Raw genomic sequence first — 112567 nt, 5'->3', positions numbered from 1 at the left:
CCCGGCGTTCGACCGTTGAAGGTGTGAATAAACCTACTGCGCGTCCCGATCTCGCATCTGCGGTCCTCACCGTACGCGTGTACGGCTCCGGTCCTCGATGCGACCTCGGGCCGCTCGCTACGGTTTCTTCACACCTTCCAAGCCCGCTCAACCGATCGTCATCAGGCTCGCATTGCCGCCGGCCGCGGCCGTGTTGACGCTCAGCGCGCGCTCCAGCACGAGGCTTTCGAGCGGAATGCCGGTGTCGCCCGGCGCGAAGCCGCGCACGCCGACGAGGGGGCCGGGCCGCGCCGCCACCTGCTGCAGCACGCTGGCAAGGTGGCCGGCGTCGCCGTGGTGCAGCACGGCGTCGAAGACCACGGTGGGCGCGCGCCAGTCGTTGGCGAGCACGACCGCGTGGCGCGCCTCGTCGGGCAATGCGGCCAGCAGCGCGTGCGCGCCGGGCGCATCGGCGGGCCAGATGGCGGTGCTGCCGACTGACAGCACCGCCGCCAGCTGCACGAGGCGGTCGGCTTCCGCATCCGCGAGGCACAGCACGGCCTCGCGCGGCTGCAGCGTGTAGACGTTGCGCTCGCCGGTCGGGCCGGCCAGCGTGCGTGCACGGCCGACGTGGGCCAGGCCCGCGAAGCGGCGGCATTGCGCGGCGAGTGCGTCGCGGCCCGTGTCGCGCGCCCAGCCTTCGAGCGCCGCGAGGCCACTGGCAGGTGCCACGGGTCGGTCTTCGGCCACGGCGCGCGCCAGCACGTCGTCGGGCCGCGCCGACAGCAGGCGCGCCATGTACAGCGGCCCGCCGGCCTTCGGCCCGGTGCCCGACAGCCCTTCGCCGCCGAAGGGCTGCACGCCGACCACGGCGCCGACCATGTTGCGGTTCACGTAGACATTGCCGGCCTGCGCCTGCGCCACCACCTGCGCGATGGTCTCGTCGATGCGCGTGTGCACGCCCAGCGTGAGGCCGTAGCCGCTGCCGTTGATCTGGCCGATGAGCGCGCCCAGGTCGCGGCGGCGGTAGCGCAGCAGGTGCAGCACGGGGCCGAACACCTCGCGCTGCAGCTCGCCCAGGTGTTCCAGCTCGACCAGCGTGGGCAGCACGAAGGTGCCGTGGCGCGTGTCGTGGCCGAACTCGCGGCCCTGGCGGAACACGCGTCGGCCGCGCCCGCGCATGCCGGCGATGTGGCGCTCGATGCCGTCGCGCGCCTCGTCGTCGATGACGGGGCCCACGTCCACCGCGAGTCGCGCGGGGTTGCCGATGCAGCTCTCGGCCATCGCGCCCTGCAGCATCGCCACGAGGCGGTCGGCCGCTTCTTCCTGCACGCACAGCACGCGCAGCGCCGAGCAGCGCTGGCCCGCGCTGTCGAAGGCCGAGGCCATCACGTCGGCCACCACCTGCTCCACCAGCGCGGACGAGTCCACGATCATCGCGTTCTGCCCGCCGGTCTCGGCGATCAGCGGCACCGGCGCGCCGTGCGCGCCGAGGCGCGCAGCCAGCGTCTTCTGCAGCAGGCGCGCGACCTCGGTCGAGCCCGTGAACATCACGCCCTGCACGCGCGCGTCGCCGACCAGCGCGGCGCCGACGGTCTCGCCGCGCCCCGGCAGCAGCTGCACCGCCGCGCGCGGCACGCCGGCCTCCCACAGCACGCGCACCGCTTCGGCGGCGACCAGCGGCGTCTGCTCGGCCGGCTTGGCCAGCACCGGGTTGCCGGCCGCGAGCGCCGCGGCCACCTGGCCGGTGAAGATCGCGAGCGGAAAGTTCCACGGGCTGATGCACACCACCGGCCCGAGCGGGCGGTGCGTGGCGTTGGCGAAGTCGGTGCGCGCCTGCGCCGCGTAGTAGCGCAGGAAGTCGACCGCCTCGCGCACCTCGGCGATGGCGTTGGCGCCGCTCTTGCCGGCCTCGCGCATCAAGAGGCCGAGCAGGCGCGGCTGCTGCGCTTCGAGCAGGGTGGCGCCGCGCTCGAGCGCGGCGGCGCGCTCGGCGGGCGGCGTGGCGGCCCATGTGGTGGCGACGGCTTCGGCCTGCGCAAGGGCCGAGGCCACGTCGCCCGGCACCGCGTCCTGCACCTGGCCGACGAGGTCGCGGCGGTCGGCGGGGTTGCGCACCTCGGCCCAGGTGCGACTGGCTTCGTCTTCTGCGCGTGGCGCGGCGAGCATCGGCGTCGCGCGCCAGGGCTCGCTCGCGCTGGCCTGCAGCGTGGCGGCGAGCGCATGCAGCGTGGCTTCGCTCGCGAGGTCCAGGCCCTGCGAGTTGGCGCGCTGCGCACCGTAGAGTGCGGCCGGCAGCGGAATGGCCGCGTGCGGCAGGCCCATCGCGCCTTCCTCTGCAGCCATGCGCTCCACGGTCGCGACCGGGTCTTCCACCAGCGTGTCGAGCGGAATCGACGCATCGGCGATGCGGTTTACGAACGAGGTGTTGGCGCCGTTCTCCAGCAGCCGCCGCACCAGGTAGGCCAGCAGCGTCTCGTGCGTGCCCACCGGCGCGTAGATGCGGCAGGGCCGCCCGAGCGGGCCGACCACCTGCTCGTACAGCGGCTCGCCCATGCCGTGCAGGCACTGGAACTCGTACTGGCCCGGCGTGTAGCGCGACGGGTCGGCCATGGTGTAGATCGCGGCCAGCGTGTGGGCGTTGTGCGTGGCGAACTGCGGGTACACCGCGTCGGGCGCATCGAGCAGCCGGCGCGCGCACGCGAGGTACGACACGTCGGTGTAGGCCTTGCGCGTGTAGACCGGGTAGCCCGCGAGCCCGTCGAGCTGCGCGCGCTTGATCTCGCTGTCCCAGTAGGCACCTTTCACCAGGCGCACCATGAGCCGGTGGCCGCTGCGGCGCGCGAGGTCGATCACCCAGTCGATCACGAAGGGGCAGCGCTTCTGGTAGCCCTGCACCACGAAGCCGACGCCCTGCCAGCCCGCCAGCGCGGGCTCGAAGCACAGGCGCTCCAGCAGGTCGAGCGAGAGTTCGAGCCGGTCGGCTTCTTCGGCGTCGATGTTCAGGCCGATGTCGTAGTGCAGCGCCAGCAGGGCCAGGTCGCGCAGCACCGGGTACAGCTCGGCCATCACGCGCGTGTACTGCGCGCGGCTGTAGCGCGGGTGCAGCGCCGACAGCTTGATCGAGATGCCCGGCCCGCCGTACACGCCGCGCCCGTTCGAGGCGCGGCCAATGGCGTGGATCGCGTCTTCGTAGGCCGCGCGGTAGCGGCGCGCGTCGTCGGCCGTGAGCGCGGCCTCGCCGAGCATGTCGTACGAATAGCGAAAGCCCTGCGCTTCGAGCGTGCGCGCATGCGCCAGCGCCTGGGCGATGGTTTCGCCGGTGACGAACTGCTCGCCCATCATGCGCATCGCCATGTCCACGCCCTTGCGGATCAGCGGCTCGCCGCCCTTGCCGATCAGCCGCGTGAGCGTGGCCGACAGGCCCGTCTCGCTGTGCGTGGCCACCAGCTTTCCCGTGAGCAGCAGGCCCCAGGTGGCGGCGTTGACGAACACCGACGGGCTGTGCCCCGCGTGCGCCTGCCACTGGCCCTGCGCGATCTTGTCGCGGATGAGCGCGTCGCGCGTGTCGGCGTCGGGAATGCGCAGCAGCGCCTCGGCCAGGCACATCAGCGCCACGCCTTCCTGCGACGACAGCGCGTACTCCTGCAGCAGGCCTTGCACGAGGCCCGAGCGGCCGCCGCCGTGCTTGCGCTGGCGCAACTGGTGGGCGATGCGATGGGCCAGGGCGTGGGCTTCGGCGGCCTGGTCGGCCGGCAGCCGGGCCTGCGTGAGCAGCGGTGCCAGCGCCTCCGATTCGGGCGGCCGGCAGGCGGCCGTGATGCGGGCGCGCAGCGCGGACGGCGCGGCGGGCCCGTCGGCGAAGGTGGCGAAGGCCGAGGGCAGGGGGGCGGGATCGTTGGCGCTCATGGTGCGTCGGTGGTGGTGATGTGTTGGATGATTTCAGCGATCGGCATGAATATTTCTCCAAAGAACAGTCACTTCGACGAGCAAGTCTCTGCGGCCGAGACGGCCAGCTTTCAGCCCGGGGTTGACTGAGTTTCTATTTCATTGGATATTTCATCCAATATGAAAGAAGAATCGGCTTCGACCCCCAGCCTCAACGACCGCATCGCCCAGCGCGTGCGCGCCCTGCGCGCCGCGCGCGATCTCTCGCTCGACGCCCTGGCCACGCACTGCGGCGTCAGCCGCTCCATGATCTCTCTGATCGAGCGCGGCGAGAGCAGTCCGACGGCCGTGCTGCTCGAAAAACTCGCGACCGGCCTGGGCGTGCCGCTGGCCTCGCTGTTCGAGTCCGACGCGCCGGCCGCCAGCCCGGTGTCGCGCCGCGCCGACCAGCTCGAATGGCGCGATCCGCATTCGGGCTACCTGCGCCGCAACGTCTCGGCCGGCGGCGACGCCTCGCCGATCCAGATCGTCGAGGTGCTGTTTCCGCCCGGCGCGCGCGTGGCCTACGAAACCGGCGCGCGCGAGCCGCGCATCCACCAGCAGGTGTGGGTGCTCGAAGGCTGCATCGAACTCGCGGTCGGCGACCAGCAACACCGGCTCGAAGCGGGCGACTGCCTGGCGCTCGTGCTCGACCAGCCGACGAGCTACTTCAACCCCACCCGCGAGACGGCGCGCTACGCGGTCGTCATCACCAGCGCGCCTTCTCACGCCAACCGGAAATGACCATGACTGCTGCCCCCACCCCGCGCCTGCGCGCCCTTTCTTCCGTGACCGAGGCCGAGCTGAACGCGCTGGCCGACGTGCTCATCGACTGCGTCGACGGCGGCGCCTCGGTGAGCTTCATGCAGCCGCTCACGCCCGAGCGCGCGCGGGCCTTCTGGCGCCACGTGGCCGACGGCGTGGCGCGCGGCGAGCGCGAGCTGCTCGTGGCCGAGGACGACGCGGGCATCGTCGGCACCGTGCAGCTGGTGCTGGCGCAGCCCGAGAACCAGCCGCACCGCGGCGAGGTCGCGAAGATGCTGGTGCACCGCCGCGCGCGCCGCCACGGCCTCGGCGCGCTGCTGATGAAGGGCGCCGAACAGCGCGCACGCGACCACGGCAAGACCCTGCTGGTGCTCGACACCTCCAGCCCCGAGGCCGAGCGGCTGTACACCCGCTGCGGCTGGCAGCGCGTGGGCACCATTCCCGGCTACGCGCTGCTGCCCGACGGCACGCCGTGCGGCACCACCTACTTCTACCGCGCGCTCGGCGACTGACGGCCGTGCGGTCTACAGTCGGCCGGTCCGTTCATTTCCCGTCGCCATGAAACACCCCTTCGCCGAACTGATCGACCTGCACTGCGAGCAAGCCACCGCCGGCGCCAGCACCATGACGCTGGTCGTCGCGCCGCAGCACCTGAACCCGCACGAGGTGGTGCACGGCGCCGTGCTGTATGCGCTGGCCGACACGGGCATGGGCACGGCGCTGTACCCCACGCTCGAGGCGGGCGAGATCTGCGCCACCATCGAGATCAAGATGAACTACTTCAAGCCCGTGTTCGAAGGCCAGGTCGTCTGCAGGACCACGCTGCTCAACCGCGGGCGCACCGTCGCCAACCTGGAGTCGTGGCTGTACGTGGGCGAGGTGCTCGTGGGGATGGCGAACGGCAACTACGCGATCTTCCGGCGCAGCCGCGCCGAGGGCTGAGCGCTGTTCATGGCGTGACGCCGCAGGTGCGCTGGCCTGGCGACGGCACGCGAACCGGGGCCACCGGCGTCGCCGCCCGCTTCGCTGCCGCCACATGCAGCAGCAGCGCCGCCACCACCATCGCCACGCCGACGATCTCGTGCGTCGCGGGCGGCTTGCCCAGCGCCACCCCCATCAGCAGCGCCGACACCGGCACGAAGTTCAGGAAGGCCGTGCCCGTGACCGCGCCGAGCGCGCGCACGCCGTGGTTGAAGGCCAGCACCGCGAGCGCCGACGGCACCAGCCCCACGTACAGCAGCACCTGCCACGACAGGCGCAGCCCCTGCGCATCGGGCGCGGGCGAGGCGCCCAGCACGGTCATGCCCACCGCCACGGCCAGCAGCAGCGGCCACGAGGCCAGCACCGTGAGCGCGGTGTAGTCCACCGTGTCGAGCGTCGGGAAGCGCGCCGCGCCGCGCGTGTAGACCACCCAGCCCAGCGTGCCGACGAAGGCGATGGCATCGCCGAGCAGCGTGTCGTGCGACAGGCCCGCGCCACCGGGCGACAGCAGCCCGGCCACCGTGGCCACGCCGGCCAGCGCCAGCGCGGCGGTCAGCAGGGTCGTGCGCGTCGGGCGCACGCCGTCGAGCCACCAGCGCAGCAGCTGCGTGGTGATCGGCGTGGTGGCGATCAGCACCGCACCGTGCGAGGGCACCGAGTGCGAGAGCCCGACGAACAGCAGGATGCTGAACACGCCGAAGCCCGCAAAGCCGTGCAGCGCCAGCGGCACCGCATGCTGCCGCAGCTTGTGCCAGCCGCCGCTGCCGCGCAGGCCGAGCAGCGCGGCGAACACCAGCGCCGACAGGGTGTAGCGGATGAGCGTGAGCCACACCGGCGCCACGTGCTGCAGCACGCCCTTGCCGACGAGGAACAGGCTGCCCCAGCTGGCGGTGGCGAAGAGCAGGGCCGCGATGCCCGGCAGGCGTGAGGGAGGGGAGGACACGGGAAAACCTTTCAAGGAAACAGGGGAGTGCGTGGCCTGAAGGATGGGGACGGGCCGCCGCGAAGGCCATTCGTTTCTTTGGACAGGGGCTTCCGAAAAAGCGAACGGACGACTGCGTCGCACGCGCTCACAATCCGCGGTCATGGAGCTGTACCAACTGAAGACCTTCGTTGCCATCGCGAAGGAGGGCAACCTGACCCGCGCCGCCGAACGCGTGTTCACCAGCGCCCCGGCCGCCAGCGCGCAGCTCAAGGCGCTGGAAGACGAACTCGGCGTGCGCCTGTTCGAGCGCACGCCGCGCGGCATGTCGCCCACCGCGGCCGGCCAGCGCCTGCTCGAAGAGGCCGAGCGCACGCTGGCCTCGGCGATGCGCATGCAGTCGGCCGCCGACCAGCTGCGCGGCGCGGCGCAGGGCGTGGTGCGCTTCGGCACGGTGGTCGATCCGGTGGCGCTGCGACTGGGCAGCGTGCTGGTCACGCTGGCGCAGCAGCATCCGCAGGTCACGCTGCAGCTCAAGCAGGGGCTGTCGTACGAAACCCTGGCGGCCGTGCAGCGCGGCGAACTCGACTGCGCCTATGTGCTCAGCGATGCCGAGCGGCTCGAAGGCTTCGAGCTGCGGCGCCTGGGCGTGGTCGACCTGGCCGTGGGCCTGCCGCTGGCGGTGGCGCAGGCGCACCCCGAGCTCACGCTCGCGCAGCTCACCGACCTGACCTGGGTCGGCACGCCACCCTCGTGCATCCTTCGCGCGCACCTCGAAAAACTGTTCGCCTCGGCCGGGCGCGACTACCGCCAGGGCGTCACCGCCGACGGCGAGAGCGCCATCCGCAGCATGGTCGCCAGCGGCATGGGCGCGGGCCTGATGCGGCTGGACCAGGCCGAGCAGGGCGAGCGCCAGGGCGAACTGAAGATCTGGAACGGTTGGCGCTCACACACCTGGCTGTGCTGGATCGCGCCGGCCGGCGGCCAGCGCTCGGCGGCGGTCGAGGCCGTGCGCGGCGCGGTGTTCGACGCCTGGGCGTGACCCGGGCCTGATCCGGGTCCGACGTCGCCCCGGATTTCCGCAGTGGCAGGCCGCGCCGTGGCCTGTCATCATTCGCGGCGCATGACTCACCAAGCTCCCGTCCCCCTCGCCGATCTGTTGAACCGCGCCAGGCAGGCCCTGGCCACCCCGGACGGGGCGCTGCCCCCGGCCCTGCCCGCCACCGACGAGGCCGGCTGCGTGGTGTTCCTCGCGATGGGCGAGGGCGAAAGCCGCGCCCGCGTCGTCATGGGCCGCGGCCCCGACACCGAGGCCGCGTGGCAGGCCGCCGCCGAGGCGCTGGCGGTGAAGGCCAGGCGCGCCGAGCGGCCCGCGCAGCGGCTGCGCGCGGAGATCGTCGAGCACGCCACGCCCATGACCTGGGGCGAACTGAAGGCGCGGCTGGCGCAGACCAAGCGCAACTACTTCAACGAAGGCATCGCGCTCGACGCGTGCTTCGAGACCGCGCTGCTCGCGCAGGAGATGCACGGCAGCGCCGTGCTCTACAACGGCACGGTCGACCACGCGGAGCCCAACAACGGCAACCTGCGCACGCACACCAAGCGCCGCTTCGGCGATGAGCGCGACTTTCCCACCGACGACGTCGCGCCCGTGTGGTGCTTCACCACGCGCGCCGTGTACGTCGACGCCGACGGCGCCTGGCCGCTCACGGCCGAAGGGCAGGCCGCGGGCTTTCGCACGCTCACCGACTGGAACGCGGCGCAGGTGCGCACGCTGGTCGATTCGGCCAGCGACTACCTGGCCGAACAGGTCAAGCCCACGGGCGAGTTCCACTACGGCTGGTTCCCGTGCTTCGACCGCGCGATTCCCACCTACAACACGCTGCGCCACGCCAGCTCCACCTACGCGATGCTCGAAGGCTGGGAGCTCACGCGCAGCGACGTGCAGAAGGCCGCCATCGACCGCGCGCTGGCCTTCCTGAGCCAGCGGCTGATCCGCCGCGCCACGCTGGCCGACGGCACGCAGGCCGCGTTCCTGGTCGACATCGGCAACGAGATCAAGCTCGGTGGCAACGCCGTGTGCCTGCTGGCGCTGGTGAAGTACACCGAGCTCACCGGCGATGCGCAGTACCAGCCGCTGATGGAGCAGCTGGCGCTGGGCATCCGCTCCATGCAGGACCCCGAGACCGGGCGCTTCGTGCACGTGCTCAACCACCCGGGGCTCGACGTGAAGGAGCCCTACCGCATCATTTACTACGACGGCGAAGCGGCCTTCGGGCTGATGCGGCTGTACGGCCTCACGCGCGACGCGCGCTGGCTCGCGGTGGTCGAGAAGGCCTTCGAGCACTTCATTGCCGCGGGCCACTGGCGCGCGCACGACCACTGGCTGAGCTACTGCGTCAACGAACTCACGCGCTTCAAGCCCGAGACGCGCTACTACCAGTTCGGCCTGCAGAACATGGCGGGTCACCTGGACTTCGTGCTGGAGCGCATCACCACCTTCCCCACGCTGCTCGAGCTGATGATGGCCGCGCGCGAGATGGTGCTGCGGCTGGAAGCCGACCCGGCACTGCGCCCGCTGCTCGCGGGGCTTGATCGCCACAAGTTCGACCGCGCGCTGGAGCACCGCGCGCGCTACCTCGCCAACGGCCATTTCTGGCCCGAGCTGGCGATGTTCTTCCGCCACCCCGACCGCATCGCGGGCTCGTTCTTCATCAAGCACCACAGCTTCCGCGTGCGCATCGACGACGTGGAGCACTACCTGTCGGGCTACGTGGCCTACCACCGCCTGCTCGAGGCGCGCGAGGCGCAGCAGCAGAGCGCGCAGCTCACGCAGGCCACGGCCGAGCCGGCCGCGCCGCGCGGCGCCGAGGGCATCGTGCTGTGGGGCGGCGACGTCAACCTGGGCCGGCGCCAGCACTACCGCATGCACGACCTCGGCGGCCCCGCCCGCATGCTCGGCGACATCGCCGCGCTGCGCGAGGCCGACCTGCGCATCGTCAACCTCGAATGCGTGGTCGCCACCACGGGCGAGCAGGGCGTCGAGAAGGACGAGGGCGGCCCTTATTACTACCGTGCGCGCCCCGAGATGCTGGCGGTGCTGACCGAGGCCGGCATCGACATGGTCGCCACGGCCAACAACCACAGCGGCGACTACGGCCCCGAGGCGCTGCTGGAGCAGCACGGGCTGCTGAACGCCGCCGCCATCGCTTTTGCTGGCACCGGGCCCGACCTCGATTCCGCGCTGAGCCCCGCCTTCCGTCAGGCCGGTGGGCTGCGCGTCGCGCTGTTCTCGCTCGACGCCACGCAGCCGCGCTTCGCCGCCACCGCGCAGCGCCCCGGCGCAGCCTGGCTGTCGCTCGACGACCCGGCGGCTTGGCGCGCCACGCTCGCGCCGCGCATCGCCGCCGCGCGCCACGAGGCCGACGTGGTGCTGGTGGCCGTGCACTGGGGCGAGAACCTGGAGACCGCGCCCTCGCGCGCCGAGATCGCCGTCGGCCATGCCATCGTCGAAGCCGGCGCCGACGCGGTGCTGGGCACCTCGGCCCACGTGCTGCAGGGCATCGAGGTCCATCAGGGCCGGCCGATCCTGCACGACGCGGGCGACCTGCTGTTCGACGCCATCCGCAACGACCTCGCGGACTCCGGCGTGTTCTCGCTGCGCCTGGGACCGCACGGCGTGGAAGAGGTGGTGTTCACGCCGGTGGGCGTGGGCTTCGGCTTCTCGCAGCAGCTCGCTGGTGAAGCGGCGCAGGCCGCCAGCGCGAGCTTTGCCGAACTGTGCAGCGCGCTCGGCACCGAGATGACGGCGCGGCCTGATGGCCGCTGCGCGCTGCAGCTGTCGCCGCCCGAACGCACCGCGCCGGCCGGGCGCCCGCCGCTGGCGCCGCTGTCGGCGTCGCGTCCGCCCGCGCTGGTCGGCCCCGTGCTCGCGCCCCGGCCCGAGTGGTCGGTCGATGCCGTGCCCGAGGACGCCAGGATGCGCCCGCTGCAGTTCGGCCCGCTGCGCCTCGTGGGCATCCGCCTCGCGCCGACGCAGATCATCGGGCGGCGCCTGCTGTGGGTCGAGTCGTTCTGGACCGCCGATGCGCCCGTGAGCGCCGACCTGCGCGTGCAGTTCCGCGCGCTGCCGATGCGCAGCACCACCATGCCGGCCTGGGGCGAGGCCATGGACCACGACCCCTGCGACTGGATGTGGCCCACCAGCCGCTGGACGCCGGGGCGCATCTACCGCGACCGCTACGGCCTGCGCGCGCCGCGCCTGGGCCTGCTCGAGAACGACGCGCTGCAGATCGAGGTGCGCGTGCGCGGCAGCATGCCCGACCTGCCGGGCGCGCGCCGGCTGCCCGTGTGGTGCGGCCTGCGCGTGCCGAAGTTTCCGACGCCGCTGCCCGAGCGCCCCGCGCCCGTGCTCGCGGCGCTGCGCCCTGGGGCAACGCCGCAGGCGTCGCCCGTGTGGACCGCCGACGACCTGCAGCGCGTCACCGGCGGGCAGTGGCTGGTGCCGCCGCCTTCGGGCTGGTTCGTGAACGCGGTGGTGCGCGGACCGACGCACATGGCGCGGCTGCCGAAGCCGGCGCTGTTCATCGCGTCCGACTACCGCACGCTCGCCAGGCACGAGAACTACAGCAAGCCGCGCGCCGACAACCCCGACCGCCACGAAGACGTGCCCCTGCTGCAGCACGCGCTCGCGGGCGCCGTGGTCGCGCACCCGGTGGACGGGCTGGACCCGTCGTTCCCGCTGCTGCAGGTGGAGGACCCGATTCGCGCCATGATCGACTTGGGCATTGCCGCGCGTGCGCGCTTCAAGGGTCGCGTGGTGGGCGTGACCGGCACCGTCGGCAAGTCGTCCACCATCGCCATGCTGCGCGACCTGCTGCCCGAGGCGGCGCGCGTGCACACCACCATCGACAACTACAACTCGCGCGTGGGCGTGCCGGCGATGCTGGCCAACCTCGCGGCCGACGCCGACGTGTGCGTGCTCGAGATGGCGCAGAGCGCGCTGTGGATGGACCGCGGTCCGATCTCGCTCGTGGCGCGCCCGCACGTGGCCATCCTCACCGAAATCGGCCTGTCGCAGACCCGCCAGACCGCCACGCTCGAGCAGACGGCCGAGTTCAAGTCGCGCATCTTCCTGGGCCTGGAGCCCGGCGGCGTGGCCATCGTGCCCGACCACATCCCCTGCCTGATGCAGGTGGTGCGGGCGGCCGCGCGCACCGCGGGCGCCATCTGGGTGGTGGGCAGCAGCCCCGACGCCAACATCCGCATCGTCGACACGCGGCCCGAGCCCGACGGCGGCTGCCGCGTGCGCATCGCGCTGCCGGGGCGCACGGTGGAGTACCTGTTCCCGATCGCGAGCGCCGGGCTGGTGCGCAATTCAGCGCTGGCTTTTGCGGCGCTGCTGGCGCTGGGCTTCGATGCCGAGGCCGCGTGCGCGCGAATGCCCTTCGTGCGCCTGCCGGCCTCGGTGATGCAGCTGCGCCCGCTGCGCACGCAGGGCGGCGTGCAGGCCACGCTGATCGACGACAGCTGGAACGCCGAGGTCATGTCGATGCGCAACGCGATGGAGTTCGTGCGCACCTGCCAGCATGCGGCGCACGGGCCGGTGACGCGCAAGATCGGCGTGCTCGGGCGCATCATCAACCTCGACAAGGAAGCCGAAGCGATGCACCGCAGCCTCGCCGCGCCGCTGCTGGCCTCGGGCATCCAGCACCTCGTGACGCACGGCGCCGAGATGCGCTGGCTGCGCGAGGAGGTGCCGGCCGAGCTGCTCGGCCCGCACTTCGAAGACGCCGCGCAGCTCACCGGCTACCTCGGCGAATTCCTGCGCGATGGCGACCTGGTGCTGGTGAAGGGCGACCGCCAGCAGTCGGACTTCGGCCTCATCTCCGAACTGCTGCAGAAGCTATGACCCCGCGCGCGCGCCTGGCCTGTGTGCTCCTGGCCCTCGTGCAGACGGCCTGCGCGCAGCGTGCCGATGCGCCGAAGGCCGCGGTGCCGCGCGAGCCGGCGGCCTCCGCGTCGGCCGAGGGCGCACTGCTGCACTGGAACCAGCCCGCCGTGCGCGCCAACTGCCCCGACCGCCCGGGCTTTCTCTGGGTGCAGGCGGTCGAGGGGCCGTCGTGCATCCGCTACTTCGCGAGCCGCGACATCGACGACGCGCGCATCGCCATCGTGCAGTTCTCGGGCGACCGCGACAGCGTGATGAACCTGTCGCCCACGCGCATCCCCGGCAACACCGAACCGCTGCGCACGCTCGACGCGCAGGCCGCGAGCGACCGCGCGGGCATGCCGTGGATCTTCATGGCGCGCCCCGGCACCTACGGCTCGTCGGGCGACCACCGCCAGCGGCGCGAGGCGGTGGAGTTCCATGCGCTCGATGCGGCGCTCGAAGCGCTGATGCAGCGCCACCGGCTGCAGCGCGTGGTGCTCTTCGGCCACAGCGGCGGCGCCACGGCCGGCGCCGCGCTGCTCACGCTCGGGCGCACGCGCGTGGCCTGCGCGGTGCTCACCTCGGGCGCCTTCGACCTGCTGGAGCGCGCGCGGCTGCTCGGCCGCTCGAAGAACGGACGCACCGACACCACGGGCAGCGCGCAGGTCTACGACCCGCTGGACCATGTGGCCGGCATCCCGCGCGACCCGCAGCGGCGCATCGTGCTCATCGGCAATCCCGCCGACCGCAACACGCCGTTCGCGCTGCAGCAGCGCTTTGCCGACGCGGTGGGCAAGGCGGGCCACCGCGTCGAGGTGATGACGCACGACGCCGAGCCTCCGACCTTCCACGACCTGAAAGACCGCATCGGCCTGCGCACCGCATCGCAGTGCGCGCGCGAGGCGCTGCAGTCGCAAGCCCGATGATCGAAGCTCTCACCTCGCGCCCCTTCGGCGCCATGCCCGACGGCCGGCCCGTCACCGAATACACGCTCGACAACGGCCACGGCCTGCGGCTGAGCGCCATCAACCTCGGGGGCATCGTCACCGCGCTGCACGTGCCCGACCGGCAGGGTCGCAGCGCGAACGTGGTGCTTGGGTTGCCCTCGCTCGATGACTACCTGAAGCCGCATCCGCACTTCGGCACCATCGTCGGCCGCTATGCGAACCGCATCGCGGCGGGCCGCTTCACGCTCGATGGCACGGCTCACCAGCTGGGCCTGAACGACGGCGTGAACACGCTGCATGGCGGCGCCACCGGCTTCGGCAAGCGCTACTGGGAGATCGTGCCGGTGCCTCATGAACTCGCCCTCGAGCTGCGCTACACCAGCGCCGACGGCGAAGAGGGCTATCCCGGCGAGGCGCAGCTGACGGTGCGCTACACGCTGGGCGCCACCGCCAACACCTGGCGCATCGACTACCGCGCCACCACCGACCGGGCCACGGTGATCAACCTGAGCCACCACGACTACTTCAACCTCGCCGGCAGCGGCTCGGTGATGGACCATGTGCTGACGCTGCCCGCGAGCCGCTACTGCCCGGTCGATGCCACGCTCATTCCGCTCGGGTTGGGCGAGGTGGCCGGCACGCCTTTCGATTTCCGCACGCCGACGCGCATCGGCGCGCGCATCCGCGACAGCCACGAGCAGCTGCTGCGCGCGCACGGCTACGACCACAACTGGGTTCTCGACGGCGATCGCAGCGGCACGGGCCTGGCGTTTGCGGCGCGCCTCGCCCACGAGGCCTCGGGCCGCGTGATGGACGTGCACACCACCGAGCCCGGCGTGCAGTTCTATTCGGGCAACTTCCTCGACGGCAGCCTGCTCGGCAGCGCGGGCGCGAGCCTGCGCCAGGGCGACGGCCTGTGCCTGGAGACGCAGCACTTTCCCGACGCGCCGAACCAGCCGGAATTCGCGTCGACCGTGCTGCGCCCCGGCGAGGTGTTCGCCAGCGCGACCGAGCACCGCTTCGGCATCGGCTGACCACGGATCAGCGCTGCGGGCTCTGCACCGTCGCCGCGACGATCCGGCGCACGACCGGCAGCACCACGAGCAGCGAGGGAAACGCGGCCAGCCACGACACGCCCCATGCAGCCATCCACATCTGGAAGAGGCCCGAGGCCAGCCCCACGCTCTTGAGCGTGGAGATGCCCGCCACGATGCATGACATGAAGATCGACAGCAGGAAGGGCATGGCGATGCCCGCATAACGGGCCGGCAGTTTTCGGGTGGTCATGATGGGGCAAGCTCCTGGATGTCGTTGTTGTTCAATGTGCGCGGACGAGGTTGCCGCCCCTCTGCGCCGGTGGCGCCGTCGGTGCCGACCACCCGCACGGTGGGTCTGTGTCGTTGTTTCATGGAATGATTCCTTCGTTTTTTGGCAATGCGGCCTGCGACCGCGAGGCCTCGAAGATACGAACGGCAGGCGCCATCGGGAATCCACGCGCGCCGCCATAGACCTTCATCCAGACCGAGAGAATCCATGGACCAGATTCAGGACATCCGGGCCTTCGTGGCCATCGTCGACCACGGCAGCCAGAGCGCGGCGGCCCGGCAACTGGGGCGCTCGGTGCAGTCCATCAGCCGCTCGCTGAGCGTGCTCGAGCGCAGCCTGGGCGTGCAGCTCCTTCGCCGCACGACGCGGCAGTCGTCGGTCACCGAAGTGGGGTTGGCCTACCACCGCCGCGTGCGGGCCGCGCTGGCGGAGTTCGATGCGGCGGCCGTCGAGGCCAGCAGCCAGCTCGCTTCGCCGCGGGGCCTGCTGCGCGTGGCCGCGCCCGTGCAGTTCGCGCCGGCCTTCGTGGTGCCGCTGATCGGCGCGTTCATGCAGCGCTACCCGGACATGGAGGTCGAGCTCACGGCCTCCGACCGTTTCGTGGACCTGATCGAAGGCGAGCTGGACCTGGCCATCCGCATCGGCGAGCTGCCCGATTCCGAACTGGCGGCCAAGCCGCTCGGCGAGCTGCGGCTGGTGGTGTTCGGCTCGCCGGCGTACTTCGCGCGGCACGGGCGGCCGCAGCGCCCCGAAGACCTGGCCGACCACCAGTGCGTCGTCCGCACCACGCACGGCAGCGATGCGCACTGGCCCTTCACGGTCGACGGCACGCTGCAGCGCGTCAAGGTGGCAGGGCGCTTCCGGGCCGACAACACGGCCGCGATCTATGCGGCCGTGCTGAGCGGGCTGGGCTTGTTCTTCACGCCGCTGTGGCAGATCCGCGACCTGCTCGACAGCGGGCAGGCCGAACTGGTGCTGACCGAGTTCGAGTCGCCGAGGATTCCGGTCCACGCGGTGTGGCCCTCCTCCCGTGGCAGCTTCGCGCGGGCCCGGCTGTTCGCCGATTTCGCGGCGGCGCACCTGCCGTCGCTGCAGCCGCGCGAGGGCGCCTAGCCGGCGAACAGCGCCGCCGGCACGCCCGGGCTGTCGATGCGCACCGAGAAGAGCCCGCCGGCCAGCGGCTCGCTCTGCAGCTGTGCTTCGGTGCGGCTGTTGCGCGCCGTCGTGATGTAGAGCGTCTGCATGTCTGCACCGCCGAAGGCGCAGTCGGTCACGTTGCCCGCGGGCAGCGCGATGCGGCACAGCTCGGCGGCGCTCACCGGGTCGTGGCAGGTGACGCAGGCGCCGTCCCAGTGCGCGATCCACAGGCGGCCGGCCGCGTCGGTGGTCATGCCGTCGGGCAGGCCGTCGCCCTTCGGGAAGCGGTGCCACACGCGCTTGTTCGATACCGCGCCGGCTTCCATGTCGAAGTCGTAGGCGTACATCGTGTTGATCGCCGTGTTGTTGAAGTACATGGTGCGGCCGTCGCCCGACCACGTCGGCCCGTTGGTCACCTCGAAGCCGTCGTCGTGCCGCGTGCAGTGGCCGTCGGCGTCGAAGCGGTAGAGCGCGCCGGTGGGCGCCTTGCAGTCGAAGTCCATGCTGCCGGCCCAGAAGCGGCCGCGGCTGTCGCACTTGCCGTCGTTGAAGCGGTTGCCGGTGCGCTCGGGTTCGGGCTGGTGCAGGTAGTGCGGCTTCGTGGCGTCGCCGGGCGCGGTGGTGTCGAACAGCGCGAAGCCGCGGCGCAGCGTGAGGAACAAGCCCGGCGCCGACGCGCGCTCGCAAATCGCGGTGATCTCTTCGTCGAAGTGCCAGGTGCGCTGCGCGCCCGTGGCCGGGTCGTAGCGGAACAGGCGCGGCTGCAGGATATCGATCCAGTACAGCGCCTGTTCGCGCACCGACCACAGCGTGCCTTCGCCGAGGTCGGCGGCGGCCGGCCAGAGGCATTCGGGGGTGCCGAGCACGCGGGGCGCTGCGAGCGGCGAAGAAGGGGCGCTTGTCTCTTGCATGGTCATTTGTTCTTTCTTGAATGTCATGTCGCCTTGACGCGGCGGATCGTATCAAGGCATATTGATAATAGAAATTGAAAATAACTGCATCGATTGATATGTGTTTTGCAATGTCATGAGATGCCCCCTGGAGACCTTGTCCTTGAATTCCCCTCAGCTTTCCATCCATCCCAGCCTGAAGGGCCGCACCGTGTTCGTCACCGGCGGCGGCAGCGGCATCGGCGCGGCCATCGTCGCTGCTTTCGCGGCGCAGGGCGCGCGCGTGGCCTTTGTCGACATCGCGGAAGCTGCCAGCGCGGCGCTCGCCGCGCAGATCGCCGAAGCCGGCCACGCCGCGCCGTGGTGGCGCGCCTGCGACGTGCGTGACATCGGCGCGCTGCAGCAGGCCATGGCCGACGCGGCCGCCGAGCTCGGCGACTTCGCGGTGCTGGTCAACAACGTGGCCAGCGACGACCGCCACACGCTCGCATCGGTCACGCCCGACTACTACGACAACCGCATGGCCATCAACGAGCGGCCCGCGCTGTTCGCGATCCAGTCGGTGGTGCCGGGCATGAAGCGCCTGGGCTTCGGCTCGGTGATCAACCTCGGCTCCACGGGCTGGCAGACCAAGGGCTCGGGCTACCCCTGCTACGCGATCGCCAAGTCGTCGGTGAACGGCCTCACGCGCGGGCTCGCGGTGGAGCTGGGCCGCGATCGCATCCGCATCAACACCGTGTCGCCCGGCTGGGTGATGACCGAGCGGCAGGTGGCGCTGTGGCTCGACGAGGAGGGCGAGAAGGCGCTGCACCGCAACCAGTGCCTGCCCGACAAGCTGATGCCGGAAGACATCGCGCGCATGGTGCTGTTCCTCGCGTCGGACGACGCGAAGATGTGCACGGCGCAGGAGTTCACGGTGGACGCCGGCTGGACCTGATCAGTCCATCTCGAGCTTGCGTCCGTAGACGCTCATGCTCGCCGTCTTCAGGGCCTTCATCATCACCTTCGCGGCCGGCGACAGCAGCCGGTCGGTGCGCGTGATGATGCCGAAGGCGTCCATGTGGCAGGGCATGTCCAGCGGCAGAAGCGACACGATGCCGTGCGCCGCGTAGTAGCGCGCCACGTCGGTCGCCAGCACCGCGACCATGTCGCTTTGCTGCAGCATGCGCGTGATGAACAGCAGCGCCGGGCTCTCGATGATGTTGCCCGGCGGCGCCAGGCCTTCTTCCTGGAACATCAGCTCGAAGCGGTGGCGCAGCACGCTGCCCGCGGGCGGCACGATCCAGCCGGCGCCCACCACGTCGCGCAGCGTGAGCCCGCTCACGCCCAGCAGCGGATGGCCGGGGCGCACCAGCGCGCACACGGGCTCCTCGGTGAGCGCCTCGTAGCGCAGCTGCGACTTGTCGTGCTCGGCGAACAGCCGCGCCACGAGGATGTCGAGCTTGCCCTGCTCGAGCCGCTCGAGCAGCACCGGGCTGGTCTCGATCTCCAGTGACACGCGCAGGTCGGGCTGCTCGCGCTTGACCATCGCCACGGCCGGCGGCATCAGCGTAAGGCCCGGCGCGGTGATGGCGCCCACGTTCACCTGGCCGAGGCGCCCGGCCTTCAGGGCGGTGAGCTCGTCGTGCGCCTGGTTCAGGCTGGCCAGCGCCACGCGGGCGTGGCGGATCATGGTCTCGCCGTACCAGGTCGGGCGCATGCCGCGCGGCAGGCGCTCGAACAGCGGCACCTCGAGCACGTCTTCCAGGTCCTTCAGCAATTTCGACGCGGCGGGCTGCGTCATGTTGAGCACCTGCGCCGCACGGTGGATGTTGCCTTCCTCGGCCAGCGCCACCAGCAACAGCAGCTGGCGGGTCTTGAGGCGGGCGCGGATGAACCAGTGGTTGTAGGTGTTCATGAAGAGGGTGCGAACGAAGGTCTGACGGGGTTTTCCAGAATCCACCGATTGATATGCATTTTGTCTAAAAAACGATTGGATCGATATCGAAATCATTTCTAGACTTCCGCCCCAGTCCCATAACAACAGAGACAAGGCAACGCCACGGTGATCCACGGCGAGCTTCGGCAGAGCGTGCGCCAGTACATCAACGGCCGCTGGGAAACCAGCGCGACCACCGGTGTCAGCGTCAATCCATCGGACACCAGCGAAGTGGTGGCCGAGTACGCACGTGCCGACCGGCGGCAGGTCGAGCTGGCGATTCGCGCGGCCAGCGAGGCCTTCGTGCACTGGAGCCACAGCACGCCGCAGCGGCGCGCCGACGTGCTCGACCGCATCGGCGCCGAGCTGCTGGCCCGCAAGGACGAGCTGGGCCTGCTGCTGGCGCGCGAGGTCGGCAAGACCCTGCCCGAGGCCGTGGCCGAGGTGGCGCGCGCGGGCCAGATTTTCAAGTTCTTCGCGGGCGAAGCCCTGCGCGGCGGCGGTGGCGAGAACGTGGCCTCGGTGCGCGCCGGCGTGCAGGTCGACGTGACGCGCGAGCCGGTCGGCGTGGTGGGCCTCATCACGCCGTGGAACACGCCCTTCGCGGTGCCGGCCTCCAAGATTGCCGCGGCGCTGGCGCACGGCAACAGCGTGGTCTTCAAGCCGGCCGAGCTGGTGCCGGCCTGCGGCTGGGCGCTCACCGACATCATCGGCCGCGCCACGCTGCCGGCCGGCGTGTTCAACCTCGTGATGGGCAGCGGGCGCGAAGCCGGCCAGGCGCTGGTCGACAGCCCGCTGGTCGATGCGCTGAGCTTCACCGGCTCAGCCGCCAATGGCGAACGCGTGCTGCAGGCCGCGGCCGCACGGCGCGCCAAGGTGCAGCTGGAGATGGGCGGCAAGAACGCGCTGGTGGTGCTGGCCGACGCCGACCTGGACCGCGCCGTCGACTGCGCGGTGCAGGGCGCCTACTTTTCCAACGGCCAGCGCTGCACCGCATCGAGCCGCCTCATCGTCGAAGCCGCCGTGCACGACGCCTTCGTGGCGCAACTGCGTCAGCGCTTGAAGACGCTGAAGATCGGCCACGCGCTGGAGCGCGGCATCGACATCGGCCCCGTGGCCGACGAAGAGCGGCTGGCGCAGAACCTCGCGTGGATCGACATCGCGCGCGAAGAGGGCGCGGAGCACGTGTGGGGCGGCGAGGCGCTGCAGCGCGCCACCGCCGGCCACTACATGAGCCCCGCGCTCTTCCTGGCCCAACCCGAACACCGCATTGCGCGCGAAGAGATCTTCGGGCCGCTGGCCTGCGTGCTGCGCGCCGGCGACTACGACGAGGCGCTCGCGCTGTGCAACGACACGCCCTTCGGCCTGTGCGCGGGCATCTGCACCAATTCGCTGAAGCACGCGATGCACTTCAGGCGCCATGCCGTGGTCGGCATGACGATGGTCAATCTGCCGACCGCGGGGGTGGACTTTCATGTGCCCTTCGGCGGCCGCAAGGGGTCGGGCTACGGGCCGCGCGAACAAGGGCGCCACGCCGCGGAGTTCTACACGACGGTGAAGACCGGCTACATGCTGGCCTGACCGAACACATCACAGACTCATCAAGAAGGAGACAACCATGACCATGAATCGCCGCACCCTCAACACCGCGCTCGCCGCCGCAGCCCTGGGCAGCATGCTGCCAATTTCCGCCCTCGCGCAGAAGAAACTCGTGCTCGGCTTCGCGCAGGTGGGCGCCGAGAGCGAATGGCGCACCGCCAACACCGAGTCGATCAAGTCCTCGGCCAAGGAGGCGGGCATCGAGCTCAAGTTCTCCGACGCGCAGCAGAAGCAGGAGAACCAGATCAAGGCCATCCGCTCGTACATCGCGCAGAAGGTCGACGTGATCGCGTTCTCGCCCGTGGTCGAGTCGGGCTGGGAAACCGTGCTGCGCGAAGCCAAGGCCGCGAAGATACCGGTGGTGCTGACCGACCGCTCCGTGAACACCAAGGACGACTCGCTCTACGTGACCTTCATGGGCTCCGACTTCACCGAGGAAGGCCGCAAGGCCGGCCGCTGGCTGGTCGAGAAGATGAAGGACCAGAAGGGCGAGGTGAACATCGTCGAGCTGCAGGGCACGGTGGGCTCGGCCCCCGCCATCGACCGCAAGAAGGGCTTCGAGGAAATCATCAAGGCCGACCCGAAATTCAAGATCACCCGCTCGCAGACCGGCGACTTCACGCGCGCCAAGGGCAAGGAGGTGATGGAAGCCTTCCTCAAGGCCGAGGGCAAGAAGATCAACGTGCTCTACGCGCACAACGACGACATGGCCATCGGCGCGATCCAGGCCATCGAAGAGGCCGGCATGAAGCCCGCGAAGGACATCACCATCATCTCCATCGACGGGGTGAAGGGCGCCTTCGAAGCCATGATCGCCGGCAAGCTCAACGTGTCGGTGGAATGCAGTCCGCTGCTCGGGCCGCAGCTCATGAGCGCGGTGAAGGACATCAAGGCCGGCAAGACGCTGCCCAAGCGCATCGTGACCGAAGAAGGCATCTTCCCGATGGAAGTCGCCGCCAAGGAATTCCCGAACCGCAAGTACTGAGGACCGACCGACATGAAACGCAACTTCCTCAAGGCCTCGCTCGCGGGCCTGGCCTTCGCCGTCGTCGGCTTTACGCCGCTGGCCCATGCGCAGGACAAGGGCCTCATCGCCATCTCGATGCCCACCAAGTCATCGGCGCGCTGGATCGCCGACGGCGCCAACATGGTCAAGTACTTCAAGGACAAGGGCTACAAGACCGACCTGCAGTACGCCGACGACGACATTCCCAATCAGCTTGCGCAGATCGAGAACATGGTGACCAAGGGATCGAAGGTGCTGGTCATCGCGGCCATCGACGGCACCACGCTGTCCGACGTGCTGCAGAAGGCCGCTGACAAGGGCGTGAAGGTCATCGCGTACGACCGGCTCATCAAGGGCTCGAAGAACGTCGACTACTACGCCACCTTCGACAACTTCCAGGTCGGCGTGCTGCAGGCGCAGTCGATCGAGGCGGCGCTGGGCCTGAAGAGCGGCAAGGGTCCGTTCAACATCGAGCTGTTCGGCGGCTCGCCCGACGACAACAACGCCTTCTTCTTCTACAACGGCGCGATGTCGGTGCTCGACCCGTACATCAAGAGCGGCAAGCTCGTGGTGCGCAGCAAGCAGATGGGCATGGACAAGGTCGGCACGCTGCGCTGGGACGGCGCGGTGGCGCAGGCGCGCATGGACAACCTGCTGTCGGCCTACTACACGAAGGACCGCGTCGATGCGGTGCTGTCGCCGTACGACGGCCTGTCGATCGGCATCCTGTCGTCGCTCAAGGGCGTGGGCTATGGCTCGGGTTCGCAGGCGATGCCCATCGTGTCGGGCCAGGACGCCGAGGTACCGTCGGTCAAGTCGATCCTGCGCAAGGAGCAGACCTCCACCGTGTTCAAGGACACGCGCGAGCTGGCCAAGGTGACGGTGGCCATGGTCGACGCCATGCTCTCGGGCAAGGCGCCAGAGGTGAACGACACCAAGACCTACAACAACGGCATCAAGGTCGTGCCCTCGTACCTGCTCAAGCCGGTGAGTGTGGACGGCTCCAACTGGAAGCAGGTGCTGGTGGACAGCGGCTACTACAAGGAAAGCCAGGTCAAGTGAGCCCGGCCGGCGAAGCGCGCACGATCCTCGCGATGCGCGGGATCACCAAGACGTTCCCGGGCGTGAAGGCCCTGAGCAACGTCAACCTCGCCGTGCGCGCGGGGGAGATCCACGCGGTGGTCGGCGAGAACGGCGCGGGCAAGTCGACGCTCATGAAGGTCTTGAGCGGCGTCTACCCGTGCGACTCGTACACCGGCGAGATCCATTTCGAGGGCGAGCTGCGCCGCTTCAAGGGCATCGCCGACAGCGAGAAGCTCGGCATCATCATCATTCACCAGGAGCTCGCGCTGGTGCCGCTGCTCTCGATTGCCGAGAACATCTTCCTGGGCAACGAGATCGCGAGCGGCGGCGTCATCGACTGGTTCGCCGCCTATGCGAAGACGCGCGAGCTGCTCGCCAAGGTGGGCCTGAAGGAGCCGCCCACCACGCTCGTGACCGACCTGGGCGTGGGCAAGCAGCAGCTGGTGGAAATCGCCAAGGCGCTGGCGAAGGAGGTGAAGCTGCTGATCCTCGACGAGCCCACCGCGAGCCTGAACGAGAACGACAGCGATGCGCTGCTCGCGCTGCTGCTCGAGCTGAAGCGCCAGGGCATCGCGTCGATCCTCATCTCGCACAAGCTCAACGAAATCGCCAAGGTGGCCGACTCCATCACCGTGCTGCGCGACGGCGCGACGGTGGAAACCATCGACTGCCGCAGCGACCCGATCAGCGAAGACCGCATCATCCGCGGCATGGTGGGCCGCGACATGGAGCACCGCTACCCGCAGCGCTCGCCGAAGATCGGCGAGACGGTGCTGGAGGTGCGCGACTGGCGCGTGCACCACGCGCTGCACGCCGACCGTGAGCAGATCAAGGGCGTGAACCTGCAGGTGCGCCAGGGCGAGATCGTCGGCATCGCGGGCCTCATGGGCGCGGGCCGCACCGAGCTGGCGATGAGCGTGTTCGGCAAGTCGTACGGCCAGCGCATCAGCGGCTCGGTGCTGATGCACGGCAAGCCCGTGGACGTGAGCACGGTGCGCAAGGCCATCGACCACGGCATCGCCTACGTCACCGAAGACCGCAAGGGCCTCGGGCTGGTGCTGGAGGAAGGCATCCGCAAGAACATCAGCCTCGCGAACCTCGATGCGATTGCCGAACGCTCGGTGATCGACGACGGCCGCGAGTTCAAGGTGGCCAATGACTTCAAGAAGGCGCTGAACATCCGCTGTTCGGGCGTCGAGCAGCTGGTGGTCAATCTGTCGGGCGGCAACCAGCAGAGGGTGGTGCTGAGCAAGTGGCTCTTCACCAAGCCGGAACTGCTGATATTGGACGAACCCACGCGCGGCATCGACGTGGGCGCCAAGTACGAGATCTACACCATCATCGACCAGCTCGCGAGCGAGGGCAAAGGCATTCTCATGATTTCTTCCGAACTGCCCGAGCTGCTGGGCATGTGCGACCGCATCTACGTGATGAACGAGGGGCGCTTCGTGGCCGAGTTCACCGCGGCCGAGGCGTCGCAGGAGCGCATCATGCATGCGATCGTGAGCGCAGGGAGTTCCGTTCATGTCGCAGCCTGAAGCCAACGCGGTGCAGGGCGCCGCTCCCGTCACCCCGAAGCTCCACGTGGGCTTCCTGAAGAACAACCTGCGCGAATACGGCATGCTGATCTCGCTGGTCGCGATCATGGTGCTGTTCCAGGTGCTGACCGACGGCACGCTCTTGCGCCCGCTGAACCTCACCAACCTGCTGCTGCAGAACAGCTACGTCGTCATCATGGCGCTGGGCATGCTGCTGGTGATCGTGGCGGGGCACATCGACCTGTCGGTGGGGTCGGTCTGCGGCTTCATCGGCGCGCTCGCGGCGGTGCTGATGGTGGAGTACGAATGGCACTTCGTACCGACCGCGCTCATCAGCATCGCGGCGGGTGCCGTCATCGGTGCGGCGCAGGGCTGGTTCGTCGCGTTCCGCAAGATCCCGTCGTTCATCGTCACGCTCGCGGGCATGCTGGTGTTCAAGGGGCTCACGCTGGCGCTGCTGGCGGGGCAGTCGGTGGGGCCGTTTCCGGTCGAGTTCCAGCGCCTGAGTTCGGGCTTCATTCCCGATCCGCTCGGTGGCGACACCTTGCGCACCACCTCGCTGATCGTGGGCGTGCTGGCCGCGGCGGCGTTGGTGTTCTTCAAGCTGCGCGGGCGCGCCAAGCTCAAGGCGCACGGCATGGAGCAGGAGCCCTACGCCTTCTTCCTCGTGAAGAACCTGTTCTTCGCGGCGATCATTCTTTTCTTCAGCTACCTGCTCTCGACCTACAAGGGCCTGCCCAACGTGCTGGTGGTGATGGCGGTGCTGATCGTGGTGTACGACTTCGTCACCAACCGCACCACCATCGGCCGGCGCATCTATGCGCTGGGCGGCAACGAGAAGGCCGCGCGGCTGTCGGGCGTGAAGACGCAGCGGCTCGCGTTCCTCACCTTCGTGAACATGGGGGCGCTGGCGGCGCTCGCGGGTCTCGTGTTCGCGGCGCGGCTCAACACCGCCACGCCCAAGGCGGGCCTGGGCTTCGAGCTCGATGTGATTGCCGCCTGCTTCATCGGCGGTGCCTCGGCCTCGGGTGGCGTGGGCCGGGTGATGGGCGCGGTGATCGGCGCCTTCATCATGGGCGTGATGAACAACGGCATGTCGATCCTGGGCATCGGCATCGACTACCAGCAGGTCATCAAGGGGCTGGTGCTGCTGGCGGCGGTGTTCATCGACGTCTACAACAAGAACAAGTGAACGCATGACCGACAGCGGCGTCACCCCCGTGCTGGAGTTGCGGGGCATCCACAAGCAGTTCGCCGGCATCCCGGTGCTGAACGGCGTGCAGCTCAAGCTCTACCCGGGCGAGATCCATGCGCTCATGGGGCAGAACGGCGCGGGCAAGTCGACGCTCATCAAGGTGCTCACGGGCGTGCTGCCTTCGAGCGGCGGCGAGATGTTCCTTGGGGGCGAGGCCATCCGTCCGGGCTCGCCGCTGGAGGCGCAGAAGCTGGGCATCAGCACGGTCTACCAGGAAGTGAACCTGTGCCCGAACCTCTCGGTGGCGGAGAACGTGTTCGCGGGGCGCTATCCGCGCTGCGGCGCGATGCAGGGCTTTCGCATCGACTGGGCCGCGGTGAACCGCCGGGCAGAAGAACTGCTGGCGCGCATCGGGCTCGACATCGACGTGACGCGGCTCCTGTCGAGCTATTCGGTCGCGGTGCAGCAGATGGTGGCGATCGCGCGGGCGCTCGGCGTGTCGTCGAAGGTGTTGATCCTCGACGAGCCGACGTCGAGCCTCGATGACGATGAAGTCGAGAAGCTGTTCGAGGTGCTGCGGCGGCTGCGGAGCGAGGGCCTTGCCATCGTCTTCGTGACCCACTTCCTGAACCAGATGTACGCGGTGTCCGACCGCATCACCGTGCTGCGCAATGGCAACTGGGTGGGCGAGTGGAAGGCGGCAGACCTCGGTCCGCAGGCGTTGATCGCGGCGATGCTGGGTCGCGAGTTGGCTGCGCAGTCGGCACGACCCGCCGCGTTGCCCGCGTTCGATGAAGCAGCGCCCGCGCTGCTGCAATCCGAAGGACTGGGGCAGGCCGGGCAGTTGCAGGCCACCGACCTGCGCGTGCGTGCCGGCGAGGTCGTCGGCATCGCCGGCCTGCTCGGCGCGGGCCGCACCGAACTCGCGCGCCTGCTGTTCGGACTCGAATCGCCCGACCGTGGCGTGCTGAAGATCGACGGCCGCTCCGTCAGCTTCTCGAACCCCGCCGATGCGATCCGCGAAGGCCTTGCGCTGTGCCCTGAAGAGCGCAAGACCGATGGCATCGTGGCCGAGCTGTCGGTGCGCGAGAACATCGCGCTCGCGCTGCAGGCCCGCCTGGGCACGCGGAAGTTTCTCTCGCATGCGGAGCAGACCGCGATGGCCGAGCGCTTCGTCGCCTCGCTGGGCATCAAGACGGCGAGTGTCGAAACGCCCATCGGCCTGCTCTCGGGCGGCAACCAGCAAAAAGCCATGATCGCGCGCTGGCTCGCGACCGAGCCGCGCCTCCTGATCCTGGACGAACCCACGCGCGGCATCGACGTTGCGGCCAAGCAGGAAATCATGGAAGAGATCCTGCGGCTCGCACGCGCCGGCATGGCGGTGATCTTCATCTCGTCGGAAATGAGCGAGGTGGTGCGCGTGGCGCATCGCATCGTGGTGCTGCGCGACCGGCAGAAGGTGGGCGAGCTGCCGGGCGGCTCCACGGAGGACGAGGTCTACGAAATGATTGCCGCCGCATGAACCGCTTCTCGTCCCTCATGAGCCACCGGCTCGCCTGGCCCGTCGTCACGTTGCTGTTGCTGCTCGCGATCAACACCGCGTTCAACGCGAGCTTCCTGCGCCTCGAATGGCGCGAGGGCCATCTCTACGGCAGCCTGATCGACATCCTGAACCGCGCGGCGCCGCTGGTGCTGGTCTCGCTCGGCATGACGCTGGTGATCGCCACGCGCGGCATCGACATCTCGGTAGGCGCGGTGGTGGCCATCGCGGCGGCGGTCGCGGCCTGGATGATCGGCGGCTCGTTGTCCAGCGACGTGAGCCGCTTCCCGATGCCGCTCGCGATCCTCGCGGCGCTCGGTGTCGCGCTGCTGTGCGGCCTGTGGAACGGGTTGCTGGTCGCCAAGGTCGGCATGCAGCCGATCATCGCGACGCTGATCCTCATGGTGGCGGGGCGCGGCATCGCGCAGCTGGTCGCGGACGGGCAGATCATCACGATCTACTACAAGCCCTTCTTCTTCCTCGGCAGCGGCTACCTGCTGGGGCTGCCGTTCTCGCTGTTCATCGTGGCGGCGGTGTTCGCGCTGCTGTACCTGGCGATCACGCGCACGGCGCTCGGCCTGTTCATCCAGGCGGTGGGCATCAACCCGACGGCGGCGCGCGTGGCGGGCATCCAGGCGCGGCGGCTGGTCGTCGGCGCGTATGCGTTCTGCGGCGTGTGCGCGGGCGTGGCGGGCCTGTTGATCAGCTCGAACGTGAAGAGCGCCGACGGCAACAACGCCGGCCAGCTGCTGGAGCTCGATGCGATCCTCGCGGTCACGCTCGGCGGCACGGCGCTCACGGGCGGTCGCTTCAGCCTCGTGGGCAGCGTGATCGGCGCGCTGATCATCCAGACGCTGACCTACGCGATCTATTCGCTGGGCGTGCCGCCGGAGATCAACCTCGTGGTGAAGGCGGTGGTGGTGTTCGTGGTGATGCTGATGCAGTCGCCAGAGTTCCGGGCGGAGGTTCGCACGCTGGTCCAGCGGCCGGTGCATGACGGGGGCAGGGCATGAGCGCGGTGATCGAGGCGGCGCCTGCTGCCCAGCCCACTCCCGCGCGTGGGAGCAAGGCAAGGCTCAATCCGAAATACCTGCCGCTCACCGCGACCATCTCGCTGTTCGTGCTGATGGCGACGCTGGGCTCGGTGTTCTACGACGGCTTCTTCTCGGCGCAGGTGTTCCTCAACCTGCTGATCGACAACGCCTTCCTGATCGTCGTCGCGGTCGGCATGACCTTCGTGATCCTCTCGGGCGGCATCGACCTCTCGGTGGGCTCGGTGATCGCGCTCACGACGATGGTGTCGGCCTCGCTGGTCGAGAAGCACGGGTGGAGCCCGGCGGTGGTGATTCCGCTGGTGCTCGCGATGGGCACGGCCTTCGGCGCGTTCATGGGCCTGCTCATCGAGCGCTTCCGGCTGCAGCCCTTCATCGTCACGCTCGCGGGCATGTTCCTCGCGCGGGGACTGTGCTACCTCATCAGCATCGACTCGATCAGCATCACCAACGATTTTTATTCGGAGGTCTCGCAGATCCGCATTCCCATCTGGGGCGAGGCCTCGGTGTCGGTCAGCGCGGTGATCGCCATCGCCGTGCTGCTGGCTGCGATCTTCATTGCGCATTGCACGCCCTTCGGCCGCGCGGTGTACGCCATCGGCGGCAGCGAGCATTCGGCGATGCTCATGGGCTTGCCGGTGCGTCGCACGCTCGTGGGCGTGTACACGCTCTCGGGCTTCTGCTCGGCGCTGGCCGGCGTGATCTTCACCTTCTACATGCTCTCGGGCTACGGCCTGCATGCGCTCGGGCTGGAGCTCGACGCCATCGCGGCGGTGGTGATCGGCGGCACGCTGCTCACCGGCGGCGTGGGCTACGTGGCGGGCACGCTCTTCGGCGTGCTGATGCTCGGGATCATCCAGACGCTGATTTCCTTCGACGGCACGCTGAGCTCGTGGTGGACGCGCATCGTGGTCGGCGCGCTGCTCTTCGTGTTCTGCCTGCTCCAACGCTTCTTCACCTCGCGCGCCCCGCGCCGTTGACCACTTCCCCATGACAAAGAAACTGCGCTCGACCGAATGGTTCGGCTCCGCCGACAAGAACGGATTCATGTACCGCAGCTGGATGAAGAACCAGGGCATCCCCGACCACGAGTTCGACGGCCGCCCCATCGTCGGCATCTGCAACACCTGGTCGGAACTCACGCCGTGCAACGCGCACTTCCGCAAGATCGCGGAGCACGTGAAGCGCGGCATCTCGGAGGCGGGCGGCTTCCCGGTCGAGTTCCCGGTGTTCTCGAACGGCGAGTCGAACCTGCGGCCCACCGCGATGCTCACGCGCAACCTCGCAAGCATGGACGTCGAAGAGGCCATTCGCGGCAACCCGGTGGATGCGGTGGTGCTGCTCACGGGCTGCGACAAGACCACGCCCGCGCTGCTGATGGGCGCGGCCAGCTGCGACATCCCGGCCATCGTGGTCACGGGCGGGCCGATGCTCAACGGCAAGCTCGACGGCAAGGACATCGGCTCGGGCACGGCCGTGTGGCAGCTGCACGAATCGCTGAAGGCGGGCGAGATCAACCTGCACCAGTTCCTCTCGGCCGAAGGCGGCATGTCGCGCTCGGCGGGCACCTGCAACACGATGGGCACGGCCTCCACCATGGCCTGCATGGCCGAGGCGCTGGGCACTTCGCTGCCGCACAACGCGGCGATTCCGGCGGTCGATGCGCGGCGCTATGTGCTCGCGCAGATGTCGGGCGCGCGCGCGGTGCAGATGGCCAAGGACGGGCTCACGCTGTCGAAGATCCTCACGCGCGAGGCCTTCGAGAACGCGATCCGCGTGAACGCGGCCATCGGCGGATCGACCAATGCGGTGATCCACCTGAAGGCCATTGCGGGGCGCATCGGCGTCGAGCTCGAACTGGAAGACTGGACACGCATCGGCAGCCACACGCCAACCATCGTCGACCTCATGCCTTCGGGGCGCTTCCTCATGGAAGAGTTCTATTACGCGGGCGGCCTGCCCGCCGTGCTGCGCCGCCTCGGCGAGCACGGGCTGCTGCCGCACCCCGGTGCACTCACCGTCAACGGCCAGTCGCTCTGGGACAACGTGCGCGAGGCGCCGAGCCTGAACGACGAGGTGATCCGCCCGCTCGACAACCCGCTGATCGCCGACGGCGGCATCCGCATCCTGCGCGGCAACCTGTCGCCGCGCGGCGCGGTGCTCAAACCCTCGGCCGCCACGCCCGAGCTGCTGAAGCACCGCGGCCGCGCCGTGGTGTTCGAGAACCTGGAGCACTACAAGGCGCGCATCGTCGATGAAGACCTCGACATCGACGCGAGCTGCGTGATGGTGCTGAAGAACTGCGGCCCCAAGGGCTACCCCGGCATGGCCGAGGTGGGCAACATGGGCCTGCCGCCGAAGCTGCTGCGCCAGGGCGTGAAGGACATGGTGCGCATCTCCGACGCGCGCATGAGCGGCACGGCTTACGGCACGGTGGTGCTGCACGTCGCGCCCGAAGCGGCCGACGGCGGGCCGCTCGCGGCGGTGCGCGATGGCGACTGGATCGAGCTCGACTGCGATGCGGGGCGGTTGCACCTGGACATCAGCGACGAGGAGCTGGCGTCGCGCCTCGCGTCGTTGTCCGCCTCCGATGCGCAGCCGATGAGCACGCGCGGCGGCGGTTACCAGAAGCTCTACGTCAACCACGTGCTGCAGGCCGACGAAGGCTGCGATTTCGATTTCCTGGTCGGCTGCAGAGGCTCGGCCGTTCCCCGTCACTCCCACTGATCACACGTCATGACCCCCCGATACCGCGGCATCTTCCCGGTGGTGCCCACCACCTTCACCGAACAGGGCGCGCTCGATCTCGAAAGCCAGAAGCGCTGCGTCGATTTCATGATCGACGCGGGCTCCGACGGGCTGTGCATCCTCGCGAATTTCTCCGAGCAGTTCGTGCTGTCCGACGAGGAGCGCGAGGTGCTCACGCGCACCATCCTCGAGCACGTGAAGGGCCGCGTGCCGGTGATCGTGACGACCACGCACTACAGCACCCAGGTCTGCGCCGAGCGCAGCCGCCGCGCGCAGGACATGGGCGCGGCCATGCTGATGGTGATGCCGCCGTACCACGGCGCGACCTTCCGCGTGCCCGAGCCGCAGATCCACGAGTTCTACGCGCGCCTCTCGGATGCGGTGACGATTCCGATCATGATTCAGGACGCACCCGCGAGCGGCACGGTGCTGTCGGCGCCGTTCCTCGCGCGCATGGCGAAGGAGATCGAGCAGGTCGCGTACTTCAAGATCGAAACGGCCGGCGCCGCGTCGAAGCTGCGCGAGCTGATCCGTTTGGGCGGCGATGCCATCGAAGGGCCCTGGGACGGCGAAGAAGCGATCACGCTGATGTCCGACCTCGATGCAGGCGCGACCGGTGCGATGACCGGCGGTGGCTACCCCGACGGCATCCGCCCGATCATCGAGGCGCACCGTTCAGGCGACCGCGACCAGGCCTTCGCGCTGTACCAGCGGTGGCTGCCGCTCATCAACTGCGAGAACCGCCAGGCGGGCCTGCTGGCCTGCAAGGCGCTCATGAAGGAAGGCGGCGTGATCGCCTGCGAAGCGCCGCGGCATCCGTTGCCCGCGCTGCATCCCGAGACGCGCGCGGGCCTCATCGAGACCGCGCGGCGGCTCGATCCGTTGGTGTTGCGCTGGGGGAAATGAAAGCAGGCGGGCCCGGGTACGCCAGGTACCGGGCCGCCATGGGACGGGCTCAGGAAGCGGCGCTGTTGCCCGCTTCGAGCTCGGTGACTTGCAGCGAGAGATCGAACAGCTTGGACTTGCTGGCGTAGTAGCGGTCCAGGCGCCACTCCTTCAGGATGTCCATCGCAAGCTGGAAGCTCTTGTAGTCGAGGCTGTAGAGCGTGATCAACTCGAAGCTGCGTTCGGCTTCGAGCGCCAGCACGAGTTGGGCAAGGATCTTGGCCGATTCGTTGGCCGGGTCCGTTTCAATGAATCGGCGAGCGACCTTGATGGCATTCATGGGAAAGTGTTCCTCGGTTGGCAGGGACCGGGAACTATAGCTAGCACATGCCTGTATTTTGTGACGATTTGATGACAAACGAGGGCATCGCCCGCGAACGTGTCGTCGGTGTTATCACCGAGGCGCATTCCGGGCGATGCGCACCGGGTCACTGCACCGGCACGGGGCGCGGCATGGGCATCGGCATCGGTTCCGCAGGCATCGGTGCCGGCATCGGGGCGGCCATCGGCGGCGGCAGCGTGGCGGCCGGTATGTTCACCACGCGGGTCGAGACCGATTCGCGGATCACGCCGCCACCCATCACGCTGCCATCGACATTGCTGCGGATGTTGCCTGCGCTGCCCAGCACGCGGGCTTCGCAGTCGGCACGCTCGGCCGGCGGCTGCAGACCGCAGCGGGCCACGGCGTTGGCGCGGTAGTCGGGCGCGGAGGTGAGGCCGCCGCGCGCCGCGGCCTGGCGCGCGGCGCCGGCTTCGCGGATGCAGGCGGCACGGTCCTGCTGGTTGTGGCCGCAGACCGCAATCTCCTGCTGGTAGGTGCTGCCGCCGCCGTCGCCACGGGCGGCCGTGGCGATGGTGGTGGTGGCCAGCCCGCTGAGTGCGAGCAGGGCAAAGATCATCGAACGCGCATTGTTTGGCATGGTGTGCTCCTTGTTGGCGTATCGGGGTGAAGGCCGGCCTCGCTCGATCAGCGCGGCGGCTGCACGGGCTGCGGCGGCAGCGGCGTGACGGTTTCGCGGATCACGCCGCCGCCCATCACGCTGCCTTCGGTGGAGGTGCGCGCACCGCCGCGGATGCGCGCTTCGCAATCGGCGCGGTCGGCCACCGGTTGTTCGCGGCAGCGTGCGAGCGCGTTGGCGTCTTCGCGTTCCGCACCGGGGGTGGTCAGGCCGTGGCGACCGGCTTCCTGGCGCGCGGCGCCGGCTTCGCGCAGGCAGGCCGCGCGGTCCTGTTGCACGCCGTCACAGGTGGCGCGTTCCTTTTGCATCCGCGCGTCGCTGCCGGGCGCCTGGGCCGAGGCCAGCGGCGCGCCGGCCATGAAGAAGCCACCGACGGCCACGAGGGCAGCGGTTGAAAGCGTGGAACGGAAGGTGTGGGTCGTCATCGGGGCTCCTGAAGGGGCGCGCCGTGCGAACAGAAAACAGAAAACAAAAGAACGCAGGGCGCGACCGGTGATCCAGTGTGGGCCGGCCGGTGGCGCGGGGCTGTGGGACAAGCCGCACGCCGTGGAGCGGGCCGGACGCGCCCCTGCGTGTGGGACACGTCCGGCAGCGCAAGGAGGGCGGGCCTCCTGCGCTGCGGGGCGGGCGGATCAGCCCTGCGCGATGCGCTGCGCGAGGTGGGCCAGCGCCTCTTCGACCTGGTCGACGAGGATGAGCGACAGGTCGCCCGGCTGCAGCCGCGCCAGCGCGGCGTCGATGGCGACGAACTCGCCGCGGATCTCGTCGATCTGGCGCGTGCGCGAGGCACCCTGCAGGCCCTGGCGCAGCAGCGCCATCACTTCGCCGTCGGCCCGGCCGCGTTGCGCTGCGTCCTGGTACAGGATCACGTCGTCGAAGGCCTGGCCGAGGATCGCGGTCTGGTCGCGGATGTCGGAGTCGCGCCGGTCGCCCGCACCGCTGATGACCACCGAGCGCTTGTTGGCGGGCATGGTGTCCACGGCCGACACCAGCGCCTTCATGGCGTCGGTGTTGTGGCCGTAGTCGGCGATCACGGTGGCGCCGCGGTAGTCCATGACGTTGAAGCGCCCGGGCACGCCGGCCGCGTCGTTCATGAAGCTCGACAGGCCGCTGCGGATGGTGTCCCAATCGAGGCCCACGGCCCACGCGGCGGCCACCGAGGCCATCACGTTGTCGACCTGGAAGCCGATGGTGCCGCCGCGCGTGATCGGCACGTCGCGCAGCGCGATGCGTTCGCGCCACGAGCCTTCGGCGGCCACCAGCGTGTCCTGGTCGACGTACACGGTGCGCTTGCCCTGCGCGCGGTGCGTGGCCATCACCGGGTGCATGCGGTCGGCGGTGAAGAAGATCACGTTGCCGGGGCAGCCGGCCGCCATGGCGGCGACGTTCACGTCGGCCGCGTTGAGCACCGCGTAGCCGTCGGGCGCCACGTTGCGCACGATCACGCGCTTGAGCACCGCCAGGTCTTCCACCGTGGTGATGTAGTTCAGGCCCAGGTGGTCGCCGCTGCCGATGTTGGTGACCACGGCCACCTCGCAGCGGTCGAAGCCCAGGCCCTCGCGCAGCACGCCGCCGCGGGCCACTTCGAACACGGCCGCGTCGACGTCGGGGTGCATCAGCACGTTGCGCGCGCTCTTGGGGCCGCTGCAGTCGCCGCTGTCGGTCTGGCGGCCGTTGACGTACACGCCGTCGGTGTTCGTCATGCCGGTGCGCAGGCCGCTGGAGGCAATGATGTGGTTGATCAGGCGCGCGGTGGTGGTCTTGCCGTTGGTGCCGGTGACGGCCACCACGGGAATGCGGCCGTCGTCGCCGGGGGCGAACAGCGTGTCCATCACCGCCTCGCCGACCGCGCGGCCGCGGCCGAACGAGGGCGAGATGTGCATGCGCAGGCCGGGCGCGGCGTTCACTTCGACCACGCCGCCGTGCTGTTCCTCGAGCGGGCGCAGCACGTTCTCGCAGACCATGTCGACGCCGCAGATGTGCAGGCCGACCATCTGCGCCGCATCGACCGCACGCGCGGCCACTTCGGGGTGCACGGTGTCGGTGACGTCGGTGGCGGTGCCGCCGGTCGAGAGGTTGGCGTTGTTGCGCAGCACCACGCGCTGGCCCAGCTCGGGCACGCTCTCGGGCGTGAGGCCCTGCGACTCGAGCCGGCCGATGGCGATGTCGTCCAGGCGGATCTTGGTGAGCGAGGTGGCGTGGCCCTCGCCGCGGCGCGGGTCGAGGTTCACGGTGTCGACCAGCTGGCGCACGGTGGAGCTGCCGTCGCCGATCACCTGCGGCGGGTCGCGCCGCGCGGCGGCCACGAGGCGGTCGCCCACCACCAGCAGGCGGAAGTCGAAGCCGGGCAGGAATTTCTCGACCATCACCTCGCCGTACACGGCGGCCGAGTCGTAGGCCGAGTTCAGCTGCTCGCGCGTGGTGATGTTCACCGTCACGCCCTTGCCCTGGTTGCCGTCCTGGGGCTTGACCACGACCGGCAGGCCGATTTCTTCCGCGGCGGCCCAGCCGTCGTCGGCGCTGGACACGGGGCGGCCCAGCGGCACCGGCACGCCGGCGGCGTTGAGCAGCTGCTTGGTGAGTTCCTTGTCCTGCGCGATCGATTCGGCCACGCCGCTGGTGCTGTCGATCTCGGCGGCCTGGATGCGGCGCTGCTTGGAGCCCCAGCCGAACTGCACCAGGCTGCCGCTGGTGAGGCGGCGGTACGGAATGCCGCGCGCCACGGCGGCGTCGACGATGGAGCCGGTGCTCGGGCCCAGGCGCTCCGATTCGTCGAGGTCGCGCAGCTCGGTGATGGCGGCGTCGGCGTCGAAGGCGGTGTCGGCCAGCGCGGCCTGGATCAGCGCTTCGGCCAGCGCGAGGGCGCGGCGGCCCACGTCTTCCTCGGTGTACTGCACGGTGACCTGGTACACGCCTTCTTCGGTCGTGGGCGCGGTGTTGCCGAAGTTGACGGCGCAGCCGGCCTGGGCCTGCAGCGCCACGGCGGCGTTCTCGAGCACGTGGGCCAGCGCCAGCGGCTGGCCGAGCACCATCGGGTGCAGCTCGCCGATGGTCGGGAAGCGGGCGCGCAGGCGGGCTTCGAACCCGTCGAGCTTGCCGACGGCGTTCTCGTCGCCTTCGCAGGCCACGACGGCCTCGATGGTGGTGTGGCGGCTCCAGAGATTGGGGCCGCGCAGGGCGCGGATGCGGGTGACTTTCATGGGGCTACGGCACGGGGCGCGCGGTTGCGGTGATCTTGCGGTGTGACCAGGGCGCCGGCCCCGCGGGTGGCGGGGCGGCGCATCGTGTCATGCCAGTTGTAGTTGGGGCGAAAGGGGCGAGGCCTGCGACAGCTGCAGCGAGGCCAGGGCCGCCTGCAGGTCGGCTTCGAAGGCTTCGACGCCGGCGCCGATCAGGTTGAGCGGAATGCCCATGGCCCAGGCGGCGGCCACGGCGGCCAGCAGGCTTTCGAGGCTCACGCCGACGTGGGTCGCGCGCCAGATGGTCAGGCGGCCCAGGCCGGGCAGGAACGATTCGCTCGTGCCGTTGGCCAGCACCACGCGGTCCTGGCGCACCAGCACGGCCTTGCCGCCTTCGGCCTGGTGCGCGGCGAGTGCGGCGGCCTGCGGGTCGGCCGCATACAGAATGACGGCGCCATCGCACAGCGGCGCCAGCGCGGCGATGCGCGGCTCGTCGGCGTTCAGCACGGCCGTGCCTTCGCCCAGCACCACGTCGACCTGGGTGCGCAGCACCTTGACCATCTGGTCGCTCTCGGTGATGTCGTAGTCGGCCAGGGCTTCGCAGCCTTCGAGGTCGGTCACGATGCCGACTTCGCAGCGGTCGTAGGCCAGGCCGTCGCGCAGGATGGTTTCGGCGCCGTTCTCGATCACCACGGCCTCGACGGCGCGGTTCACGAGCAGGCGGTGGCCGGCGTCCCAGTTGGCGCTGTCGCGTGCATCGACGCGGCGGCGTTCCAGGAACAGGCCGTCGCGGCAGGCCAGGCCGGTGTGGCGCCCGCCGAGGTTGATGAGCCAGGCCACCAGCCGTGCGAGCACGGCGGTGTCGCGCGAGCCGGCCACGCCCACCACGGGGATGCGGCCGGGCGCGTCGTTCGGGAACAGGTGGTCGCAGATGGCGCGGCCCACGGGGCGCGGCGAGCCGATGGCCGGCTTCAGGTGCATCAGCAGGCCGGGGCCGGCGTTCACCTCGACGATCGCGCCGCCCTGCGGGCCCAGCGGCTTGGAGATATCTTGCGCGACCATGTCGATGCCCGCGATGTCCAGGCCGACCACGCGGGCGGCGAGCACGGCGGCATGCGCCACCTCGGGGTGCACGAGGTCGGTGCAGTCGTAGGCCATGTTGCCGTTGCGCTGGATCGTCACCACGCGCCCGGCGGCGGGCACCGAGTTGCCGTCCAGTTCCTGGCGCTTGAGTTCCAGCTGCAGCTTGGCATCGGTGGCCAGCACGATCACGTCGAGCGGGAATTCTTCTTCGGCGCCGCGGCGCGGGTCGCTGTTGAGCTGCTTGTCGATCAGCCCGGCCACGGTGCTGGTGCCGTCGCCGGTCACGGTGATGATCTCGCCGCGCGCGGCCGCCACCACCTCGCCGCCCACCACCAGCAGGCGGTGCTCGTGGCCGCGGATGAAGCGCTCGACCATCACGTCGCTGCCTTCGGGCTCGGCGACCGCGAAGGCGGCCATGACTTCCTCGCGCGTGGTCAGTTCGAGCGACACGCCGCGGCCGTGGTTGGCGTCCGACGGCTTCACGACCACGGGCAGGCCGATGTCTTCGGCGGCTTCCCAGGCTTCCTCGGGCGACTCGACCACCTGGCCGTGCGGCACGGGCACGCCGCAGCTGGCGAGCAGCGACTTGGTCAGTTCCTTGTCGCTGGCGATCGATTCGCCGATGGCGCTGGTGTAGTCGGTTTCCGCGGTCCAGATGCGCTGCTGGTTGGCGCCGTAGCCCAGCTGCACCAGGTTGCCGCTGTTCAGGCGCATGTGCGGAATGCCGCGGTCGGTGGCGGCGGACACGATGGCCGCGGTGCTCGGGCCGAGGTAGCAGTCCTCGACCTTGGCCTTGACGGCTTCGACGGCGGTCTGCACGTCGGCGGCGGTGAACGGGTCGTTGTTGATGGCCGCCATCAGCAGGCGGTGGCCTTCGGTGAGCGCCACGCGGGCGACCTGCTCGTCACGCGCGCGGAACACCATGCGGTACACGCCGTGCTCCGAGGTGCTGCGGGTCTGGCCGAAGCCGGTCGGCATGCCGGCCAGGTTCAGCAGTTCGATCACGACGTGCTCGAGCACGTGGCCCGACCAGGTGCCTTCGGTGAGGCGCTGGATGAACCCGCCGCGCTCGCCCACGCCGCAGTGGTGCTCGATGAGCGCCGGCAGCAGGGTGGTCAGCCGGTCGGTGAAACCGTCGATCTTGTTGGAGGGAAAGTCTTCCAGTTGGCCCAGGTCGAGCCAGACTTCGAGCACCGGACGGTAGGTCCAGAGGTTGGGACCGCGCAAATAGTTGATGCGCAGCAATTGGATGTCGTCGAAACGGGTCATGCAAACGTTCGATGTGCTTTGGCCGAGCACCACGGCGCCTTCAAGCGCACCCATGGCGATCGGTCAGAATCGGCGCCCGACCAAGGACGCCATGACGCGGTCCCAGCGGCCCGCGACGGGCAAGAGTCAAATAAACACAATGCAACATCACGATCCAGTCGGCGCCCAGGCGGGCGAAACGGAGGCGGTCTCAGGCGTGCTGAAAAGCCGACTCGCAGGCGCTGAAAACGTTTCGGTAACACTTGCGGTTGACCTCGACGACCAACTTCGCTTCGCCACCGGCCTCGTCGCCCTGACCGACCAGCGGCTCATCGCCCTGGAACCCGGTGGCGAGTGGCGTGAGTGGCCACTCACAGAGCAGGCCTTGGAAATGTGTCTTTCCGACCATGCGGGCGTCGGAACCCTCGACCTCATCGGACCCTCCGGACAGCTCGCCCGCTGGCGCTACACCCTGGCCGGCCAGCCGGCGGCGCTGAAGCTGCTCAAGCTGTTCGGCCAGCGCGCCGCGCCCGCTGTCGCGAAGGCGACAGAGGAGGTGCCCGAACTTCTCGATGTCGACGGCACCGACACCGAGCTGCAGACCCCGCCCTCGACCTGGGTGCTGTTGCGCCTGGGCCGCTTTGCCGGGCCGTACCGCAAGCAGCTGATCCTCGGGTTTGTCCTGACCCTGATTTCCACGGCCGCCACGCTGGTCCCGCCGTACCTGACCATCCCGCTGATGGACGACATCCTGATCCCGTTCCAGAACGGGCAGAAGATCGATTCCGGCCGGGTCGGCCTCTACCTGGGCGGCCTGCTGATCGCGGCGCTGGTCGGCTGGGGGCTGGGCTGGGCGCGCACCTACCTGCTGGCGCTGGTCTCGGAACGCATCGGCGCCGACCTGCGCACCACCACCTACGAGCACCTGCTGACCCTGCCGCTGGACTATTTCGGCGGCAAGCGCACCGGCGACCTGATGGCGCGCATCGGCTCGGAAACCGACCGCATCAACGTCTTCCTGTCGCTGCACGCGCTCGATTTCGCCAACGACGTGCTGATGATCGTCATGACGGCGGCCATCCTCATCTCGATCAACCCGCTGCTGGCCGTGGTCACGCTGGTGCCGCTGCCCTTCATCGCCTGGATGATCCACGTCGTGCGCGACCGCCTGCGCACCGGCTTCGAGAAGATCGACCGCGTCTGGTCCGAAGTGACCAACGTGCTGGCCGACACCATCCCCGGCATCCGCGTGGTCAAGGCCTTCGCGCAGGAGCGCCGCGAAGCCGAGCGCTTCCGCGTCGCCAACGCCTACAACCTGCAGGTCAACGACAAGCTCAACCGCACCTGGTCGCTGTTCACGCCGACCGTGTCGCTGCTGACCGAAATCGGCCTGCTCGTGGTCTGGGCCTTCGGCATCTGGCAGGTGGCGCGCGGCAGCATCACGGTGGGTGTGCTCACCGCCTTCATCGCCTACATCGGCCGCTTCTACACGCGGCTCGATTCGATGAGCCGCATCGTCTCGGTCACGCAGAAGGCCGCCGCCGGCGCCAAGCGCATCTTCGACATCCTCGACCACGTGAGCAACGTGCCCGAGCCCGCCAACCCGGTGAAGGTGGAGCGCGTGCAGGGCCGCATCGAGATGAGCGGCCTCGGTTTCCGCTACGGCTCGCGCGCCGTGATCCACGACCTCGACCTGACCATCGAGCCCGGCGAGATGATCGGCCTCGTGGGCCACAGCGGCTCGGGCAAGAGCACGCTGGTCAACCTGATCTGCCGCTTCTACGACGTGACCGACGGCGCCATCAAGGTCGACGGCACCGACATCCGCCGCTTCGCCGTGGCCGACTACCGGCGCCACGTCGGGCTGGTGCTGCAGGAGCCGTTCCTGTTCTTCGGCACCATCGCGCAGAACATCGCCTACGGCAAGCCCGACGCCACGCGCGAAGAAGTGGTGGCAGCGGCTCGCGCAGCCCACGCGCACGACTTCATCCTGCGCCTGCCGCACGGCTACGACTCGCTGGTGGGCGAGCGCGGCCAGGGCCTGTCGGGCGGCGAGCGCCAGCGCATCAGCATTGCGCGCGCGCTGCTCATCGACCCGCGCATCCTGATCCTCGACGAGGCCACCTCGGCCGTCGACACCGAGACCGAAAAGGAAATCCAGAAGGCGCTCGACAACCTCGTGCAGGGCCGCACCACCATCGCCATCGCCCACCGCCTGTCCACGCTGCGCAAGGCCGACCGCCTCGTGGTCATGGACCGCGGCGAGGTGGTCGAGGTCGGGCCGCACGACGCGCTCATGGCCAAGCAGGGCGCCTACTGGCGCCTGTACCAGGCGCAGCTGCGCCAGGGCGACGAAGACGATGTGAGCGAGGGCGCCGCCGACGAGCGCGCCAACGCCCAGGCGCCGCTGGCCGTGAGCCACGCCGCCCATCCGGCAGGGGACGTGTGATGAGCAGCACCAATACCACCATCAGCTTCGAACTCGCACGCGACACGTTCGGGCGCCTCGTGCTGACCGACGCGCAGGGCGAGCACCACGTGGGCGTGACGCCCGTGCGCGCCTTTCCGCTGAGCGCGCCCAACGAGGGCGTGTCGCTGGTCGGCAGCGAAGGCCGCGAACTCGTGTGGGTCGACCGCGTCGACCAGCTGCCCGCGCCCACCCAGGCGCTGCTGACCGAAGAACTCGCCGTGCGCGACTTCGCGCCCACCTTGCTGAAGCTGCACGGCGTGTCCAGCTTCGGCGTGCCCAGCACCTGGACCGTGAGCACCGACCGCGGCGACACCAGCTTCGTGCTCAAGGCCGAGGAGGACATCCGCCGGCTCGAAGGCGGCGCGCTGCTCATCGCGAGCGCGCACGGCGTGCAGTTCCGCATCCCCGATGCGAAGGCGCTGGACCGCGCTTCGCGCAAGCTGCTGGAGCGCTTTCTCTAGAAGCACCGCAGAACAGGGCGGCCCGCAGCACCGATCGGCTGCGAAAATCGTGCATTTGCACTACAACGGCCCCGCCGTTGACGGACATGCCCCTGCACACCACCGCCCTCGTTCTCTTCTCCGGCGGCCAGGACTCGGCCACCTGCCTGGCCGAGGCCCTGTCCAAGTACCAGCGTGTCGAAACGCTGGGCTTCGACTACGGCCAGCGCCACCGCGTCGAGCTCGACGTGCGCGGCACCGTGCTCGCGAAGATGCGCGAGCGCTTTCCCGAATGGGCGCCGCGCCTGGGCGAAGACCACGTGCTCACGCTGGCCGCGCTGGCGCAGCTCGGCGGCTCGTCGCTCACCGAAGAAGTCGCCTTCGCCATGCAGGCCGACGGCCTGCCCAACACCTTCGTGCCGGGGCGCAACCTGCTGTTCCTCACGCTGGCGGGCGCGCTGGCCTACCGGCGCGGGCTGCAGGTGATCGTCACCGGCGTGTGCGAGACCGACTTCTCGGGCTACCCCGACTGCCGCGACGACACCATGAAGGCCATGCAGCTCGCGCTGTCGCTCGGCCTGGAGCGCCGCCTCGTGATCGAGACGCCGCTCATGTGGATCGACAAGGCCGAGACCTGGGCGCTGGCCCACCGCCTGGGTGGCCAGCCGCTGGTCGACCTGATCGTGGAAGAAACCCACACCTGCTACCTCGGCGACCGCGAGCACCGCCAGGCCTGGGGCTACGGCTGCGGCGAATGCCCGGCCTGCGACCTGCGCAAGAAGGGCTGGGAGCGTTACGTCGCTGCGGCCTGAGCCGCTGTAGAGGTATCGAGCCGGTAGCGTGCGCCGCCGGCTGCACTTTCGTCCTGCGGCACCAGCGTCCACCGCTGGCCGTGGAAGTCGCCCACCGCCGGACGGTGCGCAATCGACACCATCGCACCGCCGCCCGCGCGCACCGTGTCGGCCAGCCGCTGGTAGAGCACGGCTTCGGCCGGTGCATCGAGCGCGCTGGTCACTTCATCGGCGAAGAGCCACGCCGGTTTCTTCAGCAGCACCCGCGCGATGGCCAGCCGCTGCTGCTCGCCGCCCGAGAGCTTCTGGCTCCAGGCGTCGCTGTCGTCGAGCCGGTTCACCAGGTCGGGCAGCAGCGCATCGGCCAGGGCTTGGCGCAGCTGGTCGTCGCTGAAGCCGGCGGCCGGGTGCGGGTAGGTCAGCGCCTCGCGCAGCTTGCCGTCGGGCAGGTAGGGGCGCTGCGGCATGAAGACCGCGTCGGCCGGGGCCTGCACCTTGCCGCGCGCAAACGGCCAGATGCCCGCGAAGGCGCGGAACAGCGTCGACTTTCCGCTGCCCGAGGGGCCTTGCAGCAGCACGCTGTCGCCGGGACGCACCGCCAGCGCGGCGCCGGCCAGCAGCTGCGTGCCGTTGGGCAGCGCGAGCGTGAGGTCGCTGGTGCCCAGCGTGGTGGCGCCTTCTTCGCGCTGCAGGCCGTCTTCGCGTGCGGCGTGGGCGCGCATCGCGTCGTCGAAGCTGATCAGGCGGTCGGTGGTGGCGCGCCAGACGGCCACGCGGTCGTAGTTGGCGACGAACCAGCTCAGCGATTCCTGCACCTTGTCGAAGGCCGATGAAATCTGGATCAGCGCGCCCAGCTGGATGGCGCCGCTGAAGAAACGCGGCGCCGACACGATGAACGGAAAGATCACCGACGCCTGCCCGAACATCGCGGTGAAGGTGACCAGGTTCTTCTGCTTCTTGATCAGCTGCAGGTAGTTGCGCAGCACCGCGCCGAAGCGCGTGTCGAGCTGGCCGCGCTCCACCGTCTCGCCGCGGTCGAGCGCGATGGCTTCGCTGTACTCGCGCACGCGCACCAGGTGGTGGCGGAAGTCGGCCTCGAAGCGCTGCTGGCGGAAGTTCAGGCCGATCAGCGGCCGGCCGATGAAGTGCGTGATGACCGTGCCGACCACGCAATAGACCAGCGCCAGCCACACCATCGAGCCGGCGACCTGGTAGGTGCTGCCGCCCAGCGACAGGTCGAAGGTGCCCGACAGGCCCCACAGGATGCCGATGAAGCTCAGCAGCGTGACCACCGCGTTCAGGATCTCCATCGACAGCGTCATCGTGGCGTTGGTGAACATCTGCATGTCCTCCTGGATGCGCTGGTCGGGGTTGTCGGGCGTGGCGCCGTCGGCCTGCGCGTAGCGCGCCAGTTCCAGGTGATAGAAGGTCCGGTCGGCCATCCAGCGGCCGAGGTAGTGGCGGGTCATCCACGAGCGCCAGCGCAGCTGCAGCAGCTGCGTCAGGTAGAACTTCGCCACCTGGATCGCGATGTTGAAGAAGGCCAGCCAGGCGAACACGCGGATCTCGCGCCAGAAGACCACCGCGTCCTTGTTCTGCAGCCCGTCATAGAAGCGCCCGTACCACTGGTTGAAGAGCACCAGCGCGTACACGTACGCCAGGTTCAGCGCCACGATCCCCGCGAACATGAGGCGCGCCCGCCATTTTTCTTCGTCCGAACTGAAGTAGGGCGCCGCGAGCCGCAGCACGCGGCGCAGGACCTGGACGAACGCGCCGGCACGCGCCGCGATGGTGGGGGATGGAGCAGATGACATGCGGATTTCCTCGCCGGCGCAGGGGCGCCGGACCTCGTGAGGAAACCATCGTAGACAAATGTTTCTTAAACGGGGCTGAAAGTCGGCCCGCCGTCCCTTCGCCCCGCCGGTCCTCAGCGCAGCATCACGCGCGCCGCCGTCGCCAGGAAATGCGCCAGCGGCGGCGTTCGCAGCCCCTCGGCCTTGGCCGCTTCGTCCCACAGCCGCAGCCGCACCGCGTCGCCCGACCACGGCAGGCCCGCAAAGCGCTGCGCTGCGTCGTCGTCCATCACGCCGCCCTGCAGCGCCAGGCTGCGCACCGAATCGGGCGAGAGCTTCGACACGTAGCCCGGGCGCGTCGCGCACAGGTAGCGCTTGGCGTCCACGTGCAGCCGGATCGGCTCGCGCACCGCCACGTCGAAGGCGCCGCGCAGCAGCGGCAGCGCGATGTACTGGTGGCGGTCGTCAATGCCCAGTTCGGTGGGCGAGAGCGACAGCGTCTGGTGCTCGGCGATCAGCAGGTGCCCCAGGTCGTGCAGCAATGCGGCCGTCACGAGCGTGTCGCCGGCGCCGGCCTGTTCGGCCAGCCAGGCGCATTGCAACGCGTGTTCGAGCTGCGACACCGGCTCGCCCGCGTACGCCAGCGCGCCGCGTTCGGCGAACAGGCGAGCGATCTCGGCGAGGTCGAGTGTCATGGGATTGCAAAAGAACGGTGTGCGACAGCCTGTACAGGCTCGCGTCGCTCGATGACAGCCGTGTGACGAAAGTGCAAACGCCGCAGCGCGGGTACGGCCGTGTGACAAACCTTTGTCACATAGCGCTGCGAGCATCGCTGCGTTCACGGCCCTGGCCGTGTTTTCTTTTTGCGTACACCGCCGGTTCTTACCTCGAGGGAATCTCCCATGCTGCATCGTCGTCTGATGTGGGCCGCCGTGCCCGCCGCCTTGTTCTCGCTGGCTTTCGCCGCATCGGCCCAGGGCCGCACCGAGCTGCTGGTCTACACCGCGCTCGAAGCCGACCAGGTGCAGGCCTACAAGGCCGCCTTCGAAAAGGAGAACCCGGCCATCGAACTGAAGTTCGTGCGCGACTCCACCGGCATCGTCACCGCCAAGCTGCTGGCCGAAAAGGCCAACCCGCAGGCCGACGTGGTGTGGGGCCTGGCCGCCACCTCGCTGATGCTGCTGGACAAGGAAGGCATGCTCCAGCCCTACGCCCCCAAGGGCCTGGACGCCATCAAGCCCACCATGCGCGACACGGCCAACCCGCCCAAGTGGGTCGGCATGGACGTGTGGTCGTCGGCCATCTGCTTCAACACCGCCGAAGCCACGAAGAAGAACCTGCCCAAGCCCACCAGCTGGGCCGACCTGACCAACCCGGTCTACAAGGGCCAGATCACCATGCCCAACCCCGCGGCCTCGGGCACCGGCTACCTCATGGTGTCGGGCTGGATCCAGATGATGGGTGAAGACAAGGCCTGGAAGTACATGGACGCGCTGCACCAGAACATCGGCGTGTACAGCCTCTCGGGCAGCAAGCCCTGCCGCCAGGCCGGCGCCGGCGAGTTCGCGCTCGGCATGTCGTTCGAATACCGCGCCAACAAGACCAAGCGCGACGGCGCGCCCATCGACATCGTGCTGCCCAAGGAAGGCCTGGGCTGGGACATGGAAGCCACCGGCATCATGAAGACCAGCAAGAAGCAGGACGCCGCCAAGGCCCTGGCCGACTGGGCCGTGACGAAGCAGGCCAACGAGCTGTACGCGAAGAACTTCGCCGTGCTCGCGCTGCCGGGCATCCAGGAAAAGCTCGAGTTCGTGCCGGGCGACGTCGAGAAGCTGCTCGCCAAGAACGACTTCAACTGGGCTGCCGCCAACCGCGACCGCATCCTGACGGAATGGTCGAAGCGCTACGACGCCAAGGCCGAGAAAAAGCCAATGTGATCTGGGTTTCGGGTAGCCGCACATGACCAGCTTTCTTTCTCTTCGCGGCATAGGCAAGTCCTTTGGCGCCACGCGCGTGCTCGACGGCATCGACCTGGACATCGAGCCCGGCGAGTTCGTCTGCCTGCTCGGTCCTTCGGGCTGTGGCAAGACCACGCTGCTGCGCATCGTGTGCGGCATCGAGCGCGCCGACAGCGGGCAGATCCTGCTCGGCGGCCAGGACATCGCGGGCCTGCCGCCCGCGGCGCGTGGCTTCGGCGTGGTGTTCCAGTCGTATGCGCTGTTCCCCAACCTCACGGCGGCGCAGAACATCGCCTACGGCCTGCACCCCACGGGCGCCTTGGCGCGCGAGATGGCCAAGCGCTCGCGCGAAATGCTCGATCTTGTCGGCCTCACCGCGCATGCCGACAAGTACCCTGTGCAGCTCTCGGGCGGCCAGCAGCAGCGCATCGCCTTGGCGCGCGCCCTGGCGCCCAACCCGCGCCTGCTGCTGCTCGACGAGCCGCTCTCCGCGCTCGACGCGCAGGTGCGCGCCACGCTGCGCAGCGAGATCCGCGCGCTGCAAAAGCGCCTGGGCATTGTCACCATCATGGTCACGCACGACCAGGAAGAGGCCCTCTCGATGGCCGACCGCGTGGTGCTGATGCACAACGGCCGCATCGAGCAGGCCGGCACGCCCGACGAGCTGTACCGCAAGCCGCGCACCCGCTTCGTGGCGGGTTTCGTGGGCCGCATGAACATGCTGCCCGCCACCGTGCTGGCCGACGGCAAGGTGCGCGTGCGCGACAGCGAACTGTTCTGCGCGCCCGGCAGCCTCAGCGTCGGTTCGCAGGCCACCGTGGGCATCCGTCCCGAGCATGTGGTGGTGAAGCGCTTCGGTTCCGAGCTCGGCACCAACAGCTTCGCCGCGCGCCTGCTCGACACCGAGTTCTTCGGCAACCGCACCTCGGCCCGCCTGGCCTGCGAGCCACTGGGCATCGAGATCGAGGCCGAGCTGCCCGCCGATGCACGCAGCGGCGGCGAAGAGCCGCTGGTGCCCAGCAGCATGGTGCACATCCAGCTTCCCCTGAACGCGCTGTCGGTCCTGGCGCAATGACATGACATCGCGTGTGCGAGGTCCTTGTCGCGTGGTGCGCAGCCATCCAGGGCGCGCTCCCGCCGACGGGGTACCTTGCTCCGCGAATGTCCCCCGGCCTGCGGCCTCCTCCTTGATTTCGCTGCGCAAGGCACCCCATCGACGTGAGCGTGACACACAGCGGTCGTTGATCGGCTGCACACCAGCGCTGCGTCCCGTGCGCAGGACACTGGGTGCTTCCCGCAGCGAAATCAAGGAGGAGCCGAAGGCGGGGGACATTCGCGGAGGGAAGTACCCGGTGGCCTGTGCACGCGCCCTGAACAACGAAACCAAAACAAGAACAACATGAGCAGTTCCACAGAAGCCCTCGCCCCGATCGCGATCCCGCGTTCGAATCACTTCGACCGCGAACGCTGGCTCACCGGCGCCGCCGTGCTGCTCGTCGTGCTGCTGCTCGTCGTGATCGTCGCGCTCCCCGTCGGCGCGCTGGTCGGCCAGAGCTTCTACGACCGCGCCGGCAGCTTCGTCGGCCTGACCAACTTCGCGCGCTACCTCGAGAGCCCCGCGCTCGTGCAGTCGGCCTTCAACAGCGTGCTGCTCGCGGTGATCAGCGCCGTGCTGTGCACCGCCATCGCCTACGTGTACGCCTACGGCCTCACGCTCTCGTGCATGCCCGCCAAGGGCCTGCTGCGCGCCGTGGCGCTCATGCCGCTGCTGGCGCCCTCGCTGCTGCCGGCCATCAGCCTGATCTACCTGTTCGGCAACCAGGGCCTGTTCAAGGGCCTGCTGGGCGACCTGTCGATCTACGGCCCGCTGGGCATCGTGCTCGGCTCGGTGTTCTGGACGCTGCCGCATGCGCTGCTGATCCTGACCACCGCCATGGCCACGTCCGACGGGCGTTTGTACGAAGCCGCCCAGACCCTGGGCGCCTCGCGCTGGCGCATCTTCCGCACCGTCACGCTGCCCTCGTCGCGCTACGGCCTCATCGTGGCCGCGATGGTCGTGTTCGTGCTGGTCATCACCGACTTCGGCGTGCCCAAGGTCGTGGGCGGCCAGACCGGCGTGCTCGCGACCGACATCTACAAGCAGGTGGTCGGCCAGCAGAACTTCCAGATGGGCGCGGTGGTCGGCCTCGTGCTGCTGATTCCGGCGGTGCTGTCGTTTCTCGTCGAGCGCCGTGTGCGCCGCAAGCAGGCCGCGGCGCTGTCGGCGCGCGCCACGCCCTACCAGCCCGAGCCCGTGAAGACGCGCGACCGTGCGCTGCTCGTGTTCTGCACGCTCACCGCCATCGCCATCGTCGTGATGATCGGCATGGCCGTGTTCGCCTCGCTCGCCAGCTACTGGCCCTACAAGCTCACGCCCTCGCTGAAGAACTACGACTTCAGCAACATGGACGGCGGCGGCTGGGGCAGCTACGGCAACTCGCTGCGCCTGGCGCTGTGCGCGGCCGTGGCGGGCGCGCTCGCCACCTTCGTGTCGGCCTACTTCGTGGAGAAGCCGCGCCACTTCGGCCTGATGCGCGAACTGCTGAACCTGCTGGCCAACCTGCCGCTCGCGGTGCCGGGGCTGGTGCTCGGCGTGGGCTACATCTTCTTCTTCAACTCCGCTTCGAACCCGCTGCACGGGCTGTACGGCGGCATGGCGATTTTGGTGATCTGCACCGTGGCGCACTTCTTCTCGGTGGCGCACCTCACCTCGCTCACCGCGCTGCGCCAGCTCGACCGCGAGTACGAGCTGGTGTCCGAGTCGATGGGCGTGCCGTTCTGGCGCACGCTGTGGCGCGTGCACCTGCCGGTGGCGCTGCCCACCGTGCTCAACGTGGCCGGCTACTTCTTCGTCAACGCGATGACCACCGTGTCGGCCGTCGTGTTCCTCTACTCGCCGCAGACCACGCTGGCCGCCATCGCCGTGCTCAACATGGACGATGCCGGCGACGTGGCACCCGCCGCCGCCATGGCCTCGCTCATCATGCTCACGGCCGCCGTCGGCCGCGGCCTGTTCGCGCTGGCCGGGCACTGGGCGCTGAAGCGCACGCAAGCCTGGAGACAACGTTGATGAACCCCAGCATGTCCGTCGACAGCTTCGACGTGATCGTGGTCGGCGCCGGCATCGTCGGCCTGGCCCATGCCTACACCGCCGCGCAGCGCGGCCTGCGCGTGTGCGTGGTCGAGCGCGATGCCGCGTGCCTGGGCGCATCGATCCGCAACTTCGGTTTCATCACCGTCACCGGCCAGGCGCCGGGCGACATGTGGCGCCGCGCCATGCATTCGCGCGACGTGTGGCAGGCCGTTGCGCCGCAGGCGGGCATCGACATCGTGCACCGCCACCTCTGGCTCGCGGCGTACCGGCCCGAGGCGCATGCCGTGCTCGAAGCCTTCCTGCGCACGCCGATGGCCGAGGCCTGCGCGCTCATCGACGCCGCCGACGCGCAGGAGCGCGCGCCCGGCCTCAACCTCGCGCAGGCGCGCTCGGTGCTGTTCAGCCCGCACGAGTTGCGCGTCGAGTCGCGCACTGCCGTCGGTCTGCTCGCGCGCTGGCTGGCCGAGGCACATGGCGTGGTGTTCCGCTTCGGCGAAACCGTGCACGAGGTCGAAACCCCGCGCGTGCGCACCTCGCGCGGCACCCTGCGCGGCGAGCGCGTGGTGGTCTGCACCAACACCGAACTGCACGGCCTGTTCGCTGGCCGCATCGCCGCGCACGACCTCACGCTGTGCCGCCTGCAGATGCTGCGCGTGCAAACCGAGGCGGGTTTTCGGCTGCCGGGCGCGGTCATGACCGACCTGAGCCTGGTGCGCTACGAGGGCTACAGCAGCTTGCCTGAAGCGGCGGCGCTGCGCGAGCGGCTGATGCAGGAAGAGCGCGCCTCGCTCGACCACGGCATCCACCTCATCGTCGTGCAGAGCGCCGACGGCTCGCTGGTGGTCGGCGATTCGCACCACTACGGCGATGCACCCGAACCCTTCGCCATCGAAGCAGTCGACCAGCTCATCCTGCGCCACCTGCGCAGCACGCTCAACCTCGAGACTGCGCAGGTCATCGAACGCTGGACCGGCGTGTACCCGTCGTCCAAGACCACGCCCTGCGTGATCGACGCGCCCGACGACGCCACGCGTGTGGTGCTGGTCACCAGCGGCAGCGGCGCGAGCACGGGCTTCGGCATTGCCGCCGACGTGTTCGACGCGTGGTGAGCGTCGCCCCTTTCCTTCATCCTTTTTCTTTTTCCCTCGCCATGAACGCCCACTCCCATGCCAGGCTGCAGGCCGTCGTCTTCGACTGGGCCGGCACCATCCTCGACTTCGGTTCCTGCGCGCCCATGGGCGCCTTCGTGAAGCTGTTCGCACAGTCCGGCATCGACATCACCATCGACGAGGCGCGTGCCCCGATGGGCATGGCCAAGTGGGACCACATCAAGGCCCTAGGCACGCAGCCGCGCATCGCCGCGCAGTGGGCAGCGAAGCACGGCCATGCCTTCAGCGACGCCGACGTCGACCGCCTGTACGAGGTGTTCACGCCGATGAACGCGGCCAGCGTGCGCGACCACACCGACTTCATTCCGGGCGCGATCGAGGCCGTCCACGCGGCGCGCGAGCGCGGCCTGAAGATCGGCTCCACCACCGGCTACAACCGCCCGATCATGGACGTCGTCACGCCCATCGCCGCGGCCGGCGGCTATGTGCCCGACAACCTCGTGTGCGCGGGCGACCTCGCGACGGGGCGTCCGTCGCCGCTCATGATGTACCGCTGCTTCGCGGACCTCGGCGTGTGGCCGCCGCACGCCGTCGTCAAGGTCGACGACACCGGCGTGGGCCTGCAGGAGGGCCTCAACGCCGGCACCTGGGCCGTTGGCGTGTCGGTCAGCGGCAACGTCAACGGCCTGACGCTGGCCGAATGGCAGGCGCTCGACGCCGACAGCCAGCAGGCCCGCCGCGCCCGCGCCACCGCCGAGCTGCAAGCCGCCGGCGCGCACTACGTGATCGACAGCGTGGCCGACCTGCCGAACGTGCTGGAAGACATCGAGCGCCGCCTGCAGGCCGGCGAGCGGCCGGAAGTCCTTTTGCGCTGAAGCAGAAAGCTCGCTTTACCGACGGTGGCTGGCGCTGCCGTCCGACTTGACGCGTCACTTCGCGGGCTTAGCATGCGCCGCATGCGAAGCACAGCCTTTGTTCTTCTGCTCTGTCTCGGCCTGCTGACCGCGGCCTGCGACGGCAAGCGCAAGCCCGGCATTCCGATGCCGAAGGCCTTCTTGTCGTCGAGCGTCGTGGTGGTGATGGCACCTGCGCCGTTCGTGGGTTGAGGCTGCCGGAGCGTTCAGCGCACCGGCCGCGGCGAACGTCTCAGGACGGGACGTACGCCAGCACTTCATCGCCCGCTGCATCGAATTCGCCCGTGGGCTTCCAGCCCAGGTGCCGGTAGAAGCCGTGCGAGCGCACCTGCGGATCGGGCGAGCAGCCCAGGAAGAGCCGCTGGAAGCCCAGCCCTTTGAACTCCTCGATCATCCGCGCGAGCAGCGCCTTGCCGATTCCCAGACCTTCGTACGCGGGCAGCAGGGCCAGCACCGCGATCTCACCGGTGTCGCGCTCGCCGAAGCAATAGCCCGCCAGCTCGCCGTCGACGAGCGCGACGTAGCCGGGCAGGGAGCCGTCGGCGATGCCGGCCTGCCAGCTTTCGAGGGTGATGCCGAGCGCCTCGAGCTCGTCGACGGAGAAGGCGTTCTCTCGCGTGCGGCCTCGCAGGTCGAGGCACGCGGGCGTGTCTTCGGGAATGGCTTGTCTGTAGGTAATTGGCATGCGTCGGATGCTCGAGGGCGCACGCAGCAGGCGGCGCGGCCTTCCGCGAGAATGCCACACGACGTGCGCCACCCGATGCACGCGCGGAGACAAGAAGAATGAAGACGACCCCAGAGACACCCATCGTCCACCAGCCCGACTCGCGCTACGCCATGGTGCGCCTGGCGCTCACGCTGCTGGTCATGACGGTCGGCAGCAGCGGCATGTACGTGGTGTCGGTCATGCTGCCCGCCGTGCAGGCCGAGTTCGGCGTGGCGCGCGCCGATGCCTCCATGCCCTACACGCTGCTGATGCTGGGCTTCGGTTTCGGCGGCGTGCTCATGGGCAAGCTGGCCGACCGCATCGGCGTGATGAAGCCGTTGCTGATGGGCTCGGTCTTCCTGGCCGCCGGCTACATCGCCACGGGCCTGTCGCAAGGCATCGTGTCCTTCACCATCGCGCAGGCGCTGCTGGTCGGCCTGCTCGGCAGCTCGGTGGCCTTTGCGCCGCTGGTGGCCGACACCTCGCTGTGGTTCGTCAAGCGGCGCGGCATCGCGGTGGCCGTGTGCGCCAGCGGCAACTACCTCGCGGGCGCCGTGTGGCCGCCCATCGCGCAGCACTTCGTCGAGCAGGTGGGCTGGCGCCAGACCTACATCGGCATGGGCATCTTCTGCGGCGTGACGATGGCGCTGCTGGCGCTGTTCTTCCGCGCGCGGCCGCCCGCACTGGCCGAGGTGGCGCCGGTGTCGCAGGTGGCGGGCAGCAGCACCCTGGTGCGCGACATGACGCGGCCCTTCGGCCTGAGCATGGGCACGGCGCAGGGCCTGCTGTGCGTGGCGGGCGTGGCCTGCTGTGTGGCCATGGCGATGCCGCAGGTGCACATCGTGGCCTACTGCGGCGACCTGGGCTACGGCCCGGCGCAGGGCGCGATGATGCTGTCGCTGATGCTGGGCTTCGGCATCGTGAGTCGGCTGGTGTCGGGCGCCATCTGCGACCGCATCGGCGGGCTGCGCACGCTGATGCTGGGTGGCGTGCTGCAGTGCGTGGCGCTGCTGCTGTTCCTCCCCTTCGACGGGCTGGTGCCGCTGTACGTGATCTCGGCGCTGTTCGGCCTGTTCCAGGGCGGCATCGTGCCCTCGTACGCGATCATCGTGCGCGAGCACTTCCCGCCCAGGGAAGCTGGTGCGCGCGTGGGCACGGTGCTGATGTTCACGCTGTTCGGCATGGCGCTGGGCGGCTGGATGTCGGGCAAGGTGTTCGACCTGACGGGCAGCTACCACGCGGCCTTCCTGAACGGCATCGGATGGAACCTGGTGAACGTGAGCATCGCGGCGTTCCTGCTGTTCAGGGTGAGCCGGATGCGGCGGGGTGGGGTGGCGGTGGCTGCTTGAAGTTGCCCGTCCGGCCCCGGGCGAAGGTCACAACATGCGTTGCTTCGAGCGAAGGAACAGACGGGCCAGCAGTCCGCCAACGACGGCACCACCGGTAGCAAGAGCGTAGAGCTCGCGATCGTCAAGCCATGGGGGCGCCAGGACAAACTTCAGAAGCGTTGCGACGACACAAAACCCGAAAAAGGCGCCGACGCCTCCATACACGCGAGCGTCCATGGAGTCCGTGGTTTTTCGATAGGCCTCCGAGTGCCCCAGGGCCTCGTGGATCAACGTAGTGCCGCATCGGATGCAGCGAACGTCTGTCGCTGCGTTGAGATGATTGCAAGTGGGGCATGACATCGTGCTTCGTCCCTCCTAGTTGAACGTCGGCTGCTGCGGCGGCGACGTGATGAAGAACCGGATCGGCACTTCCCGCCACACCACCGTGCCGTCGTCCGGCGTCGGCTTGAAACGCCACGTGCGAACGGTCTCGACGGCCGAGCGGTCCAGCCGTGTGTGGCCGCTCGATTGCTTCACCTCGACGCTGGCCGGCAGGCCGTCCGGCGTGGTGCGCACGCGCAGCAGCACCATGCCCTGTTCGCCGTTCAGGCGCGATTCGGCCGGGTAGGGCGCGTTCGGGTTGGGTGGCTGCGGTGACCACTCGCCAGGCGCCGGCGGCGGTGGTGCTGCGCAGGCCGTCAGCAAGGCGGCAACAGCGCCCGCCAGGAGCGCGTGTCGGGGAGCATGGCGTGGTGTCTTCATCGGTGTTCCGCAATCCTTCGCAAGGAGGCCCCGCGCATTGTGACCCGGGCGCGTTCGCCGCCTTCGCGCCCGGTACGTAGTTCCCCTCGCGGCTGCGTCAGATTCCGATCAGCTTGCAAAAAGAGCATCGATCCGTCCGGCGACTCCCTCCGGACGGAGACACGCCCGCACCGGTTCCACCGGTCGCGGGCGCATTCGAATCACAACACTCCGTGAGCGTATGAATGAAAAATAGAAACCTTGTCAGAGGTCTGTTCCTCATGGCGATCGCGCTGGCCTTCGGCCTGACCGCGCTGCGCTATCCCATCGGCGATTTCAGCCGGGCGGGGCCGGGCCTGTTCCCCGTGATGGTGAGCAGCCTGCTGCTGCTGATCGGCGTGGCCACCGTGGTCCGGTCGTTCGTGGTGGCGCCGGTGACGCTGGACCTGAACTTCAAGAACATTGGGCTCATCCTGTCGAGCCTGTGCGGGTTCGCGCTGATCTCGATGTACGTGAACATGATCGCGGGCATCGTCTTCATGGTGTTCTGTTCGGCCTTCGCGGGCAGCTCCAATTCGTGGGTGCGCAACGTGAAGATCTCGGCGGGCCTGATCGCCATGGCGCTGGCGCTGCAGAAGCTGCTCGGCCTGAACCTGCCGCTGTTCTGAGGCCACGACCATGACGGAAGTCCTGAACAACCTGGCGTTCGGTTTCTCGCACGCCCTGACACTGCACAACCTGATGTACTGCGCCATCGGCTGCACGGTGGGCACGCTGGTCGGCCTGCTGCCGGGCCTGGGGCCGCTGGCCACCATCAGCCTGCTGCTGCCGCTGACGTATTCGATTCCCACCACCGGCGCGCTGATCATGCTGGCCGGCATCTACTACGGCGCGCAGTACGGCGACAGCGTGAGCGCGATCACGATGAAGATCCCGCACGCCAGCAGCATCGTGGCCTGCATCGACGGCTACGCGATGACGCTCAAGGGCAAAACGGGCCTGGCGCTGTTCACGGCGGGCTTCTCCAGCTTCATCGGCGGCACGGTGGCGATCCTGGTGCTGTCGTTCCTGGCGCCGACGCTGGGCGAAGTGGCCTTCCTGTTCGGCCCGGCGGACTACGTCGCGATGATGCTGGTGGGCTTCGTGTGCGTGAGCTTCGTGACCACGGGCAGCCTGCTGAACGGGCTGGCGATGTGCATGATCGGCGTGCTGCTGGGCACCATCGGCACCGACGTGAACAGCGGCATGGCGCGCTTCACGATGGACATGCCGTTCCTGACCGACGGCGTGGGCATCGTGAGCATTGCGCTGGGCTGCTTCGGCATCGCCGAGATCACCAAGAACCTCGACTCGCGCGAGGAGCGCTCGCCCTTCAACGGCAAGATCAACCTCATTCCGACCTGGGCGGAGTTCAAGCGGATCATTCCCAGCGCGCTGCGCGGCAGCGTGGTCGGCTCCATCCTGGGCATCCTGCCCGGCGGCGGCCCGACCATTGCGCAGTTCGCGGCGTACGCGCTGGACAAGAAGGTCAGCAAGTACAAGCACGAGATCGGCACCGGCTGCATCGAGGGCGTGGCTGGCCAGGCGGCGGCCGACGAGGCGGCGGCGCGCACGAGCTTCATTCCGCTGATGAGCATCGGCATTCCCGAGAACGCGGTCATGGCGCTGATGCTGGCGGCCTTCATCATCAAGGGCATCCAGCCGGGCCCGAACATGATCGCCAGCCACCCCGAGCTGTTCTGGGGCCTGGTGGCCAGCATGTGGATCGGCAACGTGTTCCTGCTGGTGCTGAACGTGCCGCTGGTGCGCTACTGGCTCTCGGTGTTCAAGATCCCGTACAGCGTGCTGTTCCCGTCGATTTTGTTCTTCTGCTGCATCGGCACCTACAGCGTGAACAACAACCTGCAGGACGTGTTCATCACCGCCGCGTTCGGCTTCATGGGCTACATGTTCATGCGGCTGGAGCTCGATGCCGCGCCGCTCATGCTGGGCTTCATCCTCGGGCCGATGCTCGAGGAGAACTTCCGCCGCGCGATGCTGCTCAGCCGCGGCAGCTTCGGCACCTTTGTGTCGCGGCCCATCAGCGGGACGCTGCTGGGGCTGATCGCGATCTTCGTCGTGTGGCAGCTCGTGGCGTTCGTGTTGCAGGCGCGCAAGAAGAACGGGGCGCCGGCGCCGGTCGCGCTGGAACCGCAAGAGTAGGTCGACAGGTCCGCACAACGCCCGCCCCTTCGGCGGGCGTTGTCGTTTCAGCTCGCTTCTTCTGCCACCAGCCGCCCGAGCGTCTGCAGGGCCTGCTCGCTGTGCGCGTCCCACGCGTGGCCGTAGTTCAGCCGCAGGCAGTTGGAGAACGCACGCGTGGCCGAGAAGATCGGCCCGGGCGCGACGCTGATGCCGCGCTCCAGCGCCAGCCGATGGATCTCCAGCGCATCCACCTGCGCCGGCAATTCGACCCACAGGAAATACCCGCCCAGCGGCCGCGTGGCGCGCGTGCCGGCCGGAAAGTAATGGCCCACGGCCTGCGTGAAGCTGGCCTGCTGCATCGCCAGCGTCTGACGCAGCTTGCGCAGGTGCTTGTCGAAGCCGCCCTTCTCGAGGTAGTCGGCCAGCGCCAGTTGCGCGGGCACCGAGGTGCTGAGCGTGGTCGTGAGCTTCTGTCGCGCCACCGTGCGCGCGAAGCGCCCGGCCGAGGCCCAGCCGATGCGGTAGCCGGGTGCGAGGCTTTTCGAAAACGATGAACAGTGCAGCACCAGCCCCTGCGTGTCGAAGGCCTTGGCCGGCGGCGGGCGGCGCTCGCCGAAGTACAGCTCGGCGTACACGTCGTCTTCGATGAGCGGCAGTTCGTGGCGCGCGAGCAGTTCGACCAGCGCCTTCTTCTTCGCATCGGGCATCAGGCTGCCCAGCGGGTTCTGGAAGGTGGTCATGAGCCAGCAGGCGGTCGGCTTGTGGGCGGCGATGGCCTGCGCCAGCGCGTCGAGGTCGATGCCTTCGCCCGGGTGCGTCGGCACCTCGATGGCGCGCAGGCCCATGCGCTCGAGCGCCTGCAGCGCGGCATAGAAGGTGGGCGACTCGACGATCACCGCGTCGCCCGGCCGCGTCACGGCCGAGAGGCACAGGTTGAGCGCCTCGAGCGCGCCGTTGGTGACCACGATCTCCTCGGCCGGCACCGGCAGGCCGTCGGCCAGGTAGCGCAGCGCGATCTGGCGGCGCAGGGCTGCGCTGCCGGGCGTGAGGTCGTCCACGGTGCGCCACGGGTCGAGTGACTTGGCGCTGGCCGCCATGAACTGGCCCAGCCGCGCCAGCGGAAACAGCAGCGGGCTCGGAAAGGCCGAGCCGAAGGGCACGACCTGGCGCGACATGCTGGCTTCGAGGATGTCGAAGACCTGGTCGCTCACTTCGAGCGCGCGCGGGCCTTCGGCGGGGCGCGAGGTGAGGGTGGTCTCGGGCGGCGCGTCGCGCAGGCCGCCGCCGGCCACGTAGTAGCCCGAGCGGTCGCGCGCGCGCACCAGCCCGCGCGCCTCCAGCAGGTAGTAGGCTTGGAACACGGTGGAGGCGCTCACGCCGCGGCTGCTGCCCGTGTGGCGCACGGAGGGCAGGCGGTCGCCGGTCTTGAGGGTGCCGTTGCGGATCGAGGCCTCGATGTCCGAGGCCAGGGCTTCATAACGCTTCATCGGTGGGCCGTTGTCATTCGCGGGGACTCTAATCTGATATGGTGAATCGAGCTGGATCTGCATCTGTTTTTTTTGACCCGTTTGCGCGACAGTGGACCCATGTTCAATCTGATGCGCGCGGTGCGCGCCGTACTCTGGAGCTTCATCGGGCTGGGCGGCCGTCGGGCCGACGCCGACAAGCGGACCGCCCAGCTGGGCATCCTGCCGCTGATCGGCGTGGGGCTGTGCATGGCCCTGCTGCTGATCGCGGGCCTGCTGGCCCTGGCGCATTTCGCGGCAGGCATGTGATGAAGGCCGCGCTCCACCGGGCAGCGCTGGCCCTGGCGCTGCTGTTGCCGCTCGCGCCTGCGATGACGCGCGCAGCCACCACCACCGTGCCCGACACCATCGAGCAGCGCGTGGCCGCCTGCATCGCCTGCCACGGCCGCGAGGGCGCCACCACCAACGCCGGTTTCTTCCCGCGCCTGGCGGGCAAGCCCGCGGGCTACCTGTTCAACCAGCTCGTGAGTTTTCGCGACGGGCGCCGCTTCAACAGCGACATGACCTACATGGTCCAGCACCTGTCGGACGACTACCTGCGCGAGATGGCCGAGTACTTCGCCAACCTGTCGCTGCCGTACGCGGCGGTCTCGCCGCAGAGCGACGCCTCGCCCGAGCAGCTGCGCCGCGGCCGCCAGCTGGCGCTCGAAGGCGATGCCGCGCGCCAGATCCCGGCCTGCGTGCAGTGCCACGGCGCCGCGCTCACGGGCGTGCAGCCGGCCATTCCGGGCCTGCTGGGCCTGCCGCGGCTGTATGTGTCGTCGCAGCTGGGCGCCTGGCTCACCAAGGAGCGCCACGCGCCCGCGCCCGACTGCATGGCGCAGATCGGCCAGCGCATGACCACCGCCGACATCAACGCCGTGGCCAGCTGGCTGGCCGTGCAGCCGATGCCGGCCGACACCCGCCCGGCGGCCTCGCTGCCCGCGCCGCTGCCCGTCACCTGCGGCGGCATGCCCACCGCGGCGAAACCCTGAGAATCCGATGACCGCGCGATTGAGACATTTCGGCTGGGCCCTGCTGGGCCTGGTCACCCTGGCGGCCGTGTTGGCCGGCGTCGTGCTGGCGCTGAACCTGCGCGGCGAAGACCCGCTGCCCGAACGCGCCGAAGCCTTCGACGCCACGCCGCAGCTCGTCGAGCGCGGGCGCTACCTTGCGCTGGCGGGCAACTGCGCCGGCTGCCACACCACGCGCGGCGGCCAGCCCTATGCGGGCGGCGTGCCGCTCGAAACGCCGTTCGGCACCATCTACGCGACCAACCTCACGCCCGATGCGACGCACGGCATCGGCGGCTGGAGCAGCGCGCATTTCTGGCGCGCCATGCACAACGGCCGCAGCAAGGACGGGCGCCTGCTGTACCCGGCCTTCCCGTACCCGAACTTCACGCAGGTCACGCGCGAAGACTCCGACGCCCTGTACGCCTACCTGCGCAGCGTCGCGCCCGCCGACACGGAAAACAAGGCGCACCGGCTGCGCTTCCCGTACGACACGCAGGCCGCGCTCGCGGTGTGGCGCGCGCTCTCGTTCAAGCCGCAGCCCTTCGTGGCCAACGCGAACAAGCCGGCCGAATGGAACCGCGGCGCTTACCTGGTCGGCGGGCTGGGCCACTGCATCGCCTGCCACGGCAGCCGCAACTCACTGGGCGCGACCGAAACCAAGCTCGGGCTCTCGGGCGGCCTCATCGCGGTGGAGAACTGGTACGCGCCCTCGCTGGCCGATCCGCACGAGGCGGGCGTGGCCGACTGGCCCACGGCCGATGTCGTGGCGCTGCTCAAGACCGGCACCGCCCCGCGGGGCTCGGTGATGGGCCCGATGGCCGACGTCGTGTTCCGCAGCACGCAGTACCTGAGCGCTGCCGACCTGGGCGCGATGGCGATCTACCTGAAGGACCTGCCCGAGGCCGTGAAGCAGGACGCGCCCGCAGCCCAGAAGGCCCCCGCCGTGCCGGTGCGGCGCGACGCCGGCGCGATGGTGCGCGGCGCCAAGATCTACGACCAGCGCTGTGCCTACTGCCACGGCGACCAGGGCCAGGGCGCGCCGGGCGCCTACCCGCCGCTCGCGGGCAACCGCGCGGTGACGATGGCGCGGCCCACCAACCTGATCCAGGTGGTCGCGCACGGCGGCTTCCTGCCCGCGACGGCCGGCAACCCGCGCCCCTACGGCATGCCGCCGTTCGGGCACGCGCTCGATGCCACCGAGGTGGCCGAGGTGCTCACCTACATCCGCGGGTCGTGGGGCAACAACGCCGCGCCGGTCACGCAGCTGGACACGATGCGCCGTTGACGCGCACGGCGCACCGCTTTTTCAGGCGGTGTGCGGATGCCGCGCGCTGTCGTACAGCGTGCGCGCCAGGTCGCGGTGCGTGGCCAGCAGCGGCGCCAGCTCGAAGCCCGTGAAGCGCCCGTCGCGGATGCGGACCACGCCGTCGATCACGCTCAGCGCGGCCGCCACCGGCGTGCAGAACACCAGCGCCGCGACCGGGTCGTGCCAGGCGCCCGCGTGGTCCACGCCGCGCATGTCGAAGGCCACGAGGTCGGCCGACATGCCCGGTGCCAGCGCACCGATGTCGTCGCGCCCGAGCACGCGGGCGCCGCCGAGCGTGGCGATCTCCAGCGCCTCGCGCGCCGTCATGGCGGCGGGGCCGTAGCCCACGCGCTGCAACAGCATGGCCTGGCGTGCCTCGCCCAGCATGTGCGCGCCGTCGTTCGACGCACTGCCGTCCACGCCCAGGCCCACGGGCACGCCCGCGCGCTGCATGGCCCCGATGGGCGCGATGCCCGAGGCCAGCCGCATGTTCGAGCACGGGCAGTGCGCCACGCCGGTGCCGGTGCGCCCGAAGAGCGCGATGCCGGCGTCGTCCAGCTTCACGCAGTGCGCGTGCCACACGTCGTGGCCCACCCAGCCCAGGTCTTCGGCGTACTCGGCCGGCGTCATGCCGAACTTCTCGCGCGAGTACGCCACGTCGTTGTCGTTCTCGGCCAGGTGCGTGTGCAGCGACACGCCGCGTTCGCGCGCCAGCTCGGCCGACAGCCGCATCAGGTCGCGCGACACCGAGAACGGCGAGCAGGGCGCCAGCACGATGCGGCGCATCGAGTGGCGCGCGGGGTTGTGCCAGCGATCGATGAGGCGTTCGCTGTCGCGCAGGATCGCGGCCTCGGTCTCCACCACCTCGTCGGGCGGCAGGCCGCCGGCGCTGCGGCCCACGCTCATGCTGCCGCGCGCCGCGTGGAAGCGCATGCCCATGGCGTCGGCGGCCTCGATCGAGTCGTCGAGCCGCGAGCCGTTGGGGAACAGGTAGAGGTGGTCGCTGGTGGTGGTGCAGCCCGAGCGCATGAGCTCGGCCATCGCGGTCTGCGTCGACACGCGGATCATCTCGGGCGTGAGCCGCGCCCACAGCAGGTACAGGTTGGTGAGCCAGCCGAAAAGCTCGGCGTCCTGTGCCTCGGGCACGGCACGCGTGAGGCTCTGGTACATGTGGTGGTGCGTGTTGACCAGCCCGGGCATCACGACATGGCCGTGCATGTCGATGGCCTCAGCCTGGCCGCTGCGCAGCGCGTCGAGGTACGCCGCCGGTAGCTCGGCCGTGGCGCCCACCCAGGCGACGGCGGGGCCGTCCATCACCACGGCGCCGTCGGCGATCTCGCGCCGCGCGGCGTCCATGGTGACCAGCACGTCCGCGTGGCGCACGATCAGCAGCGGCGGGCGCTGCGGTGAAGAGGACGAAGGGTTTGGGAAAGTCATTCGGTACCGTGCGAAGTGCGCGCCGCCATCGCGAAGGAGCGTTCCTTCGACAGCACGCCGTTGTAGAAAAGATTGAGCAGCACCGCGGCCAGCGTGCCCAGCACGATGCCGCTGTGCGTCAGCGGATGGGTCCAGGCGGGGAAGTGCTGGAAGAAGTTGGGCGACAGCGGGGGCACCAGGCCCAGCCCGATGGAAATGGCGATCACGTACAGCGCATGGCGGTTGTGCGCATAGTCGATCGCACCCAGGATGCGCACGCCCGTGGCCGCCACCATGCCGAACATCACGATGCCCGCGCCGCCGAGCACGAACTGCGGCACCGAGGCCACGATGTGCGCGATCTTCGGAAAGAGCGCCAGCGCGATCAGCATCAGGCCACCGCCCGCCGCCACGTAGCGCGAGCGCACGCCCGTCACCGTGACCAGCCCCACGTTCTGCGAGAACGAGGTGTACGGAAAGGTGTTGAACACACCGCCGATGACCGTGCCCAGCCCGTCGGCGCGCAGCCCGCGCGTGAGCGCGTCGGTCGTCACCTTGCGGCCGGTGATCTCGCCCAGCGCGAGGAACATGCCGGTGGATTCGACCAGCGTGATGAGCATCACGATGCACATCGAGGCGATGGCCGTGAGTTCGAAGCGCGGCAGGCCGAAATGAAAGGGCGTGGTCACGGCCATCCAGCTCGCTTCCTCGAGCCCGTCGAAGTGCATGCGCCCGAGCGCCAGCGACAGGCCCACGCCGAACACGATGCCCAGCAGCACCGCGATGTTGGCGATGAGGCCCCGCCCGAAGCGCGTGATCGCGATGATCACCGCCAGCACGGCCGCGGCAATCGCCAGGTTCACCGGCTCGCCGTAGGCCGGGTTGGCCACCGCGTGCGCCACGCCGTCGACCATGCGGGTCGCGGTGGGCTGGCCGCCGGCGGCCCAGTTGATGGCCACGCCCATGAGCGACACGCCGATCAGCGTGATGACCGTGCCCGTGACCAGCGGCGGAAACACGCCCAGCACGCGCCCCATGAGCGGCGCGACGAGCATGCCGAACACGCCCGCCACGATGGTCGCGCCGTAGATCGCGGGCAGCCCGAGCGAGGGGTCCATGCCGATGGCGATCATCGGCCCGACCGCCGCGAAGGTCACGCCCATCATCACCGGCATGCGGATGCCGAAGCGCCAGAAGCCGATAGCCTGCACCAGCGTGGCGATGCCGGCGGCGAACAGGTCGGCGTTGATGAGGAAGGCGATGTCGGCCTTCGAGAGGCCGAGCGCACCGCCCACGATGAGCGGCACGGCCACCGTGCCCGCGTACATCACGAGCACGTGCTGCAGGCTCAATGCGCCGTAGCGGGCGAGCGGAAGCTTCTGGTCGACCCCTTCGCCGTCTCCTGCGGGGGGCTTTTTATCGTTCGAGAACATGGGAACCTTTCCTGCCGATGAACCGGCGCGGCAGTCTAGGAGCGATGTCTTTGCACATGCAAAGTCAATAAATGACGCGCCCTGTGCACAAAAAGTGGACGGTCATCCAGGGTGCATGTCAGGGCGCCAGCAGGTCGTCCAGGCAGGCCACGACATGGTTCGCGAACAGCTCGGCCGCCGCGCTCGGCGCCTGCGCGGCGCGGGTCTCGAGCGTGAGCGTCTGCGCGCGCAGCGTGGTGTCGCGCAGCGGCACGAAGACCAGGCTGCCGTCGTTGCGCTCCTCATCCACGTCCAGCCGATTGAGCAGCGTGATGCCGCCGCCGTCGCGCACCAGCCGGCGCATCAGCGCCGTGGAGGTGGTCTCGACCACCGGCGACACGCGGATGGCCGAGCGCTCGAACGCGGCGTCGAGGATCGGGCGGATCGACAGAGAAGGCGCGGGCAGGATCAGCGGGTAGCCCACGCACTCCGCCAACAGCGCGGTCGCATGCGCCGTGAGCGGATGGCCCGGTGGCACCACCGCGCCGATCGGCCATTCGCTGCTGAACAGCGTGCGAAAGCCGGCCGTGCCGGGCACGTCGTAGGCCAGCGCCAGGTCGGCATCGCCTTCGGCCACGCTGCGCAGCACGGCCGCGATGGGCAGGCCCAGCAGCTTCAGCTGGATGCCCGGGTGCGCGGTGCGAAAGCGCTGCACCACGGCCGGCAGGAAGGCGTCGGCCAGGCCGGCCGTGGTGGCCAGCGTGACCTCGCCCTGGCGCAGGCCGCGCACGTCCTCGATGCGCTGGCGCACCAGGTCGAACTCGCGCAGCGTGCCGCGCGCATGCGCCAGCACGATCTCGCCCACGGGCGTGAGCTTGAGCGTGTTGTGGATGCGCTCGAACAGCGGCGCGCCCAGTTCTTCCTCGAGGTTGAGGATCTGCCGATTGACGGCCGTGGGCACCACGTGCAGCTGCTCGGCCGCCTTGCGGATCGAGCCCGCGCGAACCACCTCGACGAAGTACCGGATGACCTTGGCGTGCATGAATTCCCCCGCGCCGCTGGCGGGCGCGGGGGGATCATGCCTACGTCTTCAGAGGTCGGGCAAGCCCATCGCCGGATCGCTGACCGTGTGCTTGCCGGTTTCCACGCGGCCGGCGAAGCGGCGGTAGAAGGCCGGGTCGCTGTCGCAGGTGACGGCGAAGTCGTACCACTGGCCGCTGGCGGCGAGCTCCCAGTGCTGCTCGGCCTGGGCGCCGCCGTTCACCGTGGCGTTCCACGGGCCGTCGTCGCGGTAGGCCTTGGCACGCACCGTGAACTTGCAAGGGGCCTTGCCGTCGTTGCGCATCTGCAGGTAGACGTTGCCGTTGGCGATGTCGTAGCAGACACGCACCTCGGGCGCGGCCACGCCGCCGGCGCGCAGGCGGTTGAGGTCGCCCTTGAAGTGGCGGTGGTAGCCGTTGGGGCCGAGCACCCACAGGTCGTAGAAGCCGCTGTTGTCGATCGCAGCGGTCCAGCTGTCGTCGAGTGTCTTGCCGGGCTCGACCATGTAGCGGCGCGGCAGGCGGTCGAGGTTGAGCTTGTCGTACACGTGGAACACGGCCGCGGCCTTGCCGGTGTTCGAGAAGATCAGCTTCACAGTGCCGGCGAGGGTGTCGGCCCTGGCGCTCGTGTGCAGCTCGTAGGGCAGGGCGCGCGACGGGCGCGTGCCGGTGGCCTGGCGCGGCAGCTGCGGGTCGAGTGGCAAGGGGACTGCCGCTCGCTTGGTCGTGCCATCCGCCTCGAACTCTTGCGCTTTGTTCTGCGCAACGGCTTCGTCCAGGCTCTTTTTTCCCGCGAGTTGAGGCCGCGGCTCGTTGTTCGGGTTGGCGAAATTGAAAGCGCTGGTCAAGTCGCCACACACCGCGCGACGGAACGGGCTGATGTTGGGCTCCGCCACGCCGAAACGCGCCTCGATGAAGCGCAGCACCGAGGTGTGATCGAAGGCTTGCGAATTCACCCAGCCACCACGGCTCCATGGCGAGACCACGTACATGGGAACACGCTTGCCCGGTCCGAAGACCTTGCCATCTGGTGGATATTTGTTCTGGTCGGTGGTGCCGGGCGGTGCAGGGTAGTTGTGGTATTCGAAGGCGAGATCGGCATCGCTCAGTGTGGTCTTGCCGGCGGCGGTGCCGTCCGGATTGATGGAAGGTGCGGCCGGCGACGGGTAGTGGTCGAAGATGCCGTCGTTCTCGTCGAAATTGATGAACAGCACGGTCTTGCTCCACACCTCGGGCACGGCGGTGAGCGCATCCAGCACTTCCTGGATGTACCAGGCGCCCAGCACCGGGCTGGAGGGCCCCGGATGCTCAGAGTAGGCGTCGGGGGCCACGATCCAGGACACCTGCGGCAGCTTGCCGTTCTTCACGTCGTTTCGGAAGGTGTTCAGGTACTCGTCCACCTTGGTGCCGGGCATGGTGTTGGCAATGCCCTTGTACAACGGGTTGCCGACGTCGTCGCTGGCTGGATCGTAGATCGGCACCGGATTCTGGCTGGTGATCTGCTTTGCCTTCGCTGCTTCGTTGGCCAGGCGGTATTGCTTGAAGCCCGTGAGCGGGTTGTCGCCGTAGTTGTCGGGTATGTTTTCATACACGATCCATTTGACTTTGGGCGTTGCTGCTTCCAGGCGTTCGGGGTAGGTCTTCCACTCATAGCCGGAGGTCGAAGCGGGAGGGCGTCTGTCGTCCCATTCGTTGGTGACCGTGGCCACGCCGGCTCCGGTGGGGCCGTTGGTGCCGGTCCAGAGGAACATGCGGTTCGAGTTGGTGCCTGCGTGCATGCTGCAGTGGTAGCCGTCGCACAGGGTGAAGGCGTTGGCCAGGGCCGTTTGGTACGGCAACTCCGCTTCCTTGTAGTAGCCCATGGAAAGCGGGTGCTTGTAGCGCGGCCACTGATAGTTGCGACCACCGTCCCAGGCGTCCTGGCCATCGGACCAGTCGTGCGGTGTCTGACCCGCGCGCAGCGCGTTGCCTTTGGTCTGGTCCAAGTGGTAGGGCAGGATCGGTGTGTCCGTCTTGTCGACTTGCTGCCAGACGTTGCGTCCCTTGGGCAGCGGAATCGTGAAGCGATCGCCGAAGCCACGCACGCCCATGAGCGTGCCGAAGTAGTGGTCGAACGAACGGTTCTCCTGCATCAGGATGACGATGTGCTCGACGTCCTTGATGGTGCCGGTCTTGTTGTTGGCCGGAATGGCAAGCGCGCGGCGGATGCTTGGCGGGAAGGCCGAGAGGGCGAGGGCGGCAGCGCCGGTGGTGGCGGTGCCCGTGAGGAATTTGCGGCGTGAATTCATGGTCTTGTCGTGGGATGTCATGTGTTCGCGTGTCACGGTGCGCAGCGCATCTCGGGCTTCACGCCGGTTTCGGGTTGGGGCTGCGGGGGCGGCGTGGTGACGGGCGGGAAGCCGGCGAAGCCGCCGCCGTTGTCGCTGCCGCCGCAGGCTGACAGCGTGCAAGCCAGGATGAAGGCGGCCAGCAGCCGCGTGGGGAGCGAGGCTTGAACAAGCATGGGGTGATCCTCTCTTTGTGATGTCGTGGAGATCGGGGGTGATCAGGGCGCGAGCGCGAAAAGCGGCTGGCCCGACGTGTGCACCGGACAGGCGACAAGACTAGGGAGAACCCGTTACTCGGCAGTGAACGAGCGATGACAGTGGGACGAAACGCGTGTGACAACGCGCTGGTCTGCGGCTTTGTGGAGACCGCGAAAGAGGGGCTGGGGCGCATGCCCAGGCCACCGGGCACTTCCCTCCGCGAATGTCCCCCGGCCTGCGGCCTCCTCCTTGATTTCGCTGCGGGAAGCACCCAGTGTCCTGTGCACACCGAGCGCGGTCGTTGTGCGGGCCGATCAACGACCGCACGGCCCGTCGATCACGTCGATGGGGTGCCTTGCGCAGCGAAATCAAGGGGGAGGGCGAAGCCCGGAGGACATTCGCGGAGCAAGGTGCCTCGTCGGCGGGATCGCGCCCTGAACGGCGTCAGGGCTCGTTGCTGATGCCACTCGACACATGCCCCGCAGGCACATGCCGCGAGGCCGCATCGACGTGACCGGTCTGGTCGTCGAAGAAGAAGTCGGGCTCGAACTCGCGCAGGAACTCGCCCTTGGGCAGGCCGCCGAGGAACATCGCTTCGTCGACGCGGATGTTCCACTTCATGAGCGTGCGGATCGCGCGCTCGTGCGCCGGTGCACTGCGCGCCGTGACCAGTGCAGTGCGGATGCGCATCTGCGCATTGCCCGCCATCTGCAGCCGGTGCAAGGCCATCAGCAGCGGCTTGAACGGGCCTTCGGGCAGGGGCAGGTCGGCCTTGCTGAGTTCGTGCGCCTGGAAGGCGTCGAGGCCCTCGGCCTGGAACACGCGCTCGGCCTCGTCGCTGAAGAGCACCGCGTCGCCGTCGAAGGCGATGCGCACTTCGTTCGGCCACGCATCGCTGGCCTTGACCGACTCGACCAGCACGCGCGCGGCGGGGAAGCCTGCGGCGAGTGCCTCGCGCACGTCTTGCGCGTTGACCGACAGGAACAGGTGCGCGCGCAGCGGGCGCAGGTAACCGAAGGGCGGGCGGCCTTGGGTGAACACGCCGCGCTGCAGCTTGATGTCGGCCGCGGCGCTTGACTTGAAGATGCGCATGCCCGACACCGGGTCGTTGCGCGAGAGGATGACCACCTCGACGCGCTGCACGCCGTCTTCGTTGAAGCGAAGCAGCTTGCGGATCAGCGACGACGCGATGCCGGGGGCGGCCGGTTCATCGATGCGATCGAGCTGCAGCTTCATGTAGCCCTCGTTGTCGCCGGCCTCGAAGATCTTGTTTTCTTCTTCGAGGTTGAACAGGGCCCGCGAGGAGATCGCGACCACGAGTTTGTCTTCGAGCGTTACGGGCATGTGAGGGGCTCCCCGTCCGTCGTCACTTGACGAACTGGTTCAGCTGAATGATGGGCAGCATCACGGCCAGCACGATGAGCATGACCACGCCGCCCATGGCGACGATGAGCAGCGGCTCGAGGATGGTGGCCAGGTGCATGGCGCGGCGCTGCACTTCGGCGCCGAGTTGGTTGGCGGCGCGTTGCAGCATCACGGGCAGCGTGCCGGTCTGCTCGCCCAGGCGCGCGAACATCGACACCAGCCCCGGGAAGCGCTTCTTCTGTGCCAGCGCGGAGGCCAGCGGCGCACCTTCGCGCACCAGCACCAGCGCATCGAGCGCGTCGGCGCGCATGGCGCGGTTGCCCAGTGTTTCGGAGGCCGCCTGCAGCGCACGCAAGATGGGTACGCCGGCCGTGGCCAGCATGGCGAGCGTGCTGGCAAAGCGCGCCGCGTTGTAGCCGCGCGCGAGCTTGCCGATCAGCGGCAGCTTGAGCCACGCGGCATCGAACTTGAGGCGGAAGGCTTCCTGCGCCAGCGCGACGCGCACACCGACGGCCGCGAGCACGATGGCGCCCAGCATCCACCAGCCGTAGTTGCGCACGGCCGCGCTCAGCGACAGCATCACGGTCGTGAGGAAGGGCAGCGAGCGCTTGGTGCCCGCGAACACCTGCGCCACCTGGGGCACCACGTAGCTCACGAGGAAGATCACGATCACGATCGCCACCAGCGTGACGATGGCCGGGTACAGCGCCGCGCCGATCAGCTTCTGCTGCAGCACCTGGCGCTCTTCGAGGTCGTCGGCGAGGCGTTCGAGCACGAGCCCGAGGTTGCCGCTTTGCTCGCCGGCGCCGATCACGGCGGTGTAGATGGGCGAGAACTCGCGCGGGTGCGCCGACAGCGCACGCGCGAAGGGCGAGCCCGCGTTGACCTCGGCGCGCAGCGAGGCCACGAGGTTGCGCTGCGGTTCCGATTCGGCTTCGTCGGTGAGCGCCGTGAGCGCGCGTTCCAGCGGCAGACCGGCGGAGATGAGGCCGGCGAGCTGGCGCGTCCACACGGCGAGGTTCGTCGAATTGAAGACGCGCTTGCCGCCGCCGAGCCAGCGCGTGAGCGTGCTGCCTGCGCTGCCGCCACCGCCGGCTGCATCGCCGCCGCCGACCGGCTTGACCGACAGCGGAATGAGCGCCTGCGCCCGCAGCAGGCCGCGTGCGGCGCGCGCGGTGTCGGCCTCGAGCACGCCTTCGCGCGACTGGCCGCTGGCATCGATGGCTTCGAAGGAATAGGCGGGCATCGCGGGTCGCTACTCGCGGGTGACGCGCAAGAGTTCGGCGCGCGAGGTGATGCCGGCCTGCACCAGTCGTTCGCCGTCTTCGCGCATGGAGCGCAGGCCACCGCGTGTGCCGGCTTCGAACAGCGCGCTCTCGGCGGCCTTGCCGTGGATGAGGGCCTGCACCTCGTCGTCGGCCACGAGCAGCTCGAAGATGCCGGTGCGGCCCTGGTAGCCGGTCTGGCCGCAGACCTCGCAGCCCGGGCCGCCGCAGGCGGTGCAGACCTTGCGCACGAGGCGCTGGGCCAGCACGCCGAGCAGCGACGAACTCAGCAGGAAGGGCTCCACGCCCATGTCGGTCAGGCGCGTGACGGCACTCACCGAATCGTTGGTGTGCAGCGTGGCCAGCACGAGGTGGCCGGTGAGCGAGGCCTGGATGGCGATCTGCGCGGTTTCGAAGTCGCGGATTTCGCCGATCATGATCACGTCGGGGTCCTGCCGCAGGATGGCGCGCAGGGCCTTGGCGAAGGTGAGTTCGATCTTGGCGTTGATCTGCGTCTGGCCCACGCCCGGCAGCTCGTACTCGATCGGGTCTTCCACCGTCATGATGTTGCTGCGGCTCGCGTCGAGCCGGGCCAGCGCGGCGTACAGCGTGGTGGTCTTGCCCGAGCCGGTGGGGCCGGTCACGAGGATGATGCCGTGCGGCTGCGCAATGAGCTTTTCGAAGCGCGCCAGCGAGTCGCCCTGCATGCCGACCGATTCGAGCGTGAGCTTCGATTCGCTCTTGTCCAAAAGGCGCAGCACGGCGCGTTCGCCGTGCGCGCTGGGCAGCGTCGACACGCGCACGTCGACCGCGCGTGTGCCGATGCGCAGGCTGATGCGCCCGTCTTGCGGCAGCCGCTTCTCGGAGATGTCGAGGTCGGCCATGATCTTCAGGCGCGAGATCAGCGCGGCGTGCAGTGCGCGGTTGGGCTGCACCACCTCGCGCAGCGTGCCGTCGATGCGAAAGCGCACCGACGACGTGCGCTCGTAGGGCTCGATGTGGATGTCGCTGGCGCCGTCGCGCGCGGCCTGCGTGAGCAGCGCGTTGAGCATGCGGATGATGGGCGCGTCGCCGGCGCTGGCCAGCAGGTCTTCGACGGCCGGCAGCTCCTGCATCATGCGCGAGAGGTCGGCGTCGTTCTGCACTTCACTGACCACCGCGGCGGCGCTCGATTCGCCCTGCGCGTAGGCGGCGCTGATGCGCTGCGCGAGCGGGCCGTCGTCGAGCACCTCGAAGGCCTGCACGCCGTACTTGCGGGTCACTTCACCGACCGCGCTGCGCGCCGGATGGGAAGACATCCACAGCGTGTGGCGGCCGTCGTCCGTGGCTTCGAGCAGCAGTTGCTGGCTGCGTGCGAACGCGTAGGGCAGGGGATAGCGCATGGGGGGCTGGCGTGTGCGAAACGGGGCTCAGGGCAGCTCGCGCGAGCTGGTCGGGTCGGCGGTGGGCGGCAGCGCGCCGCGCAACGGGCTGGGCGCGAGCCGGCGGTTGTCGGTGGCGGGGCGCGGCGGCGGGATGAGCTGCGTGCCTTCCATGCGGGTCTCGCTGGTCTTCTTGCCGCTGTCGCTGCTGTTCAGGCGGTTGATGCGCACCAGCGGCGCCTCGGGCAGCACGGGCGCCGAGTCGACACCGCGCAGCATGATGTTGTCGGTGTTGGGCTGTGTGCGCTGTTGCATGCCGCGGATCTCGTCATAGCGGTCGTAGGCGAAGGCTTCGGTGGAGGCGCCGTCGCGCATCACGGCGGGGCGCAGGAACATCATGAGGTTGCTCTTGTCGCGCGTGCGCACCTCGTTCTTGAACAGGTTGCCGAGCACCGGGATGTCGCCGGCCACGGGCACCTTCTCGACGGTGTTGCCGTAGTTGTCCGACAGCAGGCCGCCGAGCATCACGAGCCCGCCGTCTTCCACCAGCACGCTCGACTCGATGGAGCGCTTGTTGGTGGTCGGGCCGTTGGGGTCCTTGGCCGTGTTCTGGTCGACCGTGGAGGTCTCCTGGAAGATGGTCATCTTCACGGTGCCGTTCTCGTTGATGGTCGGGCGCACGCGCAGCGTGAGGCCCACGTCCTTGCGCTCCACCGTGGTGAACGGGTTGATGCCGACCGAGCCCGAGGTGCTGGCGTATTGGCCGGTCACGAAGGGCACGTTCTGGCCGATGACGATCTTGGCTTCTTCGTTGTCCAGCGTCAGCAGGTTGGGCGTGGACAGCACGTTGGCGTCGCCGTCGCTGTTGAAGAAGTTGGCGATGGCGCCCAGGATGTACTGGCCGCCGATCTTGCCGGCAATGCCCAGGTTCAGGCCGGTGGAAGGCCGCACGTTGGCCACGTCGCGCGTGGCCAGGGCCTGCGTCAGCGCCAGGATGTTGGCGCTGGCCAGGCTGGAGTTGGTGCCGATGACGGCGTTGTTGCCCAGCGCGCTTTGCCACTGCACGCCGAAGTTGGCGGCCTTCTTGGCGCTGACCTCGACGATGAGCGCCTCGATCATCACCTGCGCGCGGCGGCCGTCGAGCTTGTCGATCACGGCGCGCATCTGGCGGTACTGCGGCTCGGGCGCGGTGATGATGAGCGAGTTGGTGCTCGGGTCGGCCTGGATCTGGCCGCCGGTGGACGGCTGGTTGGCGTTGTTCAGCGGCGCGTTGGCCGCGGCCGAACCGCCGCCCTGCGCGTTGTTGCCGCCGAAGCTGGCCTGCGTCATCGGCATGCTGGCCGGCGGCACCGACGAACCGGCGCTGCCCGCGGCGCCGGGCGCGCCCGGCACCTGCGACTGCTGCTGGCTCGCGGCCATGGCGGCGCGCAGCGTGGCGGCCAGGCGCACCGCGTCGGCGTTCTTCAGGTAGACCACGTAGATGTTGCCGGCCGCGCCGTTGCTGCTTTCGGCCGGCGCACGGTCGAGCTTCTCGACCAGCGTGCGCACGAGTTGCGCGCGCGCGGGGTTGGCAGCGCGAAGAATCAGCGAGTTGCTGCGCGGGTCGGCCATCAGCGTGGTGCGGAACGAGGCGTCGGCACCGCCCGGTGCGGCCGCGCCCGGCGCCCCCGCTCCACCGCCTTCGACCAGCCGCGTGACCAGCGGCACCATGTCGGTGGCCACCGAATGCTTGAGCTGGATGACTTCGATGTCGGACGCATTGGGCACGTCGAGCGACGCGATGATGCGCGCCAGCCGGCGCATGTTGTCGGCGTAGTCGGTGATCACGAGCGAGTTGTTGCCCGGGTTCACGTTGATGGTGTTGTTCGGCGGGATCAGCGGGCGCAGCACCGGCAGCAGGCTGTTGGCCGACTCGTAGTTCAGGCGAAAGATCTGCGTGACGATCTGGTTGCCCGCGGCCGCGCTGGCGCCGCCGATGGAGGTGTTGACGGTGCTGGTCTGCAGCTTGGCGTCGGCCTCGGGCACCACCTTGTACAGGCCGTCGGCTTCCACCACCGCGAAACCCTGCAGGCGCAGCGCGGCGGCGAACTGGTTGAAGGCGGCGGCCGGCGCCAGCGGGCGGTCGGTGACCAGGTTCATGGTGCCCTTGACGCGCGGGTCGACCACCACGTCGCGCCCGGTCACGACCGCCATGGTGCGGGCCACGGCCTCGATGTCGGCGGCGGCGAAGTTCAGCGTGATCGGTTCGCCGCGCCGCGGGGCGTCGCCGGTCTGCGCGTAGGCGGGCGGCAGCACCGGCACGAACGACGCCGCGATCAGCAGGCGTACCGCGAGCGCGACGAGGCCGGGGCGGGCGCCGGACGAGGACAGAGGCTTCTTCATGGTCGGATCAACCCAGGGTGATGATCGAGCGCGCACCGTCGCGCCGCCCGATGATGTTCAACAAATTGGAAAGTGCGTCTTCGCGGCCCGGTGCCGCGCTGGCTTCGCCGTTGAAGCGCAACGCGGTGCCGCTCCAGCTGCCGCTGCCGTTCAGTTCGAGGCTGCCTTCGCGCGTGCTCAGCAGCAGCGTGGGGCGCGTGCCGCCTTCGAGCGACAGGCGGTAGCTGCCCATCGGCCGCAGGGTCGACAGGGCGGACGAGACATCGGTGGCGTCGAGCGTGGCCTGGCCCTCGATGCGCAAGGCGGGGCCGTCCCACTGCATGGCGAAAGCGCGGGTGTTGAGGTCGAGCGCGCCTTCGAGCTTCAGCGTGTTCCAGGGCGCGCCCAGGCCGGTGAGCAGCGTGGCGGGCCAGCGCGAGCGGGCGTCCTGCCAGGCGAGCTGCAGGCCGTTGGCGCGCGGGCTGGCCTGCAGGCCCAGCGGTTGCGCCGCGCAGCAAGAGAGGTCGAGGCGCGCCGACAGACCGCGCCAGTTCGGCCACATGCGCCAGTTCAGCAGGCCCGGCAGCGAGACGGCCTGCGTGCCGCCGGCGCCGCTGGCGAACACGACGGCGGCGGTGCCGTTCCAGACCGTGCCGCGCGGGTTGACCAGCAGCAGGCGGCCTTGCGTCCAGCCCGACAGCGCCGAGGCGAGCCAGCGTGCCGGCGCGAACAGCACGACCGCGACCAGCAGGCCGGTGGCGGCGCCGAGCACGGCCCAGCGCCAGCTGCCGCGGCGCGGCTGGAGGTCGGGGATCGGGGGACGTCTCGCCATGCCGTGCGGTGCGTGGGGCTGCTTCAGCGCGGGGCGGGCAGCGCCATCACGAGCGTGCCGTCCCAGCGGGGTTGCGGAGGTTGGTCGGGCGTGGCGGGCGCGGGCTTGGCGCCTGGCGGCGGCGGTGCGATGGGCGCGCGCGTCAGGTGCACTTCGCGCGGCACGGCGTGGGCATTGCCGCGCGCCTGTGCGAGCCATTGCGCCAGGTTTTGGGCGGGCGCGCCGCGCAACGTAACGGTGGCGGCGCCATCGCCACCGGCCGTCATGAGCTGGGCGTTCGTGACGCCCAGGCCGTCGCGCACCGAGCTTTCGAGCGCGCGCAGAGCGTCGTCGCGCGCCAGGCGCGGTTGCGACTGCAGCGCCTTCGCGCGGTTCTGCAAGGTGGCCATCTGCTGGAGCTGGGCGTCGAGCCGTGCGTGTTCGGCCGGGGCCGCGGCCAGCGTGCGCAGCGCGGGGGCGAGCGCAATCCACCAGAGCAAGGCCAGTGCCACCAGCGCGACGGCGCCGATGACGAGGCGGCGCTCGCGCATCCCGAGGACGGCCCAGCGGGCCTTGAGTTGTTCGCTGAAGTTCATCGGTTGGCCTCGGCCTGCACCAGCAGCAGATCGCCCTCGGTGCGCACCTGGTAGCCGCGCGGCGACAGCGCGGCGGTGATCTGCGTGACCTCCTGCGGCTGCAGCCCGAGGCCGCGCAGGCGCAGCTGGCCGGCGCTGAAGTCGATGGCGCTCGGCGAGCGCCCGGGCGGCAGGGCGGCGGCGATGGCGCCGACCATGGGTTCGAAATCGCTCGGCGCCACGTCGCCCACGGCCTGCTGCAGCGCGGCCACCTCGCGGCCCATCTGCAGCGGCGCGTCGACCACGATCTTCACCGAGGGAAAGGTCTGCGTCAGGATGGCGCGCGTGGCCTGGCGCTTGGACTCGAGCGCGTTGCGCTCCTTCCAGGCCCAGGCGTTCAGGCCGATGAGCTGGGTCAGCAGCAGCACCACGACGCCCCAGCGCGCGGCGCGCCATTCGGGCGCGAAGCGCAGGGTTTGAAGCACCGAGGCGAACTTCTTGCCGGCGCGGGCGCGGCCCGTCACGGCCAGGTCGAACTGCGCGAGCTCCCAGGGTGTGCGCGTGGCGTGCAACCAGCGCTGCGGCGCCTGCACGATCGGCACGCGGCGCTGCAGCAGGTGCTCGGCGGCTTCGGCCACGGCGGGTTCGGTGGTGATGACGGCGGTGTCCAGCGGCAGGCCGTTCGACAGGGCCAGACCCGCGCCGGCCAGCGGCAGCGAGACCACGCCGTCGCCGTCGCAGACCGTGAGTTGCGGCGCCTCGGGCTCGCCCGTGACCTGCAGCAGCGGCGGCGCGTCGGCCGGCTGCGGCGTGAATTCGGGAACGATGCGCACGACGCGCCGGCCGGCGGCTTCGAGCCCTTGCACGACGCTGCGCAGCCAGATGCGGTTGCAGGCCGCGACCCACACCGGCTCGCCGGCCTTGGCGTCGGGCGCGAGCGCGAAGTGCAGGGCTTCCGGGTCGTCGAGCAGATGCTCTTCGAGCAGGCCGTCGAGCACGGCGCGCAGCTTCGAGGTGCTGCCCATGCTGCCTTTGGGCAGCGTGACGCGGTGCCACGAGAGCGCCGAGGACGGGATGCCGAGCGTGACCTCGGGGCCCGACGGCAGCAGCGTCAGCAGCGCGCGGCCCTGGTCGCGCAGGGCGATGCCGTCCTCACCGGCCTGGGCCCAGTCGTACTCGCCCGCGGCATCGGCCGGAGGGAGGGGGGCAAGGAGCAGCAGCGGGGTCATGTCGGGGGGTGTCGGAAAAGCCGGTGATTGTAGGAGGGTGGCTTACAAGTTGTTGCTATTGTTTGAATAGCATATCTTGCAGAGACTACGTGCGTTTGACGGTGTTTTGATCGGAGAAAAGGAAACCGGCGTCAGGGTTTTGCCGGGGGCATGGTGGCGCCCGCGCCACGGGTGCGCCAGACGGTGGTCACGGCCAGGCCCTTGCGAAAGAGCAGCGAGTGCTCCTCGACCCAGGTGCGGTCCAGCCGCAGCCGGCCGTACACCTCGAAATACTGGGTGCCCACGCCGTGCTGGGCCGCGTTGAAGCGCGAGCCGCCACTGGGCAGGCCGGCGTTGGCTTCCTCGATGTTCTTGAAGAAGGAGCGCCTGCGCCGCTCCACCAGCTGGCGCGCGCTGGCGATGCCCAGCGATTCGACGCTCGCGCTGATGGCTTCGGCGCTGGCCGTGTTGAGGTTGAGCGTGGTGCGCTCCGGCAGGATCGTCACGTAGGGCTCGAGCGCGGCGGCGGTGGCGGGCGAGAGGCCGAGCCACACCAGCTGCGCGACCTCCTGCGGCATCAGCGGGGCGGCGCCGGTGTCGGCGCTGGCGTCGCTGCTGCCGCCGCCGCTACCGCCTGAGGCGGCGTCGGTGCTGCCGGTGTGCAGCGCGCTCGCGAGCCGCGCGGTCATCTGGGTCAGCTCGCCGGCCGGCAGGCCGAGCAGGTTGAAGAGGCGCGTGAAGGTGGCAACGCTGGCCGGCACCGGCTTGCCGGCGTCCACCAGCGACAGCACGTTCAGCTTGGACTGCGCGTCGACGATGCGGCCCGACAGGAACGCGTCGGGCAGGCCTTCGAGGTTGTCGCTGGCCACGTTCTTTTCGGCCGACAGGAAGCTGGTGAGGCGAGCCTCTTCGAGCGGCACGGCCCAGGGCTCGCCGAGGTGGTCGGGGCCGCCGGCGCGGCCGTCTTCGCCGAGGATCAGGCGCGACCAGTCGAGCGCGCCGATCAGCACCCAGGCCGCCTGCACGCGCGCGCGCTCGGCGCCTTCGACCTCGGCCGAGCGCCACTGCTGCCAGAGCGCGGCGGCGGAAAAAGTGGCGACCAGCATCACGGTCAGCATGGCGGCGAGCAGCGCGGCGCCGCGCTGGCGGCGTGTGCTGGCCACGCGATGGCGTTGCGGCGCGGTCATGAGCGCGGCCCCCCGAGCGTCGGGCGCACCCAGTCGCGCGTGAGCGTGCCCGAGAGCCCGTCTCCGGGCGGCAGGGTCAGCACCAGCCGCACGCCGTCGGGCATGGCGATGAGCGCGCCGGCCGGGTTGGACGGGTTCGCCGCCGCCACGGGCAGCGGCTCCGCCGGCACCCAGGCGTTGTTGCGGAAGTACGCGAGCTGCCAGCTGTTGACCGGCATCAACGCCACATCGGTGGCGCCGCCGGTGGGCGCGGCGCCGTCCTGCGCCCACGCGGCCGCGAGGTTCCAGGCCTGCACCCATTCGCCGCGCGTGGCGAAGGGCGCCGACTGCCAGCGCCGCCAGCGCGTGCCGTCGGCGCCGGGGCGCAGCGTCCAGGCGACGACCTGCACGGTCGGCGTGCTGGTGTCGCTGCCGCGGCGCGTCATGCGCAGCACGCGGCCGTTCCAGTCGATCGGGCGGGTCTGCGCGAGCAGGGTGATGGCGTCGAGGTCGGCGCTCCACTGTGCGAGCGTGGCCTGCAGCGTGAGCACCGCGTCGGCGCGCTGCTGGTTCTGCGTGGTAGCGCGCGACATGCTGTCCAGGCCGCGCCAGCTCACGAGGGCGAGCAGCGCCATCACCGCGATGGCGACCAGCAGCTCGATCAGCGTGAAGCCGCGTGCGCGCGAAGGCTTCGTCATCAGACGCGCCCCACCACGGTCGACACGCGCAGCAGCGGTGCGCTGCCTTCGTCGCGCACCTGCACGTCGACGCGCCGGAAATTCGGATTGAGCGTGGGCACCGTCGTGGTTGTCACGAGGAAGGTGAGGCCGGCCTGCAGGCAGATGGAGCCCGAGTCGCCGACGGCCGGCATCTGCCGCGACAGGCGCGCCTTGGCGAGTTCGTTCTCGGCGCACAGGCCGGCCAGCACGAGGTCGGACTGGCGCTGCGCATTGCGCGTGAGCGACATCGTGGCCTGCGAGCCGGCCGCCAGCGCGAGCGCGACGATGCCCAGCGCGATCAGCACCTCGACCAGCGTGAAGCCATGGCTGGAGCCGGCGCGCCGCAGCCGCTGTCTCATGGCACGGCGAACACGGTGAAGGGCCGCAGCCCGTCGGTCGCGACGCGCAGCACGCGCGCGGGCGGGCCGTCGCTGTGCAGCATAACCTGCTGCGCCGGAATGATGGGGTCGGGCCCGAGCTGCAGCGCCGCCACCGGCGTGTCGCCGCCCAGCATGGGCTGGGCCGTGATGCCTGCGTGGGTCCAGCCGGTGGGCAGGGCGTCGGCGGGCAGGCCGTCGAAGACGAAGCCGCCGCCTTCGACGAGGCGCCAGCGCACCATGACGCCGCTGGCGCGCGACTGGGCACGGGCCGATTCGAGCAGGGCGGCGAGGCGGTCGGCCTCGCGGTCGAGCGCGGCGGCGTTGGTGTCGCGCATCGCGAAACTCACGCTGGCGGTCGCGATGGCGATGATCGCGATCACCACGATCAGCTCCAGCAGCGTGAAGCCGCGCGCTGCGCGAGGCGGTGGCAGCACCACGCGGCCGGGGGCGATGCGCTTACTGCCAGCTGCCGATGTCGGCATTCTTGCCCTCGCCGCCGCTCTGTCCGTCGGCGCCGAAGGAGAGCACGTCGATTTCGCCCTTGATGCCGGGGTTCATGTACTGGTACGGATGGCCCCAGGGGTCGTTGGGCAGCTTCTCGACGTAGGGCTTCCAGTTGGGCGCGGCCGGGCCCGCGGTGGGGCGGGTCAGCAGCGACTGCAGGCCCTGCTCGGCGGTCGGGTAGCGCTGGTTGTCGAGGCGGTAGAGCTTGAGCGCCTGCATCAGGTTGTTGATGTCGGTGCGGGCGGCGGTGACGCGGGCGTCGTCGGCGCGCTCGATCACGTTCGGCACGATCAGCGCAGCGAGCACGCCGATGATGACAAGCACCACCATGAGTTCGATCAGCGTGAAGCCGCGTTGTGCGGTGCGGGAGACGGAACGAAGGAGTTTGTTCATAGCTTGCGGGGACATGAGGCGGTAAGCGCGCTGCATGATAATCCGCGGCCATGACAAGTCCTTACTCCGCAGCCCGCTGGCATGCCCCACTTGCAACGACGGGGCTTTGGGCGTTGGCCGCGGGCGCCGCGGTGTTCTGGGCGCTGCGGCTGGCCTCGCCGGCCGACGCCGTGGCTGCGGCGGCCACGATGCCGCGCGCACCGGTCGCGGCCGATGCCGAGGCGGTGGCCCGGTTGCTGGGTGTGGTCACGGTGACGTCGAACGCCCCCGTGGCGCCGGAGGCCGCGAGCCGCTTCGCGCTGTCGGGCGTGGTGGCGGACCCGTCGAACCAGGGCGCGGCGCTGATCTCGATCGACGGCAAGCCGCCGCGGCCGTTCCGCGTGGGCTCGAAGGTCGGCGAGAGCTATGTGCTGCAGTCGGTGGGCGTGCGCGCGGCGACGCTCGGTGCCCAGCGCGACGGGCCGGCGGCGTTCACGCTGCAGCTGCCGGTGCGTGCGCCGCTCAGCATGGGGCTTCCGACGCCGCCTGCCGGTCTGTCGTCGGTGCAGTCACCTGCGCCAGCCGGGCCGTTGCCGGCCACGATGCCGACGATGGTGATGCCGCAGCAGCAGCAACTTCCCGCCACGGCGGGCGCCGCGATGGAGCCACCGCCGCAGGCGCAGACCCCCGCGCAGTAAGCGCGGCGGTCTCTTTCTCTTTTCTTCTTCTTTTCTTCAGGCCTGAAGGAACAGGCGGTAGGCCGGGTTGGCCGTTTCCTCGACGCAGGGGTAGCCCAGCGTTTCGAGGAAGCTGTCGAAGGCCGCCGACTCTTCCGCCGGCACCTGCAGGCCCACGAGGATGCGCCCGTAGTCGGCGCCCTGGTTGCGGTAGTGGAACAGGCTGATGTTCCAGTTCGGCCGCATCAGGCTCAGGAACTTGAGCAGCGCACCGGGACGCTCGGGGAACACGAAACGCAGCAGGCGCTCGTCGTGCGCCAGCCCCGTGCGGCCACCCACCAGGTGGCGCAGGTGCTCCTTGGCGAGCTCGTCGTGCGTGAGGTCGAGTGCGTCGAAGCCGTGTTCGATGAAGACCTTCGCGATGGTGGCCGACTCGCCACGCGCCGAGGTCGTGAGGCCGACGAACACGTGGGCCTTGGCGGCATCGCTGATGCGGTAGTTGAACTCGGTCACGTTGCGCGGCGCGCCGCCGGCCGGCAGCTGGCTGATGAGTTCGCAAAAGCGACGGAAGCTGCCGCGCTCTTCAGGGATGGTCACGGCGAACAGCGCCTCGCGTTCCTCGCCGACCTCGGCCCGCTCGGCCACGAAGCGCAGCCGGTCGAAATTCATGTTGGCACCGCACAGGATCGCTGCGTAGGTCTCGCCTTGGCGGCCATGCTCGGCCGCGTACTGCTTGATCGCCGCCACGGCCAGCGCGCCAGCCGGTTCGACGATGCTGCGCGTGTCGACGAACACGTCCTTGATGGCGGCGCACACGGCGTCGGTGTCGACCGAGATGTAGCCGTCGACCAGGTTCTGCGCGATGCGGAAGGTTTCCTCGCCGACCAGCTTGACGGCCGTGCCATCGGAGAACAGGCCGACGTCGGGCAGGTTCACGCGCTGGTGCGCGGCGACCGATTGCATCATCGCGTCGGAGTCGTTCATCTGGACGCCGATCACCTTGATCTCGGGCCGCACGGCCTTGATGTAGTTGGCCACGCCGGAGATGAGGCCGCCGCCACCGATCGCCACGAACACCGCGTCGAGCGGACCTTGGTGCTGGCGCAGGATTTCCATCGCGATGGTGCCCTGGCCCGCGATGACGTCGGGATCGTCGAAGGGATGGACGAAGGTCAGGTTCTGCTGCGTCTGCAATTCGAGCGCATGCAGGTAGGCGTCGGAATAGCTGTCGCCATGCAGCACGATCTCGCCGCCGAAACCACGCACTGCATCGATCTTCAATTGCGGCGTGGTCACGGGCATCACGATCACTGCGCGCGTGCCGAGCTTGCGCGCGCCGAGCGCAACGCCTTGCGCGTGATTGCCGGCCGATGCGCAAATCACACCGCTCGCCAATTGCGCTTTGCTCAGGTGCGCCATCTTGTTATAGGCACCGCGCAGTTTGAAACTGAATACGGGTTGCTGGTCCTCGCGCTTGAGCAACACGGTATTGCCGAGCCGCTCGCTGAGCGCGCGCGCCTTCTCCAACGCAGACTCGACGGCCACGTCGTAGACCCGCGCATTGAGGATTTTTCTGAGATAGTCGGCGGGCGTTAACGCCGCAGTAACGGGTGCATTGCGCAAGATCTTTTCCAGGGAGTTTTCATTTGCTAACCATCAATCATAAGAGGCATCGGTATTGCATGCGGGGAATGGCATGGACACAAATGTCATAAACCTATTCCGCAAGGCTCCTGCTGCAAATGATTCCGGTTTTTTTGCGCGCACCTATCCCGCGATTCATACGCCCGCTAATTCACTAACAGTTGGGCAGAATTTGTTATCAGTTTCTGTCAGTGACCTTTCGAAGGGACTGATGCAGGCCGAGGCCGCGCGCGTGCAACGCGGCGAAATCGGACGGCCCACATGGCAGGTCATGGGCAACAGATTGCGTGCGCACATCGTTCCGTTGCTGGGCGATGTGCCGGTGGCTGTGTTCGCGACCGCAGACGTGCAGCGCCTGATCGATCACCTCGGCGAACAAGGCTTCACCAGCACGACGATCGCGCAATACCTCGTGTTGCTGCGCAAGGTGGTCATGCATGGCGTGCACGTCGGTGCGTTGCGCGAGGCCCCCGTGTTCCCGAAGGTCAAGGTGCGCAGCCAGCCGCGCGGCAGCTTCAGCGTGGCGGAGTACCGTGCGCTGATTGCGGCGGCGCGCAGCTTGCGCGGCCATTCGCACCCGGTGCTGGATCGGCTGACGGCCGGCGAACGTTTCTGGATCGCTCGCGAATTGCTCGTCATGCCCGACGAGCTGCCGTGGCTGATCCGCTGGATGGTCAACACCTTCGTGCGCCCCAGCGACATCAAGCTCATGAAGCACAAGCACATCGAAGTGGTGCGAGGCAAGCATGTCTACCTGCGGATGAACCTGCCGGAGACCAAGCGGCACAGCCAGCCCATCGTGAGCCTGCGACCTGCCGTTCGTGTCTATGAATGTCTGCTCGCGTACCGCGAGACGCATGGCTTCGGCGGGGCGGAAGACTACATCTTCATGCCGCACCTGAAGAACCGCGAGCACGCGCTGGCGGTTCTCAATTTCTTCTTTCACTGGGTGCTCGAAAAGACTGGTCTCGAGAAAGGACCGCTGGGTCAGTCGAGGACGCTGTACTGCTTGCGCCATACGGCCATCACGTTGCGGCTCTTGTATGGACAGGGGATCGACATGCTGACGCTGGCGCGCAATGCACGAACGAGTGTCAACATGGTCGAGCGTTTCTACGCATCGGTGCTGAGCGGAGAAATGAATGTGGGGCTGCTGCAGAGCAGACGTGGCCGGATGAATTGAGGAAGGACAAAAAGCCGCCCGGCTTGAACCGGGCGGCTTGTGCGTTTGCAGATTCAAACTGGCATGGGCCAGCATGTGAATCGACAGTGAACGATCAGAAGGCGTGACGGATGCCGAAGTCGTAGCCCGTCGAGGTCTTCGGCGTGAAACCGTTGCCGGTGCCTTGGAAGCTCGGGCCACCGACGGTCAGCGATGCGCCGTTCTTGTTGCTCACGCGAGCAACGGTGGCGTACAGGGCCGTGCGCTTCGACAGGTTGTGCACGTAGCCGATCGCCAGCTTGTTGGCCTTCTTGTCGGCGGGCAGCACTTCCCACGGGTTGCGGGCAACCAGGTTCTCGTCGTACTTGACGCTCGAGTACGAAGCTCGGATCAGGCCAGCACCGACCGGCACGGTCACACCCAGCAGGTAGCCGGTCAGGTCGATGTCGGGACGGCCGCCGAGGTACGGTTCGACTTCGTAGTCAACCTTGTTCTTGGCGCGCGACAGTTCACCGAACAGCTTCACGGGACCGAAGTCGTACGAAGCGCCCAGGTTCAGTGTGTTGACCTTGGTGGTCGTGCCGACGTAGAACTGATCGCCCACGGTGCTGCTGCCATAAGCCAGCGCCACGTCCAGGGGGCCGTTGGCGTAGCCGAAGCGACCGCCGACATAACGACCGGTGCGCGAGGCGTTTTCCGCGAGGGGCGTTGCGGTGCCGGGGCTGTACTTGGTCTTCTCGTGGAAGCCGTACATCACCTGGCCGTAGAAGCCGCCCAGGTTCGGCGGCAGGAAGTAGCCGATGCTGTTGCCGGCGCGAACGTAGTTGCTGCCACCGGCATCGGGGAGCTGTGGAACGTTCTTGAGGGCATCGGGAAGCTTCTTGCCGTCGGCATAGCCGGTGAAACCGCCGAACGAGCCGTTGGCCGTCGAGACCAGGTTGGTGCCCACGCCGTTGGTGCCGAACGGGTCGAACACGGTGTCGTTCCAGAACGTCGGGGTGTAGTCGCGGCCGAGGCGGACTTCACCGAACCCGCCCGACAGGCTCACGGTCGAGCGGCGCGTGAATGTCGAGACGCCCGTCTGGCCGTCGTCGTTGCTGATCGGGGCCTCGAGCCAGAAGCTGGCGGCCAGGCCACCACCGAGGTCTTCCGTGCCACGGAAGCCCAGGCGGCTGGAGTTGTAGCCCGAGTGGGCCAGTTCACGGCGGCTCGCCTTGATGCTGCCGCGGTTCAGGTAGAACGGGTTGTAGATGGGGAAGCCCAGCCTGTCGTACGTGACGCCGTTGCCCAGGTCACGCGAGGTGGACGAGTAGCCGCTGATCGACGCGTCGACCACACCAAACAGCGTGACGGACGACTGAGCCGAGGCAACACCGGCAACAGCCAGGGCAGCCAGAGCAGCTGCCCTTTCGCAGTGGACGGCTAGAGTGGCGCGGCCATCGGGGCGCACAAAGAAAAAAGCCCCGAGTCTTGCGACTCGGGGCTAAATCCACCAATTGGAAGGGTGGAGGAGACAACTGGGTGCGCACCATGAAGTGCGCAGCAATGAAATAGAGTATACCCACCCTTTGTTGCGATGCAACAAGCAGGCGATGCTTTTCCCACACACAAGTTGATGTTTGGTGCGCATTTTTCCGCACGAATTCATCCCAATTGGAGCTGAACACCATGGAATGCACAGTAAGTTGGACCGGTGACGCAGGCACCCGATCGGCCATGGGCTTCGTGGCCGAGACCGGCAGCGGCCATGTCCTGATGATGGACGGTGCCCCGGATGCGGCCAAGCCCGAGAACGGCGGCCAGAACCTGGCGGCGCGGCCGATGGAAACCGTGCTCGCGGGCACGGGCGGTTGCACCGCCTACGACGTGGTGCTCATATTGAAGAGGGGGCGCCATCGCATCGAGCGCTGCAGCGTCAAGCTGACCAGCGAGCGCGCCGAGAAGGATCCCAAGGTCTTCACGAAGATCCACATGCACTTCACCGTGGCGGGCAAGGGCATTCCGGCCACCGCCGTGGAGCGGGCGATCGCGCTCAGCCACGAAACCTACTGCTCCGCCAGCATCATGTTGGCGAAGACGGCGGAAATCACGACCAGCTTCGATCTGATCGAGACCTGAAACGCCGGGTGGCGGTGCGCCGGAGCCTCAGATCCGGTGCGCGACGGTCGTCATGACCCGCGATGCCAGGCGCATCAGGGCCTTGGCCGGGGCCGGCAGTTCCGCGGCGCCCGCGTCGACGGCCTGCGTGGCATGGCGGGCTTCGTCGATCTTCATCTGCTCGACCACGGCGCGGGACGTGTGATCGGTCGGCGGTAGCCGGTCCAGGTGGCTTTCGAGGTGTGCCTCCACCTGCCGTTCGGTTTCGGCAACAAAGCCGAGGCTCAGGGGGTCACCCAGGCGTCCGGCAATCAGGCCAAGACCGAAGGCGCCTGCATACCAGAGTGGATTCAGGAGGGACGGGCGGGCGCCCAGGTCATCCAGCCGCTGCCGGGTCCAGGCCAGGTGATCGGTTTCTTCATGCGCGGCCTCCAGGAAGTGCGCGCGCAACGCCGGGTCCCGTGCCACGGCGGCCTGGGCGGTGTACAGCGCCTGGGCACAGACTTCGCCGACATGGTTCACGCGCATCAGCGCACCGGCCTCGCGGCGCTCCGATTCGCTCAATTCACCTTGCGGCTGGATCGCGGGCGGAAGCGCCCGGGTGGCGTGAGATCGGGCAAAAAGCGTGCGCAAAGCCGCATCGGCGGCAGTCAGGGCGGGGTCGAGCAGGGCAGTCATGGGCCTATTTGAACGCACCTGTCCGGCGATGCAAGGACAGCACATTTCGTTTCATATCGTGGCAAAACCACCCGTCTAAGTCCTTTGTTGCACGACTGCAACGAAACACGCGGGGCTTCCAAGATTTAGGGCGATTTGTTTTGCCCTGCCGCAGCGGCTCTGGTGCAATAGCATCAACTTCCCAAAAGGAGGTTGGCCCGGGGTCCGGTGGGAGCACAAAAGTGCCAGTCACGGTGAGCCCTTCGCACCGGAGCCCTATGTTTAACCTTGGAGAAACTTGCAATGAAAAAATCTCTAGTTGCTCTGGCTGCCCTGGCTGTTGCCGGTGTTGCCTCGGCTCAGTCGTCCGTCACGCTGTTTGGTGTGGTCGACGCGTCGATCAGCGGCTACTCGTCCACCTCGCGTGACCTGAACGGTGCCACCTTCCTGAACCCGTTCTACCTGAACAAGGGCAGCGTCAAGGCAAGCCGTCGCGAACTGGCTAACTCGGGCTACAACTCCAGCCGTCTGGGCTTCCGTGGTACGGAAGACCTGGGTGGTGGCCTGGCAGCCAGCTTCTGGCTCGAAGCCCCGATCAAGAACGACGACGGTTCGGAAGGTGTTGCCACCTTCGCCCGCCGCTCGACCGTGAGCCTGTCTGGCGGTTTCGGTGAAATCCGTCTGGGCCGTGACTACACCCCGACGTTCTGGAACGACACCGTGTTCGATCCGTTCGGCACCAACGGCGTTGGCACGAACCTGATCTCGACGGCCAATGGCAGCTTCGGCACCTTCGGTTCGCCCGCAGCTTCGGTCGGTTCGTTCACCAACGTTGGTACGAACAACTACGTTCGCGCTAGCAACACCATCGGCTACTTCCTGCCGCCGAACCTGGGTGGTTTCTACGGTCAAGTGATGTACGGCTTCGCTGAGAAGACCAAGTACAGCCCTGGCCTGGCAACGCCTGATGTGGCTAACAGCCAGCGTCAAGGTCGTTACGTCGGCGGCCGCTTCGGCTACGCCAACGGCCCCCTGGACGTTGCTCTGGCTTACGGCAGCAGCACCGTTGGTGACCAGTTCTACGTCGGCACGACCAGCAAGGTCAACACGCTGAACCTGGGCGCTTCGTACGACTTCGGTCCTGTGAAGCTGTTCGGTGAAGTGTCGCGCGCCAAGAAGAAGGTTGACTACGAAGTCACCCCCTTCACCGGCGCCATTGCTGACACCGACCTGACCGGCTACCTGCTCGGCGTGACCGTGCCGGTTGGTGCTGGCCTGATCCGCGCTTCGTACTCGAGCGTCAAGTACGACCTGAACCAGCCCGCAGTGCTGTTCCAGCCCGCAGTTGCTGACCCGAAGGCCAACAAGCTGGCTATCGGCTACGTGCACAACCTGTCGAAGCGCACGGCTCTGTACGCTACCGTTGCTCGCGTGAGCAACAAGAACGGTGCAGCTCTGACCGTCGGCGGCCCGGCTTTCGTGACCACGGGTGGCTTCACCCCGAAGACCTCGACCGGCTACGACTTCGGTATCCGTCACGCTTTCTAATTTGATGCTGGCGCAAGCCAGCTTCGAATCGAAAGACTGAAAGCCACCCGGCGCAAGCCGGGTGGCTTTTTCTTTTGGCGCGCGCCTGTTCTCACTCGTAAAAATTGCGCCTCCACCCCCGGGGAACCCCCGTGCGGGCACGCTGCTTGCACTGCTAGCATGCCGCGATCACTCTTGTTGCTGAATGACTGCCTTTGTACTGCGCCGCCTGATCCAGGCCGTGATCGTGATGATCGCGGTTGCGTTCATTGCCTTCCTCCTCTTTCAATATGTCGGCGACCCGGTCGTGTTCCTGCTGGGGCAGGATGCCAAGCCCGATCAGATCCGTGAAATGCGCGCCGCATTGGGGCTCGACCGACCTTTCTTCGTGCAGTTCTGGCATTTCCTCGTCAACGCCGCACAAGGTGAGTTCGGCCTGAGCCTGCGCCAGGGCGCCAAGGTGTCGCGCCTGATCGGCGAGCGCTTCCCGGCCACGCTCGAACTCGCACTCGTGGCCGCGGCCCTGGCGCTGTTCGTCGGCATCCCGATGGGCGTGTACACCGCCCTGCGCCGTGGCACCTTCATGAGCCAGGTGTTCATGACCGTCTCGCTGCTCGGCGTGTCGCTGCCCACCTTCCTGATCGGCATCCTGCTGATCCTGGTCTTCGCCGTGACGCTGGGCTGGTTCCCGAGCTTCGGGCGCGGCGACACGGTGCAGTTCGGCTGGTGGACCAGCGGCCTGTTCAAGGCCGACGGCTGGCACCACATCATCCTGCCGGCGGTGACGCTGGCGATCTTCCAGCTCACGCTGATCATGCGGCTGGTGCGCGCCGAGATGCTCGAGGTGCTGCGCACCGACTACATCAAGTTCGCCCGCGCACGGGGCCTGTCGAACCGCGCGATCCACTTCGGCCACGCGCTCAAGAACACGCTGGTCCCGGTCATGACCATCACGGGCCTGCAGCTCGGTGGCCTGATCGCCTTCGCGATCATCACGGAGTCGGTGTTCCAGTGGCCCGGCATGGGGCTGCTCTTCATCCAGGCCGTGACCTTCGCGGACATCCCGGTGATGGCCGCCTACCTGTGCCTGATCGCGCTGATCTTCGTGGTGATCAACCTCGTGGTCGACCTGTTGTACTTCGTGGTCGATCCCCGGCTGCGCGTGGGCAAGGCGGGAGGTCATTGAGGTGAGTGTCGCAACCGCCGCCGCAGCGCCGCGCCTGCAGGCCTCCGGCCGGGCCTTCGCGCACATCGCCAGCTTCTACCCCGAGATCACGGCCTTTCGCCGCGACCTGCACGCCCATCCCGAGCTCGGCTTCGAAGAGGTCTACACGGCGGGCCGCGTGCGCGAAGCGCTGCGTGCCTGCGGCGTGGACGAGATCCACGACGGCATTGGCAAGACCGGTGTCGTCGGCGTCATCCGCGGCAAGTCGACGGCCAGCGGCCGCATGATCGGCCTGCGCGCCGACATGGACGCGCTGCCCATGCGCGAGGACAACGACTTCGGCTGGCGCTCCGCCAACGACGGCCTGATGCACGGCTGCGGCCACGACGGCCACACCGCCATGCTCGTCGGCGCCGCGCGCTACCTGGCCGAGACGCGCGACTTCGACGGCACCGCCGTGCTGATCTTCCAGCCGGGCGAAGAAGGCTTGGCCGGCGCGCGCGTGATGATCGAGGACGGCCTGTTCGATCGCTTCCCGGTGAACGCCGTCTACGCCATGCACAACTGGCCCGCGATGCCGGCCGGCACCGTCGGCATCAACCGCGGCGCGATGATGGCCGCGGCCGATCGCGTGACGATCGAGATCAAGGGCAAGGGCGGCCATGGCGCGCATGCCTACCAGACCATCGACCCCGTCGTGGTGGCCGCACACATCATCACTGCCGCGCAGACCATCGTGTCACGCAGCGTGCGCCCCATCGATGCGGCCGTCGTCAGCATCTGCGCCGTGCAGGCCGGCGACCTCGGCGCCATGAGCGTGATCCCGGGCGAGGCCACGCTGGTCGGCACCGTGCGCACCTTCAGCGCGCGCGTGCAGGCGCAGGTCGAGCAGCGACTGAGCGAGCTGTGCACGGCCATTGCCACCGGTTTTGGCGCGACCGCGACGATCAAGTACGAACGCATCTACCCGGCCACGATCAACACCGCGCCCGAAGCGATGTTCGCGGCCGACGTGGCGCAGGCGCTGGTCGGCGCGAAGAACGTCGATCGCAACCTGGAGCCCAGCATGGGCGCCGAAGATTTTTCCTTCATGCTGCAGAAGAAGGCCGGTGCCTATCTGCGCATCGGCCAGGACGCCCGCAGCGGCGCCTTCCTGCACAACAGCCGCTACGACTTCAATGACGAGATCCTGCCGTTGGGCGCCGCACTGCATGCGGGCCTGATCGAGCAGGGCATGCCGCTGGCTGCTACCCGCAGCCAGCAGCCAGGGAAAGCCGCCGCCACCGCGGCGCCGTGATGTGTTCGATTTCAACCCGAGGAGTGTTCCCATGAGTTTCAAGAAGCAAGCGGCTGCGGTCGCTGTCCTGTGCGCCCTGGGCGCCGTCAGCATGGTCGCCAGCGCGCAGACCATCCGCATCGCGAACCAGGGCGACGCCCTGTCGCTCGACCCGCACTCGCTCAACGAGTCGCTGCAACTGAGCGTCACCGCCAACGTCTATGAAACTCTCGTGGGCCGCAACAAGGACCTGAGCCTGGCACCGCTGCTCGCCACCAGCTGGAAGCAGACCTCGCCGAACGTGTGGCGCTTCGAACTGCGCAAGGGCGTGGTGTTCCATGACGGCACGCCGTTCAGCGCCGACGACGTGGTGTTCAGCTTCGCGCGTGCGCAGGGCGACGGCTCCGACATGAAGGCCACGCTCAGCGAGATCAAGGCCGTGCGCAAGGTCGGCGACCTCGCCGTCGAAATCGAAACCAACGGCCCCTTCCCGATCCTGCCCGACGTGATCTCGCTCACCATGATCATGAGCAAGAAGTGGTGCGAGGAAAACCAGGCCACCAAGCCCGTCGACCGCCGCAAGGGCATCGAGAACACCGCTTCGTTCAAGGCCAACGGCACCGGCCCGTTCCGCGTGCGCGAGCGCCAGCCCAACGTGCGCACCGTGTTCACGCGCAACGGCACCTACTGGGGCAAGATCGACGGCAACGCGCAGGAGATCGTGTTCACGCCCATCGCCAACCCCGCCACGCGCGTGGCCGCGCTGGTCTCCGGCGAAGTCGATGTGATGGAGCCCGTGCCCGTGCAGGACATCGCGCGCATCAACGCCGCACCCAACGCCCGCGTCATCACCGGCCCCGAGATGCGCACCATCTTCCTGGGCATGGACCAGAAGCGCGACGAGCTGCAGTACTCGAACGTGAAGGGCAAGAACCCGTTCAAGGACAAGCGCGTGCGCCAGGCCTTCTACCAGGCCATCGACATCGCCGGCATCCAGCGCACCGTGATGCGCGGCGCCTCCAAGCCCACCGCGCTGCTCGTCGGCCCGGGCATCAACGGCTGGACCGCCGACCAGGACAAGCGCTTGCCCTTCGACGTCGATGCCGCCAAGAAGCTGCTGACCGAAGCCGGCTACCCCAACGGCTTCGAAGTCTCGATGAACTGCCCGAACGACCGCTACGTGAACGACGGCCAGATCTGCCAGAGCGTGGCCGCCAACCTGGCCAAGATCGGCGTGAAGATCAACCTCGTGGCTGAGACCAAGGGCACCTATTTCCCGAAGATCCTGCGTCGCGACACCAGCTTCTACATGCTGGGCTGGACCCCGACCACCTACGACTCGCACAACGCGCTGAGCTCGCTCACCTCGTGTCCCGACGACAAGGGCACGGGCCAGTTCAACCTGGGCGCCTACTGCAATCCGAAGCTGGATGAGCTGACCAAGAAGATCCAGTCCGAGTCGGACAAGGCCAAGCGCAACGAGATGATCAAGGAAGCCTTCAAGGTCCACACCGACGACATCGGCCACCTGCCGCTGCATCAGCAGTCGCTGGCCTGGGGCGTGAGCAAGAAGGTCGAGCTGGTGCAACTGGCCGACAACTTCATGTACTTCAAGTGGATGAGCATCAAGTAAGTCGACCGTGGGCCGCTGCCTGAGCGGCCCGACCATGGGCCCGCTTCTTGCGGGCCCATTCTTTTTTGCCTCACGATGAAAAATAACCCCCACGCGGCCCGGCGATGAAAAAAACCCTTGCTCGCTGGCTCGACAGCGATGTCGGCTACAGCTTCCGCACCTCGCCGGTGGCGATTGCCGCCGCCGTCATTGCGCTGGTGTGCGTCTTCTGTTCGGTGTTCGCCGGATGGGTGTCGCCGCACAACCCCTTCGACCTCGCCACGCTTGAACTCGGCGACGCCCGCCTGCCGCCGGCGTGGAGCGCCGAAGGCTCCACCAAATACATCCTCGGCACCGACGACCAGGGCCGCGACATTCTGTCGGCCGTGATCTACGGCGCCCGCATCTCGCTGATCGTCGGCGTGGTGTCGGTGGTGCTGTCGGTGGCCGTCGGCGTGGTGCTCGGCCTGCTGGCCGGCTTCTTCGGCGGCTGGCTCGACTCCTTCCTCATGCGCGTGTGCGACGTGATGCTGTCGTTCCCGCCCATCCTGGTTGCGCTGCTCATCGCCGGCGTCGGCCGCGCGCTCTTTCCGGGCGCGCACGAGTCGCTGGCCTTCGGCGTGCTGATCATCTCGATCTCGCTCACGGGCTGGGTGCAGTACGCGCGCACCGTGCGTGGCTCCACGCTGGTGGAGCGCAACAAGGAGTACGTGCAGGCCGCGCGCGTCACCGGCGTGGCGCCGCTGCGCATCATGCTGCGCCACGTGCTGCCCAACGTGATGGGGCCGGTGATGGTGCTGGCCACCATCCAGGTCGCGACCGCGATCATCACCGAGGCCACGCTCTCGTTCCTGGGCGTCGGCGTGCCGCCGACCTCGCCCTCGCTGGGCACGCTCATCAGCATCGGCAACCAGTACCTGTTCTCGGGTGAATGGTGGATCACGGTGTTCCCGGGCCTGATGCTGGTGCTGATTGCACTCAGCGTGAACCTGCTCGGCGACTGGCTGCGCGACGCGCTCAATCCGCGCTTGCGCTGAACAGAAAAGGAGAACGCCTCATGACGCTGCTCCAGGTCAAAGACCTCGTCGTCGAATTTCCGAACCGCCGTGGCACGCTGCGCGCGCTCGACCGCATTTCCTTCGACATCGCGCCCGGGGAAATCCTCGGCGTGGTGGGCGAATCGGGCGCGGGCAAGTCGCTCACCGGCGCGGCCATCATCGGCCTGCTCGAACCGCCGGGCCGCGTGGCCGGCGGGGAGATCCTGCTCGAGGGCCAACGCATCGACAACCTCGGTTTCGATGCGATGCGCCCCATCCGCGGCCGCAAGATCGGCGCGATCTTCCAGGACCCGCTGACCTCGCTGAACCCGCTGTACACCGTGGGCCGCCAGCTCATCGAGACCATCCGCACCCACCTGCCCGTGACCGAGTCGGAAGCGCGCAAGCGCGCCATCGGCCTGCTGCAGGACACCGGCATTCCCGCCGCCGAACAGCGCATCGACCACTTTCCGCACCAGTTCTCGGGCGGCATGCGCCAGCGCGTGGTGATTGCCCTGGCGCTCGCGGCCGAGCCCAAGCTCATCGTGGCCGACGAGCCGACCACCGCGCTCGACGTGTCGATCCAGGCGCAGATCATCCAGCTGCTCAAGCAGGTCTGCAAGGAACGTGGTGCGGCAGTGATGCTCATCACGCACGACATGGGCGTGATCGCCGAAACCTGCGACCGCGTGGCCGTGATGTATGCCGGCCGCATCGCCGAGATCGGCCCGGTGCACGAGGTGATCCACCAGCCCGCGCATCCCTACACCTCGGGCCTGATGGCGTCGATCCCCGACATGACGAGCGACCGCGAACGGCTCAACCAGATCGACGGCGCCATGCCGCGGCTCAATGCCATCCCGACCGGTTGCGCCTACAACCCGCGCTGCCCGCGCACCTTCGCACGCTGCCTGACTGAACGGCCCGAGCTGATGCACGCGGGCGCCACGCGCGCCTCCTGCTGGCTGCACGACGCCGCCGACCCGCATGCGGGGCAGGCCGAGATCGCCGCGCAGCACCACGACGCCCTGGCGGCCGGCGAGCGCGCCACGCCCGAGGCGGCCGAGCCCCTGGCAGAGGTGACCCGATGAGCGCCGTGATCGAACCCCGCAAGGACGCCGCAGCGGCAAAGACCGGCGAGCCGCTCGTGGTCGCGCACGACCTCGCGCGCACCTTCGACGTCTCGCCGCCCTGGCTCAACCGCGTGCTCGAACGCAAGCCGCGCGTGCTGCTGCATGCGGTCGACGGCGTGAGCTTTTCCATCGAGCGCGGCAAGACGCTCGCGCTGGTCGGCGAATCGGGCTGCGGCAAGAGCACGGTCGCGCGACTGCTGGTCGGCCTGTATGCGCCCACGCGCGGCGGCCTGCAGTTCGACGGGCAGGACGCGCACGCCGCGTTCAAGACGCCCGAAGGCCGTCAGCTGCGCCGCCGCATCCAGATGATCTTCCAGGACCCCTACGCGAGCCTCAACCCGCGCTGGATCGTCGAGGACATCATCGGCGAGCCGCTGCGCGAGCACGGCATCCTGAGCGACAAGGACGCGCTGCGCCAGCGTGTGGGCGAGCTGCTGCAGTCGGTCGGCCTCTCGCCGCTGGACATGAGCAAGTACCCGCACCAGTTCTCGGGCGGCCAGCGCCAGCGCATCTCCATCGCGCGCGCGCTCGCCACGCAGCCCGAGTTCCTCGTGTGCGACGAGCCCACTTCGGCGCTCGACGTGAGCGTGCAGGCGCAGGTGCTCAACATCATGAAGGACCTGCAGCGCGAGCAGGGCCTGACGTACCTGTTCATCTCGCACAACCTCGCCGTGGTGCGCCACGTGGCCGACCAGGTCGGCGTGATGTACCTGGGCCGGCTGGTCGAGGTGGCGGACAAGCAGAAGCTCTTCGCCGAGCCGCAGCATCCGTACACCCGCATGCTGCTCGACGCGATCCCGCAGATGAAGCACACCGGCCGTGCGCGCACGCCGGTGCAAGGCGAAGTGCCGAACCCGCTGAACCCGCCGACCGGTTGCGCCTTTCATCCGCGCTGCCCGCATGCGAATGCGCGCTGCTCGACCGAGCGGCCGCAGTTGCTGAGCCTGAAGGGCGTGCAGGTGGCCTGCCATGCGGTGGAGGAAGGCCGTTTGTGAGTGAAGGCGGCAGCCCGCAGGGCTGGCCGGCGGACTTTCCGTACCGGCCGCACCTGCGCTTCTGCTCGCTGGGCAACGAGAACGTGCGGGAGGTGATGGAGGGCTTTCGCCTCGCCTGCGAACGCCTCGGCTACACCACGCGCATCGCGCCGGGCCCGGGTGTCGACAACGACGACATCAACCTCTTCTTTTTCGCGATGGGCCTGAGCCTGCCCTCGGACGACGAGCTGCCGCCGAACGCGATCGTCGCCAACTTCGAGCCGGCCCTGCCCGCGTTGCTCGCGGAGATGCCCGGCTACCAACGGCTGCTGCAGCGTGTCCATGTGTGGGAGTACAGCCTCGAGAACATGGTGCACCACCCGGCGCTGGGCATCCATCGGTCGGATTACGTGGGGCCGGGCTTCGAGCCGCTGGCCACGCCGATGCTGCCGGAGTCCGAAGTGCTGGACGACGCACAGCAGGACATCGACGTCATCTTCTTCGGCGAGACGACGCCCCGGCGGCTGCAGGTGCTGGAGGCGCTGACGGCCGCCGGACTGCGGGTGGCCTACCCCTTCGGCACCGCCTGGACGCCGGCGCAGCGCGACGCCTTGCTGCCGCGCGCCAAGGTCGGGCTGAACATGCGCAAGGCCGACCACTCCAGCACCGTGGAGCTGCCGCGCCTGTCGATCCTGTTGCGGCACCGCAAGGCCGTGGTGTCGGAGCTGTATCCGCATTCCGAGATTCCGAAGGTGCTGCGCGACGCGGTCGAAGGGTGCGCGAAGGACGAACTGTTCGATCGCGTGCGCGCGCTGGTGGCCGATGCGCCGCGGCGGCGCGCACTGGAAGTCGCGGGGCCGCGGGCGCTGCAATCCTTGCCGCCGCAGCATGAGGTGCTGGCGGGGGCGATGCAGCGTTATCTCGCGGCGGCCCGGCAGCGATGGGTGGCCCAACAAGCACTGAGCACGGCTGAGCCCGCCTCGCAGGTGGCCGTCCTGATGGTGACGCGAGACGGCGAAGCCGATGTCGCGGAGGCCCTCGCATCGATCGCCGAGCAAAGCCTCGCACCGCACCAGATCATCGTGGTGGACGACGGCTCCACCGACGCCACCGTCGACGTGATTCGCGCGCGCATGGCCGCCGACCCTCGGCTGGCCGGGCTGCTGCTGTTGCAGGCACCCGTCCCGATGGGCTGGGCAGCGGCTGCGCAGTGGGGGTTGATGCAGGCGCGCGGCGACACGCTGGCGCTGTGGGCACCGACCGTGCGCTGTGCGCCCGAGCGCCTGCAGGTGCAGTCCGCGTTCCTGCGGGCGTCGCCGGAGATCGGCGCGGTCGGTGCCTGGTACACCCGCGATGGCGAAGCGGAGCCGCCGCCGACGCAGCGCCTGCCGGAGATGCACGACCAGATCCTGGCCGCGTTGCTGGCCCACTTGCCGCACGAACAGCCGCTGCTGATGGGCGTCCTGATGCTGTCGCTGCCGCGCATCCAGCAACGCGGGCTCGGCTTCGACGCCACGCTCGACCGGTTCGCATGGCTGGGCCTGTTGCTGGAACTGGTGCGCGGCGGTGCGCGGCTGGCCAACCTCGGCATGAGCCTGAGCCATCTGATGACCGGCCACGCCAAGGGACTCGTGGAAACCGATGTGACGGCGCTGACCCGTGTGCGAGAGCGTCTGCTGCCCCTGGTCTTCCCCGAAGTGCCGTCCGCCGAGGCGCAGCGGCTGGCCCGGCTCTACGGCCAGCAATGGGCGCCCGATGCCGACGATGCCACGGCGCTGCTGCGCGACATGGCGAGCGCCTGCGCGCGGCAGGGCGACGTCCACGCGACCACCGTGCTGCGCGGTGAGAGCCTGCGCGTGCTGGCGGTGTATGTGGAGAACGGGCGACTGGCGCCGGGCTACCTCGACACGCTGATGCGCGAGCCCTTGCTGCGCGATTTCCTGGCGCCGCTGGGCGAGCGCCTGCGTGCATTCGTGCCGTGAACCATGGTGCTTGCGACGGGCGGTGTGCGTAAACGCACTTTCCAAGCCCTCACTCTGTTGCACAGTCTTGGGTTGGCCCCGAATCCACACCCCCCGACACGATGACCTCCACCCCGATGACCCGCCTGCTCGGCCGCCGCGGCTTTCTCATGGGCTCGGCGCTGGGCGCGACCGCCGCGCTCGCGTCGATGACCGAGATCGCACACGCGGCCGGCGCTCAACCCGCGCGCCGCATGCCCGTCATCTTCATTGGCCACGGCTCGCCGATGAATGCGCTGGCGGACAACGCCTTCACGCGCCGCCTCGCCGCCTGGGGCCGCGAGCTGCCGCGCCCCACGGCGATCCTCAGCGTGTCGGCGCACTGGCTCAGCCAGGGCGCGACCGGGGTCACAGTGCAGACGCGGCCCAAGACGATCCACGACTTCGGCGGCTTTCCGCAGGCGCTGTTCGACATCGAGTACCCAGCGGCCGGTCATCCCGCACTGGCGCGCGCAACGATCGGCGCCGTCAAGCAAACGCCGGTGATCGCCACCGAGCAGTGGGGGCTGGACCACGGCACCTGGACCGTGCTGAAGCACCTGTACCCGAAGGCCGACGTGCCGGTCTTCCAGCTCAGCATCGACTACGACAAGCCGGCGGCGTTCCACCATGCGGTGGGGCGCGACCTGGCGGCCTTGCGCGACCAAGGCGTGCTCGTGATGGGCAGCGGCAACGTGGTGCACAACCTGCGCGCCACCGACCGCGGCACGCCCGATGGGCTCAAGGCCAGCCGCCCGTGGGCGCAGTCCTTCGACGAGGCGGTGAAGGCCGCGCTGGCCGGTCGGGACGACCGCGCGCTGATCGGCTACGAAAAGCTCGAAGGGGCGTCGACTGCCGTGGCCACGCCGGACCATTACTTCCCCTTCCTGTATGCCCTGGGCGCTGCGGCGCCGGGCGAGCGTGCGAAGACGGTCTACGAAGGCTTCCAGTCGGGCACGCTCAGCATGCGCTGCCTTCAGTTCGGCTGAACGAAGGCCGCGCAGCCTTGCTGCGTTACTGCTCCTCGCCCCAGGCGAAGCCGTCGCGCGCGATCATGGCGCTCGAGGCGCTGGGGCCCCAGGTGCCGGCCGCATAGGGGCGCGGGCCGCCATCGGACTCCCACGAATCGATGAGTGGCTCGACCCAGCGCCAGGCTTCTTCCTGCTCGTCGCTGCGCACGAACAGGTTGAGGCGCCCGTCGATCACGTCGAGCAGCAGGCGTTCGTAGGCGCCCACGCGCTCGGCGCCGAAGCGCTTGTCGAAGTCCAGGTCGAGCTGCACCGGCGCCAGTTGGGCGGCGCTGGCGTGGCCGTTGCCGCCGCGCTGGCGGTTGTCCTGCGCCTGCGCGAGCATGTGCAGTTCCAGGCCGTCCTTCGGCTGCAGGTTGATCACCAGCTTGTTCACGTTGCCCGCCGGTGCGCGGTAGATGGCGTGCGGCGTGGGGCGGAAGTTGACCTCGATGCGCGCGTCGCGCGAGGCCAGCCGCTTGCCGGTGCGGATGTAGAAGGGCACGCCGGCCCAGCGCCAGTTGGCGATCTCGGTGCGCAGCGCCACGAAGGTCTCGGTGCGGCTGTCGGGGTTCACGCCCGGCTCGTCGCGGTAGCCCTGCACCCGCTCGCCGTAGGCCGTGCCGGCCGTGTACTGGCCGCGCACCGCGTGCAGGCCCAGGCTCTCGGGCGTCCAGGGCTTGAGGGCGCGCAGCACCTTGAGCTTTTCGTCGCGGATGGCGTCGGCGTGCGCGTTGATGGGCGGCTCCATGGCCACGGCGCACAGCAGCTGCAGCGCGTGGTTCTGCACCATGTCGCGCAGCGCGCCGGTCTGGTCGTAGAAGGCGCCGCGCTTTTCCACGCCCAGGTCCTCGGCCATGGTGATCTGGATGTTGGCGATGTGCTCGCGGCGCCAGATGGGTTCGAAGAGGGCATTGCCAAAGCGCATCGCGAACAGGTTCTGCACCGAGGGCTTGCCCAGGTAGTGGTCGATGCGAAAGACCTGCTTTTCCTCGAGCACCTTGCCCACCGCGGCGTTGATGGCGCGGTTGGAGGCCAGGTCGTGGCCCAGCGGCTTTTCGAGCACGACGCGGGTGCGCGGGCCGTTGAGCCCGGCGGCGGCGATCTGCTCGACCACCTGCGTGAAGAGCGCGGGTGCCGTGGCCACGTACATCACGACCGTCTTGGCGTCGCGCTGCTTGAGCAGGTCGGCCAGGCTGGCGTAGTCGGCGGGCTTGGACAGGTCCATGCGCAGGTAGTGCAGCATGGACGCGAACTTCTTGAACTCCTCGGGGGAGGGGCGCTTGGCGCCTTCGACGGCGCTGAAGCGCGACTGGATCAGCTCGCGGTACTGGTCGTCCGACAGGTCGTCGCGCGCCACCCCGACGATGCGCCCGTCCTGCGGCAGGCTGCCGTGCCTGAAGGCCTGGAACAGCGCGGGCATCAGCTTGCGCCACGCAAGGTCGCCAGTACCGCCGAACAGAACGAGATCGAAGCTCATGAGAAAACTTTCCTTTGTCTGAATGCCGAGCAGGCAACGTGCCAGTCGCGATGGTACTTGTACCGATTCGGCACACCTGTACTAAAGCTACGCTGTCCCATGGCCGCGAGGCCTTTTTTTATTGCCGAGGCAGGGGAATACCAATGAAGAAGCTTTTCACGGCAGCCGCGCTGCTGGGTCTGTCGGCCGCCGCGTCGGCGCAGACCGTCAACGTCATCTGCTCGGTGCAGGCCGAGTGGTGCAACGTGATCTCCACCGTCTACGCCCGCACCACGGGCGTGCGCATCAACATGGCGCTCAAGGGCTCGGGCGAGGCGCTGGCCCAGCTCATCGCCGAGAAGGACAACCCCAAGACCGACGTCTGGTTCGGCGGCACGGGCGACCCGCACCTGCAGGCGGCCGAGCAGGGGCTCACGCTCGAATACAAGTCGCCCACGCTCACGCAGCTGCATCCCTGGGCGCAGCAGCAGGCCAAGCAGTCGGGCTACAAGACCGTGGGCATCTACTCGGGCCCGCTGGGCTTCGGCTACAACCCCGAGCTGCTGGCCAAGAAAAAGCTGCCCGTGCCCAAGACCTGGGCCGACCTGCTCAAGCCCGAGTACAAGGGCGACATCCAGGTGGCCAACCCCGCATCGAGCGGCACGGCCTACACCATGATCGCCACGCTGGTGCAGCTCATGGGCGAGGACAAGGCCTTCGACTACCTCAAGGCGCTGCACAAGAACGTGGGCCAGTACACCCGCTCGGGCACCGGCCCGATCAAGGCGGTGGCGCGCGGCGAAACCGCGATCTCCATCAGCTTTGTGCACGACGGCCCGGGCGAGAAGATGCAGGGCTTCCCGGTCGAAACCATCACGCCCAGCGACGGCACCGGCGCCGAGATCGGCTCCATGAGCGTCATCAAGGGCGCGCGCAACCTCGATGCGGCCAAGAAGTTCTACGAATGGGCGCTCACGCCCGCCGCGCAGGAGCTGGGCGCCGCCAACAAGCAGTTCCAGCTGCCCAGCAATGCGAGCGCCAAGCTCGACCCGCGCATTCCTGACTTCAAGAAGATCAAGTTCATCAACTACGACTACGCCAAGTACGGCGCCAGCGCCGAGCGCCGCCGCCTGATCGCGCGCTGGGAAAAAGACGTCAACTCGCTGCCGCGCTAAGTGCAGGCGCGTTCCAACGAAGGCGCGCCGGCCAACCCGGCGTCCCTGGCCGCCGCCCGGCGCGCGCGGCGATGGATCTGGGCCTGGGTCGCGCTGGGCCTGGCGGCCTACCTCGTGCTGCCCTGGTATGCGATCCAGGATGCGACCTGGTACGAAGCCGTTCCGCAGGTCTTCGGGCAGGCGGAAGGCGCCAACGGCCTGATGCAGGCGGCCACGCAGGGCCGCAGCTGGCTCTTCATCGGGCTGGCCGGGCTGCTGCTGTGCGCCGTCGGCGCGGCCTTGCCGGCCGGCAAGGCGCAGGGGCGCTGGCTGCTGGCGGGCGGCGCGATCGGCGCCATCGGCTTGGCCGTGGCGGGCTTCACCATCGGCGCGCGCGGCTGGAGCGTCGCGGCGTTCAACACCCAGTTCGGCGAGCTGGCCGTCAACCAGTTCGGCATCGGCGCGGGCGGCTTCGTGGCGCTCACGGCGCTGGTGCTGCTGGCGGCCTTCGGCATGGCGCGGCTCGGCCTGTTCAAGGGCGACCTGTTCGTGTCTGCCTCGGTGGTCGGCTGCGGCGTGCTGATGGCGCTGTTCATCGCCTACCCGGTGAGCCGGGCGCTGTCGGGCGCCTTCTTCAACGAAGACGGGCAGTGGTCGATCACGGCCTTCGCGGCGCGCGTGTTCACCGAGCGCATCTGGGGCCTGGGTTGCCTGGCGGGCGGCGTGCGCTGCGGCGTGGCGTGGAACACGCTGGTGCTGGCGCTGCTCACCGCGGGCGGCACCACCTTCCTGGGCACGCTGATGGCGCTGATGGCCGAGCGCGGCAGCCGGCGCGGGCAGGGCGCGTTGCGCGTGCTGGCGCTGCTGCCGATCATCACGCCGCCGTTCGTGGTCGGCCTGGGCCTCATCTTGCTGTTCGGCCGTGCGGGCATCGTCAACCAGGTGCTCGAAAACGTGTTCGGCATCGAGCCCACGCGCTGGTTCTACGGCATGCCGGGTGTGCTGGTGGCGCAGCTCTTTGCCTTCACGCCCATCGCCTTCATGATCATGCGCGGCGTGGTGCAGGGCATCGCGCCCAGCCTGGAAGAGGCCGCGCAGATGCTGCGCGCCGACCGGCGCCGCGCGTTTTTCACCGTGACGCTGCCGCTGCTCAAGCCCGGGCTGGCCAACGCCTTCCTGGTCGGCTTCATCGAGAGCATTGCCGACTTCGGCAACCCGGTGGTGGTGGGCGGCCAGTTCTCGGTGCTGTCGACCGACATCTTCTTTGCCATCGTCGGCGCGCAGTACGACCAGGGCCGCGCCGCGTCGCTGGCCTGGGTGCTCACGCTGTTCGCGCTCGGCGTGTTCGCGCTGCAGCGCGGCCTCTTGGGCAAGCAGAACTACACGACCGTGAGCGGCAAGGGCGACGCCGGCATCGCGATGGCGCTGCCCGACGGCGTGCGCCGCACCATCCAGTGCATCGCGCTGCCGTGGATCGCCTTCACCGCCGTGGTCTACCTGTTCGCCTTCGCGGGCGGCTTCGTGCAGACCTGGGGCCGCGACTACAGCTTCACGCTCAACCACTTCAAGAGCGCCTTCGCGCTGGAGTGGGGCCAGTTCGGGCTGGTGTGGGCCGGCACGGCGTGGAACTCGCTGATCACCACGCTCAAGCTGGCCGGCATCTCGGCGCCGATCACCGCAGCGCTGGGCCTGCTCATTGCCTGGCTGCTGGCGCGCAACGAGTTCAAGGGGCAGGGCGCCTTCGAGTTCGGCGCGCTGCTGGCCTTTGCGATCCCGGGCACGGTGCTCGGCGTGAGCTACATCCTGGCCTTCAACGTGCCGCCGTTCGAGCTCACGGGCACGGGGCTCATCATCGTGCTGTGCTTCATGTTCCGCAATTTGCCGGTGGGCGTGCGGGCCGGCACGGCGGCCTTCAAGCAACTCGACCGCTCGCTCGACGAGGCCTCGCTGATGCTGCGCGCATCCACGTCGCAGACGCTGTTCAAGGTGGTGCTGCCGCTGCTCAAGCCGGCGCTGGTGGCCGCGCTGGTCTACAGCTTCGTGCGCGCCATGACGACGGTGAGCGCCGTGATCTTCCTGGTCACGGCGGAGAACGAACTGGCCACCACCTACATCATCGGCCGCGTCGGCAATGGCGACTACGGCATCGCGCTCGCCTACTGCACGGTGCTCATGGTGCTGATGTCGCTGGCCATTGCGCTGGTGCAGTTCGTGGTCGGAGAGCGCAAGTTGGGAAGACGCGGGGCCACGCCCAATCACCAAGGGCATCACAAAATGGAAAGCCTCTCCGTATGAACGGTATCGAATTCCGCAACGTCACCAAGCGCTACGGCACGGACAAGAACGGCCCGATGGCCGTCAAGGGCATCAGCTTCGAGGTGCCCGTGGGCACGCTCACCACCATCCTCGGCCCCTCGGGCTGCGGCAAGACGACCACGCTGCGCATGATCGCGGGGCTCGAATCGTCGACCTCGGGCTCGATCTTCATGGGCGGGCGCGACGTCACCACGCTCGGGCCGGGCGAGCGCAACGTGAGCATGATGTTCCAGAGCTACGCGCTGTTCCCGCACATGAACGTGATCGAGAACGTGGGCTACGGCCTGCGCATGAGCGGCGTGAAGAAGGACGAAGCCACGGTACGGGCGCGCGAGGCGCTCCGGGGCGTGGGTCTGGTCGGCTTCGACGAGCGCCTGCCCAGCGAGCTGTCGGGCGGCCAGCAGCAGCGCGTGGCCCTGGCGCGCGCGCTGGTGCTCGAACCGGCGGTGCTGCTGTTCGACGAGCCGCTGTCCAACCTCGACGCCCGCCTGCGGCGCGAGATGCGCGAGGAAATCCGCTCGCTGCAGCAGCGCCTGAAGCTCACCGTGGCCTACGTGACGCACGACCAGAGCGAAGCGCTGGCCGTGAGCGACCAGATCATCGTCATGGACCACGGCGTGATCGCCCAGCGCGGCACGCCCGAGCAGCTTTATGGCCGCCCCGAGAGCGAGTTCGTCGCCGGCTTCATGGGCGAGGCGATGGTGTTCCCGGCCGTGGCGCAGGCCGACGGCAGCGTCACGCTCGGCCCGCTGCGGCTGCAGCCGCGCTACGCGGTGGCGCCCGGCACGGTGAAGGTGGCGGTGCGGCCCGAGGCCTGGGACATCGGCGCGCTCGACGGCCTGCCGGCCACGCTGCGCAAGTCGGCGTACCTGGGCAGCTTCTATGAATACGGCTTCGACACCCCGCTGGGGCCGGTCTTCGTGGTCTCGACCGACCTGTCGCGCCCGCTGGCGGCCGGCACGCAGACCACCCTGTCGCTCGGAACCCATGGCGTGAGCGTGGTGCCCGGCGCATGAAACAATGGCGCCATGAACGTGGTTTTCGATCTTGGCGCCGTGCTGTTCGCCTGGGAGCCGGCACGGCTGGTCCAGGCCCATCTCCCCTCTCACGCCCCCACTGACGCCGCCGCCGCGGCCCTGGGCCGGGCCCTTTTCCATCACGACGACTGGACCGGCTTCGACTGCGGCACCCGCACGCTGGACGATGCCATCGCCCGCATGTCGGCGCGGCTGGCGCTGCCGGCCGAGTCGCTGCACGCCATGCTCGACGGCCTGGGGGAGCGGCTTGCGCCGATCGACGTCACGGTCGCGATGCTCGAAGAGCTGCTCGTGCAGCGCGACGCCGGCGAGCCGCTGCGCCTGTACTACCTGTCGAACATGCCCGTGCCGTTCGCCCGCGCCCTCGAGCGCCGGCACGCCTTCATGCGGCGCTTCGACGGCGGCGTGTTCTCGGGCGACGTGAAGTTTCTCAAGCCCGAGCGCGAGATCTACGAGCTGCTGGCCATGCGCCACGGCCTCGACCCCGAGCAGACGGTGTTCATCGACGACTCGGCCGCCAACGTCGAGATGGCCCGCGCCTTCGGCTGGCACGCCATCCATTGCACCGCGCCCGACAAGCTGCCGGCGCAGCTGCAGCGCTACCTGCCGGTGAGCACCACCTTGTCGGTGTCGAACCCCAGGCTGCGGGCGTAGTCCAGCTCGGCCTGCAGCGCGTCGTCCTCCAGGCGAGGCGCGCGCGACAGCACCCAAAGGTACTCACGGTCGGGCGTGCCGACCAGCGCCACCTGGTAGTCGCGGTCGAGTTTCAAAATCCAGTAGTCGCCCCACACCAGCGGCAGCCAGCCCATCCAGGCGGGGGCGAAGCGCACCTGCAGCCGTCCCGCGCCGGGCTGGCCGGCCACGGGCACCACGCGCGCGCTGCCGATGGCCTCGTCGAAGTTGCCGTCGTCGCGCACGCAGCGGTTGCGCACCTGCACGGTGCCGTCGGGCTGCGGCGTGTACTCGGCGCTCACCGGGCCCGCGCACTGTTTCTGGAAGCGGTTGGGCAGCCGCGCCTGTTCGTGCCAGACGCCGGCGTAGCGGTGCAGGTCGACCGGCGCCACCACCTGCAGCGGCGCGCGCATCAGCGGGGCGCCGTCGGCCGGGCCGGCGGGCCGGGCACGGGCCGTGCGTGCGGCGCCCAGCGCGTACCAGGTGGCCACGCCGCCCACGACGAAGGCGGTGGCCATGGTGCCGATCGCGTGGCTGGTGCGGCGGTCGTCGAAGGCGCGACCGGCGGCGGTCGCGGGGCGTGGGGGGCGAGGGGTCATGAGGGCTCCTGGGGAAAGTCGTTCTCGGCGTGGATGCCGCATCCCGTTCAGGGTGCCCCCGGCTGCGGCCGGCTGCCGTCAGCCGGGGACCACAGCCCCTGTAGGGCAGGGCGGCCGACAACCCTTCGCGCTGCAGGCCGATGGAGCTTCGCGAAAATCCGTGCTACGGTTCGCATGAAAACATCGACCGCCGCGCAACTGCGTGCAGGACTTGTCACACCCCTCCCCGGATAATTGATTTCATGAACCAACTCGATGCACTCCGCCAGTGGACCACCGTGGTTGCCGACACCGGCGACTTCAAGCAGCTCAGCATTTCCAAGCCGCAGGACGCGACCACCAACCCGTCGCTGATCCTCAAGGCCGTGCAGAAGGCCGAGTACCGGCCGCTGCTCGATGAAACCGTGAAGGCCCACGCCGGCAAGCCGCTCGACGAGGTCATCGACCGCCTGCTGGTGCGCTTCGGCACCGAAATCCTCTCCATCATCCCGGGCCGCGTGTCCACCGAAGTCGACGCCCGCCTGTCGTTCGACACCGCCGCCACCGTGGCCCGCGGCGAGCGCATCGTGGCGCTGTACAAGGCCGAAGGCATCGACACCGAGAAGCGCCTGCTGATCAAGGTCGCCTCCACCTGGGAAGGCATCGAGGCCGCGCGCCTGCTCGAGCAGAAGGGCATCCGCACCAACCTCACGCTGCTGTTCTCGTTCGCGCAGGCCGTGGCCTGCGGCGCGGCCGGCGTGCAGCTCATCTCGCCCTTCGTGGGCCGCATCTACGACTGGTACAAGAAGTCGGCCGGTGCGAAGTGGGACGAAGCCGCCAGCGCGGGCGCCAACGACCCGGGCGTGAAGTCGGTGCGCGAAATCTTCAACTACTACAAGCAGCAGGGCATCAAGACCGAGGTCATGGGCGCGAGCTTCCGCAACGTGGGGCAGATCCAGGCGCTCGCTGGCTGCGACCTGCTGACCATCAGCCCCGAGCTGCTGGCCGAACTGGCCGCGAGCAACGAGCCGCTCACGCACGCGCTCGACGCCAAGGCTGCCGCGAGCGGCACGGCCGAGAAGGTGAGCTACGACGAAGCCGGCTTCCGCTTCGCGCTCAACGAAGACGCCATGGCCACCGAGAAGCTCTCCGAGGGCATCCGCGCCTTCGCGGCCGACGCCGTGAAGCTCGAAAAGCTCATGCAGGAAAGCGGCAAGTAAACATGACCATGACCCTGCGCTGTGACCGCGCGCCGGCCTGGGCGCAACTGCAGTCCAGCTTCGACACGGCCGGTCGCCAGTTCGACCTTCGCCATGCCTTCGTGGAGGACGCCGGGCGCTTCGCGCGCTTCAGCCAGGAGGCGCCGCACGTTTTCGCCGACCTGTCGAAGAACCTGATCGACGCGCGCACCGAGGCGCTGCTGTTCACGCTGGCGCGCGAATGCGGCCTCGAAGCCCACCGCGACGCCATGTTCGCGGGCGCGCACATCAACAACACCGAAGACCGCGCCGTGCTGCACACGCTGCTGCGCGCGCCGGCCGACGCGGCCACCGGCCGCCAGACGGCCCACGAGCTGCGCGAAGTGCACGCCACGCTCGACGCCATGCTGGCCTACGCCGAGAAGGTGCGCAGCGACCACACGATCACCGACGTGGTCAACATCGGCATCGGCGGCTCCGACCTCGGCCCGCAAATGGCGGTGCTGGCGCTCGCGGAGTTCGTGGCGCCGGGCAAGCGCTTTCACTTCGTCTCGAACGTCGACGGCCACGAACTGGCGGGCGTGCTCAAGGGCCTGGCGCCCGAGCACACGCTGTTCCTGGTCGCCTCCAAGACCTTCACCACGGCCGAGACGATGACCAACGCGCTCTCGGCCAAGCGCTGGTACGAACAGTCGGGTGGCACCGACATCGCCGGCCACTTCGCCGCGCTCACCACCAACGTCGAGGCCGCGAAGCAGTTCGGCATCGACACCACCTTCGGCTTCTGGGACTGGGTGGGCGGGCGTTACTCGCTGTGGTCGGCCATCGGCCTGCCGATCGCGCTGGCCATCGGCGCCGACGGCTTTCGCCGGCTGCTGGCGGGTGCGCATGCGATGGACGAGCACTTCCGCACCGCGCCGCTCGAGCAGAACCTGCCTGTGCGGCTGGGCCTGCTCGATGTCTGGTACCGCAACTTCCACCGCTTCACGAGCCGCAGCATCGCGCCGTACCACAGCGCCCTGAAGCGCGTGCCGGCCTACCTGCAGCAGCTCGAGATGGAGAGCAACGGCAAGCAGGTCGATGCGAGCGGCGCGCCGCTGGCCTTCGGCACCTCGCCCGTGCTCTGGGGCGAACCCGGCACCAACGGCCAGCACGCCTACTTCCAGATGCTGCACCAGGGCACCGACGTGATCCCGCTCGAGTTCATGGCGGTGCGCGACGCCTCGCACGACCTCGACGGCCACCACCCCAAGCTGCTGGCCAACGCGCTTGCACAGGCGCAGGCGCTGATGGTCGGCAAGCTCGACGAGGGCGGCCACAAGAACTTCCCGGGCAACCGGCCGAGCACCTTCTTCGTGTTCGAGAAGCTCACGCCCGAAGCGCTGGGTGCCTTCCTCGCGATGTACGAGCACCGCGTGTTCACCAGCGGCGCGCTGTGGGGCATCAACAGCTTCGACCAGTGGGGCGTGGAACTCGGCAAGGTGCTGGCGCGCGACATCGAACCGCGCCTGGCCTCGGGCGATGTCTCGGGGCTCGATGCCTCCACGGCCGGCCTGCTGCAGCGGCTGAGCACCTGACGGCGCACGTCACTGTAAGCCTCGCAAGCCTTGGCCAAAGGCTCTATCCACTAGGCCTTTAGGCCATTGGTTTGCAGCGCGCTGGCCGGTTTGGCCGAGTTTGTCGTTGCACAGTGCGCCGATATGATGGCCCCGGGGAAATTTCCCTGGGATTCATCAAGAGGAGCGAGTCAATGGACTTTCAAACAGCGGTCAAGACGTGCATCGCCAAATACACCGATTTCACGGGTCGTGCGTCGCGTTCCGAGTTCTGGTGGTTTTTTCTGGCCCAGTTCGGCGTGCTCGTCGTGACGGGCCTGATCCATGAGTACGTGTACTTCATTGCAGCGCTGGCCCTGCTTCTGCCCGCCCTCGCGGTGGGCGTGCGCCGCCTGCACGACATCGGCAAGAGCGGCTGGTTCTTGCTGCTGTCGATCATCCCGCTGATCAATCTCGTGCTGATCTATTTCTTCGTTCAGCCGACGCAGCCGGAGAGCAACGCCTACGGCGAACCGCCGAGCGCCTGAGCTTTTTTCCTTCGAAGGGCCGCACACGCGGCCCTTTTTCTTTGGGGCGCCAGGCGGCTCAGGCCACTGCCGCCTCGACGGATGCAGGTGCAGCCGGCGCGCCGCTTGCCATCCGCACGCACAGGTCGAAGGCCTGCTGCAGCCCTTCGATCTGCGCCACGCCCTGGCCGGCGATGTCGAAGGCGCTGCCGCTGGCCGATGTGGCCACGGGCACGGGCAGGCCGCCGTGCAAGGTCACGCCCTGTTCGAAGCCCATGAGCTTCATCGCGATCTGGCCCTGGTCGTGGTACATCGACACCACCGCGTCCACGTCGCCGCGCCGTGCGCCGATGAACACGGTGTCGGGCGAGAACGGGCCGCGCGCGTCGTGGCCTTCGGCGCGCAGCTGTTCGATGGCGGGCGCGATGATCTCGATCTCTTCCATGCCGATCGAGCCGCCGTCGCCCGCGTGCGGGTTGAGCCCGGTCACGGCGATGCGCGGCTGGGCCACGCCGGCGCGGCCCAGCGCCGACGCGATGATCTTCACGGCGTCGCGCACGCCTTCCACCGTGATGTGCCGCGCCACGTCCTTCAACGGAATGTGCGAGGTCACGCGCGAGGTCCACAGCGAGCCGGTGAGGTTGAACTCGCAGACGAAGCCCGTGACCGCGAAGCGCTCCTGCATGTAGCGCAGTTCGTCCTCGTGCACGAGGCCGCCCAGGCGCAGCGAATGCTTGTTGAGCGGCGCGAAGAGGATCGCGTCGGCCTGGCCGTTTCGCACGGCCTGCGTGGCCAGCTCCAGCGCTTCGAACGAGGCCCGGCCCGAGCGCTCGTTCGACTCGCCGAGCACCGGTTCCTCGCCCGCCATCCAGTCGCGCACGAGGAGGCTCGGGCGGCCGTCCTCGAAGCGCAGGCTGTCGAGGGTGTTCACCTGCAGCGGGGCCAGCTTCGCGCCCGCCACGCGCTCGCCCGAGGCCAGCACGACGGGGTCGGCGATCAGCAGCACGCGCGCGGCGTCGAGGTTGCGCTGGCGCGCGAGCAGCTTCACGGCCATCTCGGGGCCGACGCCGCTGGGGTCGCCCAGCAGCACGGCGATGCGGGGTTTGGCGGAGGTCACGCGCGGGGTTGTCGAGGGGGTAGACATGGTCGGCAATGGAGGTGGGGAAAAAGAGAAAGAAGGGACGGCTTCACTCGGCCTTGATGCGCGCATCGCGCACGAGCCGGCCGTAGTGGTCGAACTCCTGCCGGTTCATCGCCGCGAAGGGTTCGCCGGTCAGCGTGCCGGGCTCGCCGCCCAGGGCCTTGATGCGCGACTGCACGTCCGCCAGGCCCATCGTGCGCGTGAGTTCGGCGCTCAGCCGTTCGACCGCCGGGCGCGGCGTGCCGGCCGTCACGTACAGGCCGTACCAGGTCGACACATCGGCGCCCTTGACGCCTTGCTCGGCCAGCGTGGGCACGTCGGGCAGCTCGGGCGAGCGCTGCGGCGCGCTCACGGCCAGCGCGCGGAACTTGCCGGCGCGGATCTGGCCCATGGCCGAGGAGGTGCTGTCGAACATCATCTCGACCTCGCCCGAGATGATGTCGATGTGCGCCTGCGAGCTGCCCTTGTAGGGCACGTGGATCGAGGTCATGCCCGTGGCCAGGTTGAAGGCTTCGCCGCCCACGTGCTGCGTGCTGCCGATGCCCGACGATGCGTACTTGAAGCCGCCGGGCTTCGCGGCCATCGCGGCCAGCAGGTCCTTCACCGACTTGTAGGGCGAGCTGGCCGACACCACCAGCACGTTGGGCATCACGGCCACGAGGCCGATGGGTTGCAGGTCTTTCAGCGGGTCGTACTTGAGCTTGAGGATGTGCGGCGCCACGGCCTGCGCCGTGTTGGTGGCCAGCAGCAGCGTGGCACCGTCGGCCGGCGCGCGGGCCGTGAGTTCGCCGGCGATGGTGTTCGATGCGCCGGGGCGGTTTTCCACCGTGACGGGCTGCTTGAGCACGGGCGCGAACTTGTCGGCCAGCACGCGCGCGAGGATGTCGGTGCCGCCGCCGGGCGAGGCGCCGACCAGGATGCGCAGCGGCTTGTCGGGGTAGGCCGGCTGCGCACCCGCGTTCAGGCAGGCGGCCAGCGCCAGCAGCGCCACCAGGCCGGCACCGCGGGCCAGGGGAAAGAGGGTCATCGCGTCGTCTCCTGCTTGTTGTGGGCCCGAGCCTACGGAGCTTCTGGCGCGCGATCCAATCGAAAAAGGCCGAAGCTCCATATACTTTTGTGCATGAAACCCGGCCTCACCGACGCTTCGCTGATGCTGCATGTGAGGCCGCGCCAGCTGCTCCTGCTGGCCCGGCTCGATGCGCACCGCCACCTCGGCCGCGCGGCCGAGGCCATGAACATCAGCCAGCCCGCGGCCACCAAGCTGCTGCAGCAGCTGGAGGAGTCGCTGGGCGAACAGCTCTTCGAGCGCCTGGCGCGCGGCATGGCGCCCACGCCCTACGGCGAGATCCTGATCCGCTACGCCCACCGCGTGCTCAGCGACTTCGGCACCGCGCGCGAGGAAATGCTCGCGCTGCGCTCCGGCCTGAGCGGTGCGCTGCGCGTGGGCAGCGTGCCGGGCGCGGTGCCCGAGCTGCTGGCGCCGGCGCTGGTGGCGTACCACCTGCGCCATCCGCAGGTGGCCGTGTCGGTGGTGGTGGAGACCAGCGACCTGATGCAGGCGCAGCTGGAGCAGGGCGACGTCGACCTCGTGCTGGGCCGCCTCACCGACGGCCACGACGAGGCCAAGTACGCGAGCGTGCCGCTCCTGGGCGAGTCGCAGGTGGTCGTGGTGCGCGCGGCGCACCCGGTGTTCGAGCGCACGGCCACGGTCACGCTCGCCGAGATGGCGAGCTGGTCGTGGGTGCTGCAGCCGCCGGGCTCGCCGCAGCGCGGGCGCTTCGAGGCGGCGATGCGCGAGGCGGGCATCCAGGCGCGGCTGGACATCATCGAAACGGCATCGCCCATCGCGATCACGGCGCTGCTGGAGAACTCCGACATGGCCGCCGTCATGCCGGCCTCGCAGGCCAACCATTACGGCCGGCTGGGCGTGCTGCGCACGGTGCCGGTCGAGCTGCCCGTGCGCGTGCCACCGATCTGCCTCATCACCCGCGAGGACCGCCCGCTGTCGCCGGCGGCGGCGCAGTTCCGGCGCCAGCTGCTGGGCGGACACGCGTGACGGGCGAGAACTTCAGTCGGGCAGTTTTCCATCCTGAATTGCGTTAACTAGGGATTTCACTAGCCAACTGGTGCATGAGAGTACTGGTGGTGACCTTCGAAATACCAAAACTGCAAGCGCGTTTCTCCAGAATCCGGGCACGGCGACCACGTATCAGGGCGTCGCTCACCCAAGGAGACAACATGAAGCGCTTTCTGAAAGCGGGCCTCGCCCTCGCACTCATCGGCACGGGCCTTGTGTCCCACGCCGCCACCGAACTCGTGATCGCGACCGTCAACAACGGCCACATGATCGAGATGCAGAAGCTCACGCCCTTCTTCGAAAAGGCGAACCCCGACATCAAGCTCAAGTGGGTCACGCTCGAAGAAGGCACGCTGCGCCAGCGCGTGACCACCGACATCGCCACCAAGGGCGGCCAGTTCGACGTGATGACCATCGGCCTGTACGAAGCGCCGATCTGGTCGAAGAAGGGCTGGCTGCAGCCCATCGCCACCGATGCCGCCTACGACGCCGACGACCTGCTGCCCGCCATCCGCGCCGGCCTGTCGCACGAAGGCAAGCTGTACGCCGCGCCCTTCTACGGCGAGAGCTCGATGCTCATGTACCGCAAGGACCTGGCCGACAAGGTCGGCTTCAAGATGCCCGAGCAGCCCACCTGGGCGCAGGTGAAGGAGCTGGCCGGCAAGATCCATGACCCCAAGGGCGGCCTGTACGGCATGTGCCTGCGCGGCAAGCCGGGCTGGGGAGACAACATGGCCTTCCTGACCACGCTGGTCAACACCAACGGCGGCCAGTGGTTCGACATGCAGTGGAAGCCGCAGATCGACACCAAGCCCTGGAAGGACGCGATCGGCTTCTACGTCGACCTGATGAAGGCCTACGGCCCGCCGGGCGCCTCGGCCAACAGCTTCAACGAGAACCTGGCGCTGTTCAACGAAGGCAAGTGCGGCATGTGGGTGGACGCGACCATCGCGGCCTCGTTCATCAGCGACCCCAAGCAGTCGAAGGTGGCCGACAAGGTGGCCTTCGCGCAGGCACCCGTCGCCGTGACACCCAAGGGCGCCAACTGGCTGTGGACCTGGAACCTGGCCATTCCCGCCAGCTCGACCAAGGGCGCCGCGGCGCAGACCTTCGTGAAGTGGGCGACCTCCAAGGAGTACGTCAACCTCGTCGCCAAGGAACACGGCTGGGGCACGGTGCCCACCGGCACGCGCAAGTCGACCTACGCGAACCCCGAGTTCCAGAAGGTCGCCAAGTTCGCCGCCGCCGAGAAGAAGGCCATCGACAGCGCCAACCTCAGCGACAGCACCTTGCCCAAGTCGCCGTACGTCGGCGTGCAGTACGCGGCCATTCCCGAGTTCCAGGCCATCGGCGTGGCGGTGGGCCAGCAGATGAGCGCGGCGCTGTCGGGCAAGGTCACGGTCGACCAGGCGCTGAAGACCTCGCAGCTCGCAGCCGAGCGCGAGATGAAGAAAGCGGGCTACTACAAGTAAGCCGCGCTTCTTCCCCTCTCCCCGCGGGGAGAGGGCCGCAGCCTGAGAGGAACAGACCATGAAAAGACTCCTGCCCCGCGCCCTCATGGCGCCCGCCGTGCTCACGCTCTTCCTGTGGATGATCGTGCCGCTGCTGATGACGTTGTACTTCTCGTTCGTGAACTACAACCTCATGCAGCCCGGCGAACGCACGTTCGCGGGCATCGAGAACTTTCACTACTTCGTCACCGACCCCGACTTCTGGCCGGCCACGTGGAACACGCTGCTGCTCATCGGCAGCGTGATCGTCATCACGGTGGTGTTCGGCGTGCTGCTCGCGCTCCTGGTGAACGAACCCTTCCCGGGCCGCGGCATCGTGCGCGTGCTGCTGATCTCGCCGTTCTTCGTCATGCCCGCAGTCAACGCGCTGCTGTGGAAGCACATGATGATGAACCCCATCTACGGCATCCTGGCCGACGTGTGGCGCTTCTTCGGCGCGCAGCCGGTCGACTGGCTCACCGACGTGCCGCTGTTCTCCGTGATCATCATGGTGGCGTGGCAGTGGCTGCCTTTCGCCTGCCTGATCTTCATCACCTCGCTGCAGTCGCTCGACCGCGAACAGATGGAAGCGGCGCGCATGGACGGCGCCAGTTCATTTCAGCGCTTCTTCTATCTCACCATTCCGCACCTGGGCCGCCCGATGGCCGTGGTGATCATGATCGAGATGATCTTCCTGCTCAGCGTGTTCGCCGAGATCGCCATCACCACCAATGGCGGCCCGGGCAACGAGAGCACGAACATGACCTACATGATCTTCAAGCAGTCGCTCATGAACTTCGACGTGGGCGTGGCCTCCGCGGGTGCGCTGTTCGCGGTGGTGCTGGCCAACATCGTGGCCGTGTTCCTCATCCGCATCATCGGCAAGAACCTGGACTGAAGAAGGAACGACCATGCAACCCAGCAACTTCCTTCCCCAGCTGCTGCGCACCGTCGGTGCGTGGGCCGTGGCACTGCTTCTGTTCTTCCCGCTCGGCTGGCTGTTCCTCACGGCCTTCAAGACGGAGCTGCAGGCGATCCACGTGCCGCCGCTGTTCATCTTCGAACCCACGCTCGACAACTTCGGCGAAGTGCAGCGCCGCAGCGACTACCTGCTGTACGCGCGCAACTCGCTCATCACCAGCCTGGGATCGACCATCCTGGGCCTGCTGATCGCCGCGCCCGCCGCGTACTCGATGGCGTTCTTTCGCACGAAGAAGACGCGCGACATCCTCATGTGGATGCTCTCCACCAAGATGATGCCGGCCGTCGGTGCGCTGGTGCCGATCTACGTGCTCGCGCAGACCGCGGGCATGCTGGACTCGCTCACCGCGCTCACCATCGTGTTCACGCTGTCGAACCTGCCGATCATGGTGTGGATGCTCTACAGCGCCTACAAGGACATTCCGAACGAGATCCTCGAAGCCGCGCGCATGGACGGCGCGAGCCTGTGGACCGAGTTCCGCCATGTCGTGATGCCGCTGTCGGTCGGTGGGCTCGCATCGACCGGCCTGCTGTGCCTGGTGCTGAGCTGGAACGAGGCCTTCTGGGCGCTCAACCTCACCTCCGCCAAGGCCGGCACGTTGGCCACGCTCATCGCCTCGTACTCCAGCCCCGAGGGCCTGTTCTGGGCCAAGTTGTCGG

Annotated in this window: 98 protein-coding genes (2 of these 98 only partly in view); 58 read left to right on the top strand and 40 right to left on the bottom strand. The window is 68.8% G+C overall.

The window, feature by feature from the left end; all coding sequences use genetic code 11:
• Positions 1–19 carry the end of a carboxymuconolactone decarboxylase family protein gene (locus AC07SQ_RS17575; protein ID WP_159273919.1) on the top strand. It extends 374 nt beyond the left edge of the window, so only the last 19 of its 393 coding nucleotides appear in the window; its start codon lies beyond the left edge, outside the window; it ends in the stop codon at positions 17–19.
• 128 nt (positions 20–147) lie between these two features.
• Here AC07SQ_RS17575 and putA read toward each other — a convergent pair whose 3' ends face one another.
• On the bottom strand, positions 148–3888 hold the full coding sequence (gene putA, locus AC07SQ_RS17570) for a trifunctional transcriptional regulator/proline dehydrogenase/L-glutamate gamma-semialdehyde dehydrogenase (RefSeq protein ID WP_495272365.1): 3741 nt from the start codon (positions 3886–3888) through the stop codon (positions 148–150).
• A 159-nt stretch (positions 3889–4047) separates the two neighbouring features.
• Here putA and AC07SQ_RS17565 point away from each other — a divergent pair, with 159 nt between their 5' ends.
• From AC07SQ_RS17565 to AC07SQ_RS17555, 3 genes are read left to right on the top strand one after another with little or no spacing between them, the layout of a single operon-like run.
• Positions 4048–4650, top strand: a complete 603-nt coding sequence (locus AC07SQ_RS17565) for a helix-turn-helix domain-containing protein (RefSeq protein WP_369631294.1) — start codon at positions 4048–4050, stop codon at positions 4648–4650.
• On the top strand, positions 4647–5183 hold the full coding sequence (locus AC07SQ_RS17560; RefSeq protein ID WP_495272366.1) for a GNAT family N-acetyltransferase: 537 nt from the start codon (positions 4647–4649) through the stop codon (positions 5181–5183). Before AC07SQ_RS17565 ends, AC07SQ_RS17560 begins: the two co-directional genes overlap by 4 nt.
• A 46-nt stretch (positions 5184–5229) precedes the next feature.
• A complete protein-coding gene (locus tag AC07SQ_RS17555) occupies positions 5230–5613 on the top strand; it encodes a PaaI family thioesterase (RefSeq protein WP_495272367.1) in 384 nt (127 codons plus the stop codon).
• Positions 5614–5620: 7 nt separating this feature from the next.
• Here the strand turns inward: AC07SQ_RS17555 and AC07SQ_RS17550 are convergent, their stop codons facing one another.
• Positions 5621–6595 (bottom strand): DMT family transporter, encoded by a 975-nt coding sequence (locus AC07SQ_RS17550; RefSeq protein ID WP_495272368.1) that lies wholly within the window; start codon positions 6593–6595, stop codon positions 5621–5623.
• A 142-nt stretch (positions 6596–6737) separates the two neighbouring features.
• On the opposite strand from AC07SQ_RS17550, the gene AC07SQ_RS17545 reads away from it, so the two are divergent.
• The 4 genes from AC07SQ_RS17545 (at position 6738) to AC07SQ_RS17530 (ending at position 14487) form a co-directional block, all read left to right on the top strand.
• Positions 6738–7616, top strand: a complete 879-nt coding sequence (locus AC07SQ_RS17545; protein ID WP_495272369.1) for a LysR family transcriptional regulator — start codon at positions 6738–6740, stop codon at positions 7614–7616.
• Between the two features lie 81 nt (positions 7617–7697).
• Positions 7698–12485: a CapA family protein gene (locus AC07SQ_RS17540; RefSeq protein WP_495272370.1), complete on the top strand. Its 4788-nt coding sequence runs from the start codon at positions 7698–7700 to the stop codon at positions 12483–12485.
• Positions 12482–13432, top strand: coding sequence for an alpha/beta hydrolase family protein (locus AC07SQ_RS17535; RefSeq protein WP_495272371.1), 951 nt, complete (start codon positions 12482–12484; stop codon positions 13430–13432). The genes AC07SQ_RS17540 and AC07SQ_RS17535 overlap by 4 nt, the downstream gene beginning before the upstream one ends.
• On the top strand, positions 13429–14487 hold the full coding sequence (locus AC07SQ_RS17530; RefSeq protein WP_495272372.1) for an aldose epimerase family protein: 1059 nt from the start codon (positions 13429–13431) through the stop codon (positions 14485–14487). The genes AC07SQ_RS17535 and AC07SQ_RS17530 overlap by 4 nt, the downstream gene beginning before the upstream one ends.
• 7 nt (positions 14488–14494) lie before the next feature.
• Here the strand turns inward: AC07SQ_RS17530 and AC07SQ_RS17525 are convergent, their stop codons facing one another.
• Both AC07SQ_RS17525 and AC07SQ_RS17520 read right to left on the bottom strand, forming a co-directional pair.
• On the bottom strand, positions 14495–14740 hold the full coding sequence (locus AC07SQ_RS17525; RefSeq protein ID WP_070060049.1) for a DUF2798 domain-containing protein: 246 nt from the start codon (positions 14738–14740) through the stop codon (positions 14495–14497).
• The gene (locus tag AC07SQ_RS17520; RefSeq protein ID WP_495272373.1) at positions 14737–14862 is read right to left on the bottom strand and encodes a hypothetical protein; all 126 of its coding nucleotides are present in this window, start codon (positions 14860–14862) and stop codon (positions 14737–14739) included. Before AC07SQ_RS17520 ends, AC07SQ_RS17525 begins: the two co-directional genes overlap by 4 nt.
• 124 nt (positions 14863–14986) lie before the next feature.
• Here AC07SQ_RS17520 and AC07SQ_RS17515 point away from each other — a divergent pair, with 124 nt between their 5' ends.
• Complete coding sequence (locus AC07SQ_RS17515) at positions 14987–15892, top strand: LysR family transcriptional regulator (protein ID WP_495272374.1); 906 nt, start codon at positions 14987–14989, stop codon at positions 15890–15892.
• Here AC07SQ_RS17515 and AC07SQ_RS17510 read toward each other — a convergent pair.
• The gene (locus AC07SQ_RS17510; protein WP_495272375.1) at positions 15889–16833 is read right to left on the bottom strand and encodes an SMP-30/gluconolactonase/LRE family protein; all 945 of its coding nucleotides are present in this window, start codon (positions 16831–16833) and stop codon (positions 15889–15891) included. The two genes, AC07SQ_RS17515 and AC07SQ_RS17510, sit on opposite strands and share 4 nt — an antisense overlap.
• A gap of 109 nt (positions 16834–16942) precedes the next feature.
• On the opposite strand from AC07SQ_RS17510, the gene AC07SQ_RS17505 reads away from it, so the two are divergent.
• The gene (locus AC07SQ_RS17505; protein ID WP_492697974.1) at positions 16943–17743 is read left to right on the top strand and encodes an SDR family NAD(P)-dependent oxidoreductase; all 801 of its coding nucleotides are present in this window, start codon (positions 16943–16945) and stop codon (positions 17741–17743) included.
• On the opposite strand, the gene AC07SQ_RS17500 is transcribed toward AC07SQ_RS17505, so the two are convergent.
• Positions 17744–18703 carry a LysR family transcriptional regulator gene (locus tag AC07SQ_RS17500; protein ID WP_062480583.1) on the bottom strand — a complete coding sequence of 320 codons (960 nt, stop codon included), beginning with the start codon at positions 18701–18703 and terminating at the stop codon, positions 17744–17746.
• A 147-nt stretch (positions 18704–18850) separates the two neighbouring features.
• Here AC07SQ_RS17500 and AC07SQ_RS17495 point away from each other — a divergent pair, with 147 nt between their 5' ends.
• From AC07SQ_RS17495 to AC07SQ_RS17450, 10 genes are read left to right on the top strand one after another with little or no spacing between them, the layout of a single operon-like run.
• Positions 18851–20305: an aldehyde dehydrogenase family protein gene (locus AC07SQ_RS17495; protein ID WP_307695533.1), complete on the top strand. Its 1455-nt coding sequence runs from the start codon at positions 18851–18853 to the stop codon at positions 20303–20305.
• Between the two features lie 37 nt (positions 20306–20342).
• Positions 20343–21308 (top strand): ABC transporter substrate-binding protein, encoded by a 966-nt coding sequence (locus tag AC07SQ_RS17490; RefSeq protein ID WP_495272376.1) that lies wholly within the window; start codon positions 20343–20345, stop codon positions 21306–21308.
• 12 nt (positions 21309–21320) lie between these two features.
• On the top strand, positions 21321–22391 hold the full coding sequence (chvE, locus tag AC07SQ_RS17485) for a multiple monosaccharide ABC transporter substrate-binding protein (RefSeq protein ID WP_095743676.1): 1071 nt from the start codon (positions 21321–21323) through the stop codon (positions 22389–22391).
• Between the two features lie 32 nt (positions 22392–22423).
• Positions 22424–23950 (top strand): multiple monosaccharide ABC transporter ATP-binding protein, encoded by a 1527-nt coding sequence (gene mmsA / locus AC07SQ_RS17480; protein WP_495272497.1) that lies wholly within the window; start codon positions 22424–22426, stop codon positions 23948–23950.
• Entirely contained in the window at positions 23937–25142 is a 1206-nt protein-coding gene (mmsB, locus tag AC07SQ_RS17475; protein WP_495272377.1) for a multiple monosaccharide ABC transporter permease, read from the top strand. The genes mmsA and mmsB overlap by 14 nt, the downstream gene beginning before the upstream one ends.
• A gap of 4 nt (positions 25143–25146) precedes the next feature.
• Entirely contained in the window at positions 25147–26667 is a 1521-nt protein-coding gene (locus AC07SQ_RS17470; RefSeq protein WP_495272378.1) for a sugar ABC transporter ATP-binding protein, read from the top strand.
• Positions 26664–27698, top strand: coding sequence for an ABC transporter permease (locus AC07SQ_RS17465; protein WP_495272379.1), 1035 nt, complete (start codon positions 26664–26666; stop codon positions 27696–27698). The genes AC07SQ_RS17470 and AC07SQ_RS17465 overlap by 4 nt, the downstream gene beginning before the upstream one ends.
• Positions 27695–28717 (top strand): galactofuranose ABC transporter, permease protein YjfF, encoded by a 1023-nt coding sequence (yjfF, locus tag AC07SQ_RS17460; RefSeq protein ID WP_495272380.1) that lies wholly within the window; start codon positions 27695–27697, stop codon positions 28715–28717. The genes AC07SQ_RS17465 and yjfF overlap by 4 nt, the downstream gene beginning before the upstream one ends.
• A 10-nt stretch (positions 28718–28727) precedes the next feature.
• A complete protein-coding gene (locus AC07SQ_RS17455; protein ID WP_487848028.1) occupies positions 28728–30464 on the top strand; it encodes an IlvD/Edd family dehydratase in 1737 nt (578 codons plus the stop codon).
• A 9-nt stretch (positions 30465–30473) separates the two neighbouring features.
• Positions 30474–31391: a dihydrodipicolinate synthase family protein gene (locus AC07SQ_RS17450; RefSeq protein WP_354345572.1), complete on the top strand. Its 918-nt coding sequence runs from the start codon at positions 30474–30476 to the stop codon at positions 31389–31391.
• Positions 31392–31440: 49 nt separating this feature from the next.
• On the opposite strand, the gene AC07SQ_RS17445 is transcribed toward AC07SQ_RS17450, so the two are convergent.
• From AC07SQ_RS17445 to AC07SQ_RS17425, 5 genes are all read right to left on the bottom strand, one after another.
• Positions 31441–31710, bottom strand: a complete 270-nt coding sequence (locus tag AC07SQ_RS17445) for a hypothetical protein (RefSeq protein ID WP_062480564.1) — start codon at positions 31708–31710, stop codon at positions 31441–31443.
• A 148-nt stretch (positions 31711–31858) separates the two neighbouring features.
• Positions 31859–32350 carry a hypothetical protein gene (locus tag AC07SQ_RS17440; protein ID WP_095747442.1) on the bottom strand — a complete coding sequence of 164 codons (492 nt, stop codon included), beginning with the start codon at positions 32348–32350 and terminating at the stop codon, positions 31859–31861.
• Positions 32351–32397: 47 nt separating this feature from the next.
• The gene (locus AC07SQ_RS17435) at positions 32398–32814 is read right to left on the bottom strand and encodes a hypothetical protein (protein ID WP_495272381.1); all 417 of its coding nucleotides are present in this window, start codon (positions 32812–32814) and stop codon (positions 32398–32400) included.
• Positions 32815–33021: 207 nt separating this feature from the next.
• A complete protein-coding gene (cphA, locus tag AC07SQ_RS17430) occupies positions 33022–35589 on the bottom strand; it encodes a cyanophycin synthetase (RefSeq protein ID WP_495272382.1) in 2568 nt (855 codons plus the stop codon).
• An 87-nt stretch (positions 35590–35676) separates the two neighbouring features.
• Positions 35677–37920 (bottom strand): cyanophycin synthetase, encoded by a 2244-nt coding sequence (locus AC07SQ_RS17425; protein WP_260685188.1) that lies wholly within the window; start codon positions 37918–37920, stop codon positions 35677–35679.
• A gap of 139 nt (positions 37921–38059) precedes the next feature.
• Between AC07SQ_RS17425 and AC07SQ_RS17420 the strand changes: the two genes are divergently transcribed.
• The 3 genes from AC07SQ_RS17420 to queC all read left to right on the top strand — a co-directional run bounded on the left by AC07SQ_RS17420 (position 38060) and on the right by queC (position 41621).
• Complete coding sequence (locus AC07SQ_RS17420; RefSeq protein ID WP_495272383.1) at positions 38060–40348, top strand: cyanophycin metabolism-associated ABC transporter; 2289 nt, start codon at positions 38060–38062, stop codon at positions 40346–40348.
• Positions 40348–40830 (top strand): cyanophycin metabolism-associated DUF1854 family protein, encoded by a 483-nt coding sequence (locus tag AC07SQ_RS17415; RefSeq protein WP_159273941.1) that lies wholly within the window; start codon positions 40348–40350, stop codon positions 40828–40830. The genes AC07SQ_RS17420 and AC07SQ_RS17415 overlap by 1 nt, the downstream gene beginning before the upstream one ends.
• 86 nt (positions 40831–40916) lie before the next feature.
• A complete protein-coding gene (gene queC / locus AC07SQ_RS17410; RefSeq protein ID WP_095743689.1) occupies positions 40917–41621 on the top strand; it encodes a 7-cyano-7-deazaguanine synthase QueC in 705 nt (234 codons plus the stop codon).
• Here the strand turns inward: queC and AC07SQ_RS17405 are convergent.
• A complete protein-coding gene (locus tag AC07SQ_RS17405; protein WP_495272384.1) occupies positions 41603–43414 on the bottom strand; it encodes an ABC transporter ATP-binding protein/permease in 1812 nt (603 codons plus the stop codon). The genes queC and AC07SQ_RS17405 overlap by 19 nt on opposite strands.
• 113 nt (positions 43415–43527) lie before the next feature.
• Positions 43528–44088 (bottom strand): phosphonate degradation HD-domain oxygenase, encoded by a 561-nt coding sequence (locus AC07SQ_RS17400; protein ID WP_495272385.1) that lies wholly within the window; start codon positions 44086–44088, stop codon positions 43528–43530.
• A 207-nt stretch (positions 44089–44295) separates the two neighbouring features.
• Here AC07SQ_RS17400 and AC07SQ_RS17395 point away from each other — a divergent pair, with 207 nt between their 5' ends.
• From AC07SQ_RS17395 to AC07SQ_RS17370, 6 genes are all read left to right on the top strand, one after another.
• Complete coding sequence (locus AC07SQ_RS17395; protein WP_095948258.1) at positions 44296–45330, top strand: putative 2-aminoethylphosphonate ABC transporter substrate-binding protein; 1035 nt, start codon at positions 44296–44298, stop codon at positions 45328–45330.
• Positions 45331–45352: 22 nt separating this feature from the next.
• Positions 45353–46426: an ABC transporter ATP-binding protein gene (locus AC07SQ_RS17390; protein ID WP_070060031.1), complete on the top strand. Its 1074-nt coding sequence runs from the start codon at positions 45353–45355 to the stop codon at positions 46424–46426.
• Between the two features lie 324 nt (positions 46427–46750).
• Entirely contained in the window at positions 46751–48460 is a 1710-nt protein-coding gene (locus AC07SQ_RS17385) for a putative 2-aminoethylphosphonate ABC transporter permease subunit (protein ID WP_495272386.1), read from the top strand.
• The gene (locus tag AC07SQ_RS17380; RefSeq protein WP_495272387.1) at positions 48460–49593 is read left to right on the top strand and encodes a TIGR03364 family FAD-dependent oxidoreductase; all 1134 of its coding nucleotides are present in this window, start codon (positions 48460–48462) and stop codon (positions 49591–49593) included. The genes AC07SQ_RS17385 and AC07SQ_RS17380 overlap by 1 nt, the downstream gene beginning before the upstream one ends.
• Positions 49594–49634: 41 nt before the next feature.
• Positions 49635–50468 carry a phosphonoacetaldehyde hydrolase gene (gene phnX, locus AC07SQ_RS17375; RefSeq protein WP_495272388.1) on the top strand — a complete coding sequence of 278 codons (834 nt, stop codon included), beginning with the start codon at positions 49635–49637 and terminating at the stop codon, positions 50466–50468.
• An 81-nt stretch (positions 50469–50549) separates the two neighbouring features.
• Entirely contained in the window at positions 50550–50699 is a 150-nt protein-coding gene (locus AC07SQ_RS17370; RefSeq protein ID WP_167394971.1) for a hypothetical protein, read from the top strand.
• A 40-nt stretch (positions 50700–50739) separates the two neighbouring features.
• Here the strand turns inward: AC07SQ_RS17370 and AC07SQ_RS17365 are convergent, their stop codons facing one another.
• On the bottom strand, positions 50740–51192 hold the full coding sequence (locus AC07SQ_RS17365) for a GNAT family N-acetyltransferase (protein WP_495272389.1): 453 nt from the start codon (positions 51190–51192) through the stop codon (positions 50740–50742).
• A gap of 98 nt (positions 51193–51290) precedes the next feature.
• On the opposite strand from AC07SQ_RS17365, the gene AC07SQ_RS17360 reads away from it, so the two are divergent.
• Positions 51291–52562 (top strand): MFS transporter, encoded by a 1272-nt coding sequence (locus tag AC07SQ_RS17360; RefSeq protein ID WP_495272390.1) that lies wholly within the window; start codon positions 51291–51293, stop codon positions 52560–52562.
• Between the two features lie 354 nt (positions 52563–52916).
• On the opposite strand, the gene AC07SQ_RS17355 is transcribed toward AC07SQ_RS17360, so the two are convergent.
• Positions 52917–53303 (bottom strand): energy transducer TonB, encoded by a 387-nt coding sequence (locus AC07SQ_RS17355; protein ID WP_495272391.1) that lies wholly within the window; start codon positions 53301–53303, stop codon positions 52917–52919.
• Positions 53304–53527: 224 nt separating this feature from the next.
• Between AC07SQ_RS17355 and AC07SQ_RS17350 the strand changes: the two genes are divergently transcribed.
• Together AC07SQ_RS17350 and AC07SQ_RS17345 are read left to right on the top strand one after the other, a co-directional pair.
• Entirely contained in the window at positions 53528–53950 is a 423-nt protein-coding gene (locus AC07SQ_RS17350) for a tripartite tricarboxylate transporter TctB family protein (protein ID WP_390904004.1), read from the top strand.
• Between the two features lie 10 nt (positions 53951–53960).
• On the top strand, positions 53961–55484 hold the full coding sequence (locus AC07SQ_RS17345; RefSeq protein ID WP_495272392.1) for a tripartite tricarboxylate transporter permease: 1524 nt from the start codon (positions 53961–53963) through the stop codon (positions 55482–55484).
• Positions 55485–55531: 47 nt separating this feature from the next.
• Here AC07SQ_RS17345 and AC07SQ_RS17340 read toward each other — a convergent pair whose 3' ends face one another.
• Positions 55532–56953, bottom strand: coding sequence for an aminotransferase-like domain-containing protein (locus AC07SQ_RS17340; RefSeq protein WP_495272393.1), 1422 nt, complete (start codon positions 56951–56953; stop codon positions 55532–55534).
• Between the two features lie 99 nt (positions 56954–57052).
• Between AC07SQ_RS17340 and AC07SQ_RS17335 the strand changes: the two genes are divergently transcribed.
• From AC07SQ_RS17335 to AC07SQ_RS17325, 3 genes are read left to right on the top strand one after another with little or no spacing between them, the layout of a single operon-like run.
• Positions 57053–57241 carry a DUF2970 domain-containing protein gene (locus AC07SQ_RS17335; RefSeq protein WP_495272394.1) on the top strand — a complete coding sequence of 63 codons (189 nt, stop codon included), beginning with the start codon at positions 57053–57055 and terminating at the stop codon, positions 57239–57241.
• Positions 57241–57966: a c-type cytochrome gene (locus tag AC07SQ_RS17330; protein WP_495272395.1), complete on the top strand. Its 726-nt coding sequence runs from the start codon at positions 57241–57243 to the stop codon at positions 57964–57966. Before AC07SQ_RS17335 ends, AC07SQ_RS17330 begins: the two co-directional genes overlap by 1 nt.
• 7 nt (positions 57967–57973) lie before the next feature.
• Positions 57974–59272: a c-type cytochrome gene (locus tag AC07SQ_RS17325; RefSeq protein WP_495272396.1), complete on the top strand. Its 1299-nt coding sequence runs from the start codon at positions 57974–57976 to the stop codon at positions 59270–59272.
• A gap of 21 nt (positions 59273–59293) precedes the next feature.
• Here AC07SQ_RS17325 and AC07SQ_RS17320 read toward each other — a convergent pair whose 3' ends face one another.
• The 17 genes from AC07SQ_RS17320 to gspG form a co-directional block, all read right to left on the bottom strand.
• Positions 59294–60730 (bottom strand): 8-oxoguanine deaminase, encoded by a 1437-nt coding sequence (locus AC07SQ_RS17320; RefSeq protein WP_495272397.1) that lies wholly within the window; start codon positions 60728–60730, stop codon positions 59294–59296.
• The gene (locus AC07SQ_RS17315) at positions 60727–62142 is read right to left on the bottom strand and encodes a nucleobase:cation symporter-2 family protein (RefSeq protein ID WP_495272398.1); all 1416 of its coding nucleotides are present in this window, start codon (positions 62140–62142) and stop codon (positions 60727–60729) included. The genes AC07SQ_RS17320 and AC07SQ_RS17315 overlap by 4 nt, the downstream gene beginning before the upstream one ends.
• A gap of 118 nt (positions 62143–62260) precedes the next feature.
• On the bottom strand, positions 62261–63163 hold the full coding sequence (locus AC07SQ_RS17310) for a LysR substrate-binding domain-containing protein (protein WP_495272399.1): 903 nt from the start codon (positions 63161–63163) through the stop codon (positions 62261–62263).
• Between the two features lie 48 nt (positions 63164–63211).
• Positions 63212–65449, bottom strand: coding sequence for a phosphocholine-specific phospholipase C (locus tag AC07SQ_RS17305; protein WP_495272498.1), 2238 nt, complete (start codon positions 65447–65449; stop codon positions 63212–63214).
• A 32-nt stretch (positions 65450–65481) separates the two neighbouring features.
• Positions 65482–65664, bottom strand: a complete 183-nt coding sequence (locus tag AC07SQ_RS17300; protein WP_070060018.1) for a hypothetical protein — start codon at positions 65662–65664, stop codon at positions 65482–65484.
• 466 nt (positions 65665–66130) lie between these two features.
• Positions 66131–67030 carry a 5'-nucleotidase gene (locus tag AC07SQ_RS17295; protein WP_070060017.1) on the bottom strand — a complete coding sequence of 300 codons (900 nt, stop codon included), beginning with the start codon at positions 67028–67030 and terminating at the stop codon, positions 66131–66133.
• Positions 67031–67052: 22 nt separating this feature from the next.
• Positions 67053–68297: a type II secretion system inner membrane protein GspF gene (gene gspF / locus AC07SQ_RS17290; RefSeq protein WP_495272400.1), complete on the bottom strand. Its 1245-nt coding sequence runs from the start codon at positions 68295–68297 to the stop codon at positions 67053–67055.
• 9 nt (positions 68298–68306) lie between these two features.
• Positions 68307–69698: a GspE/PulE family protein gene (locus AC07SQ_RS17285; protein WP_495272401.1), complete on the bottom strand. Its 1392-nt coding sequence runs from the start codon at positions 69696–69698 to the stop codon at positions 68307–68309.
• A 27-nt stretch (positions 69699–69725) separates the two neighbouring features.
• Positions 69726–72059 carry a type II secretion system secretin GspD gene (gspD, locus tag AC07SQ_RS17280; RefSeq protein WP_495272402.1) on the bottom strand — a complete coding sequence of 778 codons (2334 nt, stop codon included), beginning with the start codon at positions 72057–72059 and terminating at the stop codon, positions 69726–69728.
• Between the two features lie 7 nt (positions 72060–72066).
• Positions 72067–72870: a type II secretion system protein N gene (gspN, locus tag AC07SQ_RS17275; RefSeq protein WP_495272403.1), complete on the bottom strand. Its 804-nt coding sequence runs from the start codon at positions 72868–72870 to the stop codon at positions 72067–72069.
• Positions 72871–72893: 23 nt separating this feature from the next.
• Positions 72894–73445, bottom strand: coding sequence for a type II secretion system protein M (locus AC07SQ_RS17270; protein ID WP_062472615.1), 552 nt, complete (start codon positions 73443–73445; stop codon positions 72894–72896).
• Positions 73442–74653, bottom strand: coding sequence for a type II secretion system protein GspL (gspL, locus tag AC07SQ_RS17265; protein WP_369644674.1), 1212 nt, complete (start codon positions 74651–74653; stop codon positions 73442–73444). Before gspL ends, AC07SQ_RS17270 begins: the two co-directional genes overlap by 4 nt.
• Positions 74654–74784: 131 nt before the next feature.
• Positions 74785–75819, bottom strand: coding sequence for a type II secretion system minor pseudopilin GspK (gene gspK / locus AC07SQ_RS17260; RefSeq protein ID WP_495272404.1), 1035 nt, complete (start codon positions 75817–75819; stop codon positions 74785–74787).
• Positions 75816–76496: a PulJ/GspJ family protein gene (locus tag AC07SQ_RS17255; RefSeq protein ID WP_495272405.1), complete on the bottom strand. Its 681-nt coding sequence runs from the start codon at positions 76494–76496 to the stop codon at positions 75816–75818. The genes gspK and AC07SQ_RS17255 overlap by 4 nt, the downstream gene beginning before the upstream one ends.
• On the bottom strand, positions 76496–76876 hold the full coding sequence (gene gspI, locus AC07SQ_RS17250) for a type II secretion system minor pseudopilin GspI (protein WP_307638382.1): 381 nt from the start codon (positions 76874–76876) through the stop codon (positions 76496–76498). Before gspI ends, AC07SQ_RS17255 begins: the two co-directional genes overlap by 1 nt.
• Complete coding sequence (locus AC07SQ_RS17245; RefSeq protein ID WP_070060010.1) at positions 76873–77379, bottom strand: prepilin-type N-terminal cleavage/methylation domain-containing protein; 507 nt, start codon at positions 77377–77379, stop codon at positions 76873–76875. Before AC07SQ_RS17245 ends, gspI begins: the two co-directional genes overlap by 4 nt.
• Positions 77354–77794, bottom strand: coding sequence for a type II secretion system major pseudopilin GspG (gspG, locus tag AC07SQ_RS17240; protein ID WP_056573020.1), 441 nt, complete (start codon positions 77792–77794; stop codon positions 77354–77356). The genes AC07SQ_RS17245 and gspG overlap by 26 nt, the downstream gene beginning before the upstream one ends.
• A gap of 50 nt (positions 77795–77844) precedes the next feature.
• On the opposite strand from gspG, the gene AC07SQ_RS17235 reads away from it, so the two are divergent.
• Entirely contained in the window at positions 77845–78471 is a 627-nt protein-coding gene (locus tag AC07SQ_RS17235) for a type II secretion system protein N (RefSeq protein WP_495272406.1), read from the top strand.
• Positions 78472–78507: 36 nt separating this feature from the next.
• On the opposite strand, the gene ilvA is transcribed toward AC07SQ_RS17235, so the two are convergent.
• Positions 78508–80073, bottom strand: a complete 1566-nt coding sequence (ilvA, locus tag AC07SQ_RS17230; RefSeq protein WP_240531311.1) for a threonine ammonia-lyase, biosynthetic — start codon at positions 80071–80073, stop codon at positions 78508–78510.
• Between the two features lie 73 nt (positions 80074–80146).
• Between ilvA and AC07SQ_RS17225 the strand changes: the two genes are divergently transcribed.
• On the top strand, positions 80147–81277 hold the full coding sequence (locus AC07SQ_RS17225) for a site-specific integrase (RefSeq protein ID WP_495272407.1): 1131 nt from the start codon (positions 80147–80149) through the stop codon (positions 81275–81277).
• Positions 81278–81371: 94 nt separating this feature from the next.
• Here AC07SQ_RS17225 and AC07SQ_RS17220 read toward each other — a convergent pair whose 3' ends face one another.
• Positions 81372–82652: a porin gene (locus AC07SQ_RS17220; RefSeq protein ID WP_495272499.1), complete on the bottom strand. Its 1281-nt coding sequence runs from the start codon at positions 82650–82652 to the stop codon at positions 81372–81374.
• A gap of 272 nt (positions 82653–82924) precedes the next feature.
• Here AC07SQ_RS17220 and AC07SQ_RS17215 point away from each other — a divergent pair, with 272 nt between their 5' ends.
• Complete coding sequence (locus AC07SQ_RS17215) at positions 82925–83374, top strand: OsmC family protein (RefSeq protein ID WP_493196057.1); 450 nt, start codon at positions 82925–82927, stop codon at positions 83372–83374.
• A gap of 27 nt (positions 83375–83401) precedes the next feature.
• Here AC07SQ_RS17215 and coq7 read toward each other — a convergent pair whose 3' ends face one another.
• Complete coding sequence (gene coq7 / locus AC07SQ_RS17210; protein ID WP_495272408.1) at positions 83402–84031, bottom strand: 2-polyprenyl-3-methyl-6-methoxy-1,4-benzoquinone monooxygenase; 630 nt, start codon at positions 84029–84031, stop codon at positions 83402–83404.
• Positions 84032–84313: 282 nt separating this feature from the next.
• Between coq7 and AC07SQ_RS17205 the strand changes: the two genes are divergently transcribed.
• The 9 genes from AC07SQ_RS17205 (at position 84314) to ygiD (ending at position 95723) form a co-directional block, all read left to right on the top strand.
• Positions 84314–85558: a porin gene (locus tag AC07SQ_RS17205; RefSeq protein WP_495272409.1), complete on the top strand. Its 1245-nt coding sequence runs from the start codon at positions 84314–84316 to the stop codon at positions 85556–85558.
• Positions 85559–85742: 184 nt separating this feature from the next.
• Positions 85743–86723: an ABC transporter permease gene (locus AC07SQ_RS17200; RefSeq protein WP_056573001.1), complete on the top strand. Its 981-nt coding sequence runs from the start codon at positions 85743–85745 to the stop codon at positions 86721–86723.
• A 1-nt stretch (position 86724) separates the two neighbouring features.
• Positions 86725–87999: a M20 aminoacylase family protein gene (locus tag AC07SQ_RS17195; protein ID WP_495272410.1), complete on the top strand. Its 1275-nt coding sequence runs from the start codon at positions 86725–86727 to the stop codon at positions 87997–87999.
• A gap of 31 nt (positions 88000–88030) precedes the next feature.
• Positions 88031–89611 (top strand): ABC transporter substrate-binding protein, encoded by a 1581-nt coding sequence (locus tag AC07SQ_RS17190; RefSeq protein WP_070060000.1) that lies wholly within the window; start codon positions 88031–88033, stop codon positions 89609–89611.
• 104 nt (positions 89612–89715) lie between these two features.
• The gene (locus AC07SQ_RS17185; protein WP_062472638.1) at positions 89716–90627 is read left to right on the top strand and encodes an ABC transporter permease; all 912 of its coding nucleotides are present in this window, start codon (positions 89716–89718) and stop codon (positions 90625–90627) included.
• A gap of 20 nt (positions 90628–90647) precedes the next feature.
• Positions 90648–91718 (top strand): ABC transporter ATP-binding protein, encoded by a 1071-nt coding sequence (locus AC07SQ_RS17180; protein WP_062472640.1) that lies wholly within the window; start codon positions 90648–90650, stop codon positions 91716–91718.
• Entirely contained in the window at positions 91715–92755 is a 1041-nt protein-coding gene (locus AC07SQ_RS17175) for an ABC transporter ATP-binding protein (RefSeq protein ID WP_307638374.1), read from the top strand. Before AC07SQ_RS17180 ends, AC07SQ_RS17175 begins: the two co-directional genes overlap by 4 nt.
• Positions 92752–94716, top strand: coding sequence for a glycosyltransferase family 2 protein (locus AC07SQ_RS17170; RefSeq protein ID WP_495272411.1), 1965 nt, complete (start codon positions 92752–92754; stop codon positions 94714–94716). Before AC07SQ_RS17175 ends, AC07SQ_RS17170 begins: the two co-directional genes overlap by 4 nt.
• 101 nt (positions 94717–94817) lie before the next feature.
• Positions 94818–95723 carry a 4,5-DOPA-extradiol-dioxygenase gene (gene ygiD / locus AC07SQ_RS17165; protein WP_495272412.1) on the top strand — a complete coding sequence of 302 codons (906 nt, stop codon included), beginning with the start codon at positions 94818–94820 and terminating at the stop codon, positions 95721–95723.
• A gap of 25 nt (positions 95724–95748) precedes the next feature.
• Here ygiD and zwf read toward each other — a convergent pair whose 3' ends face one another.
• Entirely contained in the window at positions 95749–97221 is a 1473-nt protein-coding gene (gene zwf / locus AC07SQ_RS17160) for a glucose-6-phosphate dehydrogenase (RefSeq protein ID WP_062472648.1), read from the bottom strand.
• A gap of 143 nt (positions 97222–97364) precedes the next feature.
• Here zwf and AC07SQ_RS17155 point away from each other — a divergent pair, with 143 nt between their 5' ends.
• The 4 genes from AC07SQ_RS17155 to AC07SQ_RS17140 are packed head-to-tail and all read left to right on the top strand — an operon-like array spanning position 97365 to position 102361.
• On the top strand, positions 97365–98375 hold the full coding sequence (locus tag AC07SQ_RS17155; protein ID WP_062472650.1) for an ABC transporter substrate-binding protein: 1011 nt from the start codon (positions 97365–97367) through the stop codon (positions 98373–98375).
• Complete coding sequence (locus tag AC07SQ_RS17150) at positions 98376–100649, top strand: ABC transporter permease (protein WP_495272413.1); 2274 nt, start codon at positions 98376–98378, stop codon at positions 100647–100649.
• The gene (locus AC07SQ_RS17145) at positions 100646–101686 is read left to right on the top strand and encodes an ABC transporter ATP-binding protein (protein ID WP_495272414.1); all 1041 of its coding nucleotides are present in this window, start codon (positions 100646–100648) and stop codon (positions 101684–101686) included. Before AC07SQ_RS17150 ends, AC07SQ_RS17145 begins: the two co-directional genes overlap by 4 nt.
• A gap of 12 nt (positions 101687–101698) precedes the next feature.
• A complete protein-coding gene (locus tag AC07SQ_RS17140) occupies positions 101699–102361 on the top strand; it encodes an HAD family hydrolase (RefSeq protein ID WP_070059991.1) in 663 nt (220 codons plus the stop codon).
• On the opposite strand, the gene AC07SQ_RS17135 is transcribed toward AC07SQ_RS17140, so the two are convergent.
• On the bottom strand, positions 102307–102978 hold the full coding sequence (locus AC07SQ_RS17135; protein ID WP_354345490.1) for a lipocalin family protein: 672 nt from the start codon (positions 102976–102978) through the stop codon (positions 102307–102309). The two genes, AC07SQ_RS17140 and AC07SQ_RS17135, sit on opposite strands and share 55 nt — an antisense overlap.
• Before the next feature lie 242 nt (positions 102979–103220).
• Here AC07SQ_RS17135 and tal point away from each other — a divergent pair, with 242 nt between their 5' ends.
• From tal to AC07SQ_RS17120, 3 genes are all read left to right on the top strand, one after another.
• The gene (gene tal, locus AC07SQ_RS17130; protein ID WP_495272415.1) at positions 103221–104177 is read left to right on the top strand and encodes a transaldolase; all 957 of its coding nucleotides are present in this window, start codon (positions 103221–103223) and stop codon (positions 104175–104177) included.
• A gap of 2 nt (positions 104178–104179) precedes the next feature.
• Positions 104180–105733 carry a glucose-6-phosphate isomerase gene (pgi, locus tag AC07SQ_RS17125; RefSeq protein WP_139700956.1) on the top strand — a complete coding sequence of 518 codons (1554 nt, stop codon included), beginning with the start codon at positions 104180–104182 and terminating at the stop codon, positions 105731–105733.
• A gap of 173 nt (positions 105734–105906) precedes the next feature.
• Entirely contained in the window at positions 105907–106239 is a 333-nt protein-coding gene (locus AC07SQ_RS17120) for a DUF805 domain-containing protein (RefSeq protein ID WP_354345485.1), read from the top strand.
• Between the two features lie 58 nt (positions 106240–106297).
• Here the strand turns inward: AC07SQ_RS17120 and AC07SQ_RS17115 are convergent, their stop codons facing one another.
• On the bottom strand, positions 106298–107362 hold the full coding sequence (locus AC07SQ_RS17115; RefSeq protein ID WP_495272416.1) for a 4-hydroxythreonine-4-phosphate dehydrogenase PdxA: 1065 nt from the start codon (positions 107360–107362) through the stop codon (positions 106298–106300).
• Positions 107363–107405: 43 nt separating this feature from the next.
• Positions 107406–108386 (bottom strand): Bug family tripartite tricarboxylate transporter substrate binding protein, encoded by a 981-nt coding sequence (locus tag AC07SQ_RS17110; RefSeq protein WP_062472666.1) that lies wholly within the window; start codon positions 108384–108386, stop codon positions 107406–107408.
• A gap of 93 nt (positions 108387–108479) precedes the next feature.
• On the opposite strand from AC07SQ_RS17110, the gene AC07SQ_RS17105 reads away from it, so the two are divergent.
• The 4 genes from AC07SQ_RS17105 to AC07SQ_RS17090 all read left to right on the top strand — a co-directional run.
• Positions 108480–109415 (top strand): LysR family transcriptional regulator, encoded by a 936-nt coding sequence (locus tag AC07SQ_RS17105; protein ID WP_495272417.1) that lies wholly within the window; start codon positions 108480–108482, stop codon positions 109413–109415.
• Between the two features lie 182 nt (positions 109416–109597).
• Positions 109598–110908: an ABC transporter substrate-binding protein gene (locus AC07SQ_RS17100; protein WP_062472668.1), complete on the top strand. Its 1311-nt coding sequence runs from the start codon at positions 109598–109600 to the stop codon at positions 110906–110908.
• A gap of 58 nt (positions 110909–110966) precedes the next feature.
• The gene (locus tag AC07SQ_RS17095) at positions 110967–111824 is read left to right on the top strand and encodes a carbohydrate ABC transporter permease (protein ID WP_070059984.1); all 858 of its coding nucleotides are present in this window, start codon (positions 110967–110969) and stop codon (positions 111822–111824) included.
• A gap of 13 nt (positions 111825–111837) precedes the next feature.
• On the top strand, positions 111838–112567 hold the 5' portion of the coding sequence (locus AC07SQ_RS17090; RefSeq protein ID WP_013539656.1) for a carbohydrate ABC transporter permease. 95 nt of this gene lie beyond the right edge of the window; 730 of the gene's 825 nt are visible here — the first part of the coding sequence; the start codon lies at positions 111838–111840; its stop codon lies beyond the right edge, outside the window.

It is taken from the genome of Variovorax sp. GW821-FHT06D12, assembly GCF_059419205.1.
The sequence above is the reverse complement of the archived record's forward strand: the minus strand, read 5'-3'. Positions and strand labels throughout refer to the sequence as shown.

Coding starts and splice junctions, on each gene's coding strand:
- putA (WP_495272365.1), bottom strand. CDS start 3,888: ATGAGCGCCAACGATCCCGCCCCCCTGCCCTCGGCCTTCGCCACCTTC.
- AC07SQ_RS17565 (WP_369631294.1), top strand. CDS start 4,048: ATGAAAGAAGAATCGGCTTCGACCCCCAGCCTCAACGACCGCATCGCC.
- AC07SQ_RS17560 (WP_495272366.1), top strand. CDS start 4,647: ATGACCATGACTGCTGCCCCCACCCCGCGCCTGCGCGCCCTTTCTTCC.
- AC07SQ_RS17555 (WP_495272367.1), top strand. CDS start 5,230: ATGAAACACCCCTTCGCCGAACTGATCGACCTGCACTGCGAGCAAGCC.
- AC07SQ_RS17545 (WP_495272369.1), top strand. CDS start 6,738: ATGGAGCTGTACCAACTGAAGACCTTCGTTGCCATCGCGAAGGAGGGC.
- AC07SQ_RS17540 (WP_495272370.1), top strand. CDS start 7,698: ATGACTCACCAAGCTCCCGTCCCCCTCGCCGATCTGTTGAACCGCGCC.
- AC07SQ_RS17535 (WP_495272371.1), top strand. CDS start 12,482: ATGACCCCGCGCGCGCGCCTGGCCTGTGTGCTCCTGGCCCTCGTGCAG.
- AC07SQ_RS17530 (WP_495272372.1), top strand. CDS start 13,429: ATGATCGAAGCTCTCACCTCGCGCCCCTTCGGCGCCATGCCCGACGGC.
- AC07SQ_RS17525 (WP_070060049.1), bottom strand. CDS start 14,740: ATGACCACCCGAAAACTGCCGGCCCGTTATGCGGGCATCGCCATGCCC.
- AC07SQ_RS17520 (WP_495272373.1), bottom strand. CDS start 14,862: ATGAAACAACGACACAGACCCACCGTGCGGGTGGTCGGCACCGACGGC.
- AC07SQ_RS17515 (WP_495272374.1), top strand. CDS start 14,987: ATGGACCAGATTCAGGACATCCGGGCCTTCGTGGCCATCGTCGACCAC.
- AC07SQ_RS17510 (WP_495272375.1), bottom strand. CDS start 16,833: ATGACCATGCAAGAGACAAGCGCCCCTTCTTCGCCGCTCGCAGCGCCC.
- AC07SQ_RS17505 (WP_492697974.1), top strand. CDS start 16,943: ATGAGATGCCCCCTGGAGACCTTGTCCTTGAATTCCCCTCAGCTTTCC.
- AC07SQ_RS17500 (WP_062480583.1), bottom strand. CDS start 18,703: ATGAACACCTACAACCACTGGTTCATCCGCGCCCGCCTCAAGACCCGC.
- AC07SQ_RS17490 (WP_495272376.1), top strand. CDS start 20,343: ATGACCATGAATCGCCGCACCCTCAACACCGCGCTCGCCGCCGCAGCC.
- chvE (WP_095743676.1), top strand. CDS start 21,321: ATGAAACGCAACTTCCTCAAGGCCTCGCTCGCGGGCCTGGCCTTCGCC.
- mmsA (WP_495272497.1), top strand. CDS start 22,424: ATGCGCGGGATCACCAAGACGTTCCCGGGCGTGAAGGCCCTGAGCAAC.
- mmsB (WP_495272377.1), top strand. CDS start 23,937: ATGTCGCAGCCTGAAGCCAACGCGGTGCAGGGCGCCGCTCCCGTCACC.
- AC07SQ_RS17470 (WP_495272378.1), top strand. CDS start 25,147: ATGACCGACAGCGGCGTCACCCCCGTGCTGGAGTTGCGGGGCATCCAC.
- AC07SQ_RS17465 (WP_495272379.1), top strand. CDS start 26,664: ATGAACCGCTTCTCGTCCCTCATGAGCCACCGGCTCGCCTGGCCCGTC.
- yjfF (WP_495272380.1), top strand. CDS start 27,695: ATGAGCGCGGTGATCGAGGCGGCGCCTGCTGCCCAGCCCACTCCCGCG.
- AC07SQ_RS17455 (WP_487848028.1), top strand. CDS start 28,728: ATGACAAAGAAACTGCGCTCGACCGAATGGTTCGGCTCCGCCGACAAG.
- AC07SQ_RS17450 (WP_354345572.1), top strand. CDS start 30,474: ATGACCCCCCGATACCGCGGCATCTTCCCGGTGGTGCCCACCACCTTC.
- AC07SQ_RS17445 (WP_062480564.1), bottom strand. CDS start 31,710: ATGAATGCCATCAAGGTCGCTCGCCGATTCATTGAAACGGACCCGGCC.
- AC07SQ_RS17440 (WP_095747442.1), bottom strand. CDS start 32,350: ATGCCAAACAATGCGCGTTCGATGATCTTTGCCCTGCTCGCACTCAGC.
- AC07SQ_RS17435 (WP_495272381.1), bottom strand. CDS start 32,814: ATGACGACCCACACCTTCCGTTCCACGCTTTCAACCGCTGCCCTCGTG.
- cphA (WP_495272382.1), bottom strand. CDS start 35,589: ATGAAAGTCACCCGCATCCGCGCCCTGCGCGGCCCCAATCTCTGGAGC.
- AC07SQ_RS17425 (WP_260685188.1), bottom strand. CDS start 37,920: ATGACCCGTTTCGACGACATCCAATTGCTGCGCATCAACTATTTGCGC.
- AC07SQ_RS17420 (WP_495272383.1), top strand. CDS start 38,060: ATGCAACATCACGATCCAGTCGGCGCCCAGGCGGGCGAAACGGAGGCG.
- AC07SQ_RS17415 (WP_159273941.1), top strand. CDS start 40,348: ATGAGCAGCACCAATACCACCATCAGCTTCGAACTCGCACGCGACACG.
- queC (WP_095743689.1), top strand. CDS start 40,917: ATGCCCCTGCACACCACCGCCCTCGTTCTCTTCTCCGGCGGCCAGGAC.
- AC07SQ_RS17405 (WP_495272384.1), bottom strand. CDS start 43,414: ATGTCATCTGCTCCATCCCCCACCATCGCGGCGCGTGCCGGCGCGTTC.
- AC07SQ_RS17400 (WP_495272385.1), bottom strand. CDS start 44,088: ATGACACTCGACCTCGCCGAGATCGCTCGCCTGTTCGCCGAACGCGGC.
- AC07SQ_RS17395 (WP_095948258.1), top strand. CDS start 44,296: ATGCTGCATCGTCGTCTGATGTGGGCCGCCGTGCCCGCCGCCTTGTTC.
- AC07SQ_RS17390 (WP_070060031.1), top strand. CDS start 45,353: ATGACCAGCTTTCTTTCTCTTCGCGGCATAGGCAAGTCCTTTGGCGCC.
- AC07SQ_RS17385 (WP_495272386.1), top strand. CDS start 46,751: ATGAGCAGTTCCACAGAAGCCCTCGCCCCGATCGCGATCCCGCGTTCG.
- AC07SQ_RS17380 (WP_495272387.1), top strand. CDS start 48,460: ATGAACCCCAGCATGTCCGTCGACAGCTTCGACGTGATCGTGGTCGGC.
- phnX (WP_495272388.1), top strand. CDS start 49,635: ATGAACGCCCACTCCCATGCCAGGCTGCAGGCCGTCGTCTTCGACTGG.
- AC07SQ_RS17370 (WP_167394971.1), top strand. CDS start 50,550: ATGCGAAGCACAGCCTTTGTTCTTCTGCTCTGTCTCGGCCTGCTGACC.
- AC07SQ_RS17365 (WP_495272389.1), bottom strand. CDS start 51,192: ATGCCAATTACCTACAGACAAGCCATTCCCGAAGACACGCCCGCGTGC.
- AC07SQ_RS17360 (WP_495272390.1), top strand. CDS start 51,291: ATGAAGACGACCCCAGAGACACCCATCGTCCACCAGCCCGACTCGCGC.
- AC07SQ_RS17355 (WP_495272391.1), bottom strand. CDS start 53,303: ATGAAGACACCACGCCATGCTCCCCGACACGCGCTCCTGGCGGGCGCT.
- AC07SQ_RS17350 (WP_390904004.1), top strand. CDS start 53,528: ATGAAAAATAGAAACCTTGTCAGAGGTCTGTTCCTCATGGCGATCGCG.
- AC07SQ_RS17345 (WP_495272392.1), top strand. CDS start 53,961: ATGACGGAAGTCCTGAACAACCTGGCGTTCGGTTTCTCGCACGCCCTG.
- AC07SQ_RS17340 (WP_495272393.1), bottom strand. CDS start 56,953: ATGAAGCGTTATGAAGCCCTGGCCTCGGACATCGAGGCCTCGATCCGC.
- AC07SQ_RS17335 (WP_495272394.1), top strand. CDS start 57,053: ATGTTCAATCTGATGCGCGCGGTGCGCGCCGTACTCTGGAGCTTCATC.
- AC07SQ_RS17330 (WP_495272395.1), top strand. CDS start 57,241: ATGAAGGCCGCGCTCCACCGGGCAGCGCTGGCCCTGGCGCTGCTGTTG.
- AC07SQ_RS17325 (WP_495272396.1), top strand. CDS start 57,974: ATGACCGCGCGATTGAGACATTTCGGCTGGGCCCTGCTGGGCCTGGTC.
- AC07SQ_RS17320 (WP_495272397.1), bottom strand. CDS start 60,730: ATGACTTTCCCAAACCCTTCGTCCTCTTCACCGCAGCGCCCGCCGCTG.
- AC07SQ_RS17315 (WP_495272398.1), bottom strand. CDS start 62,142: ATGTTCTCGAACGATAAAAAGCCCCCCGCAGGAGACGGCGAAGGGGTC.
- AC07SQ_RS17310 (WP_495272399.1), bottom strand. CDS start 63,163: ATGCACGCCAAGGTCATCCGGTACTTCGTCGAGGTGGTTCGCGCGGGC.
- AC07SQ_RS17305 (WP_495272498.1), bottom strand. CDS start 65,449: ATGAATTCACGCCGCAAATTCCTCACGGGCACCGCCACCACCGGCGCT.
- AC07SQ_RS17300 (WP_070060018.1), bottom strand. CDS start 65,664: ATGCTTGTTCAAGCCTCGCTCCCCACGCGGCTGCTGGCCGCCTTCATC.
- AC07SQ_RS17295 (WP_070060017.1), bottom strand. CDS start 67,030: ATGCCCGTAACGCTCGAAGACAAACTCGTGGTCGCGATCTCCTCGCGG.
- gspF (WP_495272400.1), bottom strand. CDS start 68,297: ATGCCCGCCTATTCCTTCGAAGCCATCGATGCCAGCGGCCAGTCGCGC.
- AC07SQ_RS17285 (WP_495272401.1), bottom strand. CDS start 69,698: ATGCGCTATCCCCTGCCCTACGCGTTCGCACGCAGCCAGCAACTGCTG.
- gspD (WP_495272402.1), bottom strand. CDS start 72,059: ATGAAGAAGCCTCTGTCCTCGTCCGGCGCCCGCCCCGGCCTCGTCGCG.
- gspN (WP_495272403.1), bottom strand. CDS start 72,870: ATGGCGAGACGTCCCCCGATCCCCGACCTCCAGCCGCGCCGCGGCAGC.
- AC07SQ_RS17270 (WP_062472615.1), bottom strand. CDS start 73,445: ATGAACTTCAGCGAACAACTCAAGGCCCGCTGGGCCGTCCTCGGGATG.
- gspL (WP_369644674.1), bottom strand. CDS start 74,653: ATGACCCCGCTGCTGCTCCTTGCCCCCCTCCCTCCGGCCGATGCCGCG.
- gspK (WP_495272404.1), bottom strand. CDS start 75,819: ATGACCGCGCCGCAACGCCATCGCGTGGCCAGCACACGCCGCCAGCGC.
- AC07SQ_RS17255 (WP_495272405.1), bottom strand. CDS start 76,496: ATGACGAAGCCTTCGCGCGCACGCGGCTTCACGCTGATCGAGCTGCTG.
- gspI (WP_307638382.1), bottom strand. CDS start 76,876: ATGAGACAGCGGCTGCGGCGCGCCGGCTCCAGCCATGGCTTCACGCTG.
- AC07SQ_RS17245 (WP_070060010.1), bottom strand. CDS start 77,379: ATGCCGACATCGGCAGCTGGCAGTAAGCGCATCGCCCCCGGCCGCGTG.
- gspG (WP_056573020.1), bottom strand. CDS start 77,794: ATGAACAAACTCCTTCGTTCCGTCTCCCGCACCGCACAACGCGGCTTC.
- AC07SQ_RS17235 (WP_495272406.1), top strand. CDS start 77,845: ATGACAAGTCCTTACTCCGCAGCCCGCTGGCATGCCCCACTTGCAACG.
- AC07SQ_RS17225 (WP_495272407.1), top strand. CDS start 80,147: ATGGACACAAATGTCATAAACCTATTCCGCAAGGCTCCTGCTGCAAAT.
- AC07SQ_RS17215 (WP_493196057.1), top strand. CDS start 82,925: ATGGAATGCACAGTAAGTTGGACCGGTGACGCAGGCACCCGATCGGCC.
- coq7 (WP_495272408.1), bottom strand. CDS start 84,031: ATGACTGCCCTGCTCGACCCCGCCCTGACTGCCGCCGATGCGGCTTTG.
- AC07SQ_RS17205 (WP_495272409.1), top strand. CDS start 84,314: ATGAAAAAATCTCTAGTTGCTCTGGCTGCCCTGGCTGTTGCCGGTGTT.
- AC07SQ_RS17200 (WP_056573001.1), top strand. CDS start 85,743: ATGACTGCCTTTGTACTGCGCCGCCTGATCCAGGCCGTGATCGTGATG.
- AC07SQ_RS17190 (WP_070060000.1), top strand. CDS start 88,031: ATGAGTTTCAAGAAGCAAGCGGCTGCGGTCGCTGTCCTGTGCGCCCTG.
- AC07SQ_RS17185 (WP_062472638.1), top strand. CDS start 89,716: ATGAAAAAAACCCTTGCTCGCTGGCTCGACAGCGATGTCGGCTACAGC.
- AC07SQ_RS17180 (WP_062472640.1), top strand. CDS start 90,648: ATGACGCTGCTCCAGGTCAAAGACCTCGTCGTCGAATTTCCGAACCGC.
- AC07SQ_RS17175 (WP_307638374.1), top strand. CDS start 91,715: ATGAGCGCCGTGATCGAACCCCGCAAGGACGCCGCAGCGGCAAAGACC.
- ygiD (WP_495272412.1), top strand. CDS start 94,818: ATGACCTCCACCCCGATGACCCGCCTGCTCGGCCGCCGCGGCTTTCTC.
- zwf (WP_062472648.1), bottom strand. CDS start 97,221: ATGAGCTTCGATCTCGTTCTGTTCGGCGGTACTGGCGACCTTGCGTGG.
- AC07SQ_RS17155 (WP_062472650.1), top strand. CDS start 97,365: ATGAAGAAGCTTTTCACGGCAGCCGCGCTGCTGGGTCTGTCGGCCGCC.
- AC07SQ_RS17145 (WP_495272414.1), top strand. CDS start 100,646: ATGAACGGTATCGAATTCCGCAACGTCACCAAGCGCTACGGCACGGAC.
- AC07SQ_RS17140 (WP_070059991.1), top strand. CDS start 101,699: ATGAACGTGGTTTTCGATCTTGGCGCCGTGCTGTTCGCCTGGGAGCCG.
- AC07SQ_RS17135 (WP_354345490.1), bottom strand. CDS start 102,978: ATGACCCCTCGCCCCCCACGCCCCGCGACCGCCGCCGGTCGCGCCTTC.
- tal (WP_495272415.1), top strand. CDS start 103,221: ATGAACCAACTCGATGCACTCCGCCAGTGGACCACCGTGGTTGCCGAC.
- pgi (WP_139700956.1), top strand. CDS start 104,180: ATGACCATGACCCTGCGCTGTGACCGCGCGCCGGCCTGGGCGCAACTG.
- AC07SQ_RS17120 (WP_354345485.1), top strand. CDS start 105,907: ATGGACTTTCAAACAGCGGTCAAGACGTGCATCGCCAAATACACCGAT.
- AC07SQ_RS17115 (WP_495272416.1), bottom strand. CDS start 107,362: ATGTCTACCCCCTCGACAACCCCGCGCGTGACCTCCGCCAAACCCCGC.
- AC07SQ_RS17110 (WP_062472666.1), bottom strand. CDS start 108,386: ATGACCCTCTTTCCCCTGGCCCGCGGTGCCGGCCTGGTGGCGCTGCTG.
- AC07SQ_RS17105 (WP_495272417.1), top strand. CDS start 108,480: ATGAAACCCGGCCTCACCGACGCTTCGCTGATGCTGCATGTGAGGCCG.
- AC07SQ_RS17100 (WP_062472668.1), top strand. CDS start 109,598: ATGAAGCGCTTTCTGAAAGCGGGCCTCGCCCTCGCACTCATCGGCACG.
- AC07SQ_RS17095 (WP_070059984.1), top strand. CDS start 110,967: ATGAAAAGACTCCTGCCCCGCGCCCTCATGGCGCCCGCCGTGCTCACG.